General features: G+C 53.5%; 94 protein-coding genes (2 of these 94 cut by a window edge). 61 read left to right on the top strand and 33 right to left on the bottom strand.

The window, feature by feature from the left end; genetic code table 11:
* The 3 genes in view from WC1_RS07230 to tadA are tightly spaced (at most 17 nt apart) and all read left to right on the top strand, a layout consistent with a single transcriptional unit that may run on beyond the window.
* Positions 1–99, top strand: the end of a protein-coding gene (locus WC1_RS07230; RefSeq protein ID WP_016150779.1) for a PTS transporter subunit EIIC. It extends 1,266 nt beyond the left edge of the window; 99 of the gene's 1,365 nt are visible here — the last part of the coding sequence; the start codon falls outside the window, past its left edge; the stop codon is at positions 97–99.
* Positions 100–102: 3 nt separating this feature from the next.
* Positions 103–738 carry a phosphatidylglycerophosphatase C gene (yfhb, locus tag WC1_RS07235; RefSeq protein WP_003037603.1) on the top strand — a complete coding sequence of 212 codons (636 nt, stop codon included), beginning with the start codon at positions 103–105 and terminating at the stop codon, positions 736–738.
* Positions 739–755: 17 nt separating this feature from the next.
* On the top strand, positions 756–1,292 hold the full coding sequence (gene tadA, locus WC1_RS07240) for a tRNA adenosine(34) deaminase TadA (RefSeq protein WP_071524296.1): 537 nt from the start codon (positions 756–758) through the stop codon (positions 1,290–1,292).
* 12 nt (positions 1,293–1,304) lie between these two features.
* Here tadA and mltF read toward each other — a convergent pair whose 3' ends face one another.
* On the bottom strand, positions 1,305–2,855 hold the full coding sequence (mltF, locus tag WC1_RS07245) for a membrane-bound lytic murein transglycosylase MltF (RefSeq protein ID WP_003838390.1): 1,551 nt from the start codon (positions 2,853–2,855) through the stop codon (positions 1,305–1,307).
* A 256-nt stretch (positions 2,856–3,111) separates the two neighbouring features.
* Between mltF and purL the strand changes: the two genes are divergently transcribed.
* From purL to glnB, 5 genes are all read left to right on the top strand, one after another.
* Positions 3,112–6,999, top strand: a complete 3,888-nt coding sequence (gene purL, locus WC1_RS07250) for a phosphoribosylformylglycinamidine synthase (RefSeq protein WP_016150778.1) — start codon at positions 3,112–3,114, stop codon at positions 6,997–6,999.
* A gap of 635 nt (positions 7,000–7,634) precedes the next feature.
* Positions 7,635–9,065 carry a two component system sensor histidine kinase QseE/GlrK gene (qseE, locus tag WC1_RS07255; RefSeq protein ID WP_003847077.1) on the top strand — a complete coding sequence of 477 codons (1,431 nt, stop codon included), beginning with the start codon at positions 7,635–7,637 and terminating at the stop codon, positions 9,063–9,065.
* 22 nt (positions 9,066–9,087) lie between these two features.
* Positions 9,088–9,831: a two-component system QseEF-associated lipoprotein QseG gene (qseG, locus tag WC1_RS07260; RefSeq protein ID WP_016150776.1), complete on the top strand. Its 744-nt coding sequence runs from the start codon at positions 9,088–9,090 to the stop codon at positions 9,829–9,831.
* Positions 9,831–11,165, top strand: a complete 1,335-nt coding sequence (gene glrR / locus WC1_RS07265; protein ID WP_304412736.1) for a two-component system response regulator GlrR — start codon at positions 9,831–9,833, stop codon at positions 11,163–11,165. Before qseG ends, glrR begins: the two co-directional genes overlap by 1 nt.
* Positions 11,166–11,225: 60 nt before the next feature.
* Positions 11,226–11,564, top strand: coding sequence for a nitrogen regulatory protein P-II (glnB, locus tag WC1_RS07270; RefSeq protein WP_002914032.1), 339 nt, complete (start codon positions 11,226–11,228; stop codon positions 11,562–11,564).
* A gap of 101 nt (positions 11,565–11,665) precedes the next feature.
* On the opposite strand, the gene hmpA is transcribed toward glnB, so the two are convergent.
* Positions 11,666–12,856 carry an NO-inducible flavohemoprotein gene (gene hmpA / locus WC1_RS07275; RefSeq protein WP_016150774.1) on the bottom strand — a complete coding sequence of 397 codons (1,191 nt, stop codon included), beginning with the start codon at positions 12,854–12,856 and terminating at the stop codon, positions 11,666–11,668.
* 326 nt (positions 12,857–13,182) lie between these two features.
* Here hmpA and glyA point away from each other — a divergent pair, with 326 nt between their 5' ends.
* Positions 13,183–14,436: a serine hydroxymethyltransferase gene (gene glyA, locus WC1_RS07280; RefSeq protein ID WP_016150773.1), complete on the top strand. Its 1,254-nt coding sequence runs from the start codon at positions 13,183–13,185 to the stop codon at positions 14,434–14,436.
* A gap of 92 nt (positions 14,437–14,528) precedes the next feature.
* On the opposite strand, the gene hcaD is transcribed toward glyA, so the two are convergent.
* Genes hcaD through hcaE form a run of 5 tightly spaced genes read right to left on the bottom strand, consistent with a single transcriptional unit; the run spans position 14,529 to position 18,746 of the window.
* The gene (gene hcaD, locus WC1_RS07285; RefSeq protein WP_016150772.1) at positions 14,529–15,731 is read right to left on the bottom strand and encodes a phenylpropionate dioxygenase ferredoxin reductase subunit; all 1,203 of its coding nucleotides are present in this window, start codon (positions 15,729–15,731) and stop codon (positions 14,529–14,531) included.
* 9 nt (positions 15,732–15,740) lie between these two features.
* A complete protein-coding gene (gene hcaB / locus WC1_RS07290) occupies positions 15,741–16,553 on the bottom strand; it encodes a 3-phenylpropionate-dihydrodiol/cinnamic acid-dihydrodiol dehydrogenase (RefSeq protein WP_016150771.1) in 813 nt (270 codons plus the stop codon).
* Positions 16,550–16,870, bottom strand: coding sequence for a 3-phenylpropionate/cinnamic acid dioxygenase ferredoxin subunit (gene hcaC / locus WC1_RS07295; RefSeq protein ID WP_003838408.1), 321 nt, complete (start codon positions 16,868–16,870; stop codon positions 16,550–16,552). Before hcaC ends, hcaB begins: the two co-directional genes overlap by 4 nt.
* Positions 16,870–17,388, bottom strand: a complete 519-nt coding sequence (gene hcaF, locus WC1_RS07300; protein WP_016150770.1) for a 3-phenylpropionate/cinnamic acid dioxygenase subunit beta — start codon at positions 17,386–17,388, stop codon at positions 16,870–16,872. The genes hcaC and hcaF overlap by 1 nt, the downstream gene beginning before the upstream one ends.
* Positions 17,385–18,746 (bottom strand): 3-phenylpropionate/cinnamic acid dioxygenase subunit alpha, encoded by a 1,362-nt coding sequence (hcaE, locus tag WC1_RS07305; protein WP_003037637.1) that lies wholly within the window; start codon positions 18,744–18,746, stop codon positions 17,385–17,387. The genes hcaF and hcaE overlap by 4 nt, the downstream gene beginning before the upstream one ends.
* 135 nt (positions 18,747–18,881) lie before the next feature.
* Between hcaE and hcaR the strand changes: the two genes are divergently transcribed.
* Entirely contained in the window at positions 18,882–19,775 is an 894-nt protein-coding gene (gene hcaR / locus WC1_RS07310) for a DNA-binding transcriptional regulator HcaR (protein ID WP_003037638.1), read from the top strand.
* A gap of 3 nt (positions 19,776–19,778) precedes the next feature.
* Here hcaR and WC1_RS07315 read toward each other — a convergent pair whose 3' ends face one another.
* Entirely contained in the window at positions 19,779–20,972 is a 1,194-nt protein-coding gene (locus WC1_RS07315) for an ROK family transcriptional regulator (protein ID WP_016150769.1), read from the bottom strand.
* Positions 20,973–21,086: 114 nt separating this feature from the next.
* Between WC1_RS07315 and WC1_RS07320 the strand changes: the two genes are divergently transcribed.
* The 4 genes from WC1_RS07320 (at position 21,087) to WC1_RS07335 (ending at position 27,945) form a co-directional block, all read left to right on the top strand.
* On the top strand, positions 21,087–24,353 hold the full coding sequence (locus tag WC1_RS07320; protein ID WP_016150768.1) for a DUF5107 domain-containing protein: 3,267 nt from the start codon (positions 21,087–21,089) through the stop codon (positions 24,351–24,353).
* A gap of 73 nt (positions 24,354–24,426) precedes the next feature.
* Positions 24,427–25,866, top strand: coding sequence for a sugar porter family MFS transporter (locus tag WC1_RS07325; RefSeq protein WP_003838420.1), 1,440 nt, complete (start codon positions 24,427–24,429; stop codon positions 25,864–25,866).
* The gene (locus WC1_RS07330; RefSeq protein ID WP_016150767.1) at positions 25,866–26,708 is read left to right on the top strand and encodes an aldose 1-epimerase; all 843 of its coding nucleotides are present in this window, start codon (positions 25,866–25,868) and stop codon (positions 26,706–26,708) included. Before WC1_RS07325 ends, WC1_RS07330 begins: the two co-directional genes overlap by 1 nt.
* 88 nt (positions 26,709–26,796) lie before the next feature.
* Positions 26,797–27,945, top strand: a complete 1,149-nt coding sequence (locus tag WC1_RS07335) for a 3-phenylpropionate MFS transporter (RefSeq protein WP_003037650.1) — start codon at positions 26,797–26,799, stop codon at positions 27,943–27,945.
* On the opposite strand, the gene csiE is transcribed toward WC1_RS07335, so the two are convergent.
* The 7 genes from csiE to WC1_RS07370 all read right to left on the bottom strand — a co-directional run bounded on the left by csiE (position 27,940) and on the right by WC1_RS07370 (position 36,323).
* Complete coding sequence (csiE, locus tag WC1_RS07340; protein ID WP_003037652.1) at positions 27,940–29,217, bottom strand: stationary phase inducible protein CsiE; 1,278 nt, start codon at positions 29,215–29,217, stop codon at positions 27,940–27,942. The two genes, WC1_RS07335 and csiE, sit on opposite strands and share 6 nt — an antisense overlap.
* Positions 29,218–29,539: 322 nt before the next feature.
* Complete coding sequence (locus WC1_RS07345; protein WP_016150765.1) at positions 29,540–30,139, bottom strand: KpsF/GutQ family sugar-phosphate isomerase; 600 nt, start codon at positions 30,137–30,139, stop codon at positions 29,540–29,542.
* Positions 30,136–31,773 (bottom strand): FGGY-family carbohydrate kinase, encoded by a 1,638-nt coding sequence (locus WC1_RS07350; protein WP_016150764.1) that lies wholly within the window; start codon positions 31,771–31,773, stop codon positions 30,136–30,138. The genes WC1_RS07345 and WC1_RS07350 overlap by 4 nt, the downstream gene beginning before the upstream one ends.
* 17 nt (positions 31,774–31,790) lie before the next feature.
* Positions 31,791–32,744: an ABC transporter permease gene (locus WC1_RS07355; RefSeq protein WP_003037658.1), complete on the bottom strand. Its 954-nt coding sequence runs from the start codon at positions 32,742–32,744 to the stop codon at positions 31,791–31,793.
* Between the two features lies 1 nt (position 32,745).
* Positions 32,746–33,735: an ABC transporter permease gene (locus WC1_RS07360; RefSeq protein ID WP_016150763.1), complete on the bottom strand. Its 990-nt coding sequence runs from the start codon at positions 33,733–33,735 to the stop codon at positions 32,746–32,748.
* Complete coding sequence (locus WC1_RS07365) at positions 33,728–35,236, bottom strand: sugar ABC transporter ATP-binding protein (RefSeq protein ID WP_016150762.1); 1,509 nt, start codon at positions 35,234–35,236, stop codon at positions 33,728–33,730. The genes WC1_RS07360 and WC1_RS07365 overlap by 8 nt, the downstream gene beginning before the upstream one ends.
* Before the next feature lie 103 nt (positions 35,237–35,339).
* Positions 35,340–36,323 (bottom strand): autoinducer 2 ABC transporter substrate-binding protein, encoded by a 984-nt coding sequence (locus WC1_RS07370; RefSeq protein ID WP_003037665.1) that lies wholly within the window; start codon positions 36,321–36,323, stop codon positions 35,340–35,342.
* A 420-nt stretch (positions 36,324–36,743) separates the two neighbouring features.
* On the opposite strand from WC1_RS07370, the gene WC1_RS07375 reads away from it, so the two are divergent.
* Both WC1_RS07375 and WC1_RS07380 read left to right on the top strand, forming a co-directional pair.
* Positions 36,744–37,382 (top strand): DUF1007 family protein, encoded by a 639-nt coding sequence (locus tag WC1_RS07375; protein ID WP_016150761.1) that lies wholly within the window; start codon positions 36,744–36,746, stop codon positions 37,380–37,382.
* Positions 37,373–38,353 (top strand): nickel/cobalt transporter, encoded by a 981-nt coding sequence (locus WC1_RS07380; protein ID WP_016150760.1) that lies wholly within the window; start codon positions 37,373–37,375, stop codon positions 38,351–38,353. Before WC1_RS07375 ends, WC1_RS07380 begins: the two co-directional genes overlap by 10 nt.
* A 72-nt stretch (positions 38,354–38,425) precedes the next feature.
* Here the strand turns inward: WC1_RS07380 and suhB are convergent, their stop codons facing one another.
* A complete protein-coding gene (gene suhB, locus WC1_RS07385) occupies positions 38,426–39,229 on the bottom strand; it encodes an inositol-1-monophosphatase (protein WP_003037670.1) in 804 nt (267 codons plus the stop codon).
* 118 nt (positions 39,230–39,347) lie between these two features.
* On the opposite strand from suhB, the gene trmJ reads away from it, so the two are divergent.
* The 11 genes from trmJ (at position 39,348) to sseB (ending at position 48,097) form a co-directional block, all read left to right on the top strand.
* The gene (trmJ, locus tag WC1_RS07390) at positions 39,348–40,079 is read left to right on the top strand and encodes a tRNA (cytosine(32)/uridine(32)-2'-O)-methyltransferase TrmJ (protein ID WP_003838431.1); all 732 of its coding nucleotides are present in this window, start codon (positions 39,348–39,350) and stop codon (positions 40,077–40,079) included.
* Positions 40,080–40,252: 173 nt separating this feature from the next.
* Entirely contained in the window at positions 40,253–40,744 is a 492-nt protein-coding gene (gene iscR / locus WC1_RS07395; protein WP_003037674.1) for a Fe-S cluster assembly transcriptional regulator IscR, read from the top strand.
* A 112-nt stretch (positions 40,745–40,856) separates the two neighbouring features.
* On the top strand, positions 40,857–42,071 hold the full coding sequence (iscS, locus tag WC1_RS07400) for a cysteine desulfurase (RefSeq protein WP_003037677.1): 1,215 nt from the start codon (positions 40,857–40,859) through the stop codon (positions 42,069–42,071).
* Between the two features lie 25 nt (positions 42,072–42,096).
* A complete protein-coding gene (iscU, locus tag WC1_RS07405) occupies positions 42,097–42,483 on the top strand; it encodes a Fe-S cluster assembly scaffold IscU (RefSeq protein WP_002913991.1) in 387 nt (128 codons plus the stop codon).
* 20 nt (positions 42,484–42,503) lie between these two features.
* A complete protein-coding gene (gene iscA / locus WC1_RS07410; protein WP_003037681.1) occupies positions 42,504–42,827 on the top strand; it encodes an iron-sulfur cluster assembly protein IscA in 324 nt (107 codons plus the stop codon).
* A gap of 108 nt (positions 42,828–42,935) precedes the next feature.
* Complete coding sequence (hscB, locus tag WC1_RS07415) at positions 42,936–43,451, top strand: co-chaperone HscB (protein ID WP_003838436.1); 516 nt, start codon at positions 42,936–42,938, stop codon at positions 43,449–43,451.
* Positions 43,452–43,466: 15 nt separating this feature from the next.
* Positions 43,467–45,317, top strand: a complete 1,851-nt coding sequence (gene hscA / locus WC1_RS07420; RefSeq protein ID WP_003838439.1) for a Fe-S protein assembly chaperone HscA — start codon at positions 43,467–43,469, stop codon at positions 45,315–45,317.
* Position 45,318: 1 nt separating this feature from the next.
* Complete coding sequence (gene fdx, locus WC1_RS07425) at positions 45,319–45,654, top strand: ISC system 2Fe-2S type ferredoxin (protein ID WP_003037690.1); 336 nt, start codon at positions 45,319–45,321, stop codon at positions 45,652–45,654.
* Positions 45,655–45,665: 11 nt separating this feature from the next.
* Complete coding sequence (gene iscX / locus WC1_RS07430; RefSeq protein WP_003037694.1) at positions 45,666–45,866, top strand: Fe-S cluster assembly protein IscX; 201 nt, start codon at positions 45,666–45,668, stop codon at positions 45,864–45,866.
* Between the two features lie 61 nt (positions 45,867–45,927).
* Complete coding sequence (pepB, locus tag WC1_RS07435; RefSeq protein WP_016150759.1) at positions 45,928–47,211, top strand: aminopeptidase PepB; 1,284 nt, start codon at positions 45,928–45,930, stop codon at positions 47,209–47,211.
* Positions 47,212–47,320: 109 nt separating this feature from the next.
* On the top strand, positions 47,321–48,097 hold the full coding sequence (gene sseB, locus WC1_RS07440) for an enhanced serine sensitivity protein SseB (RefSeq protein WP_016150758.1): 777 nt from the start codon (positions 47,321–47,323) through the stop codon (positions 48,095–48,097).
* Positions 48,098–48,133: 36 nt separating this feature from the next.
* On the opposite strand, the gene timP is transcribed toward sseB, so the two are convergent.
* A complete protein-coding gene (timP, locus tag WC1_RS25075; RefSeq protein WP_242670821.1) occupies positions 48,134–48,250 on the bottom strand; it encodes a small toxic inner membrane protein TimP in 117 nt (38 codons plus the stop codon).
* 351 nt (positions 48,251–48,601) lie between these two features.
* On the bottom strand, positions 48,602–49,453 hold the full coding sequence (sseA, locus tag WC1_RS07445; protein WP_003037701.1) for a 3-mercaptopyruvate sulfurtransferase: 852 nt from the start codon (positions 49,451–49,453) through the stop codon (positions 48,602–48,604).
* Positions 49,454–49,659: 206 nt separating this feature from the next.
* Here sseA and WC1_RS07450 point away from each other — a divergent pair, with 206 nt between their 5' ends.
* From WC1_RS07450 to WC1_RS07525, 16 genes are all read left to right on the top strand, one after another.
* A complete protein-coding gene (locus WC1_RS07450) occupies positions 49,660–54,594 on the top strand; it encodes an alpha-2-macroglobulin family protein (protein ID WP_016150757.1) in 4,935 nt (1,644 codons plus the stop codon).
* The gene (gene pbpC, locus WC1_RS07455; RefSeq protein ID WP_016150756.1) at positions 54,595–56,907 is read left to right on the top strand and encodes a peptidoglycan glycosyltransferase PbpC; all 2,313 of its coding nucleotides are present in this window, start codon (positions 54,595–54,597) and stop codon (positions 56,905–56,907) included.
* Positions 56,908–57,055: 148 nt separating this feature from the next.
* On the top strand, positions 57,056–57,487 hold the full coding sequence (gene ndk, locus WC1_RS07460; RefSeq protein WP_003037710.1) for a nucleoside-diphosphate kinase: 432 nt from the start codon (positions 57,056–57,058) through the stop codon (positions 57,485–57,487).
* 290 nt (positions 57,488–57,777) lie between these two features.
* Positions 57,778–58,944, top strand: a complete 1,167-nt coding sequence (locus WC1_RS07465) for a dual-specificity RNA methyltransferase RlmN (protein ID WP_003037713.1) — start codon at positions 57,778–57,780, stop codon at positions 58,942–58,944.
* Between the two features lie 284 nt (positions 58,945–59,228).
* On the top strand, positions 59,229–60,221 hold the full coding sequence (rodZ, locus tag WC1_RS07470) for a cytoskeleton protein RodZ (protein WP_016150755.1): 993 nt from the start codon (positions 59,229–59,231) through the stop codon (positions 60,219–60,221).
* A 26-nt stretch (positions 60,222–60,247) separates the two neighbouring features.
* Complete coding sequence (ispG, locus tag WC1_RS07475; protein WP_003838451.1) at positions 60,248–61,366, top strand: flavodoxin-dependent (E)-4-hydroxy-3-methylbut-2-enyl-diphosphate synthase; 1,119 nt, start codon at positions 60,248–60,250, stop codon at positions 61,364–61,366.
* Positions 61,367–61,476: 110 nt separating this feature from the next.
* A complete protein-coding gene (gene hisS / locus WC1_RS07480; RefSeq protein WP_003835173.1) occupies positions 61,477–62,751 on the top strand; it encodes a histidine--tRNA ligase in 1,275 nt (424 codons plus the stop codon).
* Positions 62,752–62,764: 13 nt separating this feature from the next.
* Positions 62,765–63,385 carry a YfgM family protein gene (locus WC1_RS07485; protein ID WP_003037727.1) on the top strand — a complete coding sequence of 207 codons (621 nt, stop codon included), beginning with the start codon at positions 62,765–62,767 and terminating at the stop codon, positions 63,383–63,385.
* Positions 63,386–63,395: 10 nt separating this feature from the next.
* Positions 63,396–64,574, top strand: a complete 1,179-nt coding sequence (bamB, locus tag WC1_RS07490) for an outer membrane protein assembly factor BamB (RefSeq protein ID WP_003838454.1) — start codon at positions 63,396–63,398, stop codon at positions 64,572–64,574.
* Positions 64,575–64,691: 117 nt separating this feature from the next.
* The gene (gene der / locus WC1_RS07495) at positions 64,692–66,164 is read left to right on the top strand and encodes a ribosome biogenesis GTPase Der (RefSeq protein WP_003037733.1); all 1,473 of its coding nucleotides are present in this window, start codon (positions 64,692–64,694) and stop codon (positions 66,162–66,164) included.
* A 300-nt stretch (positions 66,165–66,464) separates the two neighbouring features.
* The gene (locus tag WC1_RS07500) at positions 66,465–68,006 is read left to right on the top strand and encodes a peptide MFS transporter (protein WP_003037736.1); all 1,542 of its coding nucleotides are present in this window, start codon (positions 66,465–66,467) and stop codon (positions 68,004–68,006) included.
* Positions 68,007–68,069: 63 nt separating this feature from the next.
* A complete protein-coding gene (locus WC1_RS07505) occupies positions 68,070–69,104 on the top strand; it encodes a Gfo/Idh/MocA family oxidoreductase (protein WP_016150754.1) in 1,035 nt (344 codons plus the stop codon).
* A gap of 53 nt (positions 69,105–69,157) precedes the next feature.
* Positions 69,158–69,376: a zinc ribbon domain-containing protein gene (locus WC1_RS07510; protein ID WP_003838464.1), complete on the top strand. Its 219-nt coding sequence runs from the start codon at positions 69,158–69,160 to the stop codon at positions 69,374–69,376.
* Between the two features lie 205 nt (positions 69,377–69,581).
* Positions 69,582–71,780, top strand: coding sequence for an intimin-like inverse autotransporter SinH (sinH, locus tag WC1_RS07515; RefSeq protein ID WP_003838467.1), 2,199 nt, complete (start codon positions 69,582–69,584; stop codon positions 71,778–71,780).
* 58 nt (positions 71,781–71,838) lie between these two features.
* Positions 71,839–72,795 carry a SinI family autotransporter-associated protein gene (locus WC1_RS07520; RefSeq protein ID WP_016150753.1) on the top strand — a complete coding sequence of 319 codons (957 nt, stop codon included), beginning with the start codon at positions 71,839–71,841 and terminating at the stop codon, positions 72,793–72,795.
* Positions 72,796–72,928: 133 nt separating this feature from the next.
* Positions 72,929–79,279, top strand: a complete 6,351-nt coding sequence (locus tag WC1_RS07525) for an adhesion domain-containing protein (protein WP_016150752.1) — start codon at positions 72,929–72,931, stop codon at positions 79,277–79,279.
* Between the two features lie 31 nt (positions 79,280–79,310).
* On the opposite strand, the gene xseA is transcribed toward WC1_RS07525, so the two are convergent.
* Positions 79,311–80,678 carry an exodeoxyribonuclease VII large subunit gene (gene xseA, locus WC1_RS07530; RefSeq protein WP_016150751.1) on the bottom strand — a complete coding sequence of 456 codons (1,368 nt, stop codon included), beginning with the start codon at positions 80,676–80,678 and terminating at the stop codon, positions 79,311–79,313.
* A gap of 160 nt (positions 80,679–80,838) precedes the next feature.
* On the opposite strand from xseA, the gene guaB reads away from it, so the two are divergent.
* The gene (gene guaB / locus WC1_RS07535; protein ID WP_003037756.1) at positions 80,839–82,305 is read left to right on the top strand and encodes an IMP dehydrogenase; all 1,467 of its coding nucleotides are present in this window, start codon (positions 80,839–80,841) and stop codon (positions 82,303–82,305) included.
* A gap of 63 nt (positions 82,306–82,368) precedes the next feature.
* Positions 82,369–83,946 carry a glutamine-hydrolyzing GMP synthase gene (gene guaA / locus WC1_RS07540; protein ID WP_003037760.1) on the top strand — a complete coding sequence of 526 codons (1,578 nt, stop codon included), beginning with the start codon at positions 82,369–82,371 and terminating at the stop codon, positions 83,944–83,946.
* Positions 83,947–84,043: 97 nt separating this feature from the next.
* On the opposite strand, the gene mscS is transcribed toward guaA, so the two are convergent.
* Both mscS and WC1_RS23925 read right to left on the bottom strand, forming a co-directional pair.
* On the bottom strand, positions 84,044–84,922 hold the full coding sequence (mscS, locus tag WC1_RS07545; RefSeq protein WP_003838477.1) for a small-conductance mechanosensitive channel MscS: 879 nt from the start codon (positions 84,920–84,922) through the stop codon (positions 84,044–84,046).
* Between the two features lie 364 nt (positions 84,923–85,286).
* A complete protein-coding gene (locus WC1_RS23925) occupies positions 85,287–85,490 on the bottom strand; it encodes a YfgG family protein (protein WP_049002457.1) in 204 nt (67 codons plus the stop codon).
* Positions 85,491–85,840: 350 nt separating this feature from the next.
* Here WC1_RS23925 and WC1_RS07550 point away from each other — a divergent pair, with 350 nt between their 5' ends.
* Positions 85,841–88,111, top strand: coding sequence for a sensor domain-containing phosphodiesterase (locus WC1_RS07550; protein ID WP_016150749.1), 2,271 nt, complete (start codon positions 85,841–85,843; stop codon positions 88,109–88,111).
* Here WC1_RS07550 and ppx read toward each other — a convergent pair.
* The 4 genes from ppx to purM all read right to left on the bottom strand — a co-directional run bounded on the left by ppx (position 88,091) and on the right by purM (position 93,593).
* A complete protein-coding gene (ppx, locus tag WC1_RS07555; protein WP_003037914.1) occupies positions 88,091–89,632 on the bottom strand; it encodes an exopolyphosphatase in 1,542 nt (513 codons plus the stop codon). The genes WC1_RS07550 and ppx overlap by 21 nt on opposite strands.
* Before the next feature lie 4 nt (positions 89,633–89,636).
* Positions 89,637–91,703, bottom strand: coding sequence for a polyphosphate kinase 1 (gene ppk1 / locus WC1_RS07560; protein ID WP_003037917.1), 2,067 nt, complete (start codon positions 91,701–91,703; stop codon positions 89,637–89,639).
* A 214-nt stretch (positions 91,704–91,917) separates the two neighbouring features.
* Entirely contained in the window at positions 91,918–92,559 is a 642-nt protein-coding gene (gene purN, locus WC1_RS07565) for a phosphoribosylglycinamide formyltransferase (RefSeq protein WP_003838482.1), read from the bottom strand.
* Positions 92,556–93,593, bottom strand: a complete 1,038-nt coding sequence (purM, locus tag WC1_RS07570; protein WP_003838485.1) for a phosphoribosylformylglycinamidine cyclo-ligase — start codon at positions 93,591–93,593, stop codon at positions 92,556–92,558. The genes purN and purM overlap by 4 nt, the downstream gene beginning before the upstream one ends.
* A 295-nt stretch (positions 93,594–93,888) precedes the next feature.
* Here purM and WC1_RS07575 point away from each other — a divergent pair, with 295 nt between their 5' ends.
* The 4 genes from WC1_RS07575 (at position 93,889) to WC1_RS07590 (ending at position 98,312) form a co-directional block, all read left to right on the top strand.
* The gene (locus WC1_RS07575; RefSeq protein WP_016150748.1) at positions 93,889–95,319 is read left to right on the top strand and encodes a 6-phospho-beta-glucosidase; all 1,431 of its coding nucleotides are present in this window, start codon (positions 93,889–93,891) and stop codon (positions 95,317–95,319) included.
* A 183-nt stretch (positions 95,320–95,502) separates the two neighbouring features.
* Positions 95,503–96,129 carry a uracil phosphoribosyltransferase gene (gene upp, locus WC1_RS07580; RefSeq protein WP_003037929.1) on the top strand — a complete coding sequence of 209 codons (627 nt, stop codon included), beginning with the start codon at positions 95,503–95,505 and terminating at the stop codon, positions 96,127–96,129.
* Between the two features lie 96 nt (positions 96,130–96,225).
* Entirely contained in the window at positions 96,226–97,515 is a 1,290-nt protein-coding gene (uraA, locus tag WC1_RS07585) for a uracil permease (protein ID WP_003037932.1), read from the top strand.
* A gap of 95 nt (positions 97,516–97,610) precedes the next feature.
* Positions 97,611–98,312: a DnaA inactivator Hda gene (locus WC1_RS07590; protein WP_211924219.1), complete on the top strand. Its 702-nt coding sequence runs from the start codon at positions 97,611–97,613 to the stop codon at positions 98,310–98,312.
* Between the two features lie 33 nt (positions 98,313–98,345).
* Here WC1_RS07590 and arsC read toward each other — a convergent pair whose 3' ends face one another.
* Both arsC and bepA read right to left on the bottom strand, forming a co-directional pair.
* Positions 98,346–98,705: an arsenate reductase (glutaredoxin) gene (arsC, locus tag WC1_RS07595; protein WP_003037937.1), complete on the bottom strand. Its 360-nt coding sequence runs from the start codon at positions 98,703–98,705 to the stop codon at positions 98,346–98,348.
* 123 nt (positions 98,706–98,828) lie between these two features.
* On the bottom strand, positions 98,829–100,292 hold the full coding sequence (gene bepA / locus WC1_RS07600) for a beta-barrel assembly-enhancing protease (RefSeq protein WP_003037939.1): 1,464 nt from the start codon (positions 100,290–100,292) through the stop codon (positions 98,829–98,831).
* 226 nt (positions 100,293–100,518) lie between these two features.
* Here bepA and WC1_RS07605 point away from each other — a divergent pair, with 226 nt between their 5' ends.
* The 4 genes from WC1_RS07605 (at position 100,519) to iadA (ending at position 104,047) form a co-directional block, all read left to right on the top strand.
* Complete coding sequence (locus tag WC1_RS07605) at positions 100,519–101,583, top strand: AI-2E family transporter (protein ID WP_003037941.1); 1,065 nt, start codon at positions 100,519–100,521, stop codon at positions 101,581–101,583.
* Between the two features lie 166 nt (positions 101,584–101,749).
* Entirely contained in the window at positions 101,750–102,409 is a 660-nt protein-coding gene (locus WC1_RS07610; RefSeq protein ID WP_003847228.1) for a nucleoside recognition domain-containing protein, read from the top strand.
* Between the two features lies 1 nt (position 102,410).
* Complete coding sequence (locus WC1_RS07615) at positions 102,411–102,872, top strand: YjiG family protein (protein ID WP_003037948.1); 462 nt, start codon at positions 102,411–102,413, stop codon at positions 102,870–102,872.
* Between the two features lie 11 nt (positions 102,873–102,883).
* Positions 102,884–104,047, top strand: a complete 1,164-nt coding sequence (gene iadA, locus WC1_RS07620; protein WP_016150747.1) for a beta-aspartyl-peptidase — start codon at positions 102,884–102,886, stop codon at positions 104,045–104,047.
* 152 nt (positions 104,048–104,199) lie between these two features.
* Here the strand turns inward: iadA and bcp are convergent, their stop codons facing one another.
* A complete protein-coding gene (gene bcp / locus WC1_RS07625) occupies positions 104,200–104,670 on the bottom strand; it encodes a thioredoxin-dependent thiol peroxidase (RefSeq protein ID WP_003037951.1) in 471 nt (156 codons plus the stop codon).
* Positions 104,670–105,242: a glycine cleavage system transcriptional repressor gene (locus tag WC1_RS07630; protein ID WP_003037954.1), complete on the bottom strand. Its 573-nt coding sequence runs from the start codon at positions 105,240–105,242 to the stop codon at positions 104,670–104,672. Before WC1_RS07630 ends, bcp begins: the two co-directional genes overlap by 1 nt.
* A gap of 145 nt (positions 105,243–105,387) precedes the next feature.
* Here WC1_RS07630 and dapA point away from each other — a divergent pair, with 145 nt between their 5' ends.
* The 6 genes from dapA (at position 105,388) to ypfH (ending at position 111,940) form a co-directional block, all read left to right on the top strand.
* Positions 105,388–106,266 (top strand): 4-hydroxy-tetrahydrodipicolinate synthase, encoded by an 879-nt coding sequence (dapA, locus tag WC1_RS07635; RefSeq protein ID WP_003037957.1) that lies wholly within the window; start codon positions 105,388–105,390, stop codon positions 106,264–106,266.
* A gap of 16 nt (positions 106,267–106,282) precedes the next feature.
* Positions 106,283–107,317 (top strand): outer membrane protein assembly factor BamC, encoded by a 1,035-nt coding sequence (gene bamC / locus WC1_RS07640; protein WP_003037961.1) that lies wholly within the window; start codon positions 106,283–106,285, stop codon positions 107,315–107,317.
* A 111-nt stretch (positions 107,318–107,428) separates the two neighbouring features.
* Positions 107,429–108,142, top strand: a complete 714-nt coding sequence (gene purC / locus WC1_RS07645) for a phosphoribosylaminoimidazolesuccinocarboxamide synthase (protein WP_003037964.1) — start codon at positions 107,429–107,431, stop codon at positions 108,140–108,142.
* A 128-nt stretch (positions 108,143–108,270) separates the two neighbouring features.
* The gene (locus tag WC1_RS07650) at positions 108,271–109,137 is read left to right on the top strand and encodes a KPN_02809 family neutral zinc metallopeptidase (protein ID WP_003037967.1); all 867 of its coding nucleotides are present in this window, start codon (positions 108,271–108,273) and stop codon (positions 109,135–109,137) included.
* Positions 109,138–109,152: 15 nt separating this feature from the next.
* On the top strand, positions 109,153–111,168 hold the full coding sequence (locus tag WC1_RS07655; protein ID WP_016150746.1) for a tRNA(Met) cytidine acetyltransferase TmcA: 2,016 nt from the start codon (positions 109,153–109,155) through the stop codon (positions 111,166–111,168).
* 73 nt (positions 111,169–111,241) lie between these two features.
* The gene (gene ypfH / locus WC1_RS07660; RefSeq protein ID WP_003037972.1) at positions 111,242–111,940 is read left to right on the top strand and encodes an esterase; all 699 of its coding nucleotides are present in this window, start codon (positions 111,242–111,244) and stop codon (positions 111,938–111,940) included.
* A 103-nt stretch (positions 111,941–112,043) separates the two neighbouring features.
* On the opposite strand, the gene WC1_RS07665 is transcribed toward ypfH, so the two are convergent.
* The 3 genes from WC1_RS07665 to WC1_RS07675 are packed head-to-tail and all read right to left on the bottom strand — an operon-like array spanning position 112,044 to position 113,759.
* The gene (locus WC1_RS07665) at positions 112,044–112,244 is read right to left on the bottom strand and encodes a membrane protein (protein WP_003037974.1); all 201 of its coding nucleotides are present in this window, start codon (positions 112,242–112,244) and stop codon (positions 112,044–112,046) included.
* Positions 112,245–112,271: 27 nt separating this feature from the next.
* Positions 112,272–113,399 carry a succinyl-diaminopimelate desuccinylase gene (gene dapE, locus WC1_RS07670; RefSeq protein ID WP_003037976.1) on the bottom strand — a complete coding sequence of 376 codons (1,128 nt, stop codon included), beginning with the start codon at positions 113,397–113,399 and terminating at the stop codon, positions 112,272–112,274.
* A 3-nt stretch (positions 113,400–113,402) separates the two neighbouring features.
* Positions 113,403–113,759, bottom strand: a complete 357-nt coding sequence (locus WC1_RS07675) for an ArsC family reductase (protein ID WP_003835078.1) — start codon at positions 113,757–113,759, stop codon at positions 113,403–113,405.
* A gap of 388 nt (positions 113,760–114,147) precedes the next feature.
* On the opposite strand from WC1_RS07675, the gene ypfM reads away from it, so the two are divergent.
* Positions 114,148–114,207, top strand: a complete 60-nt coding sequence (gene ypfM / locus WC1_RS24760) for a protein YpfM (RefSeq protein ID WP_001386977.1) — start codon at positions 114,148–114,150, stop codon at positions 114,205–114,207.
* A gap of 75 nt (positions 114,208–114,282) precedes the next feature.
* Here ypfM and acrD read toward each other — a convergent pair whose 3' ends face one another.
* A protein-coding gene (gene acrD / locus WC1_RS07680; protein ID WP_016150745.1) for a multidrug efflux RND transporter permease AcrD crosses the window boundary here: on the bottom strand, positions 114,283–115,343 show its 3' end. Its footprint extends 2,053 nt past the window's final position; the window shows 1,061 of its 3,114 coding nt (coding positions 2,054–3,114); its start codon lies off the right edge, out of view — the gene reads right to left on this strand; it ends in the stop codon at positions 114,283–114,285.

Here is a 115,343-nt window from a genome sequence, read left to right as displayed (position 1 = left end):
GCCGGAAAAGTGATGTTCTATCTGTTAGGCTATCTGGTAGCAGTTATCGCCGGGTTCCTGTTTACCTGGCTATTGGGATTCACTGATCCAGAGGAATAAGGTTTGACCAATCACCAGCGCCGCGTTGTCTTTTTTGATTTGGATGGCACGTTACACCAGCAGGATATGTTCGGTAGTTTTATTCGTTATCTGCTGCGTCGCCAGCCGCTGAACGCGTTGCTGGTGCTGCCTCTGCTACCGGTGATTGCGCTGGCATTGCTGATACAAGGGCGCGCCGCCCGCTGGCCAATGAGCCTGCTGTTATGGGGATGCACTTTTGGTCGCAGCGAGGCGCGTCTGAAAGCGCATCAGGCCGACTTTGTGCGCTGGTTTCGCAGTAACGTGACGGCGTTTCCGCTCGTTCAGCAGCGCCTGACAACCTACCTGTTAAGCTCTGACGCTGACATCTGGCTTATCACCGGCTCTCCGCAGTCGTTGGTCGAGCAGGTTTACTTTGATACTCCGTGGTTACCGCGAGTCAATCTGATCGCCAGCAAAATGGCGCGGGGATACGGCGGCTGGGTGCTGACTCTGCGCTGTCTGGGCCATGAGAAAGTGACGCAACTGGAGCGGCAGATTGGCGCACCGTTGTCTCTCTACAGCGGCTACAGCGACAGTAAGCAGGATAATCCGTTACTCTCTTTTTGCCAGCATCGCTGGCGCGTCACGCCGCGCGGAGAGCTGCAACAACTCGAATAGAGTAAACGATAGCGTCTGTGTATAATGCGCCCGCTTTTATTGGTGGAGTAACCCCTTTGTCAGATGTTGAATTTAGCCACGAATACTGGATGCGTCATGCTTTAACGCTGGCTAAGCGCGCCTGGGATGAGCGTGAAGTCCCGGTGGGTGCGGTATTGGTACATAACAACCGAGTGATTGGCGAAGGCTGGAACCGCCCGATAGGTCATCATGATCCGACTGCCCACGCTGAGATTATGGCGCTGCGTCAGGGCGGCCTGGTGCTGCAAAACTACCGTCTGTTAGATGCCACGCTGTACGTCACTCTGGAGCCGTGCGTGATGTGCGCAGGCGCGATGGTGCACAGCCGTATCGGTCGGGTCGTTTTTGGTGCACGCGATGCGAAAACGGGCGCTGCCGGGTCATTAATGGATGTGCTGCATCACCCTGGGATGAATCATCGGGTTGAAGTGACAGAGGGGGTACTGCGGGATGAATGTGCCACGTTGCTCAGTGATTTCTTTCGCATGCGTCGGCAGGAAATCAAGGCCCTGAAAAAATCCGCTAATCAGTAAATACCAATCAGACTACTGGTCCTCTTTCTTCTGTGCCGAAAATAGCAGGGAAGGGGAGTGCGACAGGTAGTTTGACGACGTCTGAGTCAGAAAGGCTGAAAGCGGAAATTTATCTTTACCCAGCAGCTCAGCTGGCGACACCGCCGGGTAATCCTGAGCCAGTTGCTGCGTTTCCTGCGCCTGTTTTTCTTTCTCCTGCAGATACCCCACCAGGCTAATCTGGTACTTACGGATATTTTCCACATAGGCGTAAGCTTCGTGGCCACGCGCATAGCCATAGGTCAGCTTGTTGTAATACGGCTTTTGGCTGAGCAGCGGTAGCCGCTGTTTTACGTCGGACCAACTGTTCGGATTGCCTTTGGTTTTCACCGTTAGCGCCCGCGCATCAAGCATGTGCGCATAACCCATGTTATAGGCTGCAAGGGCAAACCAGATGCGTTCTCCTTCGGGGACGGTATCCGGTACTTTACTCATCATATCCTGCAAGTATCGCGCGCCGCCGCTGATACTCTGTTCGGCATCGGTACGGTCGGTCAGCCCGAGACTCTGAGCAGTATTTTTGGTCAGCATCATCAGTCCGCGTACGCCGGTCGGGGATGTAGCCTGCGCGTCCCAGTGCGACTCCTGATAGGATATTGCGGCGAGCAGTCGCCAGTCTATCTCCTGCGCATACTTCTCAAACAGCGGCTTAAGGTCCGGCAACACGCTGTCTACGGCGCGCAAAAAGGTGCGGGTATCGACATAGTCAAAATCATCGCCATGCCCGAGATATTTCTCTTCCAGCCGTGCCAGAGAACCGTCTTCATTCATGGTGTTAAAGAAATCCAACAAGGCGGCAGACAGCGTGTTGTCATCGTCCAGACGACTAAACCAGGTCACCGGCTGTTCGTCAGAGACGTCCAGCGCCACGGCCAGCTCAGGATGCACGCGTTGGTATAAGCTGATGGCGACAGAATCTGCAATGGTGTAATCCAGCTTTCCGGCGATTACATCATCGAGCAATTCGGTGGTGCCCTTTTTGTCATCAACTTTCCAGCTCAGATCGGGAAATTTTTTCTCTTTTAGCTGCTGGAGGTCGTTAACCACCACGTGCCCCGGGGCGATAGTCAGTTGGCTTTCGTTCACGGTGGCAAGCGTGCGCGGGCGATATTGCCCAACCCGGTACACCAGCTGTTGTGAAACCGAATAATAGGTCGGGCCTGGCTGGTAATTTTTCACCCGCTCGCTGTTATAGACCAGGCCTGCGGCTAACAGGTCGGCATTGCCGTTATCCAGGTCGTCAAAAAGCTGGCTGATGTTCTGGCGTACGGTAACTTTTAACTTCACGCCTAAGTAGTCGGCAAATTCCTGGGCCAGTTCATAATCCAGGCCGAATTTTTTGCCGTTGAGGGTCGCGTAAGTTAACGGCGAGTCGATGGTACTGACGCGCAGCTCTCCCCGCGACTGAATGGCGGCGATACGATTTTCGGCTTTACCGAACCAGGGAATAGATGGCCAAAGGGCCGCTGCCAACAACAGCGTCAATATGCCGATGAACAGATAATTAATCTTTAATTTTTTCAATTAGTTAATTCTCTGAACCGTACGTTTTCTCTGCCTGCTGTGGTGCTGATTAAGAAGTGAAGTCGTCATTAATGAACGGCATTTTGCTTAAACTTGCGTCAGTTGGCAACTTATTCAGAAATCTGACCGCATTTGATGATAAGTGACGGTCGTGATTTTATTTCGACGCAAACGGTTTCGTCGGCGCGGTAGATTCTTTATAATGACGCCCGTTTCCCCACTTGGGCACACCGAAAGCTTAGAAGACGAGAGACTTATGATGGAAATTCTGCGTGGTTCACCTGCACTGTCTGCATTCCGTATTAACAAACTGCTGGCACGTTTTCAGGCTGCCAACCTCCAGGTCCACAATATTTACGCCGAGTACGTCCATTTTGCCGATCTGAATGCACCGTTAAATGAAGATGAGCACGCGCAGCTTGCACGCCTGCTGAAATATGGTCCTGCTCTGCAAAGCCACGCCCCGGAAGGAAAACTGCTGCTGGTTACGCCTCGCCCTGGCACCATCTCCCCGTGGTCTTCTAAAGCGACTGATATTGCCCACAACTGCGGTCTGCACCAGATTAGCCGCCTGGAACGTGGCATTGCCTGGTATGTAGAAGCCTCTACACTGACCGCTGAGCAATGGCAGATGGTGGCCGACGAACTGCACGACCGCATGATGGAAACGGTTTTCTCTGCGCTGAACGATGCCGAAAAACTGTTTGTCCATCACCAACCGGCGCCGGTCTCCAGCGTTGATCTACTGGGTGAGGGGCGTCAGGCGCTGATCGACGCTAACCTGCGTCTGGGTCTGGCGCTGGCGGAAGACGAAATTGACTATCTGCAGGATGCGTTCACCAAACTGGGGCGCAACCCGAACGACATTGAACTGTACATGTTTGCGCAGGCCAACTCCGAGCACTGCCGCCACAAGATTTTTAACGCCGACTGGGTTATCGACGGTAAACAACAGCCTAAGTCGCTGTTCAAGATGATCAAGAATACCTTCGAAACCACGCCGGACCACGTGTTGTCTGCCTATAAAGACAACGCCGCGGTAATGGAAGGTTCTGAAGTGGGCCGCTATTTTGCCGATCACAAAACCGGCCGCTACGATTTCCATCAGGAACCAGCCCACATCCTGATGAAGGTAGAAACTCATAACCACCCGACGGCTATCTCTCCGTGGCCAGGTGCGGCAACCGGCTCCGGCGGAGAAATCCGCGATGAGGGTGCAACCGGTCGTGGTGCAAAACCGAAAGCCGGGCTGGTAGGCTTCTCCGTCTCCAACCTGCGTATTCCTGGCTTTGAACAGCCTTGGGAAGAGGACTTTGGTAAGCCGGATCGTATTGTCACCGCGCTCGACATCATGACCGAAGGCCCGCTGGGCGGCGCGGCGTTTAACAACGAATTTGGTCGCCCGGCGCTGACCGGCTACTTCCGTACCTATGAAGAAAAGGTCAACAGCCATAACGGCGAAGAGCTGCGCGGTTACCATAAACCGATCATGCTGGCAGGCGGGATCGGTAACATCCGTGCCGATCACGTGCAGAAAGGCGAGATCGTCGTTGGCGCCAAGCTGATCGTCCTCGGCGGCCCGGCGATGAACATTGGCCTTGGCGGCGGGGCAGCCTCCTCTATGGCTTCCGGTCAGTCTGATGCCGATCTTGATTTCGCTTCTGTACAGCGTGATAACCCGGAAATGGAACGTCGTTGCCAGGAAGTTATCGACCGTTGCTGGCAGATGGGTGATGCGAACCCAATTCTGTTTATCCATGACGTTGGCGCGGGTGGTCTGTCTAACGCCATGCCGGAGCTGGTAAGCGATGGCGGTCGCGGTGGTAAGTTCCAGCTGCGCGATATCCTCAGCGATGAGCCGGGTATGAGCCCGCTGGAAATCTGGTGTAACGAGTCCCAGGAGCGCTACGTGCTGGCGGTTGCTGCCGATCAATTGCCGCTGTTTGACGAACTGTGTAAGCGCGAGCGCGCGCCGTACGCGGTCATCGGTGAAGCAACCGAAGAACAGCATCTGACCTTGAGCGACAGCCACTTCGACAACCAGCCGATCGACATGCCACTCGATGTGCTGCTGGGTAAAACACCGAAAATGACCCGCGATGTGCAGACGCTGAAAGCCAAAGGCGATGCACTGAATCGTAGTGAAATCTCGATTGCAGATGCGGTGAACCGCGTGCTGCATCTGCCGACTGTCGCGGAGAAAACGTTCCTCGTGACTATCGGTGACCGTACCGTTACCGGTATGGTGGCGCGTGACCAGATGGTTGGTCCATGGCAGATCCCGGTCGCCAACTGCGCGGTCACTACCGCAAGCCTCGATAGCTACTACGGCGAAGCGATGTCTCTCGGCGAGCGCGCGCCAGTCGCATTGCTCGACTTCTCAGCCTCTGCGCGTCTGGCTGTCGGTGAGGCGCTGACCAACATTGCGGCAACGCAGATTGGCGATATCAAACGCATTAAACTGTCGGCCAACTGGATGGCGGCTGCGGGTCACCCTGGCGAAGACGCCGGACTGTACGAAGCGGTAAAAGCCGTTGGGGAAGAATTATGTCCGGCGCTTGGCCTGACCATTCCGGTGGGCAAAGACTCTATGTCGATGAAAACCCGCTGGCAGGAAGGTAACGAGCAGCGTGAAATGACCTCGCCGCTGTCGCTGGTGATCACCGCCTTTGCCCGCGTGGAAGATGTGCGCCACACCATTACCCCGCAGCTTTCTACTGAAGACAACGCCCTGTTGCTGATTGACCTTGGTCTGGGTCACAACGCGCTTGGTGCGACGGCGCTGGCGCAGGTTTACCGTCAACTGGGGGATAAGCCTGCCGATGTGCGTAACGTAGAGCAACTGAAAGGCTTCTACGACGCCATTCAGGCGCTGGTCGCACAGCGTAAGCTGCTGGCCTACCACGATCGCTCCGACGGTGGCTTGCTGGTGACGCTGGCGGAAATGGCCTTCACTGGTCACTGCGGTATTGAAGCTGATATCCACTCTCTGGGTGAAGATCGTCTGGCGGCGCTGTTTAACGAAGAGCTGGGCGCGGTGATTCAGGTTCGCGCAGGTGATCGTGAAGCGGTTGAGGCGTTGCTGGCTCAACATGGCCTGGCCGATTGCGTGCACTATCTGGGGAAAGCCGTGCAGGGCGACCGCTTCGTGGTCGAAGCCGATGGACATTCGGTGTTCAGCGAAAGTCGCACCACGATGCGTATGTGGTGGGCGGAAACCACCTGGCAGATGCAGCGTCTGCGCGATAACCCGGAATGCGCCGATCAGGAACACGACGCTAAAACCAACGATGCCGATCCGGGTCTCAACGTCAAACTGACGTTCGATATTAACGACGATGTTGCCGCGCCGTATATCGCCACCGGTGCGCGTCCGAAAGTGGCCGTGCTGCGCGAGCAGGGCGTTAACTCCCACGTCGAAATGGCGGCAGCTTTCCACCGTGCGGGCTTTGACGCCATCGATGTACACATGAGCGATCTGCTGGGGGGACGCATCGGCCTGGGTAACTTCCAGGCGCTGGTAGCCTGCGGCGGCTTCTCTTACGGCGATGTACTCGGCGCAGGGGAAGGTTGGGCGAAGTCAATTTTGTTCAACAACCGCGTGCGTGATGAGTTCGAAACCTTCTTCCATCGCCCGCAAACCTTGGCGCTCGGGGTGTGTAACGGTTGCCAGATGATGTCTAACCTGCGTGAGCTAATCCCAGGAAGCGACCTGTGGCCGCGCTTTGTGCGTAACCACTCCGACCGCTTTGAAGCCCGCTTCAGCCTGGTCGAAGTGACGCAAAGCCCGTCCTTACTGCTTGCCGATATGGTGGGGTCGATGATGCCGATTGCCGTTTCTCACGGTGAAGGTCGTGTGGAAGTGCGTGACGGTGCGCATCTGGCTCAGCTTGAGAGCAAAGGTCTGGTGGCACTGCGCTACGTCGATAACTTCGGTAAGGTGACCGAGGCTTACCCGGCTAACCCGAACGGTTCGCCGAATGGTATTACTGCTGTGACCACTGAAAATGGTCGCGTCACCATTATGATGCCGCACCCAGAACGTGTGTTCCGTACCGTGAGCAACTCCTGGCACCCGGAAAATTGGGGCGAGGACAGCCCGTGGATGCGTATCTTCCGCAACGCGCGTAAACAGCTTGGATAATTAGCCTATGATCATCAAGCCCCTCTTGTGAGGGGCTTTTTTTTGTCTGCCGCCTGATAACGCTACGCTTATCAGGCTTACGGGGAAATGCGGTTGTAGGCCGGATAAGGCGTTCACGCCGCTATCCGGCAATAAACTCAGCGCTTGCACCTAAAAGTAAAGTGTCGGGAAATGCCGACATAGATAAGGTTACATTGTCGCCAAAAAGAGACATTTAATTATTTGATTTAAAACGAATTTGTTTTTAAGTGTTACAGGTGTTGCTGATTGGCGACGGTGTGGGTGAAAAATGGACAATATCATTTCTCATATAAATAATCATATTTTCTATATTTATCATTGTGTTAATAAAGTGTTTTGAATATTGGCACAGATGCTGCATAATATTAACCAGTGGCTCATTCACCTTCTTATGTCAGCCCCTTCGGGACGTGCTACATAAACTTCGAATGACGCACAACAAGGTGCCTGCCGTCCAACATCTGATATTAGCGAAGCTCATATCAACCTCCGGGCGAAACGTCGAGTTAGGCACCGCCTTATTCCGCAACAAAGCCGGGTTAATCCCGGCTTTGTTGTATCTGGCGTTCCCCTCAGTTAGCATCAACCTATTCCTGTCCATTGAGAGTAACGCCTTGAAGCGCTGGTCAGTTTTCCCCCGATCTTTACGTCAATTGGTGATGTTGGCATTTTTGCTGATCCTGTTGCCGTTGTTAGTTTTGGCCTGGCAGGCGTGGCAAAGTCTGAATGCCCTGAGCGCGCAGGCTGCGCTGACGAACCGCACCACGCTGATTGACGCCAGACGCAGTGAAGCGATGACCAATGCTGCGCTGGAGATGGAGCGCAGCTATCGGCAATACTGTGTGCTTGATGACTCAACGTTGGCCAAGGTCTACCAAAGTCAGCGTAAACGCTACAGCGATATGCTGGATGCGCATGCGGGGGTGTTGCCAGATACCAAGCTCTACCAGGCGTTGCGTCAGGATCTTAACGATCTCGCGCAGTTGCAGTGTAAAAACAGCGGCCCTGACAGTGTGTCGGCTGCACGGCTGGAAGCGTTCGCCAATGCCAATACCGAGATGGTGCAAGCGACGCGTACCGTCGTCTTTTCTCGTGGCCAGCAGTTACAGCAGGAAATAGCCGAACGCGGGCAGTTTTTTGGCTGGCAGGCACTGGTGCTGTTTCTCCTTAGCCTGGCGATGGTGCTGTTGTTTACCCGCATGATTATCGGTCCGGTGAAGGGCATCGAACGGATGATCAACCGTCTGGGAGAAGGGCGCTCGCTGGGCGATAGCGTATTATTAACTGGGCCCCGTGAGCTGCGATCCGTGGGGCAGCGTATTATCTGGTTAAGCGAACGCCTCTCCTGGCTTGAGTCGCAGCGGCATCAGTTTTTACGCCATCTTTCTCATGAGCTGAAAACACCGCTGGCGAGTATGCGTGAAGGTACCGAATTGCTGGCCGATCAGGTAGTGGGCCCGTTAACACCGGAGCAAAAAGAGGTGGTCGGCATCCTCGATGACAGCAGCCGCAACTTGCAAAAACTGATTGAGCAGCTTCTCGATTACAACCGCAAGCTGGCGGATGACGAGGCTGAGCTTGAAAGTGTGGAAATCGCGCCGCTGGTGGAAAGCGTTGTTTCTGCGCATAGCCTGCCCGCTCGCGCCAAAATGATACATACTGATGTTGCGCTTGCGGTGAACGCCTGCCTGGCAGAACCGATGCTGTTGATGAGCGTGCTGGACAATCTTTATTCCAATGCGGTGCACTACGGCGCTGAATCCGGTAACATTTGGATCCGCAGCAGTTTGCATGGATCAACGGTATACATCGATGTAATGAATACCGGCACACCGATCCCAGAAGCAGAACAGACCATGATCTTCGAGCCTTTTTTCCAGGGTAGCCATCAGCGAAAAGGGGCGGTAAAAGGAAGCGGGTTGGGGCTAAGCATTGCCAGAGATTGCATTCGCCGTATGCGGGGCAAACTGTATCTGGTTGATGACCATGCGCAAAACGTTTGTTTTCGCATAGAACTGCCGCTAGCTGCTGCGAAAAATCACTAAAATAAACCTAAGTCTGGTGAGTATGCCATACGTTGTTGCCCGAATGCTTAAACGACATTTTCTTCATCGCGTCATCCTCGCAAGCCTGCCGTGCCTGGCACTGGTTGGTTGCGTCCCGAACGCGGTGAATCATATTATCGGCGATCCTTCGCAGGAGAAAATTCCGCCTAATCAACTGGCGGACTACCTTGCAACCGACTGTACGGATATCTGGTCGCTATCTGGCCAGTCCACAGAAACCAACCCGTTGTACTGGCTGCGGGCGATGGACTGTGCCGATCGCATGATGCCGGTACAGGCGCGCAGTGAAGCCAGTGCTCAGCTCACGGATACCTGGCAGAGCGCTTTCAAACGCGTGATCCTGCTTGATAACGCCCGCATTACCCCGCCTGAACGGCGAGAGGCAGTTACGCGTCTCGACGCGTTAAGCCCACAAATTCCGAGTCAGGTTCGACCGCTTTATCAGGCCTGGTTCCGTAATCAAATGTTGCAGTTACAGCTTGCCGAAGAGCGCCTGCGCTACAGTAAGCTCCAGCAGTCGTCAGACAGCGATCTCGATACGCTGCGTCAACAGCAACAACATTTGCAGTCCCAGCTCGATCTCACGACCCGCAAGCTGGAGAATCTGACCGATATTGAGCGCCAGCTTTCAACGCGCAAACCCGCCGGTAACTACAATCCTGATGCGCCGCACGGGAACGATAAACTCACTACGCCTGATAACGAAGAAGGCGCAGCGCCGTCTGCCGATGAGGTTACGCCATGATAAGCCGTAAGCCCGCGCATCTGCTGTTGGTGGATGACGATCCGGGCCTGTTGAAATTACTTGGAATGCGACTAACCAGCGAAGGCTACAGCGTCGTGACCGCGGAAAGTGGGCAGGAAGGGTTACGGGTACTGAACCGTGAAAAAGTGGATCTGGTTATCAGCGATCTGCGCATGGATGAAATGGACGGCATGCAGCTGTTTACTGAAATCCAGAAAGTGCAGCCGGGCATGCCGGTGATTATCCTGACCGCTCACGGCTCCATCCCGGACGCCGTTGCGGCGACCCAGCAAGGGGTCTTCAGTTTTCTCACTAAGCCAGTCGACAAGGATGCGTTATATCACGCGATTGACGGGGCGCTGGAACAGTCTGCGCCTGCTACTGATGACAGTTGGCGTGAGTCCATTGTCACCCGTAGCCCGCTGATGCTACGTCTGCTGGAACAGGCGCGAATGGTGGCGCAGTCGGATGTTAGTGTCTTGATCAACGGCCAAAGCGGAACCGGGAAAGAAGTTTTCGCCCAGGCTATTCACAACGCCAGCCCGCGCAGCCACAAGCCCTTTATTGCCATTAACTGTGGCGCGTTGCCGGAACAACTGCTGGAGTCTGAACTGTTTGGTCATGCGCGCGGCGCTTTTACCGGCGCGGTGAGTAATCGTGAAGGGTTGTTTCAGGCCGCGGAAGGCGGCACGCTTTTTCTCGATGAGATTGGCGATATGCCTGCACCGTTACAGGTGAAACTGCTGCGCGTATTGCAGGAACGAAAAGTCAGACCGTTGGGCAGTAACCGCGATATCGACATTGATGTGCGGATCGTTTCTGCGACCCACCGCGATTTACCCAAAGCGATGGCTCGGGGCGAATTTCGCGAGGATTTGTACTATCGCCTCAACGTGGTGAGCCTGAAGATCCCTGCGCTGGCCGAGCGTACGGAAGATATTCCGCTGCTGGCGAACCATCTGCTGCGCCAGTCTGCTGAACGGCACAAACCGTTCGTACGCGCCTTTTCAACCGATGCCATGAAGCGGTTAATGACCGCCAGCTGGCCGGGCAACGTGCGTCAACTGGTCAACATAATTGAGCAGTGCGTGGCGTTGACCTCTTCGCCAGTGATCAGCGACGCGCTGGTGGAGCAGGCGCTGGAAGGGGAAAACACCGCGCTGCCGACATTTGTTGAGGCGCGTAACCAGTTTGAGCTTAACTATCTGCGTAAGCTGCTGCAAATCACCAAGGGCAATGTGACTCACGCGGCAAGAATGGCGGGGCGCAACCGCACCGAATTCTATAAGTTGCTTTCTCGACACGAGCTGGATGCAAACGATTTCAAAGAATAAATCTGCGGATTATGTTAGCTTTATTCGATCAAAAGACAGGCGACCTTTTCAAGGAATAGCATGAAAAAGATTGATGCGATTATTAAACCCTTCAAGCTGGACGACGTCCGCGAAGCGCTGGCAGAAGTCGGTATCACCGGGATGACGGTAACGGAAGTGAAAGGCTTTGGCCGTCAGAAAGGCCATACCGAGCTGTACCGTGGCGCGGAATATATGGTGGATTTTCTGCCGAAGGTAAAAATTGAAATTGTGGTTACCGACGACATCGTCGATACCTGCGTCGACACCATTATCCGTACTGCCCAGACCGGCAAGATCGGCGACGGTAAGATTTTTGTCTTCGACGTGGCTCGCGTTATTCGTATTCGTACCGGTGAAGAAGACGACGCGGCAATCTAAGCCGCGCCGTTAATTTGTCGGCCTGACAAGCGTAGCGCATCAGGCCGAGTGATTGCCGGATGGCGGCGTAAACGCCTTATCCGGCCTACTCGCGTAATACATTACAAGACTTTATGCGGACCGAAGCATTCGTAATGAATGTTCTCGTTTTTCACGCCCAGGCCGACCAGCTGCTTCGCGGCGAACTGCATGAAACCAACCGGACCGCACAGATAAAACTGCATCGCCGGATCGCTGATTGCGCTTTCCAGCTTGTTCAAATCCATCAGACCTACGCTATCAAACGCACCTTTCGCGCGATCGGCTTCGGTTGGCTCACGATACCAGGTGTGCGCACTAAAGCGTGGCAGCGTTTTGCCGAGTTCATTTACTTCATCAGCGAAGGCATGTACATCGCCATTTTCTGCCGCGTGGAACCAGTTAACCTGCGCCGTATGCTTCGCTTTCGCCAACGTGTCCAGCATCGCCAGCATTGGGGTTTGTCCCACGCCTGCGGAGATCAGAGATACCGGGGTGTCGGTCGCGACGTCCATAAAGAAATCGCCCGCAGGTGCGGCCAGGTGAACAATGTCGCCAACATTCGCGTGGTTGTGCAGCCAGGTGGAAACCTGACCACCGTCTTCACGCTTAACGGCAATACGATAGCCTTTGCCGTCAGGTTTACGGGTCAGTGAGTACTGACGAATTTCCTGATGCGGGAAACCTTCCGGCTTTAACCAGACGCCCAGGTATTGTCCCGGATGATATTCAGCTACTGCGCCACCATCGACAGGTTCAAACTCAAAGCTGGTGATCAGTGCACTGCGTGGGGTTTTTGCCACGATGCGGAAAGGACGGGTACCTTCCCAGCCGCCATTTTTATTGGCATTTTCGCTATAGATTTGCGCTTCACGGTTGATGAAAACGTTCGCCAGTACGCCATACGCTTTACCCCACGCATCCAGAACTTCCTGGCCTGGGCTGAACATTTCGTCCAGCGTTGCCAGCAAATGACCACCCACGATGTTGTACTGCTCTGGTTTAATCTGGAAACTGGTATGCTTTTGCGCGATTTTCTCAACCGCTGGCAACAGCGCCGCCAGGTTTTCGATATTGCTGGCATACGCGGCAATCGCGTTAAACAGCGCCTCGCGCTGATCGCCATTACGCTGGTTACTCATGTTGAAAATTTCTTTCAGCTCTGGGTTATGCGTAAACATGCGATCATAGAAATGTGCGGTCAGCTTCGGACCTGTTTCAACCAGCAGGGGAATGGTGGCTTTCACTGTAGCGATGGTTTGTGCGTCAAGCATACGGTCTTCCTTTATCTGAGACTTTAATGATGTATGTCAAATACATCTTATAAAAAATACCCCTGCATTGTAAATGGTTCTTTGTAACTTTGCGTTGTAAAGGTTACATCGTGAAAAATCTGCATCACAAACCTGAAAAGAAATCCGTTGAAATTCAGCAGACCTTTGTTCTCCAAAGCCTTGCGTGCCGTGAAGGTAATCGTTTGCGTAAAATCCTTTGTCAAGACCTGTTATCGAAGAATGATTCGGTTATACTGTTGGCCGTCGTCCAACGGGACTGCCTTTTTAGGCCGAAATTCTATTGTTAGCTGAGTCAGGAGATGCGGATGTTAAAGCGTGAAATGAACATTGCCGATTATGATGCCGAACTGTGGCAGGCTATGGAGCAGGAAAAAGTACGTCAGGAAGAGCACATCGAACTGATCGCCTCCGAAAACTACACCAGCCCGCGTGTTATGCAGGCGCAGGGTTCTCAGCTGACCAACAAATATGCTGAAGGTTATCCGGGCAAACGCTACTACGGCGGTTGCGAGTACGTTGATATCGTTGAGCAACTGGCTATCGATCGTGCAAAAGAGCTGTTTGGCGCTGACTACGCTAACGTACAGCCGCACTCTGGTTCTCAGGCTAACTTCGCTGTTTACACCGCTCTGCTGCAACCGGGTGATACCGTTCTGGGTATGAACCTGGCACAAGGCGGCCACCTGACTCACGGCTCCCCGGTTAACTTCTCCGGCAAACTGTACAACATCATCCCTTACGGTATTGATGAGTCCGGCAAAATTGACTACGAAGACATGGCGAAGCAGGCCAAAGAGCACAAACCGAAGATGATCATCGGTGGCTTCTCTGCTTACTCCGGCGTTGTTGACTGGGCAAAAATGCGTGAAATCGCTGACAGCATCGGTGCATACCTGTTCGTCGATATGGCGCACGTTGCGGGGCTGATTGCCGCAGGTGTTTATCCGAACCCGGTTCCACACGCACACGTTGTGACCACCACCACCCACAAAACCCTGGCGGGTCCACGCGGTGGCCTGATCCTGGCGAAAGGCGGTGACGAAGAGCTGTACAAAAAACTGAACTCTGCTGTGTTCCCAAGCGCGCAGGGCGGCCCGCTGATGCACGTGATCGCAGCGAAAGCCGTGGCGCTGAAAGAAGCGATGGAGCCTGAGTTCAAGGTTTACCAGCAGCAGGTTGCTAAAAACGCCAAAGCGATGGTGGAAGTGTTCCTGAACCGTGGATACAAAGTGGTTTCTGGCGGGACTGAAAACCACCTGTTCCTGCTGGATCTGGTTGATAAAAACCTGACCGGTAAAGAAGCTGATGCCGCACTGGGCCGCGCCAACATCACCGTTAACAAAAACAGCGTACCGAACGATCCGAAGAGCCCGTTTGTGACTTCCGGTATCCGTATCGGTTCTCCGGCAATCACTCGCCGTGGCTTCAAAGAAGCGGAAGCGAAAGAGCTGGCTGGCTGGATGTGTGACGTGCTGGACAACATCAATGACGAAGCCGTAATCGAGTGCGTCAAAGGTAAAGTTCTGGATATCTGCGCACGCTTCCCTGTTTACGCGTAAGCCATACTGATTGCTGGATGGCGGTGTAAACACCTTATCCGGCCTACAGGTAACTCACATGTAGGCCGGATAAACGAAGTGCCATCCGGCAGTTATATTGACTTAAGCAAGATTGTTTCATCGACTAAAGCCGCCATTGGTGGCTTTTTCTTTGCCTGAATCCATTTTCTCAATAAACGTATTTCTCGGCCCTGATTCAACGTTACTGCGCCGACAATCACGCCATCCTGCAGGTTAAACCATATTGCTTTATGCGCATCTGAATTGCCGCGTATGAACCAGCTTTCTCCCTGCATTTCGCCAACAAATTGTAGGTTGTCATTAAATTGGTCGGTCCAGAACCAGCCAGGTGTCTTCTCCGGCAACGGCAGATTTAGCATTGCGGCGGCGGCAATCTGTGCCTGAAAATTGGCGTTTTCCCAGCTTTCCATGCGTACTAACGAACCGTCGGGCTTGCGCGTTATCGCTACGTCACCGGCGGCGAAAATGTCCGGGTCGGCGGTGGTGCAGGCGCTATCAACGATAATGCCGTTCGCCGTCTCCAGCCCCGCTTCGCGGGCCAGCATATCGTTCGCCACGATACCGATGCCGTAAACCATCGCATCGGCCAGCAGCGTCTCGCCGTTTTGCAGTGTCAGCGAGAGACACTCTCCCGCTTCGGCATGCTCAATCGCGCTGTTGAGTAACACCCGCACGCCCGCCTGCTGATGGCGGGTAAGCAGGTAGTCGCGCACCGGAGCAGGCGCGTTACGGCCCATGACCGTTGGTGTCAGCTCCACCACTGTCACCTGACAGCCTCGTTGAGTCGCGCTGGCCGCCAGTTCCAGACCAATGGTGCCCGCACCGACAATGACAATCGACTTACCCGGCAACAAAGTGCCGCGCAGGCGCTCGGCATCAGCGGCATGACGCAGAGTAAAGCATCGGTCGCCCAGCTTATCTAACAGCGGAAGGGGGCGTGCCGCAGCGCCCGTCGCAATCAGTAGCCGATCCCACGGATAACTCTGCCCATCAGCCAGCACCAACTGATGCGTTTGGCGGCCGAGCGTCTGTACAGTAACACCCAGATGCAGCTGTACGTTGTGTTCCCGCCACCAGTCAGCGGGGAGTATCGGCTGAAGTTGCGGATTGTCGTCCAGCAGCATCGCTTTGGAGAGCGGTGGACGTTCATAGGGCTGATGCTGCTCATCGGAAAACAGGTGTAATTCGCCGTCAAATCCCTGCTGGCGCAGTGCGGCAGCAGCCATAGCAGCAGCCTGGCCGCCGCCGACGATAGCGATAGTTTTTTGGTTCATAACGCCTCCTCAGAGATCCAGTCCGGCGGCAACGTGACGAATACCGCGAATACCCAGACCGGCGTCGGCATTGATCATTACGCCACTTAATGTGCGGTTGTTGCGTTTTGACGCCAGCATCACATACGGGCCGGTAAAATCCGCAGGTTCAGGGAAGAACTGTAGCGGCAAAATAGCGGCGATTTTTTCCGGTGTCAGCGACTGCATAATCGATGTATCGTTTTGTCCCAACGCTTGCGGGCCGCGTAGATCTGTCGCCATACCGCACGGACCGACACCGTTAACACGTACCTTTGGCGCCAGCTCGTAGGCCAACTGGCGAATCAGCCCGGTAGCTGCATGTTTAGAGGCGGTATACAACGGCCCGCCGCCGCCGGGATACCACGACGCATTGGACAGGGTAAAGATGATGCTGCCTTCGCTGGCGATAAGTGCCGGGGCGCAGGCTTTCGCCCCTAGCAGATAACCCAGCACGTTGACGTTAAACAGCTCATGAAAGCCGCTCTCCAGTGCGTCTGCAGGCGTATTGACCAGCGAGGCGTTGTGATCCCATATGCCCGCATTACCGATAAAACAGTCCAACGTACCGTAATTCATCAGGATTTGATCCACCGCGCGCTGATAGTCGGCGTAGCAGGTGACGTTGCCTTCTACAGCCAGCACATGTTCGCCAAAGCGCTGACGCAGACTGGCAACTTTAGCTGGCGACAGTTCCAGCGTGGCGACCCGCGCACCTTCTTCGATGAAACGCTCGACCAGCGCCAGGCCAAGACCGGAGCCGCCGCCAGTGATAAAGACCACGTTATCGCGTAAATCGCTCATCTGGCGTCCTCCGGAATATCAACAAACACATCGCTACCGTCCACATATACTGCGTAGGTGGTTAGCGGATCGGTGGCGGGTAAACACAACGCCTTGCCGGTTTTCAGGCAGAAGCTGGCGGCATGCAGTGGGCATTCCACCGTAGCGTCTTCTTCCAGATAGCCTTCCGACATCGAGGCGTTACCGTGGCTACAGCGATCGTTAATGGCATAGAACTCGCCGCCAACATTGAACAGCGCGATGACGGGCGAGGTATCAAGCCGGAGCGCTTCACCCTCCGGCAAATCCCCTACAGGGCAGGCAAATACACGGCTCATCAGAACAGTACACTCAGGTTATGGGAGGTGATCACCGCTTGATCCAGCACGATCTCACGCGCCAGTAAGCGCCACTCATCGCCGGGCAAACGACGGACTTTGTCCACGCGCGTGCCGACGTAAAACGTCTCGTCCCGCTCTTTTTGCGCGCGATACAGCAGATAGTTGAGGCGCACGGCGAACACGTCGGGCACGTCGGTTTCGCTGATTTGTAAGTTGCTAATCAGATGACGGGTACGCGACGGCGGTTCTTCCGCCCAGGCCATGCCGGTTTCCAGCCGCGCGATACGACGTTCGAGCTGGTCTTTGTTGTCGTTGAAAATCCAGGTGGTCGGCGGCTGCACGCCTTTGCGACGGTCGCGCGTCTGGGCGTTCACCGTGGTACGCATGGTGTAGCGAATGTCGTCATCCAGCTGCGCCAGCCAGTCGCGAAACTGCCAGTCGTCGAGCATACGCGCTTCTTCATACAGAAACTGGCTGATGCGATGATGCAGTTCAAGAGAAACTAAAGCGCTCATTTCATCACCTCCTGCTGGTAGGCGGCGGTTTTCTTGTGCACTTCCTGCCAGCTTTCGCTGCTGAGCAAATCGGCCCAGCGTTGGTACATGCCACGCGCGGCGGTTTCCGAAAAGATGTAGTTGGTGATCCCCGGAATGCCGTCTTCACGGCGTTTCTCCTGGCCAAGCCCCATTTCCAGACACAATTTCGTGTTGCGTGCGCGATGACCTTTCAGCAGTTTTTGAATTTCACACCAGTTTTCCGAGTCGTCCTGCTCCAGGAACCCGGCGGGGCCAAAAGCCCGCGTGGCGCTGTTTTCAAACGCGGCTTTCACTTCATCAGAGGCGGCTTTATCGGTAATACAGAACGCCCACACCTCAACCTGATCCGGCCCACGCGGGTGCCAGACGCGCAGCGTGGCGGTACCGTTGAGCCAGGAAAGCGTTGGGAAAATGTTGTTGTGACCGGCCAGACGCAGGGCGCGAACTTTACCCAGACGCTGCTCGGCTTCCGCGTAGGTGTCGCGGTAGTAGCTGGAGACCTCACCATCGACCCAGACGTTGGCATCGGGATTCTCAGTAAAGAAAAATCCGCTGCCGTGCCCATCCTGACCGAACTGTAGCGCGTCTTTGGCGGTTTCCCACACCGGGCGGGCGGTCTGACCATCGCCGAGGCGCTTATCGCTACCGTCGTCTTTCGCTCCCAGCACCTGCACTGCAGAGGCATGGCTGAACAGCGCGTGATATTGGTCGCTGGCAAACTGTTCGGCGGGGAATTTCCAGTTACAATCGATGGTCCACTTTTGTACTCCACCGACGATTTCGGTGCCGCCTTCACGACGATCGAGTACGCCGTCGAGATACCAGGCGATGTCGCCGAGATAATCGCCAAGCGCAGGCGCGGAGGTATCCCAGTTACCGAAAATCAGTCCCTTGTAGCTCTCTACGCCAGGCACTTCGTTCAGCCCCCAGTGCGATTTGCATAAACCTTGCGGATAAGCGCGCGGCTCCAGCGGGACGTCGATCAGCTCGCCGTTAATACCGTAAGACCAGCCGTGATACGGGCAGGTGAAGGCGCGGGTATTGCCGCAGTCGGCGTAGCTGACGCGCATCGCACGGTGGCGACACTGGTTGAGAAACGCTTTGATGCTGCCGTCTTTCTGGCGAACCACCACCACCGCATCCTCGCCCATGTAGGTGTTAAAAAAATCACCGGGTTTAGGGATTTGGCTTTCGTGGGCGAGAAATAGCCAGCAGCGTCCGAAGATGCGTTCCAGCTCCAGTTGGTAAATTTCAGGGTCGGTATAAATTCGTGGGGTTACGCGACCGTTTTGCGTGTCGATCAGTTGGTAGATGTCTAAATTTGAGGGTGTGGTCATATTTTTTAATCCTGAAAGCTAAGATGTATTGACCTTCTTTTTTTGTACCCTAAGGATGTTGCTGGTTAGTTATCAATCTGTGAAATAGTAAATTTCTACCAGTTGAGACATTTTTTCGATAACAAGGAGCAGGGCATGGAACTGAGGCACTTACGCTATTTCGTAGCAGTGGCGCAGGCGCTGAATTTCACCCGAGCGGCAGAAAAGCTGCATACCTCTCAGCCGTCGTTAAGCAGCCAGATCCGCGATCTTGAAACCTGCGTGGGCGTTCCGTTGCTGGTGCGGGATAAACGAAAAGTTGCGCTGACGGCGGCCGGTGAGTGCTTTTTACAAGATGCGCTGGCGATCCTCGAACAGGCGGAAAACGCCAAAGTTCGTGCCCGTAGAACGGTGCAGGAAGATAATCATTTCTCCATTGGCTTTGTCCCTTCCGCAGAGGTCAATCTGTTGCCGAAGGTGCTGCCTTTGTTTCGTTTAAAACAACCGGATACGCACATTGAACTGGTGAGTCTGATCACCACCGAGCAGGAAGAGAAGATCCTCAGCGGAGAGCTGGACGTTGGCTTAATGCGCCACCCGGTGTACAGCCCGGATCTCGATTATCTGGAGCTGATTCATGAGCCGTTGGTAGTTGTGTTACCGGTGAATCATCCGTTAGCTGATGAGCAGGCAATCTCCGCAGAACAACTACACGGCGTGAATTTTGTCAGCACCGATCCGGCCTATTCCGGCGCGTTAGCGATGATTGTCAAAAACTGGTTTCAGCAGCAAAAAAGCCAGCCTAACATTGTGCAAGTGGCAACCAACATTCTGGTGACCATGAACCTGGTCGGCATGGGGTTGGGGGTGACTTTGATACCCGGTTATATGAATAATTTTAATACCGGACAGGTGGTTTTTCGGCCAATTATTGGTGATGTCCCAACCATCGCGTTGCTGATGGCGTGGAAAAAAGGATCGCTCAAACCGGCACTGACCGATTTTATCGCCACGGTACATGAACGTTTGGCCGTGAGTCTGACGGTGTAATGGTTACAACTCGCTGAGCTGTGACTCGACATACAGATAGCCAATTCCCATGAGTTGCTGGGCACGATTGAGCTGGCCGAAGCTTATCTGAGTCGCTCTGGCGCGCGGGTTATCACCGTGATCAAACGGGTTAAACCCAGTTTGCTGCACCAAGGTATTGAGCCAGCTATCGCCAAAAGCACAGCTACGACCGTACAACCATATCTGATTAATATTCAGTATATTCAGAAAGTTATATAAACTAAGCCCAATGGCGCTGGCGGCATGCTCGGCCCAGGCCTGAATACGAACATCACCGTTCTGCCAGGCAGTAATAAGCTGGTCGGTGGTGAGTGTTTCCGGATCGTAAAGGGACGTCGGCTGCGATTTCATCCACACGCGGGCCTGTTTTTTCAACGCGCTCAATGATGCCACCGTTTCCAGACAGCCATAGCGACCGCAGTCACAGGCAATTCCATCGGGATGAACGATGGTGTGTCCAATCTGGCCGCTGCCATACAGACTACCGCGCCAGATATTGTCGTTAATCACAAACGATGAGCCGATACCGTAATCAACGTTAATCACGCAAAAATCACCGTTAGCCGCTGGGTTTTGCCATTTTTCGGCCAGCGCCAGCATCACGCAGTCATTGTCCAGGCGGACCTGTACGCCAAGCATCTCTTCCAGCAGATATTTTATTTCCACCGGTGTTTTCCACGGGGCCTGGGGCATGGTTTTTGATGCGCCGGTGATCGGATCAACCTGGCCGTGAACGCCGAGTGCCAGATTAATCGTGACCTCGGGAAATTGTCGACGGTATTCCCGCCAGTGTGCAGCCAGGGCTGACAGCAGCGCTTTGGGGGTTTCCGGCTTAATGACCTCATGACGCCAGTCGCCGATGGCAACCAGCCGTGCGTCCGCCAGTTGGCTGGTGATACTGGTAGGGGTGACGTTGATACATAGCGTCCATGCGCCTTTTTCTGGCAAATGATAGCTGCCGCTGCTCAAACCGCGCTGGCTTAAGGTTTCTCGCGAATGACTGATCCTCCCCTCATCCATTAGCTCTTCGAGGATATTGCTGACCGCCGGGATCGACAGGCTGGTGAGCTGCGCCAGCTGTGACTTGCTGAGCTGCTTTTCCCGCCACAGGTGCGACAAAAAGATCTGCTTATTCGCCTGACGAACCCTGGCGTTGTTGAACCCCGAACGCTGCATTCACTTAACTCCCTTAACTATATTGCGTGAGCATTGCGCATTTTAGCGCCACTTAACTGCCGCAGAATAGCATCAAGTTGAATTTTTACTTTTGCTTATTGAGTGGAGAGCGGCATGTACGGTTCAGTTAAAGTCTGGCAAGAAACGATCAACCTCCCAACGTGGACGGCGGGTGAAGAAGATGCCAACCCAATGTTTCTGGAAAAGCGGGTTTACCAGGGATCTTCTGGCGCGGTGTATCCGTATGGCGTGATTGATACGCTGACCGGCAAACGTGAAATGCGCGACTATCAGGCGGTGTGGATGGAGAATGACTTCATTCGCGTCATGCTGTTGCCGGAGTTAGGCGGGCGTATTCATCGAGCGTATGACAAAGTTCAGCAGCGCGATTTTGTCTACTACAACGAAGTGGTGAAGCCCGCTCTGGTTGGTTTGCTTGGGCCGTGGATCTCTGGTGGCATTGAATTTAACTGGCCGCAGCATCATCGCCCAACCACTTTTATGCCGGTGGATTTTACGCAGCAACAGGGTGAACACGGCGAATATACCGTATGGATGGGTGAGGTAGAACCTATGCGCGGTTTACAGGTGATGACCGGATTTACGCTGTATCCGGATCGCGCCCTGATCGAGATAACTGGGAAGGTGTTTAACGGTAACGCTACGCCGCGCCATTTTTTATGGTGGGCGAATCCAGCGGTGAAGGGCGGCGACGATCACCAGAGCGTGTTTCCGCCGGATGTGACCGCAGTATTTGACCACGGTAAGCGTGATGTTTCTGCGTTTCCTATCGCCACCGGCACATACTATAAAGTGGACTACTCGGCTGGCGTGGATATCTCGCGCTACAAAAACGTGCCGGTACCGACCTCCTACATGGCTGAAAAATCAGATTATGATTTTGTTGGCGCATGGCATCACGGTGAGCGAGGCGGGCTGCTACATGTGGCTGACCACCACGTTTCGCCAGGGAAAAAACAGTGGACCTGGGGCTATGGCGACTTTGGCGTTGCCTGGGATCGTAACCTTACCGATGACAACGGTCCTTATATTGAACTGATGACTGGGGTCTTTACCGACAACCAGCCGGATTTCACCTGGCTTGCGCCGTACGAAGAGAAAGTCTTCGTACAAAACTTCCTGCCCTACAGCGAACTGGGCATGGTGCAAAACGCCAGTACGCAGTTGGCGCTTCGTCTGGTACGTGAGAGTAACCAGCTTTCTGTGGGCGTTTATGCGATTGCGCCGCTGCGCGACGTGCAGATTACGCTTTCTGCCGATGGACAACCGTTCTATGAGCATACGCTGACCCTGGAGCCTGGACAAAGCTGGCTGGCTGATGTGTCTGACGATAACCATGCGCGGGTAACGATGACTGTCACTGGCGCCGATGGCATTACGCTTTTGCAGTACGAAGAGCACATCGAGCAAGAGTTACCACTGCCATCGGCGGCCGTCGCGCCAGCGCTGCCAGAAGCGCTTTCTAATGCCGATGAACTCTATTTTATTGGTCAGCATCTGGAGCAGTACAACCATGCCAGCCGCTATGCCGAAGATTATTATCGCCGCGCGCTGGACGTTGATCCGCTGGACTACCGCAATAATGTGGCCCTGGGGACGCTGGCGCTAAACCGCGCGGACTGGGCGCTGGCGGCACAATGTGCCGGCAAGGCGCTGGAGCGGGCGCATAAGCTCAATAAAAATCCGCGTGATGGCGAGGCGAGTATGCTGCTGGCCGCCGCACAGGAACGTCAGGGCGATGATGACAGCGCGTGGGATAATTATTATAAGGCCAGCTGGAGCGGCAACTGCCGGGATGCGGCTTTCTGGTCGTTAGCGCGTTTGGCGATGAAGCGTCAGGACTACGCTGGCGCATTGGAAAAGGTGGAGCAGAGCCTGCGCTTTAACGGTAGTAATAACCTGGCGATGGGGCTGAAAGCGCTGGCGCTGGCAAAGCTTGATCGCAATGCGCAAGCGCTGGACTACATTCGCCAACAGCTGGTGGATTATCCGCTGAGCTATACCCTGCATTATGCACGCTGGGCAATCTGCCAGGACGAAGCGACAGCGCTTGCGCTGATCTCGATTACCGGGCGTCGCGGGACCAACGCGTGTGAACTGGCAGGCTGGCTGACTTCTTTGGGGCAAAAGGATGCTGCCCGTGGCGTGCTGGAACTGCTTGACAGCCAGGAAACGCTGCCGATGCTGTGGCGCGCCTCGCTGAGCGATAATCCACAATCCTTCATTGAACGTGCTCGTGAGTGTCTGCAAAACCGCGTGCGTTTCCCCAATACGCTGGATGAAGTGCAGATGCTGCAAACTCTTGAGCAAAGCGCTTTTGCCCGCTATTTACTCGGCTGTTTCTGGTACAGCAAACGGCGTTATGCCGAGGCGGTTTCCTGCTGGCAGTTCACGCTTGCGCAGGAAGCGGATTTCGCTCCGGCGCATCGCTTACTGGGGATTTACGCCTGGAACAAACTGCACGATGCACAGCAGGCGAAACAGTATCTGTCGCAAGCCGTAGCGCTGGAGCCGCAAAATGCCCGCTTCCTGTTTGAACTCGACTATCTCAACAAGCTGATGGCACAACCGGCTGAACAGCGTCTGCAGCGGCTGGAAGCCAGTAAAGAGATTGTCTTCCTGCGTGATGATCTGACGGTGGAACTGCTCAGCTTGTGGAATGGGTTGGGGCGCTATGACGATGCCGCCGCAGTATTACGTGAGCGGGTGTTCCATCCGTGGGAAGGCGGTGAAGGTAAAGCCACCGGGCAATATCTGCTTAATCAATTACATCGCGCGCTGGCTGCCGTGCAGTCCGGCGACCCGCAAACTGCTATTACGCAACTGCAACAGGCGCTGCACTATCCGCAAAACCTCGGGGAAGGCCGTTTGCCAGGGCAAACGGATAACGACATCTGGTATTTGCTGGGGTATTGCGTGCAGCTGCAAGGCCATTTCGAAGAATCTCAGCGCTACTTCTCCCGTGCGACGCGCGGCGGAAGCTCACTGGATGCCGGACGTTACTACAACGACCAGCCAGTGGACTATCTCTTCTGGCAGGGTATGGCGCAGAGAAAACTTGGCGATGATGCAGAGGCGGACGCTCTGTTCAATAGCTTCCTGCAATGGGTTGAGTCGCATCACGACAACGTGCCGGATGTTGATTTCTTTGCCGTATCGCTACCCGACCTGGTGGTGCTGGATACCTCAGCAGAAGCAAAACACCAGCAACACTGCCTGTTTATCAATGCGCTCGGGCATCTGGGGCTAGGAAATAGCGCCGCCTGTCAGCGTGAACTTGATGAACTCCTGCAACTCAATCCGGCACATGACAAGGCATTACTGCTGCGTCACGCCATTAACGTAAGGCTTTTCCAGTAATACCCGAAACGGGTGGGGGATAACCTCACCCGAAACCTACTGTACCCTGCGTTTCCCTGAAAGAGGAATCATAATGAATAACGCGCAGACACATTTAAAGATTGGTTATGTCTGGACTATCTGCCTGGTTGCGGCCTGCGGAGGTTTACTGTTTGGCTATGACTGGGTGGTGATCGGCGGGGCAAAACCCTTCTATGAAGCATATTTCTCGATTACCGATCCGGCGCAATCCGGCTGGGCGATGAGTTCCGCGCTGGTTGGTTGTATCTTTGGCGCACTGATTTCCGGCTGGTGCGCCGATAAATTTGGCCGAAAAATGCCGCTGATTCTCTCAGCTATCCTGTTTAGCGCTTCTGCCTGGGGAACTGCCGTCGCCAGCAATTTCGACATGTTTATTGTCTATCGCATTGTGGGCGGCGTGGGGATTGGTCTGGCGTCTGCGCTAAGTCCGCTGTATATCGCCGAGGTCAGCCCCGCTGAAAAGCGAGGTCGCTTTGTTGCCGTTAACCAGCTCACCATCGTCATTGGCGTGCTGGCGGCGCAGCTTATCAACCTGATGATTGCCGAACCTGTTGCCACAGGCGCTACGCAGCAGGCCATTGTTGAAAGCTGGAACGGTCAGACAGGCTGGCGCTGGATGTTTGGTGCTGAATTAGTGCCTGCGGTAATTTTCCTGGTGCTGATGTTCTTTGTACCTGAATCGCCGCGCTGGCTGGTGAAAGCGGGCAAAGCCGATCGTGCGCGTGCCATGCTGCAGCGCATTGGTTCGGCGGAATATGCCGGGCAAACGCTGAAAGAGATTGAACATACGCTGCAAAAAGATAATCACAAGGTCGCGTGGTCAACGCTGTTACAACCGCAGATCAAACCGATCGTGATTATTGGCATGGTGCTGGCTGTGTTCCAGCAGTGGTGTGGGATCAACGTTATTTTCAACTATGCGCAGGAGATCTTCGCCTCTGCCGGATTCGACATCAACGGTACGTTAAAATCGATCGTGGCGACAGGGATCATCAATCTGGTCTTTACCCTTGCCGCTCTGCCGTTAGTGGACAAAATTGGCCGTCGTAAACTGATGCTGTTCGGCGCGTCAGGATTGACGGTTATCTACGTACTGATTGCCGGGGCGTACGGGTTGGGCATTATGGGCTGGCCGGTTCTGGTTCTGGTGCTGGCGGCAATCGCGATTTATGCTCTGACGCTGGCGCCGGTGACCTGGGTGCTGCTATCAGAAATTTTTCCCAACCGCGTGCGCGGGCTGGCAATGTCGCTGGGGACGCTGGCGCTGTGGATTGCTTGTTTCCTGCTGACCTATACCTTCCCGCTGCTCAATGCGAGTCTGGGCGCGTCGGGAAGCTTCCTGCTGTACGGTGTGATTTGCGCGATGGGCTTCATCTATGTTCTGCGTAATGTACCGGAAACCAAAGGCGTGACGCTGGAAGCGCTGGAAGAACAGCTGGCGGCGCAGCATACAAAAGTTGGTGCATCAACCCAACCGCGAAGCGCCCGATAATGGATGGTCTGCTGACGCTACAAAACGCACATCTGCGGATGTGCGTCGATCCGCAGGGCGGTTCTCTATTAAGCCTGGTTTCGTTACAACATCAACAGGCCATTTTACGCGAAGGTCATGGTCAGCGGCCTGGTGATTGCGGCCTGTTCCCGATGCTGCCGGTCGCGAATCGGGTGGCGGGAAATCGTTTTATGCTGCACGGTGAAGAGGTGGTTTTACCTCAGCATGGCGCAGACGACACTTTCTTCCTGCACGGTGACGGCTGGCTGCAACGCTGGCAGATTATTACCGCTACCCAAAGCGGCTGTTTGCTGCAGTTGCGCAGTTGGCACCCCTGCGGCTACGACTATACGGCGCGGCTTTGCTATCAACTGGAAACCTCAAGCCTGCACGCCTCGTTGACGCTCACTCATTGCGGTGAACAGCCAATGATCTATGGCTGCGGGTTCCATCCGTTTTTCGTCTTTGATAAGCGCAGCACGGCGCAGTTCACCGCCGGCGGTTACTGGCCGGAGGGGGAACAGCATCTGCCGCTGGAATGGCAACGCGATATCCCTGCAGTGGCGGATTTTAAGCATGCGCAATACGGTGAGGATAGCTGGCTGAATGTCGGATATTCTGGCTGGAGCGGGCGGGCCGTTATTCAGCGAGATGTGATGAAAGTCACGATTTTAGCGCAAACTCCGTGGTTGATGCTGTTCAGAATGTCGGGTGAGGAGTTCCTGTGCCTGGAGCCGCAAACGCATCCGGTGAATGCCCACAACATGCAGGGGCAGCCGGGATTGCAGGTTTTAGCGCAGGGAGAACGCTGCCATTTTGCGATGCAAATTAGCGTCGAATAGGGCAAAAATCATGTTATCTGCCTGTTAATGCTCTCTTGCGCCAGCCTGCGTTTGTCGCCAGACTATCGCCTCCAAACGGGAGGGATTCATGGCTTTGCATTCCACGCGCTGGCTGGCGCTCGGTTATTTCACCTACTTTTTTAGCTACGGTATCTTTCTGCCTTTCTGGAGCGTCTGGCTCGAAGGGTTAGGGCTGACGCCGGAAACCATCGGTTTACTGCTGGGTGCGGGGCTGATTGCCCGTTTTCTCGGTAGCTTGCTGATTGCGCCGCGTGTGAGCGATCCCTCTCGGCTGATCTCAGCGTTACGTATTCTGGCCTTATTGACGTTGGTGTTTGCGCTGGCCTTCTGGGCGGGGACTAACGTGGCGTGGCTGATGGTGGTGATGGTCGGCTTTAACCTGTTTTTCTCACCGCTGGTACCGCTGACGGATGCGCTGGCCAACACCTGGCAAAAACAGATAACCATGGATTACGGTCGGGTGCGACTGTGGGGATCCGTGGCCTTTGTGATCGGCTCTGCGTTGACCGGCAAACTGGTGAGCCTGTTCGACTATCGGGTGATCCTGGTCCTGTTATCGCTTGGCGCCGCCTCAATGCTGCTGGGCATGATGATTCGCCCGAGCGTGCAACCAGCGGGTGAAAACCGTCAGCAGGAGAGCGCAGGATGGCCCGCCTGGCGCGCACTAATAACCCAAAGCTGGCGTTTTCTGGCCTGCGTGAGTCTGCTGCAGGGCGCACATGCAGCTTATTACGGTTTCAGCGCCATTTACTGGCAGTCTGCCGGGTATTCTGCTTCGGCGGTGGGCTATTTATGGTCATTAGGCGTGGTGGCGGAAGTGATTATTTTTGCGCTCAGCCACAAGCTGTTCCGCCGCTTTAGCGCTCGCGATCTTCTGCTGCTTTCCGCCGTTTGCGGCGTGGCGCGTTGGGGGCTGATGGGCTGGAGCACAGAGCTGCCATGGCTGATTGTGGTGCAAATCCTGCATTGCGGAACGTTTACCGTCTGCCACCTGGCGGCGATGCGTTACATTGCTGCGCGACAGGGCAGTGAAGTGATTCGTCTGCAGGCGGTATATTCTGCGGTGGCGATGGGCGGCAGTATCGCCATCATGACCGTTTTCGCCGGCTATCTGTACCAGAACCTGGGCAGCGGCGTATTCTGGGTGATGGCGCTGGTGGCGCTCCCGGCAATTGTTCTGCGCCCGAAAGTGGTGGCGCAGCCTGCGACGTTATGATTCAAGGATTTTGCGGATTTGCTGCTGCTGGTGAGACGTAAGCGCCAGATCCGCATGAATCAGCGGGGGAGAAAACAGCGGTAGCGGCGTGGTGTACGGTGTAATAATCAGCGTTACGCCACGCGGCGCTCCCTCTTTTTGAAAGTCCTGCATCGGCATATGTTTTACGTTGAGCGGCAGCAACGTCAGTTCGCGCAGCTGTTGCTCTATATGCGCTTCAAGTTGTTCGTTACTACCGGTCAGCAGGATAATCTGCTTTTCGTGCAAATCCTTCTCCTGCATCAGCCAGGCGCCGAAAATAACGGCGACCAGGCCGATCTCTTCTTCTGAAAACTGGACATCGTATTCCGCTTCAAAGCCGTGAATCGCCTCGCGGGTAGTTCGAACCAGCCGGGGATAAAGTCGGCTGAACTCCTCCGGTAGCGTGTTATCAATGCCGATGGCAAACACGCTGCGGTTCAGTGCCTGGGCCAGGTGGATATACAACTGGTCATTCAGCCCTTGCTCGTCGCTGAAGCGCACGTTGCCATACTCGCGAAAACGCAGCACCAGCCGCGCAATAGCAAGGCGCAGGCGGCGATCCTGCTGGTGATTATCGCGGATCGGGTCGGGGATGCGAATCATTGAGAATAACAACGCCATAAACAGCGATTCGCCCAGCGGCGCACTTTGCATGACGTGGCGCTGCCAGTGGCGGCCAATTTCCTCGGCGAGCGGATACTCCGCGCAGGATTGCGCCCACCGTTGCTGGAGTGGATTAAACTCCGGGGTGATCCCCGCGTGGTGCTGTAGCAGACAATATTGTAAATACAAGCGCAGGAACTGGATGTCACGACACTCAAACGGCTTCTGTAAGCGCCGGGAGCACAGATTGATGAGCGCATGCAGATTGGTGTCGTCATACAGAGTACGTGCGATACCTTGTTGTTTAAGAGCAATTTTTAAAGTGGGCGTGAAATGCTGAGCGATAAAAGTAGGGCAAATCCGCAGGCCACGGCGCAGCCACTGCAACAGACACAGACGCTGATTTAGCGGGGTTCCTTCGATCGCATAGCCACCATTCTGCGCGGTGGCTATCGTGAGCCGGTGATAGCGCTGGATTTCGAGCCCTGCGCCAATAATATCTTCCTGAACCGTGGCATCATCGACACCATTGAGGCTGCTGAAGGTTTGTGTAGTCGCGATTTGCCCCGGCAGGAAAAGCGTCAGCAGAACCTGGCAACGGCGCTGGGGAGCGGAAAGTACAGATGGCGGAGCAAGCGTTGACATCATCTGTAGGGTCTCCCGTAAGTATGTTTGATAAGAATAGCTAAAGTTTGCTCATAGATTTGAGGAATGGAATGCTTTCCACCAGGAATGCTGGAGAGCGTCACAGAATTTTTAACGTGCGGAACAGATAGCGGGAGTGGAACGCAGCGCGTTAATCCGTTTTTTCACTGTTTTATCTTTTTGTTGAGATATAAAAAATGCCAGAGGGGGAATGCTGGCGGAGGGAGGTATGAAAATGCTATCTCAGAGAAGTGAAAAACCTAAAGTGAACGTAGCAATACGACGGAGGCAACAGATTCATTACCTCCGTAACAGCTGTCTGGCGTTACTTCTCACGACTCAGCGTTAATCCCACATCGCCGCCCGGATGTACCGCCAGCAGCGTTTCCTTTGAGTAGCCGCTCTCGCTCATCAGACAGGCACAGGCGGCGTCAAAGATAGCCAGCACCAGTAAAATAGAGGTGGTAGCCAACATGTTCAGCGGGTCGGCCTCGCGCTGAACGCCTGTGGAAATCACTAGCTTCGATGCTTTAGCGATGGCCGAATCCGCGTTTTCAGTCACGCTCAGTATGGGCACATTCCTCGCAGCCAGTCCGGGCAGCAGCCGGGTGAGCTCGTCCGAATTACCCCCGCGTGACAGCATAATCACCAGGTCGTCGGCGCGTAAAAAACCGAGATCGCCATGCGCTGCATCCGTCGCGTTGAGGTAAATCGCTGGACGTTCCACGCAGGCAAGCATATGCGCGACTTTACGCGCTGCAATGCCAGAGGTACCGACGCCGGTGACGACGATTTTGCCCTGACAACCGCGCAGCTCCGCCATCAGCGACTGCCAGACAGGTTCAGTCAGATGCTGCCCCAGACCCGCCAGGGCATCGCTATAGAGCTGGAATACGCCGTTGGCCTGAGACCAGGAGTTACTCATGCGTCCTCCTGCATCAACTGGCGGTATTTCATATGATCCTGATACATCTCGTGGAATACCCGATATTTGCGATCGTAGTACTGCTTAATGCGATTAGTCTGCGGGGTAACCGTTTTACCAATCCGGCTCATCGCTGACATTGCTTCCGGGAAGGTATCGAACACGCCCGCGGCGATAGTTCCCATCATGGCGCCACCCAGCAGCATGGCTTCGCTCTCTTCAGGCAGCAGCATCGCACAGCCGGTGGCGTTGGCATGCTCCTGAACGAAGATCGGGTTTTTCGTCCCGCCGCCGCTGGCCATAATGGTATCGATGGTGTAGCCGCTTTGATTCATCGTTTCAATGATATGACGGGTTCCCAGCGCAATGGCCTGAATGGTCGCGAGGTACTGTAACGCCATATCTTCCGGCGTGCGCGACAGCTTCAGTCCAGTGATAGAGCCTGTGAGCGTTGGGTTGGCGCGCGGTGAACGGTTGCCGTGGAAATAGGGCAGGATGTGCATATCGCGGGTTAAAAATGCGATATCTTCCGGCTCACCGGCCATTTTACGCAGCAGCGTATTCAACACTTCATAAATGGTCTGCCCTTGAGATTTAGCCTGGGTCAACAAGGTTTCGTAACAAGGATGCGACTGAATAACGTGGTCGATTAACGCCCCGGTTGCCGACTGTCCACCTTCGTTAAGCCAGTATTCTGGCAGCACTGCTGAGTAGTAAGGCCCCCAAACGCCACCGATAAAACGCGGCTCTTTGGAAATCGCCATGTGTCCGGTAGAGGTGCCGCCAATCAGCGCGACGCGGCGATCGAAATCCGCCACCTCGCCGGAAACACCGCTCGCGCCGAGCGTGCCGAGCGTACCGGCGTGGGCATCGATGATCGAGACGCTGACAGCGGTCCCCGGAATCAGCCCCATTTCGCTGGCGGCGCGCGCAGAAAGACCATGACCGAGCGGTTCGCCCATGGTTTTCACGTAGCGACCAATTTTGGCGGCATCATGTTCCAGCAAGTCTTCCAGCCCAATCTGGCGGAAATAGCTGGCATCCCATTTGTCTTCATGGCCCATATAGGTCCATTTACACACCGTCGAGCACAGTGAGCGCGTGTCATCGCCCGTTGCGCGCCAGGTCAGGAAATCGGGCAGGTCAAAGTAGTATCCCGCATTGGCCCAGGTGTTGGGCATATGTTGCTTCAACCACAGCAGTTTGGGCGTTTGCATTTCCGGGGAGATAATACCGCCAACGTAGTCCAGCACCCGATGATGCAGGGCGTTAATGCGCTCAGCCTGAGTAATGGCGCGGTGATCCATCCACACAATGATATTCTGTTCGCTGCGCCCGGACGGACTAATGGTCAGTGGTTTACCTTCTTTGTCCAACACCACCAGTGAACAGGTCGCGTCAAAGCCCAGACCTTTCACCTGGATAGGGTTGATATCCGACTGGTTAATCGCATCGCGAACCGCGTTACACACCGCCTGCCAGATGTTATCGGAAGACTGCTCAACAAAATCGGCCTGCGGACGGTAAATCTCGATGGCCCGACTGGCCTGGCCGACCATTCTGCCGTTGAGATCAAACACGCCAGCACGGGCGCTTCCGGTTCCGACATCCACACCAATAAAGTAACTTGCCATAATTTTTTCTCCTGAAATCAGGCTTTACGATTCTGTAATGCGATAAAGAGGATCAGCACCGCGCCCCACAGCGCCATCGTCAGATAGCTGCTGACCCCCAGCAAGTTAAGGCCGCTTTCCAGCATTTGCAGCACAATCAGCGCCAGTACCAGGCCGATAATGCGTCCGAAGCCGCCATCCGGATTGATGCCACCGAGTACGGAGGCAAGGATGGTGACCAGCAGGTAGGACTCACCGTATCCGGCTTTTGCCGAGTTGAATTTCGCCATCATCAGAATGGCGGCGACCCAGCCGAGCAGGGCTGAAATCACGTACACGGAAATTTGTACCCGTACGGTATTCACACCACTGTAGCGGGTAGCCTGTTCATTGGAGCCGACGAGATAAAGACTGCGCCCCAGCGTGGTGTGCTCCAGCAGTACCCATAGCAGGATTGCCACCAGGAAAAAGAGCAACAGCGCCACCGGAATACCCGCAATCGTGGCGTTGCCAAGGTACTGAATGGCGGTCGGGAAACCCGAAATCACCGTCCCGTTGGAGAGCAGAATATTCAGCCCGGAGATAAGTGTCATCGTGCCGAGGGTGGCGAGAATCGGTGAGACGCCGACCCAGGCAATCAGTGCGCCGTTGAGCGTACCGATAGCCACCGCCACGGCTGCGCCTGCCAGCAGCGCCAGCACCAGAAACAGCGGGTTATCCGGATGGGTAACGATAATCGCTGCCATTACCAGCGAGCAGGCGTTCGCCCCGGCAATAATTGACAGGTTAATGCCGCCGGTCAGCATGGTCATACCCATCCCGAGGGCAAGCATGCCGAGGATCGGTAACTGTGAGCCTATCGACTGGAAGTTAGCGACGCTAAAAAAACGGCTGCCGAGCAGGGCTGAGAAAACCAGGGCGACGACCACAATAATGACGCATTGCAGACGAATGATTGCATCACCGGGTAAAAATCTGGCGATTGTTTTCATCTCAAAGCTCCCTTGCCAGTTTGCGTTTTTCGTTCCAGGCCGTGGCACTGATGCTGACTAGGATAATGGCGCCGCTGAATACGGTGTGCCAGTAAGAGGAGACGCTGAGTAGCGTCAGACCATTTTGTAAGAAGGCGAGCAAGACAACGCCGAGCAGGGTTCCGGTCAACGTACCGCGCCCGCCGCTCATGCTGGTTCCGCCGAGCACGACCGCCGCCAGCACCGTCAGCTCAAAGCCGAGCAGCGAATTGGGTGCAACTGACTGGGTGATTTGCGCCTGAACCACGGCGGCAACACCTGCCAGAATGCCCATATAGCCATAGACGTAGAAATGCAGTTTCAGCAGATTCAGCCCCAGGCGTGAGGCCGCGTCGCGGTTGCCGCCCATGGCGTAAACCTGACGGCCAAGACGGGTATAGTTCATCAGCACTGCGGTAAAGACGATCACCGCCGCCAGGCACAGCAGGGGCAGGGTCAGGCCGTAGTCGTAGCCATCTGCCGCGGTGAAGGAGAACCAGTTAATGCCGTTCATAAACCAGTCAGGGAAACCGTACAGCCAGGTGCCTTTGGTGGCGTAAACCAGAAGGCCGTAGTAGACGTTCAGCGTGGCGATGGTAATGATGATTGCCGGAACGCGCAGCCAGTAGACCAGGAAGCCATTAATCAGTCCAAGCAGCAGGCCCACCGCAATCGCAATGGTTAACGCCAGAGCGAAGTTGCCGCCGTGGCCGATCACCCAACTGGCCATCACATACTGGGCAATCGCGGTCATCGCCGGAAATGAGATATCGATCCCACCGGAAATCAGCACCACAAACAACCCGCAGGCGAGAATGCCGAGAATCGCGTAGCTGGTGGCCACATCTGTCAGATTGCCGAGCGAGAGGAACTCATCGGTGCTGACACTTAGCCCAACCGCCAGCGCCACGACCAGCAGGCCCAGCCAGAATTCATGTTGCCCGATTAAACGGGACAGATGCATCTTATTCATTGATTACCTCGACCACTTCAGCAATCTCCTCTTCACGGCAGTGATGAGGATTAAATTCCGCCACCAGTCTGCCGCGACGCATCACCAGCACGCGGTGGCTGTTGTAATATGCTTCCGGAATTTCATCGCAAATCATCAGCACCGCCATACCTTGTTCCGCCAAATCGCGGGCTATCTGGTAAATGCCCTCTTTGTTGGCGATATCCACGCCGACGGTAGGCGAGTCGAGGATCAGGATGCGGGGATTGGTCGCCACCCATTTGGCAATGGCGATACGCTGGGCATTGCCGCCGGAAAGCGTTTTGACCGGCAGGTGCGGATCGGACACTTTGATATTCAGTTCGCGGATTAAATCGGCGACCAGCTTTTGCGCTTTACGATGATCGAGCAAGCCGCTACCGGTGTGCAGTTGATCAAACACCGTGACGATGGTGTTGTCGTAAATCGACTGCTCCATGATCAGCCCCTGCGTCAGGCGATCTTCTGAGACGTAGCCGATCCCGTGCTTAATGGCGTCGTGGTTATTACGAAGCGTGACCGGCTGACCGTTAATACGCATCTCGCCGCTTTCCGGGTGCGTCATGCCAAACAGGCTCAAACAAAGCTCGGTACGCCCGGCGCCCAACAGGCCGACGATCGAGACAATCTCGCCGCCATGCAGCGACAGATTAATGTTCTGGTATTTGCCTCTGCGGCTGAGATTGCGCAGCTCCAGCAGGGGTTCTCGATCGTCGAATGATTTCTCCGGCAGCGGGCTGTAGTGGAAGCGTTGTCCGGTCATCAGGAAAGCCAGCTCGTGGCTGTCGAGTTCGCTGGCAGGATATGTGCCCACCAGTTTGCCGTCGCGCATGACGCTGATACGGTCTGCCACTTCCATTACTTCATCCAGACGATGGCTGACAAACACCACGCAAATGCCGGCCGCTTTAAGTTCGTTAACCACCTTCAGCAGTCCATTGACCTCCTGGCGGGTTAGCGAGGCGGTGGGCTCGTCCATAATAACCAGACGCGCATCTGCGGCAATTGCCCGGCAAATAGCGACCAGTTGTCGGTCGGCAATCGAGAGTTTTTCTACTTTTTTATCGGGATCGATATTCACTCCGATACGTTTCATGGCTGCCAGCGCCTGCTGTTTCATAGCACCACGGCGCACCCAGATATCACCGCCCGGCAGATAGCGGTTGACCGCGATATTTTCTGCGACGCTAAAGTTGGGGAACAACGACAGGTCCTGATAAATAACTTGAATGCCATAATGGGAGGAGAGCTGCGGCGTCAGGTGATGGAACAATTTTCCGTCGAGTAAAATCTGCGCGCCTTTTTCCGGATGATAAACCCCGGAGATCACTTTAATAATGGTACTTTTACCACAGCCGTTTTGACCCGCCAGACAGTGAACTTCGCCTTTTCTCAGCGTCAGATTCACGTTATCCAGCGCCAGCACGCCCGGGAATTGTTTGCTGATATTCTCAAGAGTGATAAATGCGGTGGTGTCTGCCATGGACAATACCCCTGCGAGCGCCCTGACGGACGCTGAGTGTTAGTTTGGTTGATAGCGCCGACCAGACGGTCGGCGTTAAGGTTCCCTGGTGTTGGCTAAAGCCTTAGAAACCAAGTGATTGTGCGTTGTCTTTGGTGACTTCGAGGATCTTGTTAAAGCGGATCACTTTCTTCTCCGTGTCGATATCGGCTTTCCCTAAACCGTCGATACTCAGATCTGCATTGACTTCTTTGCCCTGCAACAGCTGATCGGCAACCGTTACCAGCGCATAGCCCGCATCTTTTGGATCCCACAGCAGCGCTTTTTTGATATCTCCACGCATCAGGTAAGGCGCAGCCTGCGCTGGCATGGCGATCCCGACAACGGCAATTTTATCTTTGGCGCGTTTTTTCTGCACAGCCTGACCCGCACCAATTGGACCCAGTGAGCCGAAGCCGATAATGCCCTTCATCTGCGGATAGGTTTTCATCAGATCCAGCGTTGTGGCGTAGGATTTATCAATGCTTTCCGCGACCGGCAGGCGGGAAGTGACCTCGAACATTTCCGGATATTTTTCTTTCTGGTACTTAATTGCATAATCAGCCCACGCGTTATGCAGTGGGACCGTCAGCGAACCAACATAGATTGCATACCCGCCTTTGCCGCCCATATTTTTCGCTAACTCATCGACGTTGGCTTGTGCGTATTTTTCACTATCGATGGTTTCGATATCCCACTGACCGATTTGCTCGTCCGGGGATTCGTGCGTCAGGACCACAATGCCTTTATCGCGCGCTTTTTTCAGTACTGGCTCAAGAACCTTGGCATCGTTTGGTACCACGATGATCGCGTTGACGTTTTTGGCGATCAGATCCTCAATCACTTTGACCTGCTGTGCCGGGTCCGGCGTAGATGGACCGGTCTGGTAAGCGTTCACATCCAGTTTTTTTGCTGCTTCGTTAACACCGGTTTCCATGCGGTTAAACCAGGGAATACCAGTGACTTTGGCAACCACAGCAATTTCATATTTTTCCGCCGCAAAGGACGTGCCGGACAACATGCATGCAGAAACCAGGGTTGCACTGAGTAATGCGAGTTTGAATTTCATAGTTGTACCTTTCGTAGGGGGCAGGACATGTCACGGCGTGAAGTTAACAACGAATGGAAGAGGGAATGAATCATAAGTTTGGAAAATGTGATATATGCCCATTATTGTTAATTTATGGAAATGAAGTGGTAAATAATTAGTTAAATTTACATGATTTTAGATTCAGACATTCAAATTAAGTGTTAATAAAACATTAAAATGAAACTTTTAATTAACATTTTGTTATCATTTAACTTAAGATTTGACGCCGAAAAGATGTTTGGGTGGAATTTCCCGAAGAAGAAATTATCGAAATTGAGAACTGAATCGATACCGGAAAAGGGTGCTCAACTTTTTTTCGTTCAATGATATCCTCGGTACACTTGCGCCAAATACGGCATCATTATTTGTGGCGGTGTTGATTTTTATCGTGGAGAACTCATGCAAGGCGTTAAACGTATCTTTATGACGTTGTTTCTCGCTGTCCTGTCTTTTGGCGCAGGTGCGCATCCCCACAGCTTTATTCATCTGAAAACCGAAGTTGTGAGCGAAAATGATCGGTTCGTCGCGCTAAAAATGCGCTGGACGATGGATGAAATCACGTCGGCGGATCTGCTTTACGACGCGGGGAATGCTAAACCTGGTGATGAAATTTGGAAAAAACTGGCGGCGGAAGTGATGGCCAACGTTCTCGGGCAGCACTATTTCACCGAAGTGTGGCACGATGGGAAAAAGGTAAAGTTTAAAAACAGACCGACGGAATATGGCATGGCGCGTGAAGAACACCAGGCGGTGCTGACGTTCGTTCTGCCGCTGGCCGAAGCTCAACCACTGAGCGGTCAAAAATATACTATTTCAACCTTCGATCCGACCTACTACGTCGATATGAGCTATGACAAAGACAGCGACGCCCGGCTTTCGCAGACCATAAGCCAGCAATGCCATATTTCAATGCATACGCCGACGCCGAATGAAAACATGTTGAGTTTTGCGCAGTCGCTGGATAAAGAAGACGCACCGCCGGAGGATATGGAGTTGGGTAAACAGTTTGCACAGACGGTGACGCTGCAATGTCAGTAGTTTATCAACAACGCGCAGCCAGACGCCGTTGGCTCACGCTATGGCCACTGGCGGTCTTTTTGTTGCTGGCGACAGGCGGGGGGCTGTGGTTGTGGCAGGCCTGGCCTCAGGTAATGATGCACAGTGTCGTCTGGCAGCGCGACGTTAACCAGCAGATGAGCGGGTTGCTGAAAGCGGTTGCCGCGAACCCCACACGTGCGGGCGGATCTCTGCTGTTGTTTAGCTTTATATATGGGGTATTGCACGCATTGGGGCCGGGGCACGGCAAAATCGTCATCACGACCTGGCTGGCGACGCATCCGTCGAAGCTCAAGTCGAGCATTGGGCTGACGCTGGCGTCTTCCCTATTGCAGGGGCTGGTGGCAATAGGACTGGTGGTTGTAGTGCTCACGGTGCTGCAACTGCCTGCCCGACAGCTGCATATGAGCAGTTTCTGGCTGGAGAAAGGAAGTTATGCGCTGGTTGGCGTGTTGGGCGTTTTATTGTGTGTCCGTGCACTAAAGAAATTGCGCCAGCTGCTGATGCGCCCGAAATTCACCGCCTTTACGCCGCACCATGTGCATCACGAGGGCTGCGGCTGCGGGCATCAGCATTTGCCCAAGCCGGAACAACTGCAAAGCGGCGATGACTGGCGCGCCCGGTTGATGATTATTCTCTCTATGGGCATGCGTCCCTGCTCTGGCGCAATTATGGTGCTGCTGTTCAGTAAAGTGGTTGGCGTCTTTAGCTGGGGTATGGCGTCGGCGTTGGCGATGGCGGCAGGAACCTCTTTGACGATTACGTCACTGGCTTTGCTGGTACATAGCTTTCGCTCATTGGCGGTGAAAATTAGCGGGCATAAAGCGCCGGTGCTGTGGCGACAGATTGGCTGGACGACGCTGGCGTTAGCTGGTGGTGCGGTGCTTATTGTTGCTGCGGTAGTGATGTGGATCAGCGCGGTGCCGGTAGGGCGAGGGATAAGACCATTTTAGGTTAGTGAGCGGAATGGTATGACTTGTAGGCCGGATAAGACGCGAAAGCGTCGCATCCGGCACCACAGCAGATTAACGCTTCAGCGCATCGCTCAGTTCGTCACGCATGTTAGCCAGCATGGCTTTAACAACGCGCGGGTTACCTGCAACGATGTTGCCGGTTGCCAGGTAGTTATGACCACCGGTGAAGTCGCAAACCAGTGCGCCAGCTTCACGTGCAATCAGCTCACCTGCTGCGAAATCCCATGGTTTCAGACCGATTTCGAAGTAACCGTCAACGCGCGCAGCGGCAACGTAAGCCAGATCCAGCGCAGCAGAACCTGTGCGGCGGAAGTCAGCGCACTCGGTAAACATTTTGCCAAGAATTTTCATGTAAGAAGCGGCGTGCTGCTTCGCTTTGAACGGGAAACCGGTGGCGATGATGGTGCCGTCCAGATCGCGGGCGGTGCTGCCACGCAGACGATAGCCGTTCAGCTGTGCGCCCTGGCCGCGAGTGGCGGTGAACAGTTCGTTACGCATTGGATCGTAAACAACGGCGACTTCAGTACGGCCTTTAATGCGTACTGCGATAGATACCGCGAAGTGCGGCAGACGTTTTACGAAGTTGGTAGTGCCATCCAGTGGATCGATAACCCATTGAACATCCTGATCTTCACCTGCGTGCTCACCGCTTTCTTCGGTGATGATGGTGTGCTGTGGGTAAGATTTGCGAATAGTTTCGATAATAATCGCTTCGGCGGCTTTATCGACGTTAGTCACGAAATCATTGCTGCCTTTCTGGCTGGTTTCTACAGAGTCTGGGGTTTCGTAGTGTTTGGCAATTACATTACCCGCCTTGCGCGCTGCGCGCACGGCGATGGTCAGCATCGGATGCATCGGTCTCTCTCACTGGATGTTAAAGAACGGGAAAACGGCGCAGAGTATAGCAGCGAGTTCGGAATATGTCTTCGTTTTATGATAATATGCCCGAATAATCTTTAGCCGAAGAAATACAATGCTGCAAAATATTCGAATCGTGCTGGTGGAAACCTCTCACACTGGCAACATGGGCTCTGTAGCCCGCGCAATGAAAACCATGGGTTTAACCAATCTGTGGCTGGTAAATCCACTGGTTAAACCGGACTCTCAGGCCATCGCTCTGGCGGCAGGTGCCAGTGATGTAATCGGCAGCGCGCAGATCGTCGATACTCTTGATGAAGCGCTGGCAGGTTGCAGCCTGGTAGTAGGCACCAGTGCGCGCTCCCGTACGCTACCGTGGCCGATGCTGGATCCGCGTGAATGCGGTTTAAAAAGCGTCTCTGAAGCGACGAATTCGCCCGTAGCGCTGGTGTTTGGCCGTGAACGTGTTGGCCTGACGAATGAAGAACTGCAGAAGTGCCATTACCACGTCGCTATTGCCGCGAACCCGGAATACAGTTCGCTGAACCTGGCGATGGCGGTGCAGGTCATCTCTTATGAAGTGCGCATGGCCTGGCTGGCAACGCAGGAAAGCGAGAAGACCGCAGAATACGAAGAAGCTGAGTATCCGCTGGTCGATGATTTAGAGCGTTTTTACGGTCATCTGGAACAAACGCTGCTGTCGACCGGGTTTATCCGTGAAGGGCATCCGGGACAGGTGATGAACAAGCTGCGCCGTCTGTTTACGCGTGCGCGTCCTGAGAGCCAGGAGCTGAACATTTTGCGCGGAATTTTAGCTTCAATTGAGCAACAGAATAAAGGCAAGTAAACGTAACGCCTCCGGCAAGTAAAAATGGCACTGAAGGTTAAATACCTGACTAAATTAGTCAAGTAAATAGTTGACTGATTTAGTCGGGAATGTCAGACTTGCCCCTGCTATGCAATACCCCCATTTTACAATAAAAAACCCCGGGCAGGGGCGAGTTTGAGGCTAAGTAAGACATGAGACTGACATCAAAAGGGCGTTATGCCGTGACCGCAATGTTGGACGTTGCGCTCAACTCCGAAACGGGCCCGGTACCGTTGGCTGATATTTCTGAACGTCAGGGAATTTCCCTGTCATATCTGGAGCAGCTGTTTTCCCGTTTGCGTAAAAACGGTCTGGTTTCCAGCGTACGTGGACCAGGCGGCGGGTATCTGCTGGGTAAAGATGCCGGCAGCATCGCAGTAGGTGAAGTAATCAGCGCTGTGGACGAGTCTGTAGATGCGACCCGTTGCCAGGGCAAAGGCGGTTGTCAGGGCGGCGATAAATGCCTGACCCACGCGCTGTGGCGCGATCTGAGCGATCGTCTGACCGGTTTCCTCAACAACATTACGTTGGGCGAACTGGTGAATAATCAGGAAGTCCTGGATGTGTCTGGTCGCCAGCACACCCATGACGCTCCACGCACTAATCGTGCACAAGACGCGATCGACGTTAAGTTACGCGCATAATAAAAGTATTTTAGAATCAGGCCGGGGTGCTACACACCCCGTTAACTCGGTCGTACATCCAGCCGGTTGCCTGATTCCTTGCATTGAAGCGATGTACGGAGTTTATAGAGCAATGAAATTACCGATCTATCTCGACTACTCCGCAACCACGCCGGTGGACCCGCGTGTTGCCGAGAAAATGATGCAGTGTCTGACCCTGGACGGAAACTTTGGTAACCCAGCGTCTCGTTCACACCGTTTCGGCTGGCAGGCTGAAGAGGCGGTAGATATCGCCCGTAACCAGATTGCTGACCTCGTGGGCGCTGACCCGCGTGAAATCGTCTTTACTTCCGGTGCGACTGAATCCGATAACCTGGCGATTAAAGGTGCAGCCAACTTTTATCAGAAAAAAGGCAAGCACATCATCACCAGCAAAACCGAACACAAAGCCGTGCTGGACACCTGTCGTCAGCTGGAGCGCGAAGGGTTTGAAGTCACCTACCTCGCCCCGCAGCGTAACGGCATTATCGACCTGAAAGAACTTGAAGCGGCAATGCGTGACGACACTATCCTCGTGTCCATCATGCACGTGAATAACGAAATCGGCGTGGTGCAGGATATCGCGACTATCGGCGAAATGTGCCGTGCGCGCGGCATCATCTATCACGTTGATGCGACCCAGAGCGTGGGCAAACTGCCTATCGATCTGAGCCAACTGAAAGTTGATCTGATGTCCTTCTCTGGCCACAAAATCTATGGTCCGAAAGGTATCGGTGCGCTGTACGTGCGTCGTAAACCGCGTATTCGTATTGAAGCGCAGATGCACGGCGGCGGTCACGAGCGCGGTATGCGTTCCGGTACGCTGCCTGTGCACCAGATCGTCGGCATGGGTGAAGCTTACCGTATCGCTAAAGAAGAGATGGAAACCGAGATGGCGCGCCTGCGCAGTCTGCGTAACCGTCTGTGGGACGGCGTGAAAGATATGGAAGAAGTGTATCTTAACGGCGATCTCGAGCAGGGCGCACCGAACATTCTCAACGTTAGCTTCAACTATGTTGAAGGCGAATCGCTGATTATGGCGCTGAAAGATCTGGCTGTATCCTCCGGTTCTGCATGTACTTCTGCAAGCCTGGAGCCATCCTACGTGCTGCGCGCGCTGGGGATGACCGACGAGCTGGCACATAGCTCAATTCGTTTCTCTTTAGGTCGTTTCACTACCGAAGAAGAGATTGACTACGCCATTAATCTGGTTCGCAACTCCATCGGCCGCCTGCGTGACCTTTCTCCGCTGTGGGAAATGTTCAAACAGGGCGTGGATCTGAACAGCATTGAATGGTCACATCACTAATCGGTACCGATAAGGAGAATTCAGCATGGCTTACAGCGAAAAAGTAATCGATCATTACGAGAATCCACGTAACGTGGGTTCTTTTGACAACAGCGACGAGAACGTGGGCAGCGGCATGGTGGGTGCACCAGCCTGTGGCGACGTGATGAAGTTGCAGATCAAAGTCAACAATGAGGGTATCATTGAAGACGCGCGTTTCAAGACTTACGGCTGCGGTTCCGCTATTGCTTCCAGCTCTCTGGTTACCGAATGGGTAAAAGGGAAATCTCTGGACGAAGCACAGGCGATTAAAAACACCGATATCGCCGACGAGCTTGAACTGCCACCGGTGAAAATTCACTGCTCTATTCTGGCTGAAGACGCGATTAAAGCCGCGATTGCGGATTACAAAAGCAAACGTGAAGCAAAATAATTAAGAGTTGAGGTTTTATTATGTCGATTACCTTAAGCGACAGTGCAGCAGCGCGTGTAAATACCTTCCTGGCAAACCGCGGTAAAGGGTTTGGTCTGCGTCTGGGCGTGAGAACCTCCGGCTGCTCAGGTATGGCCTATGTACTGGAATTTGTTGACGAGCCGGCGGCTGAAGATACCGTGTTTGAAGACAAAGGCGTTAAAGTTGTGGTCGACGGTAAGAGCCTGCAATTCCTCGACGGTACGCAGTTAGACTTCGTCAAAGAAGGTCTGAACGAAGGGTTTAAGTTTACTAACCCGAACGTGAAAGACGAATGTGGATGCGGCGAAAGCTTCCACGTGTAACGCGCTTACCGATAACCCCACCGTGGTCGCCTGCGCGTGGGGTTTGTTTTACCTGACTCTCTGGTTTTGCTCCCGTGAACAACAGAGAATCGATGCCCTGAGAATGTTATGGACTACTTCACCCTCTTTGGCTTGCCGGCCCGTTATCAGCTCGATACTCAGGCGCTGAGCCTACGTTTTCAGGATCTACAACGTCAGTATCATCCTGATAAATTTGCCAGCGGTTCCCAGGCGGAACAACTTGCTGCGGTTTCGCAGTCCGCCACTATCAACCAGGCCTGGCAAACGCTGCGTCATCCTTTGATGCGCGCCGAATACTTATTGTCTTTACACGGCTTTGACATCCGTAGCGAGCAGCACACGGTGCGCGATACCGCGTTTCTGATGGAACAACTGGAGCTGCGGGAAGAGCTGGACGAAATTGAACAGGCAAAAGACAGTCAACGTTTAGATGCGTTTATGCAACGCGTCAGCGAAATGTATAACGTTCGTCATCAACTGATGGTGGAACAGCTGGATAGCGAGACGTGGGACGCAGCGGCAGATACCGTGCGTAAGCTGCGTTTTCTCGATAAACTGCGAAGCAGTGCAGAACAACTCGAAGAAAAACTGCTCGATTTTTAATTTCCGGAAGCGAAAATGGCCTTATTACAAATTAGTGAGCCTGGTCTGAGCGCCGCGCCGCACCAGCGTCGTCTGGCGGTAGGTATCGATTTAGGCACCACCAACTCCCTGGTTGCGACCGTACGCAGCGGCCAGGCCGAAACGTTGGCAGACCATGAAGGTCGCCACCTGTTGCCGTCAGTGGTTCACTATCAGCAGCAGGGTTATTCTGTCGGTTACGATGCCCGCGCCAATGCTGCGCTGGATACGGCAAACACCGTCAGTTCGGTAAAACGCATGATGGGCCGCTCTCTGGCGGATATCCAGGCGCGTTACCCGCATCTGCCATATACGTTCCAGGCAAGCGAAAACGGCTTGCCGATGATTGAAACCGCTGCCGGATTGCTTAATCCGGTGCGTGTCTCCGCGGATATTCTGAAAGCGCTGGCCGCGCGGGCAACCGAATCACTGTCCGGCGAACTGGACGGCGTGGTAATCACCGTTCCGGCTTACTTTGACGATGCACAGCGTCAGGGGACCAAAGACGCCGCGCGTCTGGCGGGCCTGCACGTATTGCGTCTATTGAACGAACCGACCGCAGCTGCGATTGCCTATGGTCTGGACTCCGGTCAGGAAGGCGTGATTGCGGTCTACGATCTTGGCGGCGGTACTTTTGATATTTCTATTCTGCGCCTGAGCCGCGGCGTGTTTGAAGTGCTGGCGACCGGCGGTGATTCCGCGCTCGGCGGCGACGATTTTGACCATCTGCTGGCCGATTATATTCGCGAGCAGGCTGGCGTGGCCGACCGTAGCGATAACCGCGTACAGCGCGAACTGCTGGATGCTGCTATTGCAGCGAAAATCGCGCTTAGCGACGCTGATTCTGTAACGGTTAACGTGGCGGGATGGCAGGGTGAAATCACCCGTGAAACCTTTAATGAACTCATTTCCGCACTGGTCAAGCGTACGCTGCTGGCCTGCCGTCGCGCGCTGAAAGATGCGGGCGTGGAGCCGCAGGATGTGCTGGAAGTGGTGATGGTCGGTGGTTCAACTCGCGTGCCATTGGTGCGTGAACGCGTCGGTGAATTTTTTGGCCGTACGCCGCTGACTTCTATTGACCCGGACAAAGTGGTCGCTATTGGTGCGGCAATCCAGGCAGATATTCTGGTCGGAAATAAACCGGACAGCGAAATGCTGCTGCTGGACGTTATCCCGCTGTCCCTGGGACTGGAAACCATGGGCGGTCTGGTGGAGAAAGTGATCCCACGTAACACCACGATTCCGGTGGCGCGCGCGCAGGACTTTACCACCTTTAAAGATGGCCAAACCGCGATGTCCATTCACGTAATGCAAGGCGAGCGTGAGCTGGTGCAGGACTGCCGTTCACTGGCGCGTTTTGCGCTGCGCGGCATCCCGGCATTGCCAGCTGGCGGCGCACACATCCGCGTGACCTTCCAGGTGGACGCCGATGGCCTGCTGAGCGTCACCGCTATGGAAAAATCCACCGGCGTTGAGTCCTCAATTCAGGTTAAACCGTCCTACGGTCTGACCGACAGTGAAATCGCCTCCATGATTCAGGATTCGATGAGTTTTGCCGAGCAGGACGTTAAAGCCCGTATGCTGGCAGAACAGAAAGTCGAAGCGGCACGCGTACTGGAAAGTTTATCCGGTGCGTTGAACGCTGATGCCGCGCTGTTAAGCGCCGCAGAACGTCAGGCTATCGACACCGCCGCCGCGCATTTGAGCGAGGTTGCACAGGGTGACGATGTTGACGCGATAGAACAAGCCATTAAAAACGTAGACAAACAAACCCAGGAATTCGCCGCTCGCCGCATGGACAAGTCCGTCCGTAGCGCGCTGAAAGGCCATTCCGTGGACGAGGTTTAATATGCCAAAGATTGTTATTTTGCCTCATCAGGATCTCTGTCCCGATGGCGCAGTTCTGGAAGCTGAGACCGGCGAAACCATTCTTGACGTTGCCCTGCGTAACGGTATCGAGATTGAACACGCCTGTGAAAAATCCTGTGCCTGCACAACCTGCCACTGCATCGTACGTGAAGGTTTTGATTCTTTGCCGGAAAGCACAGAAGAAGAAGACGACATGCTGGATAAAGCCTGGGGACTGGAGCCGGAGAGCCGTTTAAGCTGTCAGGCACGTGTCACCGAGGACGATTTAGTGGTCGAAATCCCACGTTACACAATCAATCATGCACGTGAGCATTAACAGAGGGTAGTATGGGACTGAAGTGGACCGATAGCCGTGAAATCGGCGAGGCGCTGTACGACGCGTTCCCCGATCTCGACCCCAAGACCGTTCGTTTCACCGATCTGCACCAGTGGATCTGTGACCTGGAAGAGTTCGATGATGATCCACAGGCATCGAACGAAAAAATCCTTGAGGCCATTTTGCTGGTCTGGCTGGACGAAGCCGAATAAGTCAACGGGCTGCCCACGGGTGGCCCGTTTTCCTGTATGCGCGAAAATAAGGATAAATAAAATGACAGAAGCCATGAAAATTACGCTTTCCACGCAACCCGCTGATGCCCGCTGGGGTGAAAAGGCGACATACAGCATTAATAATGATGGCATTACCCTGCACCTGAACGGAAAAGATGACCTCGGCCTTATCCAGCGCGCCGCCCGTAAAATTGACGGCCTGGGTATTAAACATGTCCAACTGGACGGTGAAGGCTGGGATACCGAACGTAGCTGGGCGTTCTGGCAGGGCTACAAAGGACCAAAAGGCACCCGCAAAGTTGAGTGGGCCGCTCTGGATGAGGCGCAGTGCAAAGAGCTGGATAACCGCCTGAAAATTATTGACTGGGTGCGCGATACCATTAACGCCCCGGCAGAAGAGCTGGGCCCGGAACAGCTGGCGCAACGCGCAGTAGACCTGCTGTGCTCTGTTGCCTGCGATAACGTCTCTTACCGCATCACTAAAGGCGAAGATCTGCGCGAGCAGAACTACATGGGATTGCATACCGTAGGTCGTGGCTCCGAACGTCCTCCGGTGCTGCTGGCGCTGGATTACAATCCAACTGGCGATAAAGAAGCCCCGGTTTATGCCTGCCTGGTGGGTAAGGGAATTACCTTTGACTCCGGCGGATACAGCATCAAGCAAAGCGCATTTATGGACTCGATGAAGTCTGATATGGGCGGCGCGGCAACGGTGACCGGCGCGCTGGCGTTCGCCATCACCCGTGGTCTGAACAAGCGCGTGAAGCTGTATCTGTGCTGCGCGGATAACCTGATCAGCGGTAACGCCTTTAAGCTCGGCGATATTATTCACTATCGCAATGGTAAAAAAGTTGAAGTGATGAATACCGATGCCGAAGGGCGTCTGGTACTGGCCGATGGACTGATTGACGCCAGCGCGCAAAAACCAGAATTGATCATTGATGCTGCGACGCTAACCGGCGCGGCGAAAACTGCGCTGGGCAACGATTACCATGCGCTGTTTAGCTTTGACGATCAACTGGCTGCCCGTCTGCTGGCAAGCGCGGCGCAAGAAAACGAGCCGTTCTGGCGTCTGCCGTTGGCAGAGTTCCACCGTAGCCAGCTGCCGTCTAACTTTGCCGAGCTGAATAATACCGGCAGTGCGGCCTATCCGGCGGGTGCTAGCACCGCGGCGGGTTTCCTGTCCCATTTCGTGGAAAACTATCAGCAAGGCTGGCTGCACATCGACTGCTCTGCAACCTATCGCAAAGCGCCAGTTGAACAGTGGTCTGCGGGCGCAACTGGTCTGGGTGTGCGCACGATTGCAAATCTGCTGATTGCCTGAACGGTGTTTTTGTAGGCCGGGTAAGCGAAGTGCCACCCGGCATTATGCCTGATAGCGACGCCGTGCGTCTTATCAGGCCTACAACCCATATACATAATTTGTGATCTCTATGTCCGAAACGAAAAACGAATTAGAAACCCTGCTGGAGCAAGCGGCGACAGAGCCTGCGCATCGTCCGGCATTTTTCCGTACTTTACTGGAGTCTACCGTCTGGGTGCCGGGTACAGCCGCAGAAGGCGAGGCGGTGGTTGAAGACAGCGCCCTCGATCTTCAGCACTGGGAAAAAGAAGACGGCACGACCGTGATCCCGTTCTTCACCTCCCTGGAAGCTCTGCAGCAGGCGGTTGAAGATGAGCAGGCGTTTGTCGTCATGCCGGTGCGTACATTGTTTGAAATGACGCTCGGCGAAACGCTGTTTCTCAACGCGAAACTGCCGACCGGCAAAGAATTTATGCCGCGTGAAATCAGCCTGCTGATGGGGGAAGAAGGGAATCCGCTCAGCACCCAGGAAGTACTGGAAGGCGGTGAATCGCTGATCCTCTCTGAAGTCGCTGAACCTCCGGCGCAGATGATTGACTCGCTGACTACGCTGTTTAAAACCATTAAGCCAGTAAAACGCGCGTTTCTCTGCTCAATCAAAGAAAGCGCGGAAGCCCAGCCGAATCTGCTGATTGGCATTGAAGCGGATGGCGATATTGAAGAGATTATTCATGCCACGGGGAGTGTTGCAACGGATACGTTACCGGGTGATGAACCGATTGATATTTGCCTGGTGAGGAAAGGTGAGAAGGGTGTGAGCCATTTTATCACTGAGCACATCGCACCGTTCTATGAACGTCGCTGGGGCGGTTTCCTGCGCGACTTTAAACAGAATCGGATTATCTGAGTGAAGGAAAGCCGCCCCGAAAGGCGGCTACCAAGCTTACTTGCTCTGGGCGCTGAGCGTCATGCGTGCAGAATTACCTGAGTAACTCTGATCACCGTGAAGACACAATGCACCAGATACAACAAGCACGATACAGAAGTATCGTATCTTCATTGCGCGGTCCATGCGAAGACCGCATCACGACAGCACCACTGGCGATAATGCCGTGATAGCAAGCACTGATGTACGCTTGCTTATACGGCCATGGGACATCCTTTCCTGAAACCAGTGCCCGCTTGCGAGGCGGCGAAAAGGGCCGGAAAAGATAATACCTCAAATAGTGAATAGTTTCGCAGCTAATTAACTTGACATTTACTCCCTTAAAAGGGACTATTTGCCCCCTGATGTACGCTTGCATTGCTATGGTGACATAGCCTGCTGGAAAGGCCGCGAACCGGACCAGCACAAAAAAACCGCTCATTTGAGCGGTTTTTTTGTGGACGAAAAAGATGAATAAATCAGATTTTATTTAGCCTCAGATGGTTCTACCGGTAAATCGTTGCGAGCACCCCACTCGCTCCATGCGCCGTCATACAATGCGACGTTAGAAACGCCCAGCGTGGCAAGCGCCAGCACCACCACGGCAGCCGTTACGCCGGAGCCGCAGCTGGCGATAATCGGGCGGTCAAAGCTCACGCCGTGACTGAAGAAAATAGCATCCAGTTCGTCGGTAGTTTTCAGCTCGCCGTCACGAACCAATTCTGTCCACGGTACATTAAGCGCACCGGGCACATGACCACGCTTCAGGCCAGGACGAGGTTCGTCAACTTCTGCGTTAAAACGCGCAGCCGGTCGCGCATCGACAATCTGTGCGGTTTTTTCATGACTGGCCAGCAGTACATCGGTAACACGCACAACAGCGCCAGGCGTAAAGGCCACGTTAAATTCACCTTCAGGTAAATCCTCATCGCCTTCCTTGAGCATTAGATCATCGCGCTTCCAGCCTGCCAGACCGCCCGCCAGAATGGAGACATTTTCGACGCCAAATGTCCGCAGCATCCACCATGCGCGTGGCGCGGAAAACAGATTACCGTCATCGTAGATAACCAGATGCTTATCCTGATCAACGCCCAGTTCGCGCATCGCAACGGCAAAAGCTTCCGGGCGCGGCATCATATGCGGTAGCGGTGAGGTATGATCGGAAAGCGCTTCAATATCAAAAAAGACTGCGCCAGGAATATGGCCCGCACGATACTCCTCGCCAACGTCGCGATCTTCCTGTCCTGGAGGTGCCATTCGGGCATCAAGAATTTGTATTTCCGGGTCGTCAATGTGTTCGGCAAGCCAGTCGGCAGCGACAAAGAAGGCGGTGGTCATAGGCATCTCCATTTTTACCAGGTTTTGGCAAATTGTCGGATGTTTACCGTAAAGCGACAAGTAAAACAGGCTGATTTGTCAGGTGAATCCACATTAATCACTAAAATTAAGACAACGTTGTTCAGTTACTGACTTCCACCGCCGGAAATCTGACGCATAATAGTTGTTCTACGTAGCTAACGGGCCACTACGGCCAGGGATGAAAAATGAAACATTTACGCGTAGCGGCCTGCATGCTGATGCTGGCACTGGTCGGGTGCGATAATAATAACGAAAAATCACCGACGGCTGCGAAGCCTGATGCGCCTGCGCCACAGACAGCGCCAGCAAAAGATAAGGCTCAATTACAAAAACTGATGCAGCAAAGCCAGGGCAAGTCGCTGACGCTGCTGGATGCCTCAGAGGTCCAGCTCGACGGTGCGGCAACGCTCGTGTTGACATTCTCCATTCCCCTCGATCCGGAACAAGATTTTTCCCGCGTCGTGCATGTTGTTGATAAAAAAAGCGGCAAAGTGGATGGTGCCTGGGAGCTGGCGCCAAATCTGAAAGAGCTACGCTTACGCCATCTTGAACCTAACCGGGAACTGGTCGTTACCATTGAGCGTGATTTGCTGGCGCTAAATAAAGCGACGTTCGCTATTGATTATGAAAAAAACATTACTACTCGCGACGTCCAGCCAAGCGTAGGGTTTGCCAGTCGCGGCTCGCTGCTGCCGGGAAAAGTGATTGAAGGGCTGCCGGTGATGGCCCTTAACGTTAACAGCGTAGATGTGAACTTCTTCCGCGTGAAGCCTGAGTCGCTCGGTGCGTTTGTCAGCCAGTGGGAATACCGCAATTCGTTGACTAACTGGGAATCTGACAATCTGCTGAAAATGGCGGAACTGGTGTATACCGGACGCTTTGACCTCAATCCTGCGCGCAACACCCGTGAGAAGCTGCTGTTGCCGCTGAGCGATATCAAGCCGTTGCAGCAAGCAGGTGTTTACATCGCGGTGATGAATCAGGCTGGACAATACAACTACAGTAATGCCGCTACGCTGTTCACGCTCAGCGATATTGGTGTGTCTGTACACCGTTACCATAATCAACTGGATGTCTTTACGCAGAGTCTGGAAAACGGCGCCGCGCAGCAGGGGATTGAGGTCACGTTACTCAATGAAAAAGGACAGACGTTGGCGCAGGCTACCAGCGACGCTCAGGGTCATGTCAAACTGGAGACTGATAAAGACGCGGCTTTATTGCTGGCCCGCAAAGACGGGCAAACCACGCTGCTGGATCTGAAGCTCCCGGCGTTGGATCTGGCTGAATTTGATATTGCCGGTGCGCCGGGATACAGCAAGCAGTTCTTTATGTTCGGCCCACGCGATCTCTATCGTCCCGGCGAAACGGTGATCCTCAACGGATTACTGCGTGACAGCGATGGCAAAACGTTGCCCGACCAACCGGTGAAGCTGGAGGTCGTGAAGCCCGACGGACAAGTGTTACGCTCGGTGGTTAGCCAACCGGAAAACGGCTTGTACCGCTTTAGCTGGCCGCTGGACACCAACGCGCCAACCGGCATGTGGCATATTCGGGCTAATACCGGTGATAACCAGTCGCGGATGTGGGATTTCCACGTCGAAGATTTTATGCCTGAGCGGATGGCGCTCAATCTCACCGCCAATAAGATCCCGGTGGCACCAACTGATGACGTGAAGTTTTCGGTAGTGGGCTACTACCTGTACGGTGCGCCCGCTAACGGCAATGCTCTGCAAGGGCAGCTTTTCCTGCGCCCGCTGCGCGAAGCGGTGCAGGCATTGCCGGGGTTCCAGTTTGGTAATATTGCCGAAGAAAATCTTTCCCGCAGCCTCGATGAAGTTCAGCTCACGCTGGATGACCACGGACGCGGCGAAGTGACCACCAACAGCCAGTGGCAGGAGACGCATTCCCCGTTACAGGTGGTTTTGCAAGCCAGTCTGCTGGAGTCAGGGGGCCGTCCGGTGACGCGTCGGGTTGAGCAAGCCATCTGGCCTGCGGATACGCTGCCGGGCATTCGTCCGCAGTTTGCAGCAAAAGCCGTCTATGACTACCGCACCGATACCACCGTGAATCAGCCTATCGTTGATGAAAACAGCAACGCCGCTTTCGACATTGTGTATGCCGATGCGCAAGGCGAGAAAAAAGCGGTGTCCGGTTTGCAGGTGCGTTTGATCCGCGAGCGACGAGATTATTACTGGAACTGGTCTGAAGGCGAGGGCTGGCAATCACAGTTCGATCAAAAGGATCTGGTTGAAGGTGAGCAGACTCTGGATCTTAAGGCCGATGAAACCGGTAAAGTCAGCTTCCCGGTTGAGTGGGGCGCCTATCGTCTGGAAGTGAAAGCTCCGAATGATGCGGTGAGCAGCGTACGCTTCTGGGCCGGTTATAGCTGGCAGGATAACAGCGACGGCAGTGGGGCTGTGCGTCCCGATCGCGTGACGCTGAAACTGGACAAACCCAGCTATCGTCCCGGTGATACCATGAAGCTGCACGTTGCCGCTCCCGCTGCTGGCAAAGGTTATGCGATGGTGGAATCCAGCGAAGGCCCGCTGTGGTGGCAAGAAATAGACGTACCGGCGGATGGTCTCGATATCTCCATCCCAATCGATAAAACCTGGAATCGCCACGATTTGTATCTTAGTGCGCTGGTGGTTCGTCCTGGCGACAAGTCCCGTTCGGCAACGCCAAAACGGGCGGTCGGTTTACTGCATTTGCCGTTAGGTGACGAAAACCGTCGTCTGGCGCTGGCGCTGGAAAACCCGGCGAAAATACGTCCAAACCAGCCGTTGACCGTCAAGATTAAAGCCAGCGTCAAAAATGGCGACGTACCAAAACAGGTTAACGTGCTGGTCTCTGCCGTTGATAGCGGGGTGCTAAACATTACCGATTACGCCACGCCGGATCCGTGGCAGGCGTTTTTCGGGCAAAAACGCTATGGCGCGGATATTTATGATATTTACGGCCAGGTGATCGAAGGGCAAGGACGCCTGGCGGCGCTGCGCTTTGGTGGTGATGGCGATGAATTAAAACGCGGCGGTAAGCCACCGGTTAATCACGTCAATATTGTGGCGCAACAGGCGCTGCCGGTCACGCTTAACGATCAGGGCGAAGGTACGGTGACGTTACCTATCGGTGATTTCAACGGCGAGCTGCGGGTAATGGCGCAGGCCTGGACGACGGATGACTTTGGCAGCAGCGAAAGCAAAGTGATTGTCGCCGCACCAGTAATTGCTGAGCTGAATATGCCGCGCTTTCTGGCGGGGGGAGATACGTCGCGCCTGACGCTGGACGTGACTAACCTGACTGACAAACCGCAAACGCTGAATATTAAGCTCGCGGCCAATGGTTTACTGGAGCTGATGGGGCAAGATCCCGCACCGGTAAATCTGGCGCCAGGCGTAAGGACTACGCTGTTTATTCCGGTGCGCGCGCGGGAAGGGTTTGGCGATGGCGAAATTCAGGCAGAAATTAGCGGTCTGACTTTACCGGGTGAAACGCTGCCTGTTCAGCATAAACAGTGGAAGATTGGCGTGCGTCCGGCGTTCCCGGCGCAAACCGTTAATAATGGTGTCGCACTTCAGCCGGGCGCGACCTGGCAGCTTCCGGGCGAAGAACTGACCAATTTCTCCCCTGTGACGATGCAAGGGCAACTGCTGTTCAGCGGTAAGCCGCCGCTAAACCTGGCGCGCTATATCCGCGAACTGAAAGCGTACCCTTACGGTTGTCTGGAGCAAACGGCGAGCGGGTTGTTCCCATCCTTATACACCAACGCAACGCAATTGAAGGCGTTAGGTATTGTGGGCGACAGCGATGAAAAACGTCGCGCGGCAGTTGATATTGGGATTTCCCGTTTAGTGCAGATGCAGCGTGATAACGGCGGTTTTGCGCTGTGGGATAAAAACGGCTCGGAAGAGTACTGGCTGACCGCGTATGTCATGGATTTCCTCGTCCGGGCAAATGAACAGGGCTACAGTGTCCCGGTAGAGGTGATTAACCGGGGCAACGAGCGGCTACTGCGCTATTTGCAGGATCCGGGCATGATGTCGATTCGCTATACCGACGACTCTTCAGCAAGCCGGTTTGCCGTACAAGCCTACGCCGCGTTGGTTCTGGCACATCAGCAAAAAGCTCCGCTCGGCGCATTGCGTGAGATCTGGGAGCGTCGTGCGCAAGCAGCCTCTGGTTTACCGCTGTTACAACTGGGGATCGCGCTGAAAAATATGGGCGATGCCAATCGCAGTGAACAGGCGTTGACGCTGGCCCTGAATACACCGCGCCGCGATACGCAACAGTGGATGGCGGATTACGGCAGTGCCTTACGGGATAACGCGTTGATGCTGGCCTTGCTCGAAGAGAACAAGATCAAACCTGACGTGCAGAATACGCTGCTGAACACGTTGTCAGAACAGGCCTTTGGACAGCGCTGGCTCTCGACTCAGGAAAATAATGCGTTGTTCCTTGCCGCGCGTACGTTACAGGATTTGCCTGGTACGTGGCAGGCGCAAACGTCACTCTCGGAACAACCATTAGCAGGGGATAAATCGCTAACCCGCAATCTGGATGCCGATGCGCTGTCTACGCTGAGCGTCACCAATACCGGTAATCTACCGCTGTGGTTGCGTCTGGATGTGAGTGGTTATCCACAAACCGCACCGACGCCTGCCAGCAACGTTCTGCATATTGAGCGGCAAATCCTGGGAATTGACGGAAATAGCAAATCGCTGGATTCGCTGCGTAGCGGCGAACTGGTGCTGGTCTGGCTGGAGGTAAAAGCCAGCCAGAACGTGCCGGATGCGCTGGTGGTCGATTTACTGCCAGCAGGACTGGAACTGGAAAACCAGAATCTGGCCAACGGCAGTGCCAGCCTGCAGGATAGCGGCAGCGAAGTGGCGAATCTGCTCAATCAGATGCAGCAGGCAGATATCCAGCACGTTGAGTTCCGTGACGATCGCTTTGTCGCCGCGGTGGCGGTCAACGAAGGACAACCGGTTACGCTGGTGTATCTGGCGCGGGCGGTAACGCCGGGGACCTACCGGGTTCCTGTCCCGCAGGTGGAATCAATGTATATTCCGCAGTGGCGCGCGACCGGTGCGACAGAGGGACTTTTGATTGTCAGACCGTAAATGATACGCGGGTTGGGTAAACGCGGCTGCTGGCTCTGGCTGGCAGCCGTTGCACTATTGTTTGTGGCGGCGGTTTGGGCGGCAGATAAAATCTGGCCGCTGCCGCTGCACGAAGTCGATCCGGCGCGGGTCGTGGTGGCGCATGATGGTACGCCGCTGTGGCGCTTTGCCGATGCGGATGGTATCTGGCGGTATCCGGTAACGATTGATGAGGTGTCGCCCCGCTACCTTGAGGCGTTAATTAACTACGAAGACCGCTGGTTCTGGAAGCATCCCGGCGTCAATCCGTTTTCAGTACTGCGCGCGGCATGGCAAGACCTCTCCTCTGGGCGTGTGGTTTCTGGCGGCAGTACGCTCACCATGCAGGTCGCACGATTACTCGATCCCCATCCGCGCACCTTTGGCGGCAAGTTTCGCCAGCTCTGGCGCGCATTGCAGCTGGAATGGCATCTGTCCAAGCGCGACATCCTGACGCTGTATCTTAACCGTGCGCCGTTTGGCGGTACGCTGCAGGGCGTGGGGGCGGCCAGCTGGGCTTATCTTGGTAAATCACCCGTGCAATTGAGTTACTCCGATGCCGCGCTGCTGGCTGTTTTGCCACAGGCACCGAGCCGTCTGCGTCCGGATCGCTGGCCGGACCGTGCTGAAGCGGCGCGTAATAAAGTGCTCGAACGTATGGCGACCCAGGGCATTTGGCCTGCCAGACAGGTGCAGGAGTCGCGTGAAGAACCGGTCTGGCTGGCGCCCCGGCAAATGCCGCAGTTAGCACCGTTATTCTCGCGCATGATGTTGGGAAAAAGCCGAAGCGATAAAATCGTGACTACCCTTGATGCCGGATTGCAGCGTCAACTGGAAGAGCTGGCGCAAAACTGGAAGGGGCGCTTACCTGCGCGCAGTTCGCTGGCGATGATCGTGGTCGATCACACCGATATGAGCGTGCGTGGCTGGGTGGGGTCGGTAGATATGAATGACGACTCTCGTTTTGGTCATGTGGATATGGTGAATGCGATCCGTTCGCCTGGCTCGGTGCTGAAGCCGTTTGTTTATGGCCTGGCGCTGGATGACGGACTCATCCATCCCGCTTCGTTATTGCAGGATGTCCCGCGGCGAACCGGGGACTATCGACCGGGGAATTTTGACAGCGGTTTTCATGGCCCGGTGAGCATGAGCGAAGCGCTGGTGCGCTCGCTGAATTTACCCGCCGTGCAGGTACTCGAAGCCTATGGCCCGAAGCGTTTTGCCGCATCGTTACGTAACGTCGGCTTACCGCTGTATCTGCCCGCAGGGGCTACGCCGAATCTGTCGCTGATTTTAGGTGGCGCGGGGGCAAGGTTGGAAGATATGGCCGCAGCGTACAGCGCCTTTGCCCGCCAGGGAAAAGCGGGAAAACTGCGTCTGCAGCCGGGTGACCCACTACTGGAACGTCCGTTGATGTCGGCGGGCGCGGCGTGGATTATTCGCCGCATTATGGCTGACGAAGCGCAACCGCTGCCGGATAACGCGCTGAGCAGAGTGGTCCCTCTGGCGTGGAAAACGGGTACCAGCTATGGCTATCGCGATGCCTGGGCGATTGGCGTTAATGCGCGTTATGTGATCGGTATCTGGACCGGCAGGCCCGATGGTACGCCAGTGGTGGGGCAGTTTGGTTTCGCCAGTGCCGTGCCGTTGCTCAATCAGGTCAACAATCTTTTGCTCTCTCGCGGGACAAATCAGCCGGAAGATCCACGCCCTGAATCCGTGAGTCGTGGTGTGGTGTGCTGGCCGGGCGGGCAATCTCTTGCCTCCGGTGACAGCAACTGCCGTCGCCGTCTGGCAACCTGGTTACTGGATGGCAGTCAGCCGCCAACGTTATTATTGCCCGAGCAGGAAGGGGTTAATGGCATTCGTTTTCCTGTCTGGCTGGATGATGAAGGCAAACGTGTGGCGGCGGATTGCCCGCAGGCGCACGAGCAAACGTTAATCGTTTGGCCGTTGCCGCTGGAGCCATGGCTACCGGAATCAGAACGTCGTGGGGCGAGATTACCGCCAGTTTCTGCCACATGTCCGCCGCTGGGACAAGACGCTTCGCAGCCGTTGCAGTTGACAGGCATTCGTGATGGCGCGATTGTGAAGCGTTTACCCGGTTCTGCTCAAGCCTCATTGCCGGTGCAAACCAGCGGTGGGAGCGGTGAACGCTGGTGGTTTCTTAACGGTGAAAGGCTGGATGAACGCGGACGTCGTCTTACGTTACGGCTGGCGACTAAAGGGGATTATCAACTGCTGGTGATGGATGATGCAGGCCAGGTAGCGACGGTGAGATTTTCGATGCAGTAGACCAGTTAGTGACTGTTTGTTGCTAAAATTCATCTTATTTTAAAGAAATGTTACCTTCATCAATAGTCAATTGCCGGGATGCTCTTTATAATCCGCGCCAGGTCGTACATCTATATAGACAACAACAGAACACATTACAGAGGTTATCATGGCTATTGAACGTACTTTTTCCATCATCAAACCAAACGCGGTGGCAAAAAACGTTATTGGGAGCATCTTTGCGCGCTTTGAAGCAGCAGGGTTCAAAATCGTCGGGACTAAAATGCTGCACCTGACCGTTGAGCAGGCGCGTGGTTTCTATGCTGAGCACGATGGCAAACCGTTCTTTGACGGTCTGGTTGAATTCATGACCTCTGGTCCGATCGTTGTTTCTGTTCTGGAAAGCGAAAATGCCGTACAGCGTCATCGCGATCTGCTGGGCGCAACCAACCCAGCGAATGCGCTGGCCGGTACTCTGCGTGCAGACTATGCTGACAGCTTCACCGAGAACGGTACTCACGGTTCCGACTCCGTTGAGTCAGCGGCGCGCGAAATCGCCTATTTCTTTGGTGAAGGTGAGGTTTGCCCGCGCACTCGCTAATCTCCTGCGCCTTTCACGTCGCAGATGCGTTGGCTGCATTCGTTTACCCCGGTCACATAGTTTTCTATGCTCCCGGGGATGCTCGAACTTGCCGCCTTCCTGCGACGCGAAATCCTTTGGAGATGAATTAGCGATTTACATATTATTTTCGCTAATGCTTCGTGCAAACGTGGCATCCCTGCGCCAGACTTTGTACAATGCAACGCCCCGGAAGAGCAGATCGCTTGCCGGGGCGTTTCTTTTTAACCCTCCACGGGCCACAACGTGTAACAACGAGGCCGGAAAAAAATATGTCTGAATTAGTTAACACCTCTGAAGTCGTCATTCCTGCGGTTCCAAATAAAAATGGAAAAATTAACCTGCTGGATCTGAACCGTCAGCAAATGCGCGAATTCTTCAAAGAGATGGGCGAAAAACCATTTCGTGCCGATCAGGTCATGAAGTGGATGTACCACTATTGCAGCGACAACTTTGATGACATGACTGACATCAATAAGGTGCTGCGTAACAAGCTGAAAGAAGTGGCTGAAATTCGCGCCCCGGAAGTGGTGGAAGAGCAGCGTTCTTCTGACGGTACGATCAAATGGGCTATCGCTGTTGGCGATCAGCGCGTTGAAACGGTGTATATCCCGGAAGACGATCGTGCGACCCTGTGTGTTTCTTCACAGGTCGGTTGCGCATTAGAGTGTAAATTCTGCTCTACGGCGCAACAGGGCTTTAACCGTAACCTGCGGGTATCGGAGATCATTGGCCAGGTCTGGCGCGCGGCGAAAATCGTCGGCGCGGTCAAAGCAACGGGCGTGCGTCCTATCACCAACGTGGTGATGATGGGGATGGGTGAGCCGCTGCTCAACCTGACCAACGTAGTGCCGGCGATGGAAATCATGCTGGATGACTTCGGTTTTGGGTTGTCCAAGCGTCGCGTCACGCTCTCCACCTCGGGCGTTGTCCCTGCGCTGGATAAGCTGGGTGATATGATTGACGTCGCGCTGGCGATTTCTCTGCATGCGCCGAACGATGAAATTCGTGACGAAATTGTACCGATCAACAAAAAGTACAATATCGAAACATTCCTTGGCGCGGTTCGTCGTTATCTGGAGAAATCCAACGCTAACCAGGGCCGTGTGACCATTGAGTATGTGATGTTAGATCACATCAATGATGGCACTGAACACGCGCATCAGCTGGCAGAACTGCTGAAAGATACGCCGTGTAAGATCAACCTGATCCCGTGGAACCCGTTCCCGGGCGCGCCGTATGGCCGTAGTTCTAACAGCCGTATCGATCGTTTCTCCAAAGTGTTGATGAGCTATGGTTTCACCACCATTGTGCGTAAAACACGTGGCGATGACATCGATGCAGCCTGTGGTCAGTTGGCGGGCGACGTTATCGACCGTACCAAGCGTACTTTGCGTAAGCGTATGCAGGGCGACGCTATCGACATTAAGACCGTTTGATGTTGGCGCACTACGGTATAATTCTTGTACCGTAGTGCAACGTAAGCCATATGAGGTTTTTTGTTGTCGTCGTCAGGTCAATAATAACGGTGCGTTTTTGTCGACTTTAAGGCAGTATGTAACGGCGTAACAAGTGTTTAGCCCTCAGGTTTACGCCGTTTTGTCATTGATAGTCTGACCGTTTTATACTGTCTGACGAAGGTTAACTGACCAGATGTTTCGCGGTGTGGGTGAGCATTGTGGCTCGCCGGCATCAGAACCCAAATATTACGCAGCTGTAGCGAATGAATACTGAAGCCACGCACGACAAAAATGAAACACTATCCACCGGCATTCGTCTGCGCAATGCCCGTGAACAACTCGGATTCAGCCAGCAGGCAGTCGCGGAGCGACTTTGCCTGAAGGTCTCCACGGTACGCGATATTGAAGAAGATAAGGCGCCAGCCGATCTTGCTTCAACATTCCTGCGCGGGTATATCCGTTCTTATGCGCGTCTGGTGCATATTCCTGAAGAAGAACTGTTGCCAGGGCTGGAAAAACAGGCTCCGATTCGTCCTGCCAAAGTCGCACCGATGCAGAGCTTCTCGCTCGGTAAGCGTCGTAAGAAACGCGACGGCTGGTTAATGACCTTTACCTGGCTGGTACTGTTTGTCGTTGTCGGACTGACTGGCGCCTGGTGGTGGCAGAACCATAAAGCGCAGCAGGAAGAGATCACCACCATGGCCGATCAATCCTCCGCTGAGTTGAATGCCGGTAAAGAGGGTGCGCAGAATGTACCGCTAGATACCAGCGCTGCAGCAAGCCCGGATACCACGTCGGCTGTTGAAAATGGCGCGGTAACGGATTCAGCGCCAGCGCAACAAGATACCGCAGCGGCTCAGGCCCCGGCAGTTGATGCGCAACAAAACGCCGTCGTTGCCCCTTCTCAGGCTAACGTCGATACTGCAACCACAGCGCCAGCTACCGCGGCACCGCTGCCGACCGATCAGGCAGGTGTGACTACACCTGCAGCCGATCCTAACGCGCTGGTGATGAACTTTACCGCCGATTGCTGGCTGGAAGTCACCGATGCGACCGGTAAAAAACTGTTCAGCGGGATGCAGCGTAAAGATGGCAATCTGAATTTGACCGGTCAGGCACCGTACAAACTGAAGATTGGTGCTCCGGCGGCAGTGCAGATTCAGTTCCAGGGTAAACCTGTCGATCTGAGTCGTTTTATCAGAACTAACCAGGTTGCGCGTCTGACCGTTAATGCCGAACAATCACCGGCTCAGTAACAGACGGCAATGCGGGAGATTTTTTAATGCATAACCAGGCTCCAATTCAACGTAGAAAATCGACACGCATTTACGTTGGGAACGTGCCGATCGGCGATGGTGCGCCCATCGCCGTACAGTCTATGACTAATACGCGTACCACGGACGTGGAAGCGACGGTTAATCAGATTAAAGCGCTGGAACGCGTAGGCGCAGACATTGTTCGTGTCTCTGTACCGACAATGGATGCCGCAGAAGCGTTCAGGCTTATCAAACAGCAGGTTAACGTCCCGCTGGTTGCCGATATACACTTCGACTATCGTATCGCACTGAAGGTGGCGGAATACGGCGTTGATTGCCTGCGTATTAACCCAGGTAATATCGGCAGTGAAGAGCGTATTCGCATGGTGGTGGATTGCGCTCGTGATAAAAATATTCCTATCCGTATCGGCGTCAACGCCGGATCGCTGGAAAAAGATCTGCAGGAAAAATACGGTGAACCGACGCCTCAGGCGCTGCTGGAATCCGCGATGCGCCACGTGGATCACCTCGATCGTCTGAACTTCGATCAATTCAAAGTTAGTGTTAAAGCGTCTGACGTTTTCCTCGCCGTAGAATCCTATCGCCTGCTGGCGAAACAGATCGATCAACCGTTGCATCTGGGGATCACCGAAGCTGGTGGCCTGCGTAGTGGTTCGGTGAAGTCCGCGATCGGCCTTGGCCTGCTGTTATCTGAAGGGATCGGCGATACGCTGCGTGTTTCTCTGGCGGCCGATCCGGTGGAAGAGATCAAAGTTGGTTTCGATATCCTGAAATCGCTGCGCATTCGCGCGCGCGGGATCAACTTCATCGCTTGCCCAACCTGTTCGCGTCAGGAGTTTGACGTTATCGGTACGGTTAACGCGCTGGAGCAACGCCTGGAGGATATCATTACGCCAATGGACGTTTCGATCATCGGCTGCGTAGTAAACGGCCCTGGTGAAGCGCTGGTTTCTACGCTGGGCGTGACGGGCGGTAACAAGAAAAGCGGCCTGTATGAAGACGGCGTGCGTAAGGACAGACTCGATAACGACGACATGATTACGCAGCTTGAAGCCCGCATTCGTGCCAAAGCAAGTATTCTGGACGAAGCGCGTCGTATCGACGTGCAGCAGCTTGAAAAATAACAACGTGATGGGAAGCGGCATGCTTCCCGTGTATGATTGAACCCGCATGGCGCCCGCATTGTTCGGGTTAGCGCTGAGGGTTCATTTTTATATTCATAAAGAGAATAAACGTGGCAAAAAACATTCAAGCCATTCGCGGCATGAACGATTATCTGCCTGGCGAAACCGCCATCTGGCAGCGCATTGAAGGCACTCTTAAAAACGTGCTCGGCAGCTACGGTTACAGTGAAATCCGCTTGCCGATTGTAGAGCAGACCCCGTTATTCAAACGCGCGATCGGTGAAGTCACCGACGTGGTTGAAAAAGAGATGTATACCTTTGAGGACCGTAATGGCGACAGCCTGACGTTGCGTCCTGAAGGGACTGCGGGCTGCGTACGCGCCGGCATCGAACATGGTCTCCTGTACAATCAGGAACAGCGTCTGTGGTATATCGGGCCGATGTTCCGCCACGAACGTCCGCAGAAAGGACGCTATCGTCAATTCCATCAGCTGGGTGTCGAAGTGTTTGGCCTGCAAGGCCCGGACATCGATGCGGAACTGATTATGCTGACCGCTCGCTGGTGGCGCGCGCTGGGTATTTCTCAGCATGTCAGCCTGGAGCTGAACTCGATCGGTTCGCTTGAAGCCCGCGCTAACTACCGTGATGCGCTGGTTGCCTACCTGGAACTGCACAAAGAGAAACTGGACGAAGACTGCAAGCGCCGTATGTACACCAACCCGCTGCGCGTTCTCGACTCCAAAAACCCGGAAGTGCAGGCGCTGCTCAACGACGCGCCTGCACTGGGCGACTATCTGGATGACGACTCGCGCGAGCACTTCGCGGGCTTGTGCAAACTGCTGGAGTCCGCAGGCATTGCTTACACCGTCAATCAGCGTCTGGTTCGTGGTCTTGATTACTACAACCGCACCGTATTTGAGTGGGTCACCAGCAGCCTGGGCTCTCAGGGTACCGTGTGTGCCGGTGGTCGTTACGACGGTCTGGTAGAGCAACTTGGCGGTCGTGCAACGCCTGCCGTGGGCTTTGCTATGGGTCTGGAACGACTTGTTTTGTTAGTTCAGGCAGTTAATCCGGAATTTAACGCAGATCCTGTTGTCGATATATACCTGGTCGCTTCAGGGGCGGACACGCAGTCGGCAGCAATGACGCTTGCAGAACGTCTGCGCGATGAAGTTCCTGGTGTGAAACTGATGACAAACCACGGTGGCGGCAACTTTAAGAAACAGTTTGCCCGTGCCGATAAGTGGGGCGCCCGCGTTGCACTGGTACTGGGCGAGTCCGAAGTGGCTGACGGTACTGTTGTAGTGAAGGATTTGCGCTCTGGTGAGCAAACGGCAGTAGCGCAGGATAGCGTTGCCGCGCATTTGCGCACTTTACTGGGCTAAGGAGAAGGACAGCGTGGAAATTTACGAGAACGAACACGACCAGGTTGATGCGGTAAAACGCTTCTTTGCTGAAAACGGCAAGGCGCTGGCTGTTGGGATCATTTTAGGGGTTGGCGCGCTGGTTGGTTGGCGTTACTGGACCAGCCATCAGACGGAGTCCGCACGCTCTGCTTCTCTGGCGTATCAAAATACGGTAACTGCGGTTAGCGCGGGTAAACCGGACAGCATTCCTGCCGCTGAGAAATTTGCTGCAGAGAATAAAAATACCTATGGCGCGCTGGCTTCACTGGAACTGGCGCAGCAGTTTGTTGACCAAAATGAACTTGAGAAAGCCGCAAGCCAACTGCAACAAGGCTTGGCTGCGACCAGCGATGAAAATCTCAAAGCAGTGATAAACCTGCGTCTGGCTCGTGTTCAGGTTCAGCTTAAACAGGCTGATACCGCGCTGAAAACACTCGAAACCATTAAAGGTGAAGGGTGGGCGGCCATTGTTGCCGATCTGCGTGGTGAAGCGTTGTTGAGTAAAGGCGACAAACAAGGTGCGCGTAGCGCATGGGAAGCGGGTGTGAAAAGCGATGCCTCTCCTGCTCTGAGCGAAATGATGCAGATGAAAATCAATAATTTGTCCATCTGAGAGGGACCCGATGCAATTGCGTAAATTACTTCTGCCAGGGCTGCTTTCCGTTACCCTATTGAGCGGCTGTTCACTGTTTAGTGGCGAAGAAGATGTCGTTAAGATGTCCCCATTACCGGTGGTTGAAAACCAGTTTACTCCGTCTACGGAATGGAGCACCTCTGTAGGAAACGGTATTGGTGATTTCTATTCCAATCTTCATCCTGCGCTGGCGGATAACGTTGTCTATGCTGCCTCTCGCGCTGGTGTAGTTAAAGCGTTGAACGCAGGCGACGGCAAAGAAGTCTGGTCTGTGAATCTGGGTGAGAAAGATGGCTGGTTCTCCCGTGCATCTGCACAGCTTTCTGGCGGTGTAACCGTGGCCGGCGGTCATGTTTATATCGGCAGTGAAAAAGCACAGGTTTATGCGCTGAACACCAGTGACGGTACTACCGCATGGCAGACGAAAGTCGCTGGTGAAGCGCTGTCTCGTCCTGTTGTGAGCGATGGCGTGGTATTGATCCACACCAGCAACGGTCAGTTGCAGGCCTTAAACGAAGCCGACGGCGCCATCAAATGGACCGTTAACCTCGACATGCCTTCTCTGTCTCTACGTGGCGAATCCGCTCCGGCAACCGCCTTTGGCGCAGCTATTGTTGGCGGTGATAACGGTCGCGTAAGCGCCGTGCTTATGCAGCAGGGCCAGATGATTTGGCAGCAGCGTATCTCTCAGGCGACAGGCCCAACGGAAATCGATCGTCTGAGCGACGTTGATACCACGCCGGTTATCGTCAATGGCGTTGTTTACGCGCTGGCTTATAATGGTAACCTGACGGCGTTGGATCTGCGCAGTGGTCAGATCATGTGGAAACGCGAACTGGGCTCGGTGAATGATTTCATCGTCGACGGTAACCGTATCTACCTGGTTGACCAGAACGATCGCGTGCTGGCACTGACCACCGATGGCGGCGTGACGCTGTGGACGCAAAGCGATCTGCTGCACCGTCTGCTGACGTCCCCGGTATTGTATAACGGCAATCTGGTCGTCGGTGATAGCGAAGGCTACCTGCACTGGATTAACGTTGACGATGGCCGTTTTGTTGCCCAGCAGAAAGTTGACAGCTCAGGTTTCCTGACCGAGCCGGTCTCTGCTGATGGTAAACTGCTGATCCAGGCGAAAGACGGTACGCTGTACTCTATTACGCGTTAATCGTCGCGGCCGCTCGCTTTGAAAAACGGCTCCTGGTGCAGGGGCCGTTTTACTGTTTTTAACAACGGAGCAAAAATGTGCCCGTTGTCTGATGATTTTTTAAATGAGGCTTTAAACATGGTACCTGTGGTCGCGCTTGTCGGGCGCCCTAACGTTGGCAAATCCACGTTATTTAACCGTCTAACTCGCACCCGAGATGCGCTGGTTGCGGATTTCCCGGGTCTGACTCGTGACCGTAAGTACGGTCGTGCGGAAATTGAAGGCCGCGAGTTTATCTGTATTGATACCGGCGGTATTGATGGCACCGAAGACGGTGTTGAAACCCGTATGGCGGAACAGTCGCTGTTGGCTATCGAAGAAGCGGACGTTGTGCTGTTCATGGTGGACGCGCGTGCTGGCCTGATGCCAGCGGATGCAGCTATTGCGAAACATCTGCGCTCGCGCCAGAAACCGACGTTCCTGGTAGCCAACAAAACTGACGGACTCGATCCTGACCAGGCGGTTGTTGATTTCTACTCTCTGGGTCTGGGTGAAATTTATCCGATCGCGGCGTCCCATGGTCGTGGCGTTCTCAGCCTGCTGGAGCATGTTCTGCTGCCGTGGATGGATGACGTTGCTCCGCAGGAAGAAGTCGACGAAGACGCGGAATACTGGGCGCAGCTGGAAGCCAAAGAAAATGGCGAAGAAGAGCCTGAAGATGATTTCAATCCGCAGGATTTGCCGATCAAACTGGCGATCGTGGGTCGCCCGAACGTAGGTAAGTCCACACTTACTAACCGTATTCTTGGCGAAGATCGTGTGGTGGTTTACGACATGCCGGGGACCACGCGTGACAGTATTTATATTCCGATGCAGCGCGATGAGCGCGAATATGTGCTTATCGATACCGCGGGCGTGCGTAAGCGCGGCAAAATTACCGAAGCGGTAGAAAAATTCTCAGTTATCAAAACGCTGCAGGCGATTGAAGATGCCAACGTGGTGATGCTGGTGATTGACGCGCGCGAAGGGATTTCCGATCAGGACCTGTCGCTGCTGGGCTTTATCCTCAACAGTGGGCGCTCACTTGTTATCGTTGTGAACAAGTGGGATGGTCTGACGCAGGAAGTAAAAGAGCAGGTCAAAGAGACGCTGGACTTCCGTCTGGGCTTTATTGATTTTGCACGCGTACACTTTATCTCTGCGCTGCACGGCAGCGGTGTGGGTAATCTGTTTGAATCGGTCCGTGAAGCGTATGACAGCTCCACCCGTCGCGTGAGCACCGCGATGCTGACGCGCATCATGACCATGGCAGTAGAAGATCATCAGCCGCCACTGGTGCGTGGTCGTCGTGTGAAGCTGAAATACGCCCACGCGGGCGGTTATAACCCGCCAATTGTGGTGATTCACGGTAACCAGGTCAAAGACCTGCCGGATTCCTACAAGCGTTATCTGATGAACTATTTCCGCAAATCTCTGGACGTAATGGGGACGCCGATCCGTATTCAGTTCAAAGAAGGGGAAAACCCGTTTGCCAACAAACGCAATACGCTGACTCCGACTCAGATGCGTAAACGTAAGCGTTTGATTAAACACATTAAAAAAAGCAAGTAATCGTTGCTGATGCAGATGAAAACCCGCGCTTGTCGCGGGTTTTTTTTCGTTATTCCAACGTCAACCTCAGCCCGCGCAATGTCAATCACTATTCGTTTTTTACCAAGTTTAAATCTAAGAAAGTAGACAATTGTCGAGTTTTCATCTTAAAGTCCCCCGGTTGGTACTAGACAAAACTACTGCCAGGTTATCAAATGGTTAAATAAATCTTCGCCGCATGTAAAAAATCGACCAGCTACGTAACTGGTCGGCGTACATCGCGGTGTTTACACGCACGACGACATAACTTTCGGGAGAATTATGCAATCCTCTGTTAATCAAAAAGAAAGCCGAACTTTCTTCGGTCACCCTTATCCGCTCGGCTCATTGTTCTTTACTGAGATGTGGGAGCGTTTTTCGTTTTATGGCATTCGTCCGTTACTGATCCTGTTTATGGCGGCTACCGTTTATGACGGTGGCATGGGACTGGCGCGTGAAAATGCCTCGGCGATTGTCGGTATCTTTGCCGGTACCATGTATCTTGCTGCGCTGCCAGGTGGCTGGCTGGCGGATAACTGGCTTGGTCAGCAAAAAGCGGTGTGGTATGGCTCCATCCTGATAGCACTTGGTCACCTGTCGATTGCACTCTCGGCCATCATGGGTGACAACCTGTTTTTTATTGGCCTGATGTTCATTGTGCTCGGTTCTGGCCTGTTCAAAACCTGTATCTCGGTGATGGTGGGTACGCTGTATAAAAAAGGCGATGCGCGCCGTGACGGCGGTTTCTCGCTGTTCTACATGGGTATCAACCTGGGTTCCTTCATCGCGCCATTGATCTCCGGCTGGCTGATTAAAACTCACGGCTGGCACTGGGGTTTTGGTATCGGTGGTATCGGAATGTTGGTGGCATTGCTCATCTTCCGTATCTTTGCCGTTCCGGCGATGAAACGCTACGATAGCGAAGTGGGCCTGGACTCGACCTGGAACAGCCCGGTTGTGAAACGTAATGGTGTGGGCGCGTGGCTGCTGGCGCTGGCAGTTGGTGTAGCAATTGTTGTTACCCTGATTGCGCAGGGAGTGATTGTGATTAACCCGGTCGCGGTTGCCAGCATGCTGGTGTACGTGATTGCCGCGTCAGTTGCGCTTTACTTTATCTATCTGTTCGTCTTTGCGGGGCTGAACCGTAAAGAACGCGCCAGGCTGCTGGTTTGCTTTATCCTGCTGGTTTCCGCTGCGTTCTTCTGGTCTGCCTTTGAGCAGAAACCTACCTCGTTCAACCTGTTCGCCAACGACTACACTAACCGTATGATCGGCGATTTTGAAATCCCGGCAGTATGGTTCCAGTCGATTAACGCTTTGTTCATCATTCTGCTGGCCCCGGTATTCAGCTGGGCGTGGCCAAAACTGGCGAGCATGAATATTCGCCCAAGCAGTATCACCAAGTTTGTCATCGGCATTCTCTGCGCAGCGGCGGGCTTTGGCGTGATGATGCTGGCGGCGCAAGACGTGCTGGCAAATGGTGGCGCGGGTGTTTCTCCATTCTGGCTGGTAGGCAGTATCCTGATGCTTACGCTCGGCGAGCTGTGTCTGAGCCCAATTGGTCTGGCGACCATGACGCTGTTGGCACCGGAAAGAATGCGTGGACAGATGATGGGTCTGTGGTTCTGCGCCAGTGCGCTGGGTAACCTGGCCGCGGGTCTGATTGGTGGTCATGTGAAGGCCGACCAGCTTGATATGCTGCCAGATCTCTTCGCGCGCTGCTCGATTGCGCTGCTTATCTGCGCCGCGGTACTGATCGTTCTCATTGTTCCGATTCGTCGCATGCTGGAGAATACACAGACTAAACCGGCAACTAGCGCCTGATAGCACCTCGATGATGCCGGGGCAGACGTTATGCCCCGGTAATTCAACTTTTGAGGTGAGAACATGCTGTTAGGGTTTGTTGGGCTGGGCGCAGTCGTTGAAACGGCATACTTGCCCGCATTACGTAGCCTCTTCGGTGATTCATTACGCTGTGTGGGGTTTGATGTTCAACCCACAAAACAGCCAGCAGGCGTGACGCGTTGTACGTCGCTCGAAGAGCTGCTTACTCAGCCTCTTGATACCCTGTTCATCACGACCGCATCCTTGCATCACCTTGAGGTGCTTGAACAGGCCCTGGCCTCTCCCATCGCACGTATCGTGGTTGAAAAACCTATTGTCGCCACGCTCTCCCAAATTGAAAAACTGAAAATGCTGCTGGCTCAACCAGGAGCCGCCGATCGTGTACTGGCACTCGACCACTGGATGGCGCGCATCGAAACGGTGAAACGAGGGTTGGTCAGCACTTTTGCCGAGATTGTGAAAATCGAAGGTTTTTTGCAGGAGCCAAGTGGATTTAACGCTGCAGGGGAGCCGATAGCGCTTAACTTTGCCACCGGTGAACCGGACACGCGTGAACTTCGCCACCCGGATGGCGTGATTCTGGATATCGGTACGCACGTGTTAGCAATGCTGCGGGAAACGGTACGGTATCTGGGAGGGAATAATGAGATGGTGCTGCGGTTAGTGAGTGCTAAAGACCGTCTGGGACGTGATATCCCCCAGAGTGACCTGACCACGGCAGAAGGCGAGGCGCATCTTCAGGGGCAGATTAGCGGCATTCCACTGGATATCTGGCTCAACAAATATGCGGGGCCAGCTGGTGGGCAAAAAGGTCTGCGGCTTTATCTGCGTGACGGACGTATTATCAGCCATGACCGACGCGGTACAGAAGATGTACTGGAAGTGATTGACGGCGAGGTGGTACAACGCTGGAGCATTACTGGTACGATTTACGCCCATTGTCTCGCTGAGCAAATTCTGGGAGCGCAAAGTTTGTTTGAACGTTGTCCGCAGGAGGTGAGCCAAACGACACTGCGCAGGCTGGAAGAAGTGGAGTGCCTGTTAACATTGCAGCAGCAGTTACGTGGGCCACATTAAGCGCATGGTGTTAAAATAAAAGCAGCAATACATTTTCTGTATAAGGACACGATATGTCGATTACCTGCCCGGATTGTCATGCAGAGCTGGAGCCGCAAAATGGTGTGGCGCACTGCGAGCATTGTCACAAAGATATTCAACTGGAAGCGCGTTGTCCGGAATGCCATCTGCCACTGCAAGTATTAAAAGCCTGCGGAGCGGTGGATTATTTCTGTCAGAACGGCCATGGCCTTATTTCGAAGAAACGCGTGGAATATAATGTCATAATATAAATTATATTATGAATAATTTTTGCTGATTAATATTTATTATGAATGCTAATCAGCTTTAATCATTATTATTACAAATATTTTATCTTGCTTTGATAATCTGGCTGATTTTTTAGGATTATATTTAGGTTATAAAGGCATTCATTAGCGTGAATCATAAATATAATGTTCCTGTTGTACAGCAACTTTGTTAATACAGGAACATGTTATGGCCCGACGGGCGCGCTTTGTTATCTTGCTTGTTCTATTCGTTTCTGGCGCAGTTATTGCCGGGGACAATATTGTTGCGCCTGCAGCAACCAATAACATAAGTGAGTCTACGTTGCCCGATCTCGGCAGTGAGTCGGTACTAAAAGAACAGCATAATAACGAAGATCAATCCATTAAAGAGAAAGGTGTCGACTATTTTATTAACTCTGCGACACAAGGCTTTGAAAACCTGACGCCTGACGCGTTGAAATCACAGGCGCAAAGCTATTTGCAAAATCAAATTACCTCCTCCACGCAATCGTATATAGAAGGGTTAATGTCACCGTACGGAAAAGTACGGACCAGTTTATCTGTTGGCGAAGGGGGCGATCTTGATGGTAGCTCTCTCGACTATTTTGTTCCCTTATACGACAACCAATATACATTGATTTTTACCCAAATCTCCGCGCAGCGTAAAGAGGACCGGACCATTGGAAATATCGGTTTTGGCTTGCGTCAAAATGTGGGGGATTGGTTACTCGGCGGCAACGCTTTTTATGACTACGATTTTAGCCGTGGGCACCGTCGCTTAGGTTTGGGCACTGAGGCATGGACAGATTATCTGAAGCTCTCTGGCAACTATTACCATCCACTTTCTGACTGGAAAGAGTCTGAGGATTTCGAGTTTTATGAAGAGCGCCCCGCCCGGGGATGGGATATTCGGGCTGAAAGTTGGCTGTCATTTTATCCACAGATCGGTGGGAAATTAGTCTACGAGCAGTACTATGGCGATGAAGTGGCATTATTTGGTACCGACAATTTACAAAAAAATCCCCATGCGGTAACCGTTGGTCTCAATTACATGCCTGTGCCGATGGTCACGTTGGGTGCAGATTACAAAGCCGGCACTGGAGATAATGCCGACCTTAGCATCAACGCAACCGTCACTTATCAGTTAGGTACGCCCCTGGCGGCTCAGCTTGATCCGGAAAACGTAAAAATTCAGCGCTCTTTAATGGGCAGTCGTACCGATTTTGTCGAGCGTAATAATTTTATCGTTCTTGAATACCGTGAAAAAGATCCCCTTGATGTTGCGTTATGGCTCAAAGCCGATGCGACCAATGTCCATCCTGAATGCGTAATTGAAGACACGCCTGAGTCTGCGGTGGGACTGGAGAAATGTAAGTGGACGATCAATGCGCTTGTCTCTCATCACTACAAAATCATCTCCGCCTCCTGGCAGGCAAAAAATAATGCCAATCGCACATTAGTGATGCCAGTAGTAAAAGCTGATGCCCTCACTGAAGGGAATAATAACCGCTGGAATCTGGTCCTCCCTGCGTGGGTCAATGCGGATACAGAAGCACAGCGTACAGAGTTAAATACCTGGAAAGTGCGCATGACCCTGGAAGATGAAAAGGGGAATAAGCAAAACTCGGGTGCTGTGGAAATTACCGTCCAGCAGGATCGTAAAATCGAATTGATTGTCGATAACGTCGCCGACGCCGATCGTACCGATCATAGCCATGAGGCCAGCGCTTTGGCGGATGGCGTCGATGGTGTTGTGATGGACCTGGTGCTGACTGATTCATTTGGGGATACGACCGATCGTAACGGTAAAGTGCTGGTGGATGAGGCTATGGCACCTGAACTCTATGACAGCAATGACAAAAAGGTGTCGCTTTCTTCCACCGCTTGTACCGCCGAATTGCCCTGCGTCTTCATTGCCAGCCGTGACAAAAAGGCGGGAACCGTCACGCTCTCCAGTACGCTTCCTGGTACGTTTCGCTGGAAAGCGAAGGAAGACGCCTACGGCGACAGTAACTATGTTGACGTGACGTTTACCGGTGATGCGTTTGATGCGTTGAATGCGCTCATTTATCAAATGAAAACATCTTCTCCCGTTAATTTGAGCGGCAAACAAGATAGGCATCCTGTCGTTAATAATACCTATCGATTTGTACTGTGGCGTGATGCCAATAAAGACGGCGTTTTCCAGATGTCAGAACAACTGGCAGAAGATGAAATGGCGCTTTATGACTATCAATGGGAATTTACCGGGCAAAGCGTGACGGGAAATACCGGAGCACAAGCCAATACCCGCAATGAAGATCTGGTGTTGCCAGCAACAAATAGAGAGGCTGCGCAAAAATTCGCTGCTCATGAGCAGGATGGTATTCAGGGCTATGGCATACGCGTGGTGTATAGCCAGAAATAGTGTCAGCGTAGTGGCTGACCAGCCAGTCGCTGAATGTTGAAGAAAAAGGAGAGTCTTGATGCAATTAGTATTAAAACGGCGGCTGACGAAGGTCGCACTGGCGTTGGCTGTGGCAGGGTATTGTGCTGTGCCTGCAGTCGCGGCTAATGGGAATCTGAAAGCCGGTCAGTGGCAAAGCGCGACAGAAAGTACCGGTACTATTCAAGGGACTATCCCGTGGATTACACGGGCTGCAGATAAAACGGCGGAAACGGATAAAGCACATGTCACGGTGACGATTGACCGTGGTAGTCGAACCGTGGCAACTGAAGGTGACCGGCAGTTTCACGCGGGCGACAAAGTGACGGTCAACTGGGCTATCGGCGATACGGAAGGTGACCTGGATGCGGATAACACGGCGACCAAAGCAACCGTGCAGTGGATGAGCTATAGCGATCAGAATGGCGGCGATGCACAAGAGATAGGTACAAAAGGCAGCGACACCTATGAAATTCAGGCTGCGGATGCCGATCGCTACATCGGTATTAAAATTACGCCTACCACAACTACCGGCGATCCGAATGTTGCCACAGAATTGCTGCTAAACGATCTGTCGACCAACGCTGGCGGTGGTTCTGACGATGATGACATTCCGGAAGGTCCGGTGGTCGATGAAAATGTCCACGTCGTCATCTACGAGGCGGGTACAACAACCAATCTGTTGGGCACGAGCACCAAACTTAAAACCAACACCACCTATAAAGTGCTGCTGTGGAAAGATAAAAACGCCAGTCGCTCTTACGATGCAGGTGAAGAAGTTACCAGTGATTACAACTACCGCTGGAAATTCACCGGTAACAGTCTGCAGTTGGGCACTGTGGGTGGGATTGTCAACGCTACCTACAACAATAGCGATCTGGTTATTCCGCTTACCAACGCCGAAGCGAAGGCTGCCTTCGATTATGCCGATGGCGTTACCCTCGGCAACGATGGCGTCCAGGGATATGGCTTGTCTATCGACTACCAACGTAAATAAAACCGTGCAAGACCGCTTCCTTAGGGAGCGGTTTTTCCGCGCCCTTTGTTTAGCTCGGGGTTAAGCAAAGTGTGTTGAAACGCGAACACAGAATAAATGGTTAGTGACTGCTCAAGGATGGGGGATCTGGCAGGTGAATAAAGTTTATCGCTCTTTACTGGCGTTAGCTCTGTTAATGGGTGCAGTGCCGGTACTTTCTGCACTAAAAAGTGGGGCATGGCAGGAGTTGCGCGCAGCTACGGATGCGATAAACGGCACCCCGCCGACGGCGGACAGCGCGTTCGTTCCGGTTTATCAGGGCAGCGTTGTGCTCTCTCCCGGTGAAGCGCACGCTGTGGCCTTCAGCGCGATGCCCCGCGACTTCAGCGTTGACGATTCAGCCAGCGCACTGCAGTTGGCTAATCCGCTCGATACCGAGGGCGATCTGTTCGCCATACCGCCGCTGCGCTGGGAAAGTGAACAGACGCCCGCTATCAGTTTAGTCTGGGCAGATGCCGCCACACCGGATGAACCGCTTAACCCGCAGCCGGTCGCCAATAAAACGTTCTGTGCGCAGAATATGGCCGGCGGGCATTACGTGGTCTGGCCGCAGCTGGAAGATAGCAGTGCGCTACCCGCGCTTTACCTCATTACGTCGACGGGAACACCGAACAGCAATACGGTTGCTTTAACCGAACAAAAAGTGGCGATTGACGTAGCTACCGCCGTGGGCGAGCCACTGTCACTCAGCGCCGTGCCGATGGACGACACGTTAAAAGCAGCCAAGGTCAAAGCAGGGGAAAGTATCACGCTGACCGTTACCACCCGCGATTGCGCCGGTAACGTGGTGGGCAATACCGCATTTATTATTACCCGCAGCGATGCGCTTAACCGCCAGAACATCGTCAACAATAATGCACCGGTACACGTTGGTGATACGGAACTGACCACCACGGCGACGGAATACCACGGTGTTACGGGCGCTGACGGCAAAGCGACAGTGACCGTCACCCAGGCAAACGGTCCCGGCGTAAAAACTACCCTGACGGTGATGCCGGCAAACAATACGGCGCTAAAAGACAGCGTCGATGTCATTTTCACCACCCTGACCAGCCCGGACAGCGACAAAGCGGCGATGTGGGGGCATATGGAAGAAAGCGCTACGGCAAACGTCGATGGCGTCACCTATACCTTCACGCGTCCAAAACTGACAGCGGAAACCAGTGGCACTAGTGCTACTTTTGCTGTCAGCAATGAAAGCTGGGCGCAGTTTACCTGGGATAGCGCGGATAACCACTGTGCCATTTTGCCGGATGCCGAACAGCTGGTGGCGCTGCGGGCCGCCCACAGCACCGCGGCGGCCTATCCCGGTTGGCCAATTGATACCTACTGGTCGTCCACGAAAGATCAGCTCGATATTTATCACTACGCTACCAGTATGGGGAGCGGGGCGGTGATACGAGAAAGCAACAGTACGGCTTTACTGGTGAGCTGCGTGGATAAAGCGCTGCCTTTAGCGTATCCACAAATCACGCTTTCTCCCGATGCGCCATACAAGGCGGAAGTCGGCGAGACGATTGATGTGATAGCCAGCGTGGTTGACCGGAATACCAATAAACCGTTGCCTTATCGTTATCTTGAACTGTTTGTCGACCCCGCCTCTAACCGTAAAGGGGAGCATAAAGATGAGTGGGATAATCTGCGGGTCGTTGTCCATAGTGATGATATGCGTGCATCGTCCCCGGAACACTATACCGGGGTAACGGACGCGAACGGTCAGGTACATTTGTCGTTAAGTCATGACAGTGGGGTAGGGGTAGAAACGCCGATTCGCATTGTGATGGCGGATGATGAAGGCGCAAGCATCACGTTCCCCTTTAATGTGATTTTTACGGTGATAACCAGCCCGGACGTTGACGGGGCGAATATGTATGGCCATATGCAACGGGGTATTGTGGAGAAGGGTAATCTCTACAAGCGTCCGCTATTGGCGTTCGAAACAAGTCATAAAACCGGTCAGCAAAGTGAAAATAGCGAAGAATGGGCCACCTTCGATTCTCTGATCTCTGCCACGAATCAGTGCGGCGCAGGTCAGGTCCCCGACACGGGTTCTCTTGAAACGCTCTACAGCGCACATCCTGATAATAAAATCCTGACAGAACACGGCTGGCCGACGGCGTCTGATGCTTATATGGCCGATGATGCCACGCAGATGGCGTACTTTAATCTGGACGATGGTAGCAAGGGGGTCGGTGGCTCAGCCCACTATCTGACCTGTTCAGCCAATGAAATGGTGGCTCAACTGAGCGTCTATTTCAATGACGATGTTTCGTTACGCCTGCCCGTCGCCAAAACAGGCGAGCAAATCAAAATGAACGTCCATTCGCAAAATGCGTTGAACGGAGCAACGATAGCGAATGTGAAGTTTTCAGTCACCATGGGGCTCGGCAAAAATCGCAGCGGGATGACCACCGGCTTTACTGACCCAAGTCAGGGGGAATTGCTATTTGACAGCGTTGCCTATGGCGCGGGTACAGCTTCAATGACGTATGAGGGGATGACGGATGCGAACGGTGACGCGCAAATTATTCTTGAGCAGCCACGCGGCGTGGGGTTAATCACACAGCTAAGCGTAGTACCGATTGATTCACTGCTAAACTCGCCTATCTCGCGTAGCGTGAAGTTTACCGTTCCGACAAGCCCGGATACGCCAAAAGCCCATATGTGGGGGCATATGGCGGACGTCATAACCGTGGATAATCTCACGTTTGAACGCCCGAAACTGGCGGCAGAGTCAGGGGCAACCCGAACCCAGGATGAAGCGAATGAGACCTGGGCTCGCCTCACACATGCCGATGCGCTGGGAAATACCGCAGCCGGGGGATGTGCGCTTAATCGTCTGCCACGTATCGACCAGCTTACCACTTTGTACAATGCCAACAATGACGGCGAGATACATACGGTTGCCGGATGGCCTGTGGGGCTGGACTACTGGTCCGTCACGTACGCCAGCCAGTCCAGCTGGCAACAGATATCGTTGTCGGGTGGTGAGGTGACGGCGGGGGGCGATGTTTCGGATTACGTCAGTTGCCTGACCAGCGATAACCCGGCGGCGGCGTCCATCACCATTGAACCGGTGGATGCGTCGCAGTGGTATGACAACAACGTTAATAGTGTACATGCGGTAAGAGTGAAGAAAGGCGAGACGCTACAACTGAAGGTCACGGTGAAAGACGCCAATGGAAACCCTGTGCCGCAAGCGCCTTTTGTCATGAGCCGTGGTGATGGTTTTACCCGACAGAATGTTAAACATGCCGCTGGCAGCGGTGATGGTATTGTGTCGCCGGTGGTCATTGACGGCGAATCTGTTAACGACACGGCGACGAAAATCGGCGGCCTGACGGGCGTGGACGGCAGCAAAATCATCAATGTGACCCGCCCGGATACGCATGGCACTAAAGTGGCGATAACGGCGGCGCTGTACGGCAATGCCAGCGTGAGTGCCAGCCTCGACACCATCTTTACGGTGGTCACCAGCCCCGACTCGGACAAGGCGACGCTGTGGGGGCATATGACGGACACGCTGACGGCGGCAGACGGTACGAGCTACCACCGGCCGCAGCTGTACGGGGAGTTAAGCAGCACCAACAATGTGACGAGCTATACGGAAGATAACGAGGTGTGGGCCGGGTTCTATGGGCCTGATAGCGGTAAGAGCAATCCGGACAGTTGCGCCAAAGGCTACTATCCCACGGTCAGTTCGCTGGATTCTCTGTACAGTAAATATCCTGACAGAAGTATCAAAACAGTGCAGGGCTGGCCTATTGACCGTTCTTACTGGAGCGGCACCTACAGTAGCTCGTTCTCGACTGAAACGTTCTCACGTTATTCGGCAGTTGACCTGGACGATGGCAGCCATCAGACATTATCCGCGACGGACGCTAACGGGAGACAGTACCAGATTTGTTCGGATACGCAGACGGCGCAGGCGGTATTGATTACGCTCACGTCAACGCTGACGCAGGATGCCACTGCGCAGGCGGTGAAGGTAAAAACGGGCGATACCATTCCACTGCTGATCACCACCACCGATGCCGCTGGCAACCCGGTGGGGAATATCCCATTTACCCTTAAACGTGACAAAGGAACAGCCCGTACCACTACTTATACCACCTGGAGTACGCCAACGATGCAACTGACGCAGAGCGGGCAGGCGTCGCAGAGCTGGAGTTTCAACGGAACATACTACGGCGTGACGGGCGCAGACGGTACGCTGGCTGTCGATTTGGCTGAGAGTAGTGGGCCAGGCGTCAAAAACGTGCTGACCGCCGGTCTATATAACAGCACAACGGTTACTGCGTCGCTGCCTGCGGTGTTTACGACAATCACCAGCCCGGACAGCAATAAAGCCAATATGTGGGGCCATATGCCGGAAACCTTCACCGCCAGCAACGGCACTGAATTTATGCGTCCCAGACTTATGGATGAGCTGGATTCAGCCACTGATACGACTGCCGTTATAGAGAATAATGAAAAGTGGTATACGGTGAAAAACATCGAGAAAGGACGTGGCGCCTGCGCAATGAACCGGATGCCGCGAGCCGCTGATTTGACCTCATTGTCTCAAGGTCATCCGAATGGCGCGTTAGCGACAGATTTAGGCCTCCCGATGATAACGTCGAAATCATGGTGGGCGGGTGATATGGCGATAAAAAGTCAAACCTCGCTGGCGTATCAATATATGAGTCTGAAGACGGGTGTTATCAACACGAACTCAGCATCGACCGTAAGTAATGTTGCACAATTGTGTCTGACCACGGCGCATGAGTCGTTCATCTCCCTTGACTCCAGCGCGTGGAATGAAGAAAAACAGGCTTTTGTGGCGAAAAAAGGCGAGGCGATACCGGTAACCGTAACCGTGACGGACGCAGCCGGCAGGCCGCAGGCGAATACGGTTGTGAGGGTGATGCGCGGCTTTTCATCCTCCCGCAGCAATACATCGGTATCCACCAGTGCGGCAACCATGACGCTCACCCCCACTTCGCCATTGGGGACGGTACTGACCAACTTCACTGGCAACAGTAGCTTGTATGAAGCGACCGGTGAGGATGGTATGTTGCAGTTAACATTAAATCAGGACAATACCACCGGGCTGAAAACGACTATTACCGCCAGCCTGGCAAGTGACAGCCTGGTGAAGGCCAGCAAAGACACCACCTTTACCGTCATTACCAGCCCTGATGTGGCGTCAGCAGATTACTGGGGGCATATGCCGGAGACGGTGCCGGGACCGGATAACGTTGTTTATCAGCGTCCCCACTTGCAGGCAGAAGCACCGTCGGGGGTAGGTTATCTCCTGTACAATAACGAAAAATGGGCCGCGCCGACGCCTGGGCAGGTGCTTTCGACGGATAAATCCGTATGCGGTATTGCGTTTACGCCGATGATGAGCGACCAACAGGCGCTGTATCAGCGTTATCCTCATGGTACGCTGGAAGCGCAGTATGGCTGGCCGGTGAAATCCGATCAGCTCTGGTGGCCGGCTGATTTAAAGTCAGGAAATGCCTATCACACTCTGAACCTGAATACTGGTCAGGTATCCAAGCAGACGAATTCCTCAACGAAAGAGATGCAGGCTTGTCTGGTTGACGCGCGTAATATCCCTGGCTTAATCACGCTGACCTCGACGGTGATGGATGTGGCGAAAGCAGCAGCTGTAGTGAAGAAAGGCGAAGCTATTCCGCTGACGGTGACGGTGAAAGACCGCGCTGGTAATCCAATGCCAAATGAGCCGTTTACCCTGAGTCGATCTGATGCGGAAAGTCGGAACGGTACTGCATACACAGTGAATGGCGCAGACGATTTAACATTGCAGGCGCTGTCTCCTTCGTTGTCAACGACATCAATGACGACAACCAGCGTCGTGTTTAGCGGTGTAACTGGGGCTGACGGTACGGCAACCTTTACGGTGCGCCAGGATGCGAGCCTGGGGTTAAAAACGGCGCTAACGGTTACCGCGACCAATGATGTGTTGCTAGCAACCACCTCAACGCTTGACGTGATATTTACCGTAATAACCAGCCCGGACAGCAACAGCGCCGCTATGTGGGGTCATATGCCGGACACTCTAAGTGTTGATAGCATAACGCTACACCGGCCGCTGCTGTATAGGGAATCCCCTGGAGCAACGGACCAGAGGACGGATAATTATGAATCATGGGCCGGTGTCTATTCTCGAGATACTGGTACTGGCTATGATATGAGCAATAACTGTGGTGGGGTGGCCTATTTCCCGGAAAAAAGTTTACTGGAGAAAATGAGAGACGAACAGATAGCAACAGCTAACGGATGGCCTGTGTCTGTACTGCGTTATGTGAGCCGTACACCTTCGACGTATAACTATTGCGAGGTTTCGTTAAATGAAGGGGGCATCACAAATTGCCCAACAACCCCGACGGGGTCGAATTCGGGCGGGATAGGCTATGGGGCCTGTATTGTGCCGTAAATGCTCACATAGAACGAGGCAAGTAAGAACGTTATTGCGAACGGCGTGGCTTTTTAGTTGGGGTAATGTTGTGAACTTCGCTGGTAATCCAGCCGTCCTCCAGTCGGGTGGTCAGTAGATCGCCCGCTTTCACCTGTTTTACTTTTTTCAGCACCTCTCCATTCTGTGCGGTGGAGACGCTATAGCCGCGCGCTAATGTTGCCAGCGGGCTGACGGCTTCCAGATGGGTGACCGCGTTGCCGAAACGCTCGCGCTGCTCGCTTAGCCGCGCGCGAATATTTTCCGCCAGTCGATATTCCAGCTGCTGAATACGTGTTTGCACGCGGTGGATACGCGGCTGTGGGTTCTGCTGGTTCAGCCGCTGCAGCATGCGCTGCTGACGCTGATTGGCCTGTTTAATTTTATTCTCAAGTGCGAAGTTCATTCTCTGACGCAGTCGTTCCAGCACGGTCTGCTGGCGGGCCAGACGCAGCTGCGGATGCTGCTGTTGCAAGCGGTGATTAAGCTGGGTAAATCGGCGAGTTCGGTTGGCGAGATAGTAATCCATCGCCATTTCCAGACGTTGTTGACCATGCTGAATTTGACGCAGCAGCTCGAGCTGATTGCGGCTGACAATTTCTGCAGCCGCCGACGGCGTTGGCGCGCGCAGATCGCCGACAAAATCGGCAATGGTCACATCGGTTTCATGGCCGACGGCGCTGACCACCGGAATGCGGCTGGCAAATATCGCCCGTGCTACGCGCTCGTCGTTAAAGCTCCACAAATCTTCCAGCGAGCCGCCGCCGCGCCCGACGATTAATACGTCACACTCGCCACGGGCGTTTGCCAGCTCAATTGCGCGCACAATCTGCCCCGGCGCATCGTCGCCCTGGACAGCGGTTGGATAGATAATAACGGGCAGGGAAGGGTCGCGGCGTTTCAATACGTGGAGAATATCGTGTAGCGCTGCCCCGGTTTTCGAGGTTATCACCCCGACGCAGTGGGCCGGTGAGGGCAGCGTTTTTTTGAACTGCTGATCGAACAGCCCTTCAGCCTGCAGTTTGGCCTTCAGTTGCTCATACTTCTGTTGCAACAGACCTTCACCCGCAGGCTGCATGCTCTCAACAATTATCTGGTAGTCCCCACGCGGCTCATACAATGTAATGTTGGCGCGCACCAGCACCTGTTGCCCGTGCTGCGGGCGGAACGTTACCCGGCGGTTGCTGTTGCGAAACATCGCGCAGCGAACCTGAGCGGTGTCATCTTTGAGCGTGAAGTACCAGTGACCGGAGGACGGCTGAGTGAAATTGGAGATTTCACCGCTGATCCACACTTGCCCCATTTCCTGCTCAAGCAGCAAACGAACCGTCTGATTCAGGCGGCTTACGGTAAAAATTGAGGTGGTCTGAGAGGATAACATGTGAGCGGGATCAAATTCTAAATCAGCAGGTTATTCAGTCGAAAGTAACATGCTCACAGAGGAGCGCAAGGTTTTTTTGCAAAAAAGTGTGGATGCAATCGGTTACGCTCTGTATAATGCCGCGGCAATATTTAATAACCTCCCAGGTGAGATATTGCCCATGCTACGTATCGCAAAAGAAGCCCTGACGTTTGACGACGTCCTCCTCGTTCCCGCTCATTCTACCGTTCTGCCGAATACTGCTGACCTCAGCACCCAGTTGACGAAAACCATTCGCCTGAACATTCCTATGCTCTCCGCAGCAATGGACACCGTGACGGAAGCGCGCCTGGCAATTGCCCTGGCCCAGGAAGGCGGCATCGGTTTTATCCACAAAAACATGTCCATCGAGCGCCAGGCTGAAGAAGTTCGCCGCGTGAAAAAACACGAATCTGGCGTGGTAACTGACCCACAGACCGTACTGCCAACCACTACTCTGCGCGAAGTGAAAGAACTGACCGAGCGTAACGGCTTTGCAGGCTACCCGGTGGTGACTGAAGATAACGAACTGGTCGGTATCATCACCGGCCGTGACGTGCGTTTTGTGACTGACCTGAACCAGCCGGTTAGCGTATATATGACGCCAAAAGAGCGTCTGGTGACCGTTCGTGAAGGCGAAGCGCGCGATGTCGTTTTCGCCAAAATGCACGAAAAACGCGTTGAGAAAGCGCTGGTTGTTGATGACAGCTTCCATCTGCTCGGTATGATCACCGTTAAAGATTTCCAGAAAGCTGAACGTAAACCTAACGCCTGTAAAGACGAGCATGGTCGTCTGCGCGTGGGCGCTGCGGTTGGCGCGGGCGCAGGTAACGAAGAGCGTGTTGACGCGCTGGTTGCCGCGGGCGTTGACGTACTGCTGATTGACTCCTCTCACGGCCACTCTGAAGGCGTACTGCAGCGTATTCGTGAAACTCGCGCTAAATATCCTGATCTGCAGATTATCGGCGGTAACGTTGCTACGGGCGCAGGTGCTCGCGCGTTGGCTGAAGCTGGCTGCAGCGCTGTTAAAGTGGGTATTGGCCCTGGCTCCATCTGTACTACCCGTATCGTGACCGGCGTCGGTGTTCCGCAGATCACCGCCGTTTCTGATGCCGTTGAAGCGCTGGAAGGCACCGGTATTCCGGTTATCGCCGATGGCGGTATTCGTTTCTCCGGCGACATCGCTAAAGCGATTGCTGCTGGTGCTGCCGCAGTGATGGTTGGTTCCATGCTGGCGGGTACTGAAGAATCCCCGGGCGAAATCGAACTGTACCAGGGCCGTTCTTACAAATCTTACCGCGGTATGGGTTCTCTGGGCGCGATGTCCAAAGGGTCTTCTGACCGTTACTTCCAGAGCGATAACGCCGCTGACAAACTGGTCCCGGAAGGTATCGAAGGCCGCGTAGCCTATAAAGGCCGCCTGAAAGAGATCATTCACCAGCAGATGGGCGGCCTGCGCTCCTGTATGGGGCTGACCGGCTGTGGTACTATCGACGCGCTGCGAACGAAAGCAGAGTTTGTACGCATCAGCGGTGCGGGTATTCAGGAAAGTCACGTTCACGATGTGACCATCACCAAAGAGTCCCCTAACTACCGCATGGGCTCCTGATAAGTTTCCGCGCCCGGCTATATGCCGGGCGAATTTGTTTCACTTGCCTCGGAATTAGCGTCAATGACAGACAATATTCATAAACATCGCATTCTCATCCTCGATTTTGGCTCGCAGTACACTCAGCTGGTTGCACGTCGCGTACGTGAACTGGGCGTCTACTGTGAACTGTGGGCATGGGATGTTACGGAAGCACAAATTCGCGAATTCAACCCAAGCGGTATTATTCTTTCCGGTGGCCCGGAAAGTACCACTGAAGAAAACAGCCCGCGTGCGCCGGAATACGTTTTCAATGCGGGCGTGCCGGTGTTCGGCGTGTGCTACGGCATGCAGACCATGGCAATGCAGCTCGGTGGTCATGTTGAAGGTTCTAACGAACGTGAATTCGGCTATGCGCAGGTTGAAGTGCAGACCGACAGCGCGCTTGTCCGCGGTATTGAAGACTCCCTGACCGCAGACGGCAAACCGTTGCTGGATGTGTGGATGAGCCACGGCGACAAAGTGACTGCCATTCCGGAAGGTTTCGTGACCGTTGCCAGCACCGACAGCTGCCCGTTTGCTATCATGGCGCACGAAGAAAAACGCTTCTATGGCGTGCAGTTCCACCCGGAAGTTACCCACACCCGTCAGGGCATGCGCATGCTGGAGCGTTTTGTGCGCGATATCTGCCAGTGTGAAGCGCTGTGGACGCCGGCAAAAATTATCGATGACGCCGTTGCCCGCATTCGTGAGCAGGTTGGCAATGACAAAGTTATCCTCGGTCTGTCCGGTGGCGTTGACTCCTCTGTGACTGCGATGCTGCTGCACCGTGCAATCGGAAAAAACCTGACCTGCGTGTTCGTCGACAACGGTCTGCTGCGCCTGAACGAAGCCCAGCAGGTAATGGATATGTTTGGTGACCATTTCGGCCTGAACATCGTTCACGTTGAAGGCGAACAGCGTTTCCTCGACGCGCTGAAAGGCGAGAACGATCCTGAAGCGAAACGTAAGATCATCGGCCGCGTATTCGTTGAAGTGTTCGACGAAGAAGCGCTGAAGCTGGAAGACGTTAAGTGGCTGGCACAGGGAACTATCTATCCGGACGTGATCGAATCCGCGGCATCTGCCACCGGTAAAGCGCACGTTATCAAATCTCACCACAACGTGGGCGGTTTGCCGAAAGAGATGAAGATGGGTCTGGTTGAGCCGCTGCGTGAGCTGTTCAAAGACGAAGTGCGTAAGATTGGTCTGGAGCTGGGCCTGCCGTACGACATGCTGTACCGTCACCCGTTCCCGGGACCGGGGCTGGGTGTACGTGTGCTTGGCGAAGTGAAGAAAGAGTACTGCGACCTGCTGCGTCGCGCGGATGCTATCTTCATTGAAGAACTGCACAAAGCTGACCTGTACAACAAGGTAAGCCAGGCGTTCACCGTGTTCCTGCCGGTACGTTCCGTTGGCGTCATGGGCGATGGCCGTAAGTACGACTGGGTTGTTTCCCTGCGTGCAGTAGAAACCATCGACTTTATGACCGCGCACTGGGCGCACCTGCCGTATGATTTCTTAGGCCGCGTCTCTAACCGCATCATTAACGAAGTGAACGGCATTTCCCGCGTCGTTTATGATATCAGCGGTAAGCCACCGGCTACCATTGAGTGGGAATAATAGCCCTTTCTGTTAGCGGTTTCTGAACCGGTAATATGTAAAAAAACCCTCTTTTTATAGAGGGTTTTTTATTGCGCTCATACCGAAGCGCTGTGAATTAATCAACCAACTGTAGCTGGGGTTGAGATTGGGGGGCTACGTTCTCAACGCGAATATCCATCTGCGGATACGGCAGGGAGATATGGTTGGCGTCCAGGGCTTCTTTAATGTTTTCCAGCAAATCGTAATAGGTATTCCAGTATTCGATGTTGGGCACCCATACGCGGACGTAAAAATTCAATGCTGAAGCGCCCAGTTCGCCCAGACGAACGGTTACCCCACGTTGCTTATCGATGCGGGTATCCTGATCGATAATATGGTTAATCACGCGCTTAACGTCAGCTATCCGGCTCTGATAGCCGACGCCAATCACCAGATCGATACGGCGGAAAGGGTGGCGGGAATAGTTAATGATATTGTCAGCGATGATCTTACCGTTTGGAATGACCACTTCTTTGCTGTCGGCGGTGAGCAGGGTGGTGGAGAAAATATGTACCTTTTCCACCGTTCCGGTGACTGCCCCAATTTGTACCACTTCTCCGGCGCGGAATGGACGCAGGGAGACCAATAGTACGCCAGCGGCAAAGTTGGAAAGCGATCCTTGTAGCGCGAGTCCAATGGCCAACCCGGCGGCACCAATGACGGCAATAATGGAGGATGTTTCGATACCGACGCGACCCAATGCGGCAACAACGGCAAAGGCGAGAGTAATGTAACGTACCAGCGCGGTGAAGAACTGGATAATGGTTCGGTCAACTTTACGTTTTAAAAGTAATTTTTCCAGACCACTGGAGATCAGGCGAGAGACAAATTTACCGACAAACAGTAAAATTACGGCGGCAACGATATTCCAGCCGAATTGAATAACCGCATCGCTGTGTCCAGCGATCCATTCAAGACCGCTGCTTATTTTCGGAAATAATGAAAAACCACTCATGGTATTACCCTGTAGAATTTAAAATGGTAATGATTCAAATAAGCATTTAATTTCATACATAATATTAATGCTTTCACCTGTGATATTTTCTGGTGATATTAATTGGCGTCTATTTGAACACAGTGTGTCTTTTTATACCCAGTAAATCGGAACGTAAAAATGAGCGCGAATGGTGCAGTGAAGTGAGATTAAAAGATTGTGAATTTGTGCGAAAAACACGGTCTGTTATCGGATAACTCCGTGCGTGTGGTGGGTAAGGCAGCGTATTGTTTCATCACTCAAATCCCTTACCGGATGGTTAAATGTCAGGCGATTAGCCATCCGGTAAGGAATCTTAATGCTGAGATATTACAGGCGCGAGCGATCAGCGCGCGTCGGTTTGAGCAGGAGATGCCTGTTGCGGCTGGGTGATCTGCTGAGAGTCTTTTTTGTTCTGGTGGTGGTGCCACGCACCTATAGCGGAGTAGACGAAGCGTCCGAAGAAGAAGAGAAAGCTGATAAGCAGTACGATCCGGATCATGCGACTATTAAATCGGTGTCGTTTGCGTAGGCTGGTAACCTGGCTCACAAAAGGTTCCTTGTAGTGTACCCAACTGAGGGCGATACTCACATTAAGGCATACTGTGAGGCAATGGTCAATTTTTCGTTATGTAAAATTGCTTCAGTTGTTTTATCCTCATATGTTATGAAAATTAATATTATTATTTGCATTAATAATGAATTAACGATAAGAAACGATGAAAATAGTAATAATTGATTAATGAGGGGCTTTTTTTTTGATATATATCAAACGTCACCCTTTACTGATAACTAAAATTGATGAGACATAGTAATGTATTTAACTTCATCATTTTAGAGTCAGGTGGGATGCCTGTCTGAATACCCCCTGCAGGATGTGCGGGATTCTACTGAGCATCTATGAAACTCAATAAAAATTATATTTGTATGAGAGATAGATGGTGGGCGTTACCTCTCATCATACCATCTTTGCTGTTGCCTATATTGAGCACTGCCAATACCTATGCCCATATTAGTACTGGGACCGTAATTCTTTTCTACATGCCTTTGGCGTTGATGATTAGCCTGATGCTATTTTTTGGCTGGGCGGCATTGCCGGGAATTATCATTTCCATTATCTGCTACAAATATCCGCAGGTTGGGTTATTTGAAACGCTCTCAATAATTTCGCACTTTATTGTAACGATAGTGCTGAGTTGGGGAGGGTATAAAGTATTTGCACCCCGGCGGAACAACGTGTCTCACGGTGACTCCCACCTGATGTTTCAGCGCATGTTTTGGCAGGTCTTTTGCCCGGCGACGCTGTTTCTGATCCTCTTCCAGTTTGCCGCGTTTGTGGGCGTTTATGAGAGTAAATCCGGCATGGTGGGGGTTATGCCCTTTAATACTGGCACGTTGATCAACTATCAGGCTATGCTGGTCGGGAATCTGATTGGGGTTCCTTTGTGCTACTTTATTATTCGCACGATCCGCAACCCTTTGCATGTCAGAGGCTATTTTTCTCAATTAAAGCAGCAGTTTGATACCAAAGTTACCAAAACTGAGGTTGCGGTCTGGCTGATTATATTGGCTGTACTTATGGCATTGCTGTGTATGCCGTTAAATGAACAAAGCTCAATATTCAGCACAAATTATACTCTGTCGTTGTTGCTACCTGTCATGCTCTGGGGAGCAATGCGTTACGGTTACAGATTTATTTCGCTGATATGGTCTGTCGTACTTATTACCGCAATTCATTATTACCAGCGCTATATGCCCTGGTATTCTGGCTACGATACCCAGCTTGCCATTACCTCATCGAGTTATCTTGTTTTCTCCTTCATCGTGAACTTCATTGCCGTACTGGCAACGCGCCAACGCTTTGTTACCCGGCGCAACCATCGTCTGGCATTCTTTGATCCGATGGTGCATCTGCCAAATTTGCGCGCATTGAACCGGGATTTGAAAAAAACGCCATGGTCAGTGCTCTGCTTTTTGCGTGTTCCGGGCATGGAGCTACTGGTAAAAAATTACGGCATTATGCTGCGTATCCAGTACAAGCAAAAACTCTCACAGTGGATAACGCCACTGTTGGCACAGGATGAGCATGTCTATCAGTTATCGGGTAATGACTTAGTTTTGCGTTTTAACACTGAGTCGTATCAGGAGCGCATTGAAGCCCTGGATAGGCATATCAAGCAGTTCCGTTTTATTTGGGATGGCATGCTTTTACAGCCGCAGGTGGGGATCAGTTTTTGCTGTGTCCGTTCTCCTGTTAACCATATCTATCTGTTACTGGGAGAGTTAAGCACCATTGCCGAGCTTTCTCTGGCGACCAATTCACCAGAGAACTTGCAGCGCCGAGGCGTCATGCACTTGCAACGTGACCTGAAAGATAAGGTTGCGATGATGAATCGTCTACAGCTGGCGCTGGAGCACAATCGTTTTTTCCTGATGGCGCAGCCGATTTTTGGCGTACGCGGCGACGTTTATCATGAAATCCTGCTGCGCCTTGAGGGAGATGACGGTGAAACCATCCCGCCTGATTGCTTCTTGCCGATTGCACATGAGTTTGGCTTGTCGTCCAGCATCGATATGTGGGTGATTGAAAATACGCTGAAGTTTATGGCACAGAATCGGGAAAAAATGCCCGCCCGTCGGTTTGCCATTAACTTGTCACCCACGTCGATATGTCGCGCCCGACTTCCGCATGACATCAAGCAGCTACTGGTTAAGTATAAGGTTGAAGCGTGGCAGTTGATTTTTGAAGTCACGGAAAGCAACGCCTTAACCAATGCGGAACAGGCACAGGCAACGTTACTGCAGCTGCAATCACTGGGCTGTCAGATTGCGATTGATGATTTTGGTACGGGTTACGCCAGCTATGCGCGGCTGAAGAATGTGAGTGCCGATATCCTGAAAATTGATGGCAGCTTTATTCGCAGTATCGTTTCGAATAGCCTCGACTACCAGATCGTGGCCTCTATTTGCCATCTGGCTCGGATGAAAAGAATGCTGGTGGTTGCGGAGTACGTCGAAAGTGAAGAAATACGCAGTGCGGTAATTTCGCTGGGGATTGACTACATGCAGGGGTACTTGATTGGCAAACCACAGCCATTGCATGAAACGCTGGAAGAACAGGCACCAGACGCGCTGGCACCTGTTCTGAGTTTATGCGGCGATATCGGGTGAGGTTTCTTCTTCAATTTTGAGACGCCAGCCGGTTACGCCCTCCCAGTATTGCTGCTCTTTTTCCAGATCGAGCAGCACCAGCGCATTTTGGCTAAACCAGTCATGCGGGAAACGTAAGGTCCAGTGGTTGTCGTCGGTTATCAGAGTCAGGGTTGGCGGCGTGGTGGTCGCCTGACGCTGATTATTCAGCAGCACGCCGAGGCGTAACAGTTGAATTAATGGCAGAAACTGTTTTTTCTTGAACAGTGTAAAGCGGGGCAAATCATCCAGTTTCACCGCTTTGCGATGATAACGAACTAATGTTGCCATCATCAGTTGTTGCTCCTGATTAAACCCCGGTAAATCGCTGTTTTGTAAGATATAAGCAGAGTGGCGATGTAAGCCGCTGTGGTTGATGTTCAGCCCAACCTCATGCAGCATCGCTGCCCAGCGCAGTAATGCTTCCAGTTGAGGATTGGCCAGTTTGGGCTGTTGCGTATGCCACTGGTCGTACATTTGCATCGTTGTTTCCAGTACGCGCCGGGCCTGTTCACTGTCAATGTTGTACTGGTTCGCCAGACTGCTGGCGGTACGGCTGCGAACGTCCTGGTGGCGAAAACGTCCTTCCATCTCGTACAGTACGCCTTCGCGTAGTGCGCCATCAGAAAGGCGAAGTTCGCGGATAGCCAACGCGTCAAAAACGCCGCACAGAATCGCGAGTCCGGGTACAAACACTGCTTTTCGTTCTTCTGACAATCCCGGCAAGCTGAGCGCATCAAATGACGCATGCTTCAGCACTTCAGATGTCAGTTTGTCCAGGCGTTCGGGGGTGATAAAACCGTCTTTTTCACCCATCTCCAGCAGCACTTCGTGTGCCGCTTTAATCGTGCCTGACGCGCCCATTGCGACGTTCCAGCCCTGAATGCGAAACTGCCACGTTAAGGTTTCAAGCTTTTGCGCTGCCGCCATGCGGGCACGCTGGAAGTTTTCCCGGCTGATAACACCGCCCGGGAAATACATCTGGGCAAAACTGACGCAGCCCATACGGCGGCTTTCGACCAGCTTGGGTTCGAAATCTTCGCCGATCACCAGTTCTGTTGAGCCACCGCCGATATCGATAACCAGCTTGCGGCCTTTTTCCGGCTGAGTATGCTCCACGCCCATAAAAATCAGTCGGGCTTCTTCGTTACCGGAGATAATCTCAATCGGGTAGGGGATGACTTTTTCCGCTCGCTTGAGAAAATCGGTCGCATTCAGCGCCTGACGCAAAGTATGGGTTCCCACGATGCATACGCTTGACGGGGGAAAGCCCTGCAGGCGTTCGGCGAACAGCGACAGGCAGCTTAATCCGCGTTCCATTGCCTCTTCGCTCAGCTTGTTATCTTCGCCGAGACCATCCGCCAGATGAACGCGCTGTTTCAGCCGCCCGATAATCTGCATTGCGCCATCAACCACGCGGGCAATGACCATATGGAAACTGTTTGAACCAAGGTCGACCGCAGCAAATTCCTGCGGTCGTGGAGTCTTGTCGTGTATTGGCATAGCGTTAGTCAGGTTGCTCGAGTGATTTGATGTAGTCGTAAATCGCCAATTGTGACTGAACTTTACGGCGGTTTCCGCGTGGTACGTAGCGATTACTGAGTTCTTTATCGATGAAGCGAGCCTTCACCGTGTCGCTGAACAGGATATCGATAATATCCAGCACGCGCTGCTTAAGGCGCGGGTCCAGCAGCGGAGTGGCGACCTCGATACGATAGTCGATATTGCGGGTCATCCAGTCTGCAGAGGAGAGGTATACCTGCTTATCGCCACCGTTTTCGAAAATATAAACCCGGTCGTGTTCAAGGTAGCGGTCGACAATGCTTATCACGCGAATATTATCGCTGATGCCTTCCAGGTTCGGGATCAGAGAGCACATACCGCGAATCAACAAATTAACCGGTACGCCTGAGCTTGAAGCCGCATAGAGACGATCAACCAGGCCTTTATCGACCAGGTTGTTCAGTTTTAGCGTGATACCGGAAGGCTGGCCTTGCTGCGCATTGGCGATCTCTTTGTCGATCATCGCGTACAGCAGACGGCGTGAGTTCTGCGGAGAAACCAGCAGATAATCGAACGTCACCGGACGATACGGGTTTTCGATGAAGTTGAACACTCGACGAACCTCGTTGGTGATGCGTGAATCAGCGGTAAGCAACGAGTAGTCGGTGTACAGCCGCGCCGTTTTTTCGTTGAAGTTGCCCGTCCCGATATGCGCATAGCGCACGACTTCATCACCTTCTTTACGCGAGATAAGGAACAGTTTGGCGTGAATTTTCAGACCCGGCGCGGAGAAGATGACGTGAACGCCCGCTTCGGTCAGACGCTTGGCCCAATGAATGTTGGCTTCTTCATCAAAGCGCGCCTGTAATTCCACTACCACGGTGACTTTTTTACTGTTATGCGCGGCATGGATCATCGCGTCGATGATGCGCGAGTCTTTTGCCACACGGTAGATGTTGATCTTTATTGCCAGTACGCTCGGGTCGAAAGACGCCTGGCGCAACAGTTCAAGAACGTGCTCAAAGGTGTGATACGGGTAATACAGCAGCACATCGCGCTCGCGGATTGCATCAAATCCGTTACGGAATTTCTCATTGTCGAACCAGATGTGGCGCAGACGCGGCAGCGGCTTATTCACCAGGTTGGCTTTGCCAACGTTGGGGAAGTTAATAAAGTCTTTGAAGTTATGGTAACGGCCGCCGGGAACAATCGAGTCGTAGCGAGAAATCGTCAGTTTTTCACGTAGCACCTCGACCAACGCATTGGGCATGTCGCGCTGATAGACGAAACGCACAGGCTCTGCGGTCAGACGCTGTTTCAGGCTGGAGGACATCAGCTCCATCAGGCTCGATTCCATCTCGTGCACCAAATCGTATTCGGCGTCACGGGTCATTTTCATCGAATAGGCGTTAAGTGCGTCGTAATCAAAGAACCCTTTGAAAATATCGTCAAGGCAATAACGTAAAATGTTGTCCAACAGGATCATCGGTTTGCGACGACGCGGGGTTTCCGGCGGCAGATTCACAAAACGGGGAACCTTGTCAGAAGGGATTTCCAGCAGCGCGTAGCGGATTGTATCGCCGCGGATAATCTCTACCGCCAGATAGGTGTAGTCATCTTTCAAAAACTGGACTAAATCCGTCTCGCGGTTAATCAGGATCGGCGTGATGTGCTGGCGAAGATATTGCTTGAAGTAATGACGCAACCAGCTCTGCTGATTGGCCGATAGCTGGCGTTCATTGATTAAGAAAATCTGATTGCGCGCCATCTCCAGCAGCAACTCGTTGTACAGACCGTCAAATTCCTGATCGGCTTTTAATACGCGGGCCTGGATTTTGCCTAACAGATGGCGGGAGTGAGAGTTTGAACCCTGTTCTTCGCTAATAATGATTCGGCGCTTCAGTTCGGCAAAACGAACCTTATAAAACTCGTCGAGGTTATTGGAATAGATGCCTAAGAAACGCATCCGTTCGATCAACGGGTTTGACTTATCAGCAGCTTCCTGGAGTACACGTTCGTTGAACGCTAACCAACTGAGTTCTTTCTCGATGTATAGCTTTTCCTGACCCATTACCACTTTTACTCCGTTTCATTCACGGGACACTACCGATTTATTATGGCGAGCATTGCTCTCAGATGTCCAACTGTGCCAGAAAAATATGACAATAAACCGTCTGATAGCAAAGAGAAAGGGGGAGCGTAGATGAATACCGGTGGTATTAACCGGAAAAGGTAGTTATGCCTGTAAGCCGGATGGTGACATGCGGCTTACAGGTTGAATTTTATTATTCGTCGGCCGCATAGCCTTGTGGCGGTAGGCGGATGCCATCCAGCCATGCAGCGTTATCACGCATTTTCAGGCGACCATCAATAAACCAGCTTACCACCAGTGGGTAAATGGTATGTTCCTGAGCCTGAACCCGTGCCGTGACATCATCTTCGCTGTCGCCTTCAAATACCGGAACCTTGGCCTGGAGAATAACCGGTCCGCCGTCCAGTTCATCAGTGACGAAGTGGACGGAGGTACCATGCTCTTCATCGCCGTTTTCCAGTACCTGGCGGTGCGTATGCAAGCCTGGGTACTTCGGCAATAAAGACGGGTGGATATTCAGCAATCGTTCAGAATAGTGCGCGACAAACGCCGGGCTGAGGATGCGCATATAACCGGCCAGCACCACGACATCCGGCGCCCAGGCGTCAATTTCTTGCATCAGTTGGCGGTCGAAGGCTTCGCGACTGGCAAACTGGGCGGCTTCCAGCGAGTGTGCCGGAATATTCGCTTCGCGTGCGCGCTCAAGGCCGAACGCATCGGCCTTGTTACTGAATACTGCACGTATGGTGCCATTGATTTTTTTCTGTTCACAGGCGTCTATTATCGCCTGCAAATTGCTTCCGTTACCGGAAATGAGCACCACAATGTTTTTCATTCAATGACCACACGCTGTTCGGAATCAGAAGCTTTGATGATACCGATTTTCCATGCGTTTTCACCTTTCTCATTGAGCAAAGCCAGGGCTTTGTCCACTTCCGGAGCTGGCAGGGCGATAACCATACCTACGCCGCAGTTAAAGGTGCGATACATCTCATGCTGGCTGACGTTACCCGCCGTTTGCAGCCAGTTGAAGACGGCTGGCCACTGCCAGGAAGACTCGTCGATCACGGCCTGCGTGTTGTCTGGCAGAACGCGTGGAATATTTTCCCAGAAGCCGCCGCCGGTCAGGTGGGCAATGGCGTGCACATCAACCTTCTCGATCAGTTCCAGAATGGATTTTACGTAAATGCGGGTCGGAGCCAGCAGGTGATCGGCCAGCGACTTGCCTTCAAGCTCGGTGGTTTCCGGGTCACAACCGCTGACTTCAACGATTTTACGCACCAGAGAGTAACCGTTGGAGTGCGGACCGCTGGAGCCGAGCGCAATCAGTACGTCGCCGTCAGCCACTTTAGAACCGTCGATAATCTCTGATTTTTCGACGACGCCAACGCAGAAACCAGCCACGTCGTAATCTTCGCCGTGGTACATCCCCGGCATTTCAGCTGTTTCCCCACCGACCAGCGCACAGCCAGACTGCAGGCAGCCTTCGGCAATCCCGTTAATGACGCTGGCTGCGGTGTCCACATCCAGTTTGCCGGTTGCATAGTAGTCGAGGAAGAACAGCGGCTCAGCGCCCTGAACCACGAGGTCGTTGACGCACATTGCGACGAGGTCAATGCCGATAGTGTCGTGGCGTTTCAGATCCATCGCCAGACGCAGTTTTGTACCAACGCCATCAGTGCCGGAAACCAGTACCGGTTCACGATATTTTTGCGGCAATGCGCACAGCGCACCGAAGCCACCCAGACCACCCATAACTTCCGGACGACGCGTTTTCTTTACTACGCCTTTGATTCGATCAACCAGAGCATTACCTGCATCAATATCAACACCGGCATCTTTGTAGCTAAGAGAGGTTTTATCGGTCACTGCCTGCTTCCCCACATGTTTACTTGCAGTAAAAGTTAAATTCGGCGCAATTCTAACAGGGAAAGCAAACGTTTGCGAGCCTGCTCTGCATCAAGTTTTATCTGCTGGTTTTTTCAGCATTTTACAATCATTTATCTATTTGTTTGAACTGCGCCACGAAAATGAAACCGGGTACAGCCTTGTGCTTGAAACCTGCCAGCCGAATGCACAGTATCGTACTGAAACCGGTTTCTGTTTTCTGTTGCGGGCCTCATTTGGAGCGTTTTGCGCAGAGTCATCACGATAGGGGAAGGGGATGTCAGGATTTAAAGCAGATTTCATGTGGGGTGGCGCTGTCGCCGCTCATCAACTGGAAGGTGGCTGGCAGGAGGGCGGTAAAGGAATTAGCGTTGCCGATGTCATGACGGCGGGGGCGCATGGCGTGGCGCGTGAAATTACTGACGGTGTGATTGCCGGTAAAAACTACCCTAACCACGATGCCATCGATTTTTATCATCGCTATAAAGACGACATCAAGCTGTTTGCCGAAATGGGGTTTAAATGTTTTCGCACTTCTATTGCCTGGACGCGGATTTTCCCTTTAGGTGACGAAGCGCAACCCAATGAAGCTGGCCTGCAGTTCTATGATGATCTGTTCGACGAATGTCTGAGATATGGCATTGAACCGGTGATTACGTTGTCGCACTTCGAGATGCCCTACCATCTGGTGACGGAGTACGGCGGCTGGCGCAACCGTAAGCTTATCGACTTTTTTGTCCGTTTTGCCCGGGTGGTTTTCACTCGTTACCAGCACAAAGTGAAGTACTGGATGACGTTTAATGAGATTAACAATCAGGCAAATTATCACGAAGACTTCGCGCCCTTTACTAACTCTGGCCTGAAATATCTGCCTGGTGAAGACCGCGAGCCGGTCATGTACCAGGCGGCGCACTACGAGCTGGTGGCAAGCGCGCTGGCGGTGAAGGTCGCGCGTGAAATTAACCCGGCGCTGCAAATTGGCTGCATGATTGCGATGTGCCCAATTTATCCGCTGACCTGTGCGCCGAACGACATGATGATGGCGATGAATGCTATGCACCGGCGTTACTGGTTTACTGACGTCCATGTGCGCGGCAAATACCCGCAGCATCTTCTCAATTACTTTACCCGTCGTGGCTTTGAACTGGATATCACCGAGGAAGACCGTCAGGCGCTGACCGAGGGCTGCGTTGATTACATCGGCTTTAGCTATTATATGTCTTTCGCGACCCAGGCAACGGCGGACAACCCACAACTGGATTACGACGAGTCGAAAAGCCTGGTTTCTAACCCGTACGTGCAGAAGTCGGACTGGGGCTGGCAGATTGATCCCGTCGGTCTGCGCTATTCGCTGAACTGGTTCTGGGATCATTATCAGTTGCCGCTGTTTATTGTTGAAAACGGCTTTGGGGCGATTGACGTGCAGCAGGCCGATGGCTCGGTGGATGATTCCTATCGTATTGACTATATGGCCGCGCATATCCGCGAAATGAAAAAAGCGGTGGTGGAAGATGGCGTGGATCTGATGGGTTATACCCCGTGGGGCTGTATTGATTTAGTCTCGGCCGGGACGGGGGAGATGAAAAAACGCTACGGCTTTATCTATGTTGATAAAAATAATGACGGGAGTGGGACATTAGCACGCTCGCCGAAGAAATCTTTTTCATGGTATCAAAACGTCATCCAGAGTAATGCTGAAAATCTATAAAATTCATAGCATTGATAACAACCCCCGCACTTATTGTGGGGGTTGTTTTATACTCATCATCCAGACGCAAACGATTTTGGTTGATCCATATCAAGCGTATGCAGTGTTGCGCCAGAGACGAAAAGCGGTATAATCCGGCGATTTTTTTTGTGGTTGCCACTCGTCTGAGGAAAGGAGAAGAGTATGAAGATCGTGGAAGTCAAACACCCACTCGTCAAACACAAGCTGGGACTGATGCGTGAAAACGACATCAGCACTAAACGCTTTCGTGAACTCGCCTCGGAAGTTGGCAGCCTGCTGACTTATGAAGCAACCGCCGGTCTGGAAACCGAAAAGGTGACCATTGAAGGCTGGAACGGTCCGGTTGAAGTTGACCAAATCAAAGGTAAAAAAATCACTGTTGTGCCAATCCTGCGTGCGGGCCTGGGCATGATGGAAGGCGTACTGGAAAACGTTCCGAGTGCGCGTATCAGCGTGGTCGGTATGTACCGTAATGAAGAGACGCTGGAGCCGGTTCCGTACTTCCAGAAGCTGGTTTCTAACATTGATGAGCGTATGGCGCTGATCGTTGACCCGATGCTGGCAACCGGCGGTTCCGTTATCGCTACCATCGACCTGCTGAAAAAAGCAGGCTGCAGCAGCATTAAAGTCCTGGTGCTGGTTGCAGCGCCGGAAGGTATCGCGGCGCTGGAAAAAGCGCACCCGGATGTTGAGCTGTACACTGCCTCCATCGATCAGGGACTGAACGAGCACGGATACATTATTCCGGGGCTCGGCGATGCCGGCGATAAGATTTTTGGTACCAAGTAAACGAATAAGTGAAAAGAAGCCGACTTTAAGAGTCGGCTTTTTTTTGAATAAAACAACCCAATCGCTAATAACAAACAACACTCAGAGGAAAACACTATGACGCGCCGTGCTATCGGGGTGAGTGAAAGACCGCCGCTTTTACAGACAATCCCGCTTAGTTTACAGCACCTGTTCGCCATGTTTGGCGCAACGGTACTGGTGCCAGTCCTGTTTCATATCAACCCAGCTACCGTTCTGCTGTTTAACGGTATTGGTACTTTACTGTATCTCTTTATTTGTAAAGGTAAAATTCCGGCTTACCTCGGTTCAAGCTTTGCGTTCATTTCCCCGGTTCTGCTGCTGCTGCCGCTAGGGTATGAAGTGGCGCTGGGCGGTTTCATTATGTGTGGCATCCTGTTCTGCCTGGTTTCGTTCATCGTTAAGAAAGCCGGTACTGGCTGGCTGGATGTAATGTTCCCGCCTGCGGCGATGGGCGCAATCGTTGCCGTTATCGGTCTGGAGTTGGCGGGTGTCGCTGCGGGTATGGCGGGATTGCTGCCTGCGGAAGGACAAGCGCCAGACTCAACAACCATCATCATCTCAATGGTGACGCTGGCTGTGACGGTATTTGGTTCCGTGCTGTTCCGTGGCTTTATGGCGATTATCCCGATTTTGATTGGGGTGCTGGCCGGGTACGCGCTCTCCTTCGTGATGGGCGTCGTGGACACCACGCCGATAGCGCAGGCCCACTGGTTTGCTCTGCCAACGTTCTACACGCCGCGCTTTGAATGGGTCGCTATTCTGACCATTCTGCCTGCGGCGCTGGTGGTTATTGCTGAACACGTCGGCCACCTGGTGGTAACGGCGAATATCGTGAAAAAAGATTTGATTCGCGATCCTGGCCTGCATCGTTCTATGTTTGCTAACGGTCTGTCGACGGTGATCTCCGGCTTCTTCGGTTCTACGCCGAACACCACGTACGGCGAAAACATCGGCGTCATGGCGATTACCCGCGTTTACAGTACCTGGGTTATTGGCGGTGCGGCGATTTTCGCCATTCTGCTCTCCTGCGTGGGTAAACTGGCTGCGGCGATCCAAATTATTCCACTGCCGGTCATGGGCGGTGTATCTCTGCTGTTGTACGGCGTGATTGGCGCTTCCGGTATTCGCGTGCTGATCGAGTCAAAAGTTGACTACAACAAAGCACAGAACCTGATCCTGACCTCGGTCATTTTGATCATCGGCGTCAGCGGCGCGAAAGTTCACATCGGTGCTGCTGAGCTGAAAGGCATGGCGCTGGCGACCATTGTGGGTGTCTGTCTGAGCCTGATTTTCAAAGTTATCAGCCTGCTGCGTCCAGAAGAAGTGGTGCTCGACGCCAAAGATGCCGACACTGAGCAACAGTAAACCTTTGACCGGGCGGCGATGCTGCCCGGTTCTATCGCGACGCATTTCTGTGTTAAACTCAACGCGATTTTATGAAATCCTGGGTTGAGGTATCTCTGAACACACCGGCACAGCTCTCTTTGCCACTTTATCTTCCTGACGACGAAACTTTCGCAAGTTTCTGGCCGGGGGATAACTCCTCTTTACTGGCTGCACTGCAAAACGTGCTGCGTCAGGAACATAGCGGGTATATTTATCTTTGGTCGCGTGAAGGCGCAGGCCGTAGTCATTTGCTGCATGCTGCCTGTGCGGAACTGTCCGCGCGCGGCGATGCGGTAGGCTACGTGCCGCTCGACAAACGCACCTGGTTCGTCCCCGAGGTGCTCGACGGGATGGAGCATTTATCGCTGGTATGCATCGACAACATCGAATGTGTGGCCGGTGATTCGCTGTGGGAAATGGCGATCTTTGATCTCTACAACCGTATCCTGGAGTCGGGGAAAACACGCCTGCTGATCACCGGCGATCGTCCACCAAGACAGCTGAATCTGGGATTGCCGGATCTCGCTTCGCGTCTGGACTGGGGGCAAATCTACAAGCTGCAACCACTTTCCGATGAAGATAAGCTGCAGGCGTTGCAATTACGCGCCAGACTTCGCGGATTTGAACTGCCGGAAGATGTGGGCCGCTTTCTGCTTAAGCGTCTGGATCGGGAAATGCGTACGCTGTTTATGACGTTGGATCAGCTTGATCACGCATCGATTACCGCCCAGCGTAAGCTGACCATTCCGTTCGTAAAAGAAATTCTGAAGCTGTAAGCGCCGCAGCCAAATAACTGCGGCAGGTTTCGGTTAACCGACGATTTCCAGTACCTGCTCCGGCGGGCGTCCAATTCGAGCCTGACCTTTGGCAACTACGATCGGGCGCTCCATCAATTTCGGGTTTTCCACCATTGCCTGAATCAGCGCATCTTCACTCAGATTTTTGTCCGCCAGGTTAAGCGATTTATAGAGATCCTCTTTCTGGCGCATCAGCTCACGCGCGCTGGACATACCCAGCATCTGCAGAAGTTCACGCAGGGTCGCGGCGTCAGCCGGGGTTTCCAGATACAGCACCACTTCCGGGTCCACGCCATTGGACTTCAGTAATTCCAGCGTTTCACGGCTCTTGGAGCAGCGTGGGTTATGGTAGATTTTAATCGCGTCTGACATGACTTCTCCTTGCATAACAATACTGCCGGATGGCGGCCAAAAGACCTTATCCGGCCTACATATCGCGTCTGACGTAGGCCGGATAAGACGCTACAGCGTCGCCATCCGGCAAGGGTTCGATAATTACATCTTCGTGTAGGGTTTAAAGCGTTCTTGCAGCTGGCGTAGCTGGTCGATACGGGCATCGTATCTGGCCTGCTGCTGGCTACCCAGTTTCACCTGAGAGCTTGCGCTGCTGAGCATCGAAATCGCCTGATCCAGACGTCCGGCGAGGGCATACCCCTCCGCCCGCGCCGCCAGCTCCTGATCGCGGTTGTTCAGGTTGGCTTCCGTTTGCGCTAACAGATCCCAGCCGTTAGGGTCGTCCTTATGGTTAAACGTATAGCGATTCAGGATGGTTGCCGCCTCTTTGGCTTGCCCACCCTGTAAATACGCATTCGCCAGGTTGAGCTGCAGTACCGGGTTAGTGCGCAGGTCGCGGGCGTTTTTCAGGCGGTTAATGGCATCACTGGTTTTCTTCTGGCCGAGATCGATATCCGTTGCCAGGTCGAGATACCAGGCATTGTTCGCGTCTGCTGCCAGCAGCGGTTGCAGCGCTTTACGCGCCTCGTCATATTTGCTGGCTTCCATCGCCTGCAATGCCCGGCCATATTGTGCCGCACGTTGCTCACGTACGTTGCCTTTCGACCAGTTACTCAGCAGGTCATCGGTCAACTGGTTACGACCAGAGTTGTACATGCCCAAGGTTCGTGCCTTAGCCAGATAAAAATCTTCTGACGACTGGACGACCACCGGACGCATCTGGTTGGCGCGGTTACGGGCATCCGACAGGCGGCTTTCAGGCAGGGGGTGAGTCAGCAAAATTTCCGGCGGACGCGAAGAGTAACGGGCCTGATCGAGCAGTTTTTCGAGGAACGTCGGCATGGCCTGGGGATCGAATCCCGAGCGTTGCAGCACCTGAATACCGATGCGGTCTGCTTCCTGTTCATTTTGTTGCGTAAAGCTAATCATCCCCTGACGTGTACCCGCCAGCGTACCGGTCAGCGCCGCCATACCCGCCTGCGGGCTAGCCATCGCTAATAAAATTGAACCTAGCGCACCTACCCACGTTAGCGGCGCACTGCGTTTCTGATCTTCCATTGCACGCGCCAGGTGACGTTGTGTGACGTGGGAAATTTCGTGTGCCATAACCGATGCTAACTGGCTTTCGTTGTCGGAATAGCGGAACAGCGCGGAGTGCAAGACAACGTTGCCGCCAAAGAAAGCAAAGGCGTTGATTTCATCGTTGTTGATCAAAAAGAATGTGAAGGGTGTTTTTACCGAGTCGGCGTGCGAGACCAGACGCATCCCCAGCGCATTAATGTATTGGGTGAGCAATGGATCATTAATTAATGGCGCACTGCCGCGCAGTTGGCGTACGTAATAATCGCCCATCTGCATTTCCTGTCCTATGGAAAGCGTACTGCCTGCCGACGTTCCCATATCAGGCAGGGTGTCCGCAGTATCAGCAAATGCGGGCGCAACCTGACCGATAGTCAGTGCGGCAATGAGGGTAGCAACCAGGTTTTTTTTCAACTGCCTGAACATAACCTCTGTCCTGTATTCTTTTTTGAGATAGCCATTTGACCAATGCTGTGAAGTATCGTTCACACTCCGCAAGCTTACGGAGTGTAACTGCGAAAGCTGACGATGAACACCCAGGAAAAATGTCTTTTCACTTTGCGTAATCAGCCATAAAAAGCGAAGTCTTTTTTGTGACATTTCGATACAATTCGGGATCGCAATCCCGCTATTGGGTTCATGGAAGGGTTTTATGCTCGAAATGTTGATGCAATGGTATCGTCGCCGCTTTAGCGACCCCGAAGCCATCGCCCTGCTGATTATTCTGGTTGCCGGTTTTGGCATCCTGTTCTTTTTTAGCGGTCTTCTGGCGCCGCTACTGGTCGCCATAGTGCTGGCGTACCTGCTTGAATGGCCGACTGTGCGGCTGGAACATATTGGGTGTTCACGGCGTTGGGCGACATCGATTGTGCTGGTGGTGTTTGTCGGTATTTTGCTGCTGATGGCCTTTGTGGTGATGCCCGTTGCGTGGCAGCAGGGTATTTATCTGATCCGCGACATGCCCGGCATGCTTAATAAATTGTCTGATTTTGCCGCCACCTTGCCAAGACGTTATCCGGCGCTGATGGATGCGGGCATCATTGATGCGATGGCGGAAAATATGCGCTCGCGAATGCTCACCATGGGCGATTCGGTGGTGAAATATTCGTTAGCCTCACTGGTTGGATTGCTGACCCTGGCGGTCTATCTGGTTCTCGTCCCGTTGATGGTGTTCTTCCTGATCAAAGATAAAGGACAGATGCTGAACGCCGTGCGCCGGGTGCTGCCGCGTAATCGTGGGCTGGCGGGGCAGGTGTGGAAAGAGATGAACCAGCAAATCACCAACTATATCCGCGGAAAGGTGCTGGAAATGGTGGTGGTCGGCGTGGCGACCTGGCTCGGCTTCCTGCTGTTTGGTCTCAACTATTCGCTGCTGCTGGCGGTGCTGGTAGGGTTCTCTGTGCTGATCCCGTATATCGGCGCTTTTGTGGTGACGATTCCGGTAGTTGGCGTGGCGCTGTTTCAGTTCGGGCTTGGCACCGAGTTCTGGAGCTGTTTTGCCGTGTACCTGATTATCCAGGCGCTGGACGGCAATCTGCTGGTTCCCGTGCTGTTCTCCGAGGCGGTCAATCTGCATCCACTGGTGATTATTCTCTCCGTGGTGATTTTCGGCGGTCTGTGGGGATTCTGGGGCGTATTCTTTGCGATCCCTCTGGCGACGTTAATCAAAGCGGTAATGCACGCCTGGCCGGATGGTCAGGTCGTTGACGAACCCTAATCTGCAAGATCCGGCGATATCATGTCGCCGGATCCGAACTTGTCTGACCTCTATCCACACTTTCTGAATAATCTCTTCTGCTGTCGTTTTTCTCCGCATTTGTCTTTAACTTGACCTGCGTGATGTCTTTCTGTCACGCAAGGAATAAGACCAACAGGAGAACAAAATGGGTCACAACACACACACGCAGCAAAAGGTGGGATGGGGCGGTTATCTCGCTTTTTTTATTACGATTATCCTTTTTTCCGGCATGTTTGCGAAAAGTACCGAATGGTGGCGGGTCTTTGACTTCACCGTCCTCAACGGCGCGTTTGGGCAGATTAATGCCGCAGGCGATACGGCGGTCTCTTTTCGCGGCTCTGGAGGGATGGGAGCCAAAGACGGCTTCTTATTCGCGCTTGAGCTGGCACCTTCCGTCATTCTTTCACTCGGGATTATTTCCGTCACCGAAGGGCTAGGTGGTTTACGTGCGGCACAACAGCTGATGACGCCGGTCCTGCGCCCGTTACTCGGTATTCCGGGAGTTTGTTCGCTGGCGCTAATTGCTAATTTGCAAAATACCGATGCCGCGGCCGGGATGACCAAAGAGATGGCGGAAGAGGGCATTATTACTGAACAGGAGCGTGCCATTTTTGCCTGCTGGCAAACCAGCGGCAGCGCGTGTATTACCAACTATTTTTCCTCTGGTGCTGCGCTGTTTACGGTGGTTACCGTTCCGGTGATTACGCCGCTGGCGGTTATCCTTGTCTTCAAATTTGTGGGTGCGAACCTGCTGCGTTTGTGGATTGCGCAGCTGGAAAATCGCCGTCTGCAGCAGGAGGTCTGAGATGACAACGCAGGTACGTAAAAACGTCATGGATATGTTTATCGATGGCGCGCGGCGCGGGTTTACAATTGCTACAACCAGCCTGTTACCTAACGTGGTGATGGCGTTTGTGATTATTCAGGCGCTGAAGGTGACGGGATTGCTCGAGATTGTCGGGCGGGTGTGCGAACCGGTGATGGCGTTGTGGGGGCTACCGGGGGAATCTGCCACCGTGCTGCTGGCGGCGGTGATGAGTATGGGAGGCGGCGTCGGCGTTTGTGCCAGTCTGGTTGTTGCTGGTACGCTTTCGGGACATGATGCGACTGTATTGCTACCGGCAATCTACCTGATGGGCAATCCGGTGCAAAATGTGGGACGCTGCCTGGGAACTGCGGGGGTCCATCCCCGTTACTACCCGCTGATTATTGCGGTATGCGTCATTAATGCGCTGCTCTCTATTTGGGTTATGCAGGTAATTGCCTGACAAGGAAGGTTATGAACTGTTCAATTCTTAATTTGACGTTGTTCCAGCAGGGACACGTGTACGCACCGGAAGATTTAGGGCGACAGGATATACTGGTCTCCGGCAGTAAAATTGTTGCCATCGCCCCGTCAATTTCTCCTGAAGACTTTCCCGGTTGCGAGTGTATCAATCTTGACGGCGCGATTGTGTGCCCAGGATTTATCGATCAACACGTCCATCTGATTGGCGGCGGCGGGGAAGCAGGGCCGCATACCCGCACGCCGGAAGTACGATTGTCACGCCTGGTTGAAGCTGGTGTAACTTCGGTAGTCGGTTTGCTGGGTACCGATGGCATTACCCGTCATCCGGAATCGCTGCTGGCAAAAACCCGCGCGCTGGAGTTTGAAGGCATCAGCGCATGGATGCTTACTGGGGCGTATTCTCTGCCTTCCCCGACGATCACCGGCAGCATCGATCGTGACGTGGCGCTGATCGATAAAATCATTGGCGTGAAATGTGCGATTTCGGACCATCGTTCCTCAGCCCCAGATACCTCGGTGCTGGCAAACATGGCAGCGCAGTCGCGCGTCGGTGGATTGTTAGGACGCAAACCGGGGATCAGTGTATTCCATATGGGCGATAGCCCGCGCATGCTGGAACCGTTGTACCAGATCCTCAACTGCTGCGATGTGCCGATTACTAAACTGTTGCCGACACACGTTAACCGTGCGGAACCGTTGTTCCAGGCGGCGCTGGAGTATGCCCGTAAAGGCGGTTATATCGACATTACCAGCAGCATTGAGGAGCCCGTCGACCCCGCCACGGCTATCGCCACGGCGCTGCGGCAGAACGTGCCACTGTCGCGCATTACGCTTAGCTCGGATGGCAACGGCAGCCAGCCGGAATTTGATGAGTTAGGTAATCTCATCGGTATCGGTGTCGCGGGGTTTGAATCACTGGCTGAAACGGTGCGCCAGTTGGTGAAAGTTCATGCCATACCGCTGGAACAGGCGCTCTGTCCGCTGACGAGTACGGTTGCAGAATTTTTGGGGCTCGAACATAAGGGGCGCCTGGCGGTGGGATGCGATGCGGACATTCTGGTGCTTAACGATGCGTTGGAGGTTAATCACCTTTGGGCGAAGGGAAAAGCCGTGGTCAGAGAGAAGAAAGCCAGCGTAAAAGGGACGTTTGAATAAACGCTTATGCGGATGTCAGCCTGAAAAGTACAGATTTACGTTTATGCCGGGTGGCGGCTACGCCTTACCCGGCCTACAAGTTTCGCAATATTAATAAGCTGCGTAGGCCTGATAAGCGAAGCGCCATCAGGCTTTTTCCAGCAAAACGTAAATCAGGCGTTCTCTTTCAGCCAGTTCAGTACCACGTCGTGGTGATTGCTGGTTTTGAAGTCATCGAACACGTGCTCAATTTTGCCTTCGGCATCAATCAGGAAGCTGATGCGGTGGATGCCATCGTAGGTTTTGCCCATAAATGATTTCTCACCCCAGACGCCGAACTGCTCGCAAACCTGATGATCTTCATCGGACAGGAGCGTGAAATTCAGGACTTCTTTCTCCGCGAATCGGGAAAGCTTCTCTGGTTTGTCGGTGCTGATCCCCAGCACTTCAACACCAGCTTTTTTTAACTCATCCATGTTATCGCGCAAGCCGCAGGCCTGTACGGTACAGCCGGGTGTCATGGCTTTCGGGTAAAAATAAACCAGAACACGCTGTCCCTGGAAGTCGGTTAAATTTACTTGTTCTCCGTCTTGATCCGGCAAGCTAAATTTCGGTGCGATATCACCGGCTTTCAGTGGGTTCATTACTTAACTCCATCCTGTTCATCATGCTGTGAGTAATTGACGACGTTAATACTGCCTTGCGCATTGAGTTCTGTACAGAGTGCTTTAAACGCATCTTCAATATTTGCCGAATCATGTGACGCAGGACTATGTGCGGTAATTTGAATAAACAACTGCGCCGCCTTTCCATTCTCAGCCGGTTGCGTGCGTGAAACCAATTCCGCAATATTCATTTGGTGGCTGTCAAACAGTGCGGTGAAGCGTTCAATCAAATGGGGAGAATCAGGGACATCGACCTGCACCCATACCGTAGCAGGCATCGCCGGACGAGGGCGCGCGGTCGTGCGCTTCATCACAATGAGTAAATCCAGCTCTGCGCCTTTTAATGGCAGGGTTGATTCAATCAGGGTGATGGCATTCCAGGTGCCCGACAGCAACATGATAAACGTGAACTCATCACCCAGCATGGCCAGTCGGCTGTCTTCGATATTACAGCCGCAACTGCTGACATGACGTGTGATGGTGTTCACAATTCCTGGGCGGTCGGCACCCAGCGCAGTAATAACCAGATAGTGTTGCGATGACGATGTCAAACCTGTTCTTCCTTTGAGCGGTGAGGTAATCATAAGGAAAGCATAAAAAAAACATGCATACAACAATCAGAACGGCTCTGGTCGCTTGCTTTTATTGTCGTACCAAACGTACCATTGAGACACTTGTTTGCACAGAGGATGGCCCATGTTCACGGGAAGTATTGTCGCGCTTGTTACGCCGATGGATGAGAAAGGTAAAGTCTGCCGGTCGAGCCTGAAAAAACTGATTGATTATCATGTCGCCAGCGGCACCTCGGCGATCGTTTCTGTTGGCACCACCGGTGAGTCCGCCACCCTGAGTCATGATGAACATGGCGATGTGGTGATGATGACGCTGGAGCTGGCTGACGGGCGTATTCCGGTTATTGCCGGAACCGGCGCCAATGCGACCGCGGAAGCCATTAGTCTGACGCAGCGTTTCAACGACAGCGGTGTTGTTGGCTGCCTGACGGTGACGCCTTACTACAACCGCCCAACCCAGGAAGGTTTGTTCCAGCATTTCAAAGCCATCGCTGAGCATACTGACCTGCCGCAAATTCTGTATAATGTGCCGTCCCGTACTGGCTGCGATATGCTGCCGGAAACCGTTGGTCGTCTGGCGAAAGTTAAAAATATTATCGCTATTAAAGAGGCCACGGGGAACTTAAGTCGCGTTCACCAGATCAAAGAGCTGGTTTCGGACGACTTTATTCTGCTCAGCGGTGATGACGCGACCGGACTGGATTTTATGCAGCTCGGTGGTCATGGCGTGATTTCCGTAACGTCTAACGTTGCGGCACGTGATATGGCTGAAATGTGCAAACTGGCGGCAGCCGGGCAATTTGCCGAGGCGCGGGTGATTAACCAGCGTCTGATGCCGTTACACAACAAACTATTTGTCGAACCCAATCCTATTCCCGTGAAATGGGCGTGTAAGGAATTGGGACTTGTGGCGACCGATACGCTACGTCTGCCGATGACGCCAATCACGGACAATGCTCGTGAAATCGTCAAAGCGGCACTTAAGCATGCCGGTTTGCTGTAAAGTTTAGGGAGATTTGATGGCTTACTCAGTACAAAAGTCGCGCCTGGCCAAGGTTGCGGGTGTTTCGCTTGTTATGTTGCTCGCGGCCTGTAGCTCTGACTCGCGCTATAAGCGCCAGGTGAGCGGTGATGAATCCTATCTGGAGGCCGCACCGCTTGCTGAGCTTCATGCTCCAGCTGGGATGATTTTGCCGGTTATGTCGGGCGACTATAATATCCCGGTAACCAACGGCAGTGGTGCCGTGGGTAAAGCGCTGGATATTCGTCCACCGGCTCAGCCGTTAGCGTTAGTCACTGGCGCTCGCACGCAAATCGCAGGCGATACCTCAACGTTGCTGGTGGAAAATGGTCGTGGCAACACGCTGTGGCCGCAGGTCGTGAGCGTCATTCAGTCTAAAAACTACACGATCACCAAACGTGATGATGCCAGCCAGACGCTGACCACCGACTGGGTTGACTGGAACCGTCTGGATGAAGACGAGCAGTACCGTGGACGTTATCAAATCTCGGTTAAACCGCAGGGCTATCAGCAAGCGGTAACGGTGAAACTGATTAACCTCGAGCAGGCGGGTAAACCCGTAGCCGATGCGGCATCAATGCAGCGTTACAGCGCTGAGATGATGAACGTTATCTCTGCTGGTCTGGATAAGAACGCCACCGACGCCGCGAATGCCGCGCAGAACCGCTCTGCAGCCACCATGGATGTTCAGAGCGCAGCCGATGACACCGGTTTACCAATGCTGGTGGTACGCGGGCCGTTCAACGTGGTGTGGCAGCGTTTGCCAGCAGCGCTTGAGAAAGTGGGGATGAAGGTAACCGACAGCACCCGTTCTCAGGGTAGCATCGCGGTGACCTACAAACCTCTGTCTGATAGCAGCTGGCAGGAGCTGGGCGCAAGTGACCCAGGTCTGGTATCCGGCGACTATAAACTGCAGGTCGGTGATTTAGACAACCGCAGTAGCTTGCAGTTTATCGATCCGAAGGGGCATACCCTGACGCAAAGCCAGAACGACGCGCTGGTCGCTGTCTTCCAGGCAGCGTTCAGTAAGTAAAAATAAAGGGCTGGATAACTCCAGCCCTTTTTTTCTGATATGATACGCAAACGTGTGCGTCGGCAGAAAAACGCAATATTTATCGTTAATTCACACCCAGGAGTAATAAAGATGCAAAAGCAAGCTGAGTTGTATCGTGGTAAAGCGAAGACCGTATACAGCACGGAAAACCCGGACCTGTTGGTGCTCGAATTCCGCAATGATACGTCAGCAGGGGATGGCGCGCGCATTGAACAGTTTGACCGTAAAGGCATGGTGAACAACAAATTCAACCATTTCATTATGACTAAACTGCAAGAAGCGGGTATTCCTACCCAGATGGAGCGACTGCTTTCTGATACCGAATGTCTGGTGAAAAAGCTGGATATGGTACCGGTTGAATGTGTGGTACGTAACCGCGCGGCAGGCTCTCTGGTTAAGCGTTTAGGCGTTGAGGAAGGTATTGAACTGAATCCGCCGCTGTTTGATCTGTTCCTGAAAAACGATGCTATGCACGATCCAATGATTAACGATTCCTATTGCGAAACTTTTGGTTGGGTGAGCAAAGAGAATCTGGCACGTATGAAAGAGCTGACCTACAAAGCTAACGACGTGCTGAAAAAGATGTTTGATGATGCTGGTCTGATTCTGGTCGACTTCAAACTTGAGTTTGGTTTGTATAAAGGTGAAGTCGTCCTGGGTGATGAATTCTCACCGGACGGTAGCCGCCTGTGGGACAAAGAAACGCTGGATAAAATGGACAAAGATCGCTTCCGCCAGAGTCTGGGCGGCCTGATCGAAGCCTATGAAGCCGTCGCGCATCGCCTGGGTGTGAAGTTAGACTAATCTTCCCCTGAGCCGGCGATCGCTCTCCGGCTCATTAACCCCACCTGATTTGATTACTATTTCTTATGGTAATCCTGTTCCGAACCGCCTACGATCATCATCATAATGAATAAAAAGTTGAGGTGATTATGCGCTGGCAAGGGCGTCGTGAAAGTGACAACGTGGAAGACAGACGAAACAGTTCTGGCGGCGGCCCCTCTATGGGTGGGCCTGGTTTTCGTCTGCCCAGTGGTAAAGGCGGTATCATCCTGCTGATTGTGGTGCTGGTGGCGGGTTATTATGGCGTGGATCTCACCGGATTAATGACCGGCCAGCCGGTCTCCCAACAACAATCATCACGCTCCATCAGCCCAAACGATGATGAAGCGGCAAAATTTACCTCGGTGATTCTGGCTACAACAGAAGATACCTGGGGACAGCAGTTTGAAAAAATGGGCCGCACCTACCAACAGCCGAAGCTGGTGATGTACCGGGGTGCGACGCGCACCGGCTGCGGCGCGGGCCAGTCCGTGATGGGGCCGTTTTATTGTCCGGCAGATGGTACGGTATATATCGACCTTTCATTCTATGATGACATGAAAAACAAGCTGGGCGCTGATGGTGATTTTGCGCAGGGCTATGTTATCGCCCATGAAGTGGGTCACCACGTGCAGAAACTGCTGGGTATTGAACCAAAAGTTCGCCAGATGCAACAAAACGCCTCACAAGCTGAGGTGAACCGTCTTTCCGTTCGTATGGAACTGCAGGCGGACTGCTTTGCCGGTGTCTGGGGCCATAGCATGCAGCAGCAGGGCGTGCTGGAGTCTGGTGACCTGGAAGAGGCACTAAACGCCGCACAGGCCATTGGTGACGATCGTCTGCAACAGCAGGGACAAGGACGCGTCGTACCGGACAGCTTTACTCACGGAACCTCTGAACAGCGTTTTACCTGGTTCAAACGCGGTTTTGATAGCGGCGATCCGGGACAATGTAATACCTTTGGTAAAGGTATTTAAGATACAGAGGCAGGGATGTCCGATAACACGGCGCTGAACGCGTTAACCGAACAGATGGCTCGTGAGGGGATCCGTCGTTTGCTGATTATCAGCGGCGAGGAGAACTGGTGTCAGGGGCAGGCGTTAGCGCTACGCGACATATTACCCGGCGACTGGTTGTGGGTAGGGGTGAATGCCCCTGCTGAAGCGAACTGTACGCCACAGGCGCTGCAAACGTTACTGGGGCGTGAGTTTCGTCATGCAGTTTTCGACGCCGGGCAGGGATTTGACGCTGCGGCGTTTGCCGCCTTAAGCGGTACACTGCTTGCCGGCAGTTGGCTGGTTTTGCTGACCCCACCCTGGCATTCCTGGCACACGCATCCGGACGTGGATTCACTACGCTGGAGCGATTGTGCTGAGCCCATTCCCACACCGCACTTTGTTGAGCACGTCAAACGGGTGATTTCCCTCGATAGACAGGCTCTGCACTGGCAGCAGCATCAGCCGGTTTCCTGTCCGCACTTTCCTGCTCGCGCAGCCTGGCTTGCGGCAACTGGCGAACCCCAACCAGAACAGGCGATGATATTAAATCATTTGCTGGCTATGCCTCCCGGTGTGGTTGCGGTGACGGCCGCACGGGGTCGGGGCAAATCCGCTCTGGCAGGGCAACTCATAGCGCGGATTAACGGCACTGCGATTGTGACCGCACCTGCCAAAGCTGCAACGGATGTGCTGGCACAATTTGCCGCAGAGCGTTACCGCTTTATGGCGCCGGATGCACTATTAAGCAGTTCTGAAACCGCAGACTGGCTGATTGTGGATGAAGCCGCCGCGATCCCCGCGCCGCTGCTACACCAACTGGTGGCGCGTTTTCCTCGTACGCTGTTAACCACTACAGTACAAGGCTACGAGGGAACGGGTAGAGGCTTCTTGCTGAAATTTTGCGCCCGCTTCCCTAATCTTCGACGCTATGAGTTGCAACAACCCGTACGCTGGGCGCAGGGATGTCCGCTGGAGCAAATTGTCAGCGATGCGCTGGTGTTTGATGATGAAACGTTCACGCATGCCCCATTGGGGGAGCTTCACTTCTCGGCATTTGAGCAACAGTCCTGGGATGCTAGCCCGGCGCTGCCGTTAGCGGTATACCAGTTGCTTTCCGGAGCGCATTATCGCACCTCGCCATTAGACCTGCGGCGAATGATGGACGCGCCTGGTCAGCATTTTCTTCAGGCATCAACCGCTGACTCAGTGGCGGGTGCTGTCTGGCTGGTCGATGAAGGGGGACTATCCGCAGAATTAAGCCAGGCCGTCTGGGCCGGATATCGTCGACCGAGGGGGAATTTGGTTGCGCAGTCGCTGGCGGCGCACGGTGGTGACCCGTTGGCGGCGACGCTCGTCGGGAGACGAGTCAGTCGAATTGCGGTTCATCCTGCGCGCCAAAGAGAAGGTATTGGGCAACAGCTGATTGTGCTGGCCCACCACTATTCCACATCGTGTGACTATCTCTCGGTCAGTTTTGGGTATACGGCTGAACTATGGCGTTTCTGGCAGCGCTGCGGTTTTGTGCTGGTGCGAATGGGGAATCACCGGGAAGCCAGCAGCGGCTGTTATACCGCCATGGCGTTGCTGCCCATCAGCGAAGCGGGGAAACGCCTTGCCGAGCGGGAGCACCAGCATTTGCGGCGTGACGCGGAAATCCTTGCGCGATGGAACGGTGAGAGCATTCCGCTGGTCCCGCTGAAAGAGACTACGCTTAATGAGGATGACTGGGCTGAGCTGGCTGGGTTTGCCTTCGCGCATCGGCCATTATTGACGTCGCTGGGCTGTCTGAGTCGTCTGCTTGAGCACAGTGAATTACCTCTTCCGGCATTGCGCGGATGTATACAGGCTAAACGCAGCGACGCCGAATTGTGCCAACAGCTGAAGATCTCAGGTCGTAAAGCGCTGCTGGTCGTTCAGCGCGCCGAAGTGGCACAAGCGTTAAATCAGCTGGATGCTGAACGTGAACAGCGGCTACATAATCGCATTATGCAATGGCAATTTTTTCACTAACATCTTCAATTTCCTGGCATGGTCATTGCGGTTAAGCGGCGTAGAATGATTCTCATCAGTTAAGGAGATCGCCATGAAACATGACCATTTTGTTGTTCAAAGTCCCGATAAACCCGCTCAACAGCTACTGCTGCTGTTTCATGGCGTCGGCGATAACCCGGTTGCCATGGGTGAAATTGGCTCCTGGTTTGCGCCGCTGTTTCCGGATGCGTTAATCGTCAGCATTGGCGGGGCAGAGCCTTACGGTACGACTTCCGGACGTCAGTGGTTTTCGGTACAGGGCGTAACGGAAGAGAACCGCCAGGCGCGTATCGACGCGATTATGCCGGTGTTTATCGAAACCGTGCGCTACTGGCAGAAACAAAGCGGTGTTTCACCGCAGGCCACCGCGCTGATTGGTTTTTCTCAGGGTTCGATTATGTCGCTTGAGAGCATCAAAGCCGAGCCGGGGCTGGCGTCGCGGGTCATTGCCTTCAATGGTCGCTATGCCACCTTACCGGAGGTTGCAACTACCGCAACGACGGTGCATTTGATTCACGGTGGTGAAGACCGGGTGATAGAGCTCTCCCATGCCGTTGCCGCGCAGGAGGCATTAATTGCTGCGGGTGGGGATGTGACGCTGGATATCGTCGAAAATCTGGGGCACGCCATTGATGAACGCAGCATGCAGTTTGCGCTCGATCATCTGCGTTTTACCGTACCGAAGCACTATTTTGATGAAGCGCTGAGCGGTGGTAAGCCTCACGATGATGATGTGATTGAGATGATCTGATTGATAACCGTAGGCCGGATAAAACGCGAAGCGTTGCCATCCGGCACTTAACGCCCGGTGGCGCTAACGCTTACCGGGCCTACGTGACTTATCGGCCTGGAAATTATTTCTTCGGTTGATCCTTGTTCGGCCAATCGTCGTCGTCATCCCATTTATCGTTAAAGTCACGATGTGGGGGAAGCTCCGGTTTGTTGGCCAGATATTTCTTTGGATCGACGCGCTTGAGATCTTTGATAACGTTAAGCAGCACGCCTACCAGAAACACCAACACCAGAATCCACCAATATTTTGCTAGCCAGTCCATGTATTTTTCCTCTTGCAGGAACACTCATCAGGCGACGAGTTGCTCCATGATACGTTGATACATACGGGCAAGCAGCTGCAGGTCGGCGGCATTAACACATTCATTTATTTTATGAATAGTGGCGTTGACCGGCCCAAGTTCGACTACCTGTGCCCCCATGCGGGCAATAAAGCGCCCGTCGGACGTCCCGCCTGTAGTCAGTAACTGCGGTTTAATTTCATTATAGTGCTCAATGGCGTTCACTACTGCATCCACCAGTTTACCGCGTTCAGTCAGGAACGGCTGACCGGAAAGCCACCAATCGACGGTATAGCGCAACTGATGTTTCTCCAGCAGCGCGTGAACCCGTGCTTTAATCATCTCATCGGTCAGCTCAGTGCTGAAACGGAAGTTGAACTGGATAAACAGTTCTCCGGGGATAACGTTGTTGCTGCCGGTACCTGCCTGAATATTGGCAATCTGCATGCTGGTCGCCGGGAAAAACTCGTTACCCTGGTCCCACTCAATCGCCACCAGTTCGTTGAGCATTGGCGCCGCGCGGTGTACCGGGTTATCGGCCAGATGCGGATAGGCTACGTGCCCCTGCACGCCATGAATGGTCAGGTTGCAGGTCAGTGAACCACGACGTCCATTCTTGACCACGTCGCCAACGATTTCCGTGCTGGACGGCTCGCCAACCAGACAATAATCCAGTCGCTCATTACGCGCCATCAGTGCTTCAACCACCTTTACGGTGCCGTTTTTGGCGCTGGCTTCTTCGTCGGACGTTATCAAAAATGCCAGACGACCCTGATGGTTTGGATGCTGGGCGACAAAACGCTCTGCGGCCACGACCATCGCTGCCAGTGAGCCTTTCATATCGGCAGCGCCACGCCCGAACAGCATGCCATCGCGAATGGTCGGTTCGAACGGTGGATTGATCCAACGATCGACATCGCCGGCGGGCACTACGTCGGTGTGACCGGCAAATGCCAGGGTCTCACCTTTACCGCGCCATGCCCAAAAATTCTGTGTGTCACCAAAATCCATACGCTCAACGGTAAAACCTACCGCGCGCAGGCGTTCAATCATTAACGCCTGGCACCCGGCATCATCCGGGCTCAGGGAAGGACGGCGAATAAGCTGCTGTGTCAGCTCAATAACCGGGCACGACATAGACTACACCTCATTAAAAAACAGAGTATAACTGGATTCACTGAAACCAAGCAGCATAGGCTTACCCGGCGCGCAGAGCAATGGGCGTTTGATAATTGCTGGCATTTCAATCATCAATGCGGCGGCGGAAGCCGCATCGGTGATTTGACTGCGCGTGGATTCATCGAGTTTACGCCAGGTGGTTCCACGTGTATTGAGCAGCGCTTCCCAACCTAATTCGCTGATAAAGGACTGTAATAGCGTATTGTCAAGACCGTCGACGCGATAATCATGAAAGCGATAGTCAATACCTTGTGCTTCCAACCAGCGTCTGGCTTTTTTAATCGTGTCGCAATTCTTAATGCCGTAGAGGGTGATCATTTGAATCCTTATTGACGTAATTTGAATATTTATTCTTTTATTATGTGGCAATGAATAATACATATTGTCATTCAATCGTTATAGAAAAATATAACATTGTTGAACAACAGTGAATAATGATTCCTGAAAGCTCCAAAAATACCGTATAACTAAAAATCAGAATCTGCCTGTTTGCATCAGCCTGTTTTTCCATCAGAATTGCAAAAGTAGTAGATGATGTATGAATATTTCAAAATATTGCAGTAAGTCACATAAAATTTATGGGTATGGCGCATAGTGATCACATAAACCCCAAACAAGGGAGGATGTAATCACAACCATCGGTTAAATGTTCTTCTTTTGATGATGATGATTTTGTAGAATGCTCATAATAATAAGAGAGGTTGTTATGATTGAACGTGAACTGGGGAACTGGAAAGACTTTATCGAAGTGATGCTTCGTAAATAATTTTCTGGAAGAAATTCATATCCTGTAAAGGATAAAAAAAGGCGACTCAACGTAAGTCGCCTTTTTTGTGCCCGATTATTCCGGGCGCGGTTTCAACGGGAAGCGTCTGCGTACCAGCACAAAGAACAGGGGCACGAAGTAAATCGCCAGGATAGTGGCTGAAATCATTCCACCCATTACGCCTGTCCCCACCGCATGTTGACCGCCAGAACCTGCGCCACTGCTGATGGTCATCGGCAGAACCCCAAAGATAAACGCCAGCGAGGTCATCAGAATCGGACGCAAGCGCTGGCGACAGGCGTGGAGCGTGGCATCGAGCAGATCGTGTCCTTTCTCGTTCATCTCATTGGCGAATTCAACAATCAAGATTGCGTTCTTCGCCGATAGCCCGATAACGGTAAGTAACCCGACCTGGAAGTACACGTCGTTTTCCAGACCGCGCATCCAGGTCGCCAGCAGAGCACCAATGACCCCCAGCGGCACAACCAGCATGACGGAGAAGGGAACTGACCAGCTTTCATACAGGGCCGCCAGACACAGGAATACCACCAGCAGAGAAATGGCGTACAGGGCGGGGGCCTGAGAACCCGACAGCCGTTCCTGATAAGACATCGCAGTCCATTCGAGGCCGAATCCGGTCGGCAACTGGCGCACCAGCGATTCCATTATGTCCATCGCTGTACCGGTACTGACGCCGGGCGCGGCTTCTCCGACAATCTCGACCGCGGAGTAGCCGTTGTAGCGTTCCAGACGCGGTGAACCGGTTTCCCAGCGCGACGTGGCAAAGGCCGAGAAAGGCACCATGCCACCGTTGTTATTACGGACGTACCACAAATTGATGTCGTCAGGGAGCATGCGATATTTTGCTGCCGCCTGTACGTAAACCTTCTTCACGCGACCGCGGTCCATAAAGTCATTGACGTAGCTGGAACCCCAGGCCGTTTGCAATGTATCGTTGATGTCGTCGATGGAAACGCCCAGTGCCTGGGCTTTGCGCTGATCGATATCAATTTGCAACTGCGGGCTGTCGTCCAGACCGTTATGACGAACGCGGGTCAGGGAAGAATCCTTCCCGGCCAGCTCAATCAGCTTGTCGCGCGCGGCCATTAACGCGTCATGCCCCGCACCAGCGTGAT

Origin of the sequence: Citrobacter sp. KTE30 (assembly GCF_000398825.1) — a bacterium.
In the GTDB taxonomy this organism is placed as follows: domain Bacteria; phylum Pseudomonadota; class Gammaproteobacteria; order Enterobacterales; family Enterobacteriaceae; genus Citrobacter; species Citrobacter freundii.
The sequence above is the reverse complement of the archived record's forward strand: the minus strand, read 5'-3'. Positions and strand labels throughout refer to the sequence as shown.

Coding starts and splice junctions, on each gene's coding strand:
- purL (WP_016150778.1), top strand. CDS start 3,112: ATGATGGAAATTCTGCGTGGTTCACCTGCACTGTCTGCATTCCGTATT.
- qseG (WP_016150776.1), top strand. CDS start 9,088: ATGCCATACGTTGTTGCCCGAATGCTTAAACGACATTTTCTTCATCGC.
- glnB (WP_002914032.1), top strand. CDS start 11,226: ATGAAAAAGATTGATGCGATTATTAAACCCTTCAAGCTGGACGACGTC.
- hmpA (WP_016150774.1), bottom strand. CDS start 12,856: ATGCTTGACGCACAAACCATCGCTACAGTGAAAGCCACCATTCCCCTG.
- glyA (WP_016150773.1), top strand. CDS start 13,183: ATGTTAAAGCGTGAAATGAACATTGCCGATTATGATGCCGAACTGTGG.
- hcaD (WP_016150772.1), bottom strand. CDS start 15,731: ATGAACCAAAAAACTATCGCTATCGTCGGCGGCGGCCAGGCTGCTGCT.
- hcaB (WP_016150771.1), bottom strand. CDS start 16,553: ATGAGCGATTTACGCGATAACGTGGTCTTTATCACTGGCGGCGGCTCC.
- hcaC (WP_003838408.1), bottom strand. CDS start 16,870: ATGAGCCGTGTATTTGCCTGCCCTGTAGGGGATTTGCCGGAGGGTGAA.
- hcaF (WP_016150770.1), bottom strand. CDS start 17,388: ATGAGCGCTTTAGTTTCTCTTGAACTGCATCATCGCATCAGCCAGTTT.
- hcaE (WP_003037637.1), bottom strand. CDS start 18,746: ATGACCACACCCTCAAATTTAGACATCTACCAACTGATCGACACGCAA.
- hcaR (WP_003037638.1), top strand. CDS start 18,882: ATGGAACTGAGGCACTTACGCTATTTCGTAGCAGTGGCGCAGGCGCTG.
- WC1_RS07315 (WP_016150769.1), bottom strand. CDS start 20,972: ATGCAGCGTTCGGGGTTCAACAACGCCAGGGTTCGTCAGGCGAATAAG.
- WC1_RS07320 (WP_016150768.1), top strand. CDS start 21,087: ATGTACGGTTCAGTTAAAGTCTGGCAAGAAACGATCAACCTCCCAACG.
- WC1_RS07325 (WP_003838420.1), top strand. CDS start 24,427: ATGAATAACGCGCAGACACATTTAAAGATTGGTTATGTCTGGACTATC.
- WC1_RS07330 (WP_016150767.1), top strand. CDS start 25,866: ATGGATGGTCTGCTGACGCTACAAAACGCACATCTGCGGATGTGCGTC.
- WC1_RS07335 (WP_003037650.1), top strand. CDS start 26,797: ATGGCTTTGCATTCCACGCGCTGGCTGGCGCTCGGTTATTTCACCTAC.
- csiE (WP_003037652.1), bottom strand. CDS start 29,217: ATGATGTCAACGCTTGCTCCGCCATCTGTACTTTCCGCTCCCCAGCGC.
- WC1_RS07345 (WP_016150765.1), bottom strand. CDS start 30,139: ATGAGTAACTCCTGGTCTCAGGCCAACGGCGTATTCCAGCTCTATAGC.
- WC1_RS07350 (WP_016150764.1), bottom strand. CDS start 31,773: ATGGCAAGTTACTTTATTGGTGTGGATGTCGGAACCGGAAGCGCCCGT.
- WC1_RS07355 (WP_003037658.1), bottom strand. CDS start 32,744: ATGAAAACAATCGCCAGATTTTTACCCGGTGATGCAATCATTCGTCTG.
- WC1_RS07360 (WP_016150763.1), bottom strand. CDS start 33,735: ATGAATAAGATGCATCTGTCCCGTTTAATCGGGCAACATGAATTCTGG.
- WC1_RS07365 (WP_016150762.1), bottom strand. CDS start 35,236: ATGGCAGACACCACCGCATTTATCACTCTTGAGAATATCAGCAAACAA.
- WC1_RS07370 (WP_003037665.1), bottom strand. CDS start 36,323: ATGAAATTCAAACTCGCATTACTCAGTGCAACCCTGGTTTCTGCATGC.
- WC1_RS07375 (WP_016150761.1), top strand. CDS start 36,744: ATGCAAGGCGTTAAACGTATCTTTATGACGTTGTTTCTCGCTGTCCTG.
- WC1_RS07380 (WP_016150760.1), top strand. CDS start 37,373: ATGTCAGTAGTTTATCAACAACGCGCAGCCAGACGCCGTTGGCTCACG.
- suhB (WP_003037670.1), bottom strand. CDS start 39,229: ATGCATCCGATGCTGACCATCGCCGTGCGCGCAGCGCGCAAGGCGGGT.
- trmJ (WP_003838431.1), top strand. CDS start 39,348: ATGCTGCAAAATATTCGAATCGTGCTGGTGGAAACCTCTCACACTGGC.
- iscR (WP_003037674.1), top strand. CDS start 40,253: ATGAGACTGACATCAAAAGGGCGTTATGCCGTGACCGCAATGTTGGAC.
- iscS (WP_003037677.1), top strand. CDS start 40,857: ATGAAATTACCGATCTATCTCGACTACTCCGCAACCACGCCGGTGGAC.
- iscU (WP_002913991.1), top strand. CDS start 42,097: ATGGCTTACAGCGAAAAAGTAATCGATCATTACGAGAATCCACGTAAC.
- iscA (WP_003037681.1), top strand. CDS start 42,504: ATGTCGATTACCTTAAGCGACAGTGCAGCAGCGCGTGTAAATACCTTC.
- hscB (WP_003838436.1), top strand. CDS start 42,936: ATGGACTACTTCACCCTCTTTGGCTTGCCGGCCCGTTATCAGCTCGAT.
- hscA (WP_003838439.1), top strand. CDS start 43,467: ATGGCCTTATTACAAATTAGTGAGCCTGGTCTGAGCGCCGCGCCGCAC.
- fdx (WP_003037690.1), top strand. CDS start 45,319: ATGCCAAAGATTGTTATTTTGCCTCATCAGGATCTCTGTCCCGATGGC.
- iscX (WP_003037694.1), top strand. CDS start 45,666: ATGGGACTGAAGTGGACCGATAGCCGTGAAATCGGCGAGGCGCTGTAC.
- pepB (WP_016150759.1), top strand. CDS start 45,928: ATGACAGAAGCCATGAAAATTACGCTTTCCACGCAACCCGCTGATGCC.
- sseB (WP_016150758.1), top strand. CDS start 47,321: ATGTCCGAAACGAAAAACGAATTAGAAACCCTGCTGGAGCAAGCGGCG.
- timP (WP_242670821.1), bottom strand. CDS start 48,250: ATGAAGATACGATACTTCTGTATCGTGCTTGTTGTATCTGGTGCATTG.
- sseA (WP_003037701.1), bottom strand. CDS start 49,453: ATGACCACCGCCTTCTTTGTCGCTGCCGACTGGCTTGCCGAACACATT.
- WC1_RS07450 (WP_016150757.1), top strand. CDS start 49,660: ATGAAACATTTACGCGTAGCGGCCTGCATGCTGATGCTGGCACTGGTC.
- pbpC (WP_016150756.1), top strand. CDS start 54,595: ATGATACGCGGGTTGGGTAAACGCGGCTGCTGGCTCTGGCTGGCAGCC.
- ndk (WP_003037710.1), top strand. CDS start 57,056: ATGGCTATTGAACGTACTTTTTCCATCATCAAACCAAACGCGGTGGCA.
- WC1_RS07465 (WP_003037713.1), top strand. CDS start 57,778: ATGTCTGAATTAGTTAACACCTCTGAAGTCGTCATTCCTGCGGTTCCA.
- rodZ (WP_016150755.1), top strand. CDS start 59,229: ATGAATACTGAAGCCACGCACGACAAAAATGAAACACTATCCACCGGC.
- ispG (WP_003838451.1), top strand. CDS start 60,248: ATGCATAACCAGGCTCCAATTCAACGTAGAAAATCGACACGCATTTAC.
- bamB (WP_003838454.1), top strand. CDS start 63,396: ATGCAATTGCGTAAATTACTTCTGCCAGGGCTGCTTTCCGTTACCCTA.
- der (WP_003037733.1), top strand. CDS start 64,692: ATGGTACCTGTGGTCGCGCTTGTCGGGCGCCCTAACGTTGGCAAATCC.
- WC1_RS07500 (WP_003037736.1), top strand. CDS start 66,465: ATGCAATCCTCTGTTAATCAAAAAGAAAGCCGAACTTTCTTCGGTCAC.
- WC1_RS07505 (WP_016150754.1), top strand. CDS start 68,070: ATGCTGTTAGGGTTTGTTGGGCTGGGCGCAGTCGTTGAAACGGCATAC.
- WC1_RS07510 (WP_003838464.1), top strand. CDS start 69,158: ATGTCGATTACCTGCCCGGATTGTCATGCAGAGCTGGAGCCGCAAAAT.
- sinH (WP_003838467.1), top strand. CDS start 69,582: ATGGCCCGACGGGCGCGCTTTGTTATCTTGCTTGTTCTATTCGTTTCT.
- WC1_RS07520 (WP_016150753.1), top strand. CDS start 71,839: ATGCAATTAGTATTAAAACGGCGGCTGACGAAGGTCGCACTGGCGTTG.
- xseA (WP_016150751.1), bottom strand. CDS start 80,678: ATGTTATCCTCTCAGACCACCTCAATTTTTACCGTAAGCCGCCTGAAT.
- guaB (WP_003037756.1), top strand. CDS start 80,839: ATGCTACGTATCGCAAAAGAAGCCCTGACGTTTGACGACGTCCTCCTC.
- guaA (WP_003037760.1), top strand. CDS start 82,369: ATGACAGACAATATTCATAAACATCGCATTCTCATCCTCGATTTTGGC.
- mscS (WP_003838477.1), bottom strand. CDS start 84,922: ATGAGTGGTTTTTCATTATTTCCGAAAATAAGCAGCGGTCTTGAATGG.
- WC1_RS07550 (WP_016150749.1), top strand. CDS start 85,841: ATGAAACTCAATAAAAATTATATTTGTATGAGAGATAGATGGTGGGCG.
- ppx (WP_003037914.1), bottom strand. CDS start 89,632: ATGCCAATACACGACAAGACTCCACGACCGCAGGAATTTGCTGCGGTC.
- ppk1 (WP_003037917.1), bottom strand. CDS start 91,703: ATGGGTCAGGAAAAGCTATACATCGAGAAAGAACTCAGTTGGTTAGCG.
- purN (WP_003838482.1), bottom strand. CDS start 92,559: ATGAAAAACATTGTGGTGCTCATTTCCGGTAACGGAAGCAATTTGCAG.
- WC1_RS07575 (WP_016150748.1), top strand. CDS start 93,889: ATGTCAGGATTTAAAGCAGATTTCATGTGGGGTGGCGCTGTCGCCGCT.
- upp (WP_003037929.1), top strand. CDS start 95,503: ATGAAGATCGTGGAAGTCAAACACCCACTCGTCAAACACAAGCTGGGA.
- uraA (WP_003037932.1), top strand. CDS start 96,226: ATGACGCGCCGTGCTATCGGGGTGAGTGAAAGACCGCCGCTTTTACAG.
- arsC (WP_003037937.1), bottom strand. CDS start 98,705: ATGTCAGACGCGATTAAAATCTACCATAACCCACGCTGCTCCAAGAGC.
- bepA (WP_003037939.1), bottom strand. CDS start 100,292: ATGTTCAGGCAGTTGAAAAAAAACCTGGTTGCTACCCTCATTGCCGCA.
- WC1_RS07605 (WP_003037941.1), top strand. CDS start 100,519: ATGCTCGAAATGTTGATGCAATGGTATCGTCGCCGCTTTAGCGACCCC.
- WC1_RS07610 (WP_003847228.1), top strand. CDS start 101,750: ATGGGTCACAACACACACACGCAGCAAAAGGTGGGATGGGGCGGTTAT.
- WC1_RS07615 (WP_003037948.1), top strand. CDS start 102,411: ATGACAACGCAGGTACGTAAAAACGTCATGGATATGTTTATCGATGGC.
- iadA (WP_016150747.1), top strand. CDS start 102,884: ATGAACTGTTCAATTCTTAATTTGACGTTGTTCCAGCAGGGACACGTG.
- bcp (WP_003037951.1), bottom strand. CDS start 104,670: ATGAACCCACTGAAAGCCGGTGATATCGCACCGAAATTTAGCTTGCCG.
- dapA (WP_003037957.1), top strand. CDS start 105,388: ATGTTCACGGGAAGTATTGTCGCGCTTGTTACGCCGATGGATGAGAAA.
- bamC (WP_003037961.1), top strand. CDS start 106,283: ATGGCTTACTCAGTACAAAAGTCGCGCCTGGCCAAGGTTGCGGGTGTT.
- purC (WP_003037964.1), top strand. CDS start 107,429: ATGCAAAAGCAAGCTGAGTTGTATCGTGGTAAAGCGAAGACCGTATAC.
- WC1_RS07650 (WP_003037967.1), top strand. CDS start 108,271: ATGCGCTGGCAAGGGCGTCGTGAAAGTGACAACGTGGAAGACAGACGA.
- WC1_RS07655 (WP_016150746.1), top strand. CDS start 109,153: ATGTCCGATAACACGGCGCTGAACGCGTTAACCGAACAGATGGCTCGT.
- ypfH (WP_003037972.1), top strand. CDS start 111,242: ATGAAACATGACCATTTTGTTGTTCAAAGTCCCGATAAACCCGCTCAA.
- WC1_RS07665 (WP_003037974.1), bottom strand. CDS start 112,244: ATGGACTGGCTAGCAAAATATTGGTGGATTCTGGTGTTGGTGTTTCTG.
- dapE (WP_003037976.1), bottom strand. CDS start 113,399: ATGTCGTGCCCGGTTATTGAGCTGACACAGCAGCTTATTCGCCGTCCT.
- WC1_RS07675 (WP_003835078.1), bottom strand. CDS start 113,759: ATGATCACCCTCTACGGCATTAAGAATTGCGACACGATTAAAAAAGCC.